The 112,913-nt window shown below is 69.6% G+C and carries 104 protein-coding genes and 7 tRNA genes (2 of these 111 only partly in view); 71 read left to right on the plus strand and 40 right to left on the minus strand.

Annotation, left to right across the window (positions count from 1 at the left end; translation table 11 throughout):
* Positions 1-2,287, minus strand: partial view of a DNA gyrase/topoisomerase IV subunit A gene (locus tag EVS81_RS00530; RefSeq protein WP_205879360.1) — the 5' portion only. The gene continues 233 nt to the left of window position 1, outside the view; 2,287 of the gene's 2,520 nt are visible here — the first part of the coding sequence; its start codon is at positions 2,285-2,287; its stop codon lies beyond the left edge, outside the window.
* Positions 2,288-2,297: 10 nt separating this feature from the next.
* Here EVS81_RS00530 and EVS81_RS00535 point away from each other — a divergent pair, with 10 nt between their 5' ends.
* Positions 2,298-3,503 carry an alkaline phosphatase family protein gene (locus EVS81_RS00535; protein ID WP_165384158.1) on the plus strand — a complete coding sequence of 402 codons (1,206 nt, stop codon included), beginning with the start codon at positions 2,298-2,300 and terminating at the stop codon, positions 3,501-3,503.
* Positions 3,504-3,569: 66 nt separating this feature from the next.
* On the opposite strand, the gene sepH is transcribed toward EVS81_RS00535, so the two are convergent.
* Complete coding sequence (gene sepH / locus EVS81_RS00540) at positions 3,570-4,790, minus strand: septation protein SepH (protein ID WP_130108665.1); 1,221 nt, start codon at positions 4,788-4,790, stop codon at positions 3,570-3,572.
* Positions 4,791-5,002: 212 nt separating this feature from the next.
* On the opposite strand from sepH, the gene EVS81_RS00545 reads away from it, so the two are divergent.
* Positions 5,003-5,293: a DUF4193 domain-containing protein gene (locus EVS81_RS00545; RefSeq protein ID WP_130108666.1), complete on the plus strand. Its 291-nt coding sequence runs from the start codon at positions 5,003-5,005 to the stop codon at positions 5,291-5,293.
* Between the two features lie 84 nt (positions 5,294-5,377).
* On the opposite strand, the gene EVS81_RS00550 is transcribed toward EVS81_RS00545, so the two are convergent.
* Positions 5,378-5,857, minus strand: coding sequence for a DUF3093 domain-containing protein (locus tag EVS81_RS00550; protein WP_130108667.1), 480 nt, complete (start codon positions 5,855-5,857; stop codon positions 5,378-5,380).
* A gap of 87 nt (positions 5,858-5,944) precedes the next feature.
* Here EVS81_RS00550 and dut point away from each other — a divergent pair, with 87 nt between their 5' ends.
* The 5 genes from dut (at position 5,945) to dxs (ending at position 12,799) form a co-directional block, all read left to right on the plus strand.
* A complete protein-coding gene (dut, locus tag EVS81_RS00555) occupies positions 5,945-6,382 on the plus strand; it encodes a dUTP diphosphatase (protein WP_130108668.1) in 438 nt (145 codons plus the stop codon).
* Between the two features lie 84 nt (positions 6,383-6,466).
* Positions 6,467-7,153: a DUF3710 domain-containing protein gene (locus tag EVS81_RS00560; RefSeq protein WP_205879361.1), complete on the plus strand. Its 687-nt coding sequence runs from the start codon at positions 6,467-6,469 to the stop codon at positions 7,151-7,153.
* Positions 7,150-7,977 (plus strand): DUF3159 domain-containing protein, encoded by an 828-nt coding sequence (locus EVS81_RS00565; protein ID WP_130108670.1) that lies wholly within the window; start codon positions 7,150-7,152, stop codon positions 7,975-7,977. Before EVS81_RS00560 ends, EVS81_RS00565 begins: the two co-directional genes overlap by 4 nt.
* 128 nt (positions 7,978-8,105) lie before the next feature.
* Positions 8,106-10,793 (plus strand): aconitate hydratase AcnA, encoded by a 2,688-nt coding sequence (gene acnA / locus EVS81_RS00570; RefSeq protein WP_130108671.1) that lies wholly within the window; start codon positions 8,106-8,108, stop codon positions 10,791-10,793.
* Positions 10,794-10,861: 68 nt separating this feature from the next.
* Entirely contained in the window at positions 10,862-12,799 is a 1,938-nt protein-coding gene (gene dxs, locus EVS81_RS00575) for a 1-deoxy-D-xylulose-5-phosphate synthase (RefSeq protein WP_130108672.1), read from the plus strand.
* A gap of 74 nt (positions 12,800-12,873) precedes the next feature.
* Here dxs and EVS81_RS00580 read toward each other — a convergent pair whose 3' ends face one another.
* The 4 genes from EVS81_RS00580 to EVS81_RS00595 all read right to left on the minus strand — a co-directional run bounded on the left by EVS81_RS00580 (position 12,874) and on the right by EVS81_RS00595 (position 18,094).
* The gene (locus EVS81_RS00580) at positions 12,874-15,009 is read right to left on the minus strand and encodes a 3-hydroxyacyl-CoA dehydrogenase NAD-binding domain-containing protein (RefSeq protein WP_130108673.1); all 2,136 of its coding nucleotides are present in this window, start codon (positions 15,007-15,009) and stop codon (positions 12,874-12,876) included.
* A gap of 6 nt (positions 15,010-15,015) precedes the next feature.
* Positions 15,016-16,209: a thiolase family protein gene (locus tag EVS81_RS00585; RefSeq protein ID WP_420813271.1), complete on the minus strand. Its 1,194-nt coding sequence runs from the start codon at positions 16,207-16,209 to the stop codon at positions 15,016-15,018.
* Positions 16,210-16,333: 124 nt separating this feature from the next.
* Positions 16,334-17,518, minus strand: coding sequence for an HRDC domain-containing protein (locus EVS81_RS00590; RefSeq protein WP_130108675.1), 1,185 nt, complete (start codon positions 17,516-17,518; stop codon positions 16,334-16,336).
* 3 nt (positions 17,519-17,521) lie between these two features.
* Positions 17,522-18,094 carry a DUF3000 domain-containing protein gene (locus EVS81_RS00595; protein WP_130111207.1) on the minus strand — a complete coding sequence of 191 codons (573 nt, stop codon included), beginning with the start codon at positions 18,092-18,094 and terminating at the stop codon, positions 17,522-17,524.
* Positions 18,095-18,229: 135 nt separating this feature from the next.
* On the opposite strand from EVS81_RS00595, the gene EVS81_RS00600 reads away from it, so the two are divergent.
* Both EVS81_RS00600 and zapE read left to right on the plus strand, forming a co-directional pair.
* Positions 18,230-19,405: an alpha/beta hydrolase family protein gene (locus EVS81_RS00600; protein ID WP_130108676.1), complete on the plus strand. Its 1,176-nt coding sequence runs from the start codon at positions 18,230-18,232 to the stop codon at positions 19,403-19,405.
* Positions 19,406-19,492: 87 nt separating this feature from the next.
* Positions 19,493-20,557, plus strand: a complete 1,065-nt coding sequence (zapE, locus tag EVS81_RS00605) for a cell division protein ZapE (RefSeq protein ID WP_130108677.1) — start codon at positions 19,493-19,495, stop codon at positions 20,555-20,557.
* 16 nt (positions 20,558-20,573) lie between these two features.
* On the opposite strand, the gene EVS81_RS15965 is transcribed toward zapE, so the two are convergent.
* Positions 20,574-20,750 carry a VOC family protein gene (locus EVS81_RS15965; protein ID WP_240739897.1) on the minus strand — a complete coding sequence of 59 codons (177 nt, stop codon included), beginning with the start codon at positions 20,748-20,750 and terminating at the stop codon, positions 20,574-20,576.
* Positions 20,751-20,832: 82 nt separating this feature from the next.
* On the opposite strand from EVS81_RS15965, the gene EVS81_RS00610 reads away from it, so the two are divergent.
* Complete coding sequence (locus EVS81_RS00610) at positions 20,833-21,018, plus strand: CsbD family protein (RefSeq protein ID WP_130108678.1); 186 nt, start codon at positions 20,833-20,835, stop codon at positions 21,016-21,018.
* 52 nt (positions 21,019-21,070) lie between these two features.
* Here the strand turns inward: EVS81_RS00610 and EVS81_RS00615 are convergent, their stop codons facing one another.
* Together EVS81_RS00615 and EVS81_RS00620 are read right to left on the minus strand one after the other, a co-directional pair.
* Positions 21,071-21,415, minus strand: coding sequence for a Pr6Pr family membrane protein (locus EVS81_RS00615; protein WP_240739898.1), 345 nt, complete (start codon positions 21,413-21,415; stop codon positions 21,071-21,073).
* Positions 21,416-21,489: 74 nt separating this feature from the next.
* Positions 21,490-21,912 (minus strand): DUF1801 domain-containing protein, encoded by a 423-nt coding sequence (locus EVS81_RS00620; RefSeq protein ID WP_130108679.1) that lies wholly within the window; start codon positions 21,910-21,912, stop codon positions 21,490-21,492.
* A 101-nt stretch (positions 21,913-22,013) separates the two neighbouring features.
* Here EVS81_RS00620 and EVS81_RS00625 point away from each other — a divergent pair, with 101 nt between their 5' ends.
* Positions 22,014-22,517 (plus strand): hypothetical protein, encoded by a 504-nt coding sequence (locus tag EVS81_RS00625; RefSeq protein WP_130108680.1) that lies wholly within the window; start codon positions 22,014-22,016, stop codon positions 22,515-22,517.
* A gap of 187 nt (positions 22,518-22,704) precedes the next feature.
* On the opposite strand, the gene EVS81_RS00630 is transcribed toward EVS81_RS00625, so the two are convergent.
* The 3 genes from EVS81_RS00630 to EVS81_RS00640 form a co-directional block, all read right to left on the minus strand.
* Positions 22,705-22,776, minus strand: a tRNA-Val gene (locus EVS81_RS00630).
* A gap of 29 nt (positions 22,777-22,805) precedes the next feature.
* Positions 22,806-22,876 (minus strand) — tRNA-Cys (locus EVS81_RS00635).
* Positions 22,877-22,918: 42 nt separating this feature from the next.
* Positions 22,919-22,994: transfer RNA gene (locus tag EVS81_RS00640), tRNA-Gly, on the minus strand.
* A gap of 173 nt (positions 22,995-23,167) precedes the next feature.
* Between EVS81_RS00640 and EVS81_RS00645 the strand changes: the two genes are divergently transcribed.
* The 6 genes from EVS81_RS00645 (at position 23,168) to ruvC (ending at position 28,437) form a co-directional block, all read left to right on the plus strand.
* A complete protein-coding gene (locus tag EVS81_RS00645) occupies positions 23,168-24,187 on the plus strand; it encodes a hypothetical protein (RefSeq protein WP_130108681.1) in 1,020 nt (339 codons plus the stop codon).
* A 105-nt stretch (positions 24,188-24,292) separates the two neighbouring features.
* Positions 24,293-24,368: transfer RNA gene (locus EVS81_RS00650), tRNA-Val, on the plus strand.
* Between the two features lie 109 nt (positions 24,369-24,477).
* Positions 24,478-26,466, plus strand: a complete 1,989-nt coding sequence (gene thrS, locus EVS81_RS00655) for a threonine--tRNA ligase (protein WP_130108682.1) — start codon at positions 24,478-24,480, stop codon at positions 26,464-26,466.
* Between the two features lie 40 nt (positions 26,467-26,506).
* Positions 26,507-26,995 (plus strand): HIT family protein, encoded by a 489-nt coding sequence (locus tag EVS81_RS00660; RefSeq protein ID WP_130111208.1) that lies wholly within the window; start codon positions 26,507-26,509, stop codon positions 26,993-26,995.
* Positions 26,996-27,049: 54 nt separating this feature from the next.
* On the plus strand, positions 27,050-27,814 hold the full coding sequence (locus EVS81_RS00665) for a YebC/PmpR family DNA-binding transcriptional regulator (RefSeq protein WP_130108683.1): 765 nt from the start codon (positions 27,050-27,052) through the stop codon (positions 27,812-27,814).
* A gap of 20 nt (positions 27,815-27,834) precedes the next feature.
* A complete protein-coding gene (gene ruvC / locus EVS81_RS00670) occupies positions 27,835-28,437 on the plus strand; it encodes a crossover junction endodeoxyribonuclease RuvC (protein WP_130108684.1) in 603 nt (200 codons plus the stop codon).
* An 18-nt stretch (positions 28,438-28,455) separates the two neighbouring features.
* Here ruvC and EVS81_RS00675 read toward each other — a convergent pair whose 3' ends face one another.
* Positions 28,456-29,247, minus strand: a complete 792-nt coding sequence (locus tag EVS81_RS00675; RefSeq protein ID WP_130108685.1) for a trimeric intracellular cation channel family protein — start codon at positions 29,245-29,247, stop codon at positions 28,456-28,458.
* A gap of 16 nt (positions 29,248-29,263) precedes the next feature.
* On the opposite strand from EVS81_RS00675, the gene recO reads away from it, so the two are divergent.
* The 14 genes from recO (at position 29,264) to clpX (ending at position 41,807) form a co-directional block, all read left to right on the plus strand.
* Positions 29,264-29,986, plus strand: a complete 723-nt coding sequence (gene recO, locus EVS81_RS00680; protein ID WP_165384160.1) for a DNA repair protein RecO — start codon at positions 29,264-29,266, stop codon at positions 29,984-29,986.
* 10 nt (positions 29,987-29,996) lie between these two features.
* Positions 29,997-30,779: an isoprenyl transferase gene (locus EVS81_RS00685; protein WP_130108687.1), complete on the plus strand. Its 783-nt coding sequence runs from the start codon at positions 29,997-29,999 to the stop codon at positions 30,777-30,779.
* Positions 30,780-30,884: 105 nt separating this feature from the next.
* Positions 30,885-32,081, plus strand: a complete 1,197-nt coding sequence (gene dusB / locus EVS81_RS00690; protein ID WP_130108688.1) for a tRNA dihydrouridine synthase DusB — start codon at positions 30,885-30,887, stop codon at positions 32,079-32,081.
* Complete coding sequence (locus tag EVS81_RS00695; RefSeq protein ID WP_130108689.1) at positions 32,074-33,369, plus strand: deoxyguanosinetriphosphate triphosphohydrolase; 1,296 nt, start codon at positions 32,074-32,076, stop codon at positions 33,367-33,369. The genes dusB and EVS81_RS00695 overlap by 8 nt, the downstream gene beginning before the upstream one ends.
* Before the next feature lie 93 nt (positions 33,370-33,462).
* On the plus strand, positions 33,463-35,358 hold the full coding sequence (gene dnaG / locus EVS81_RS00700) for a DNA primase (RefSeq protein ID WP_130108690.1): 1,896 nt from the start codon (positions 33,463-33,465) through the stop codon (positions 35,356-35,358).
* Between the two features lie 11 nt (positions 35,359-35,369).
* Positions 35,370-36,218: an ATP-binding cassette domain-containing protein gene (locus EVS81_RS00705; protein ID WP_130108691.1), complete on the plus strand. Its 849-nt coding sequence runs from the start codon at positions 35,370-35,372 to the stop codon at positions 36,216-36,218.
* Positions 36,219-36,316: 98 nt separating this feature from the next.
* Positions 36,317-36,389: transfer RNA gene (locus tag EVS81_RS00710), tRNA-Asn, on the plus strand.
* Between the two features lie 53 nt (positions 36,390-36,442).
* Positions 36,443-37,012 carry a gamma carbonic anhydrase family protein gene (locus EVS81_RS00715; protein ID WP_130108692.1) on the plus strand — a complete coding sequence of 190 codons (570 nt, stop codon included), beginning with the start codon at positions 36,443-36,445 and terminating at the stop codon, positions 37,010-37,012.
* A gap of 80 nt (positions 37,013-37,092) precedes the next feature.
* Positions 37,093-37,163: transfer RNA gene (locus EVS81_RS00720), tRNA-Gly, on the plus strand.
* Between the two features lie 221 nt (positions 37,164-37,384).
* Positions 37,385-37,462, plus strand: a tRNA-Pro gene (locus EVS81_RS00725).
* 51 nt (positions 37,463-37,513) lie between these two features.
* Complete coding sequence (gene tig / locus EVS81_RS00730; protein ID WP_130108693.1) at positions 37,514-38,986, plus strand: trigger factor; 1,473 nt, start codon at positions 37,514-37,516, stop codon at positions 38,984-38,986.
* A 167-nt stretch (positions 38,987-39,153) separates the two neighbouring features.
* On the plus strand, positions 39,154-39,750 hold the full coding sequence (locus EVS81_RS00735) for an ATP-dependent Clp protease proteolytic subunit (RefSeq protein WP_130108694.1): 597 nt from the start codon (positions 39,154-39,156) through the stop codon (positions 39,748-39,750).
* Between the two features lie 25 nt (positions 39,751-39,775).
* Positions 39,776-40,414 carry an ATP-dependent Clp protease proteolytic subunit gene (locus EVS81_RS00740; RefSeq protein WP_130108695.1) on the plus strand — a complete coding sequence of 213 codons (639 nt, stop codon included), beginning with the start codon at positions 39,776-39,778 and terminating at the stop codon, positions 40,412-40,414.
* 118 nt (positions 40,415-40,532) lie between these two features.
* Positions 40,533-41,807: an ATP-dependent Clp protease ATP-binding subunit ClpX gene (gene clpX, locus EVS81_RS00745; protein WP_130108696.1), complete on the plus strand. Its 1,275-nt coding sequence runs from the start codon at positions 40,533-40,535 to the stop codon at positions 41,805-41,807.
* Positions 41,808-41,867: 60 nt separating this feature from the next.
* Here the strand turns inward: clpX and EVS81_RS00750 are convergent, their stop codons facing one another.
* The 7 genes from EVS81_RS00750 to EVS81_RS00780 all read right to left on the minus strand — a co-directional run bounded on the left by EVS81_RS00750 (position 41,868) and on the right by EVS81_RS00780 (position 50,535).
* Complete coding sequence (locus EVS81_RS00750) at positions 41,868-42,410, minus strand: hypothetical protein (RefSeq protein WP_130108697.1); 543 nt, start codon at positions 42,408-42,410, stop codon at positions 41,868-41,870.
* Positions 42,411-42,456: 46 nt separating this feature from the next.
* Entirely contained in the window at positions 42,457-42,693 is a 237-nt protein-coding gene (locus EVS81_RS00755) for a Fe-S oxidoreductase (protein WP_240739900.1), read from the minus strand.
* Between the two features lie 50 nt (positions 42,694-42,743).
* On the minus strand, positions 42,744-45,332 hold the full coding sequence (gene valS, locus EVS81_RS00760; protein WP_130108699.1) for a valine--tRNA ligase: 2,589 nt from the start codon (positions 45,330-45,332) through the stop codon (positions 42,744-42,746).
* 108 nt (positions 45,333-45,440) lie between these two features.
* On the minus strand, positions 45,441-47,096 hold the full coding sequence (locus EVS81_RS00765) for an ATP-binding cassette domain-containing protein (protein WP_130108700.1): 1,656 nt from the start codon (positions 47,094-47,096) through the stop codon (positions 45,441-45,443).
* A gap of 236 nt (positions 47,097-47,332) precedes the next feature.
* Entirely contained in the window at positions 47,333-48,235 is a 903-nt protein-coding gene (locus EVS81_RS00770) for a glycine betaine ABC transporter substrate-binding protein (protein ID WP_130108701.1), read from the minus strand.
* 51 nt (positions 48,236-48,286) lie between these two features.
* Positions 48,287-49,186, minus strand: a complete 900-nt coding sequence (locus EVS81_RS00775; protein WP_130108702.1) for an ABC transporter permease — start codon at positions 49,184-49,186, stop codon at positions 48,287-48,289.
* On the minus strand, positions 49,186-50,535 hold the full coding sequence (locus EVS81_RS00780; RefSeq protein ID WP_240739901.1) for a quaternary amine ABC transporter ATP-binding protein: 1,350 nt from the start codon (positions 50,533-50,535) through the stop codon (positions 49,186-49,188). Before EVS81_RS00780 ends, EVS81_RS00775 begins: the two co-directional genes overlap by 1 nt.
* A 722-nt stretch (positions 50,536-51,257) precedes the next feature.
* Between EVS81_RS00780 and ileS the strand changes: the two genes are divergently transcribed.
* From ileS to EVS81_RS00805, 5 genes are read left to right on the plus strand one after another with little or no spacing between them, the layout of a single operon-like run.
* Positions 51,258-54,701: an isoleucine--tRNA ligase gene (gene ileS, locus EVS81_RS00785; RefSeq protein WP_130108703.1), complete on the plus strand. Its 3,444-nt coding sequence runs from the start codon at positions 51,258-51,260 to the stop codon at positions 54,699-54,701.
* Positions 54,698-56,041, plus strand: coding sequence for a bifunctional folylpolyglutamate synthase/dihydrofolate synthase (locus tag EVS81_RS00790; RefSeq protein WP_130108704.1), 1,344 nt, complete (start codon positions 54,698-54,700; stop codon positions 56,039-56,041). Before ileS ends, EVS81_RS00790 begins: the two co-directional genes overlap by 4 nt.
* Entirely contained in the window at positions 56,038-56,508 is a 471-nt protein-coding gene (locus EVS81_RS00795) for a DUF4233 domain-containing protein (RefSeq protein WP_240739902.1), read from the plus strand. Before EVS81_RS00790 ends, EVS81_RS00795 begins: the two co-directional genes overlap by 4 nt.
* A gap of 58 nt (positions 56,509-56,566) precedes the next feature.
* Positions 56,567-56,983, plus strand: a complete 417-nt coding sequence (ndk, locus tag EVS81_RS00800) for a nucleoside-diphosphate kinase (RefSeq protein WP_130108706.1) — start codon at positions 56,567-56,569, stop codon at positions 56,981-56,983.
* Positions 56,984-57,029: 46 nt separating this feature from the next.
* On the plus strand, positions 57,030-58,235 hold the full coding sequence (locus EVS81_RS00805) for a winged helix-turn-helix domain-containing protein (RefSeq protein ID WP_130108707.1): 1,206 nt from the start codon (positions 57,030-57,032) through the stop codon (positions 58,233-58,235).
* Positions 58,236-58,248: 13 nt separating this feature from the next.
* On the opposite strand, the gene EVS81_RS00810 is transcribed toward EVS81_RS00805, so the two are convergent.
* Positions 58,249-59,385, minus strand: a complete 1,137-nt coding sequence (locus tag EVS81_RS00810) for a serine hydrolase domain-containing protein (protein ID WP_130108708.1) — start codon at positions 59,383-59,385, stop codon at positions 58,249-58,251.
* A 24-nt stretch (positions 59,386-59,409) separates the two neighbouring features.
* A complete protein-coding gene (locus EVS81_RS00815) occupies positions 59,410-59,988 on the minus strand; it encodes a potassium channel family protein (RefSeq protein ID WP_130108709.1) in 579 nt (192 codons plus the stop codon).
* 383 nt (positions 59,989-60,371) lie between these two features.
* Here EVS81_RS00815 and uvrB point away from each other — a divergent pair, with 383 nt between their 5' ends.
* Entirely contained in the window at positions 60,372-62,462 is a 2,091-nt protein-coding gene (uvrB, locus tag EVS81_RS00820; protein ID WP_130108710.1) for an excinuclease ABC subunit UvrB, read from the plus strand.
* Between the two features lie 212 nt (positions 62,463-62,674).
* On the opposite strand, the gene EVS81_RS00825 is transcribed toward uvrB, so the two are convergent.
* From EVS81_RS00825 to EVS81_RS00840, 4 genes are all read right to left on the minus strand, one after another.
* The gene (locus EVS81_RS00825) at positions 62,675-63,067 is read right to left on the minus strand and encodes a VOC family protein (RefSeq protein WP_130108711.1); all 393 of its coding nucleotides are present in this window, start codon (positions 63,065-63,067) and stop codon (positions 62,675-62,677) included.
* Positions 63,068-63,076: 9 nt separating this feature from the next.
* Positions 63,077-63,703 (minus strand): GyrI-like domain-containing protein, encoded by a 627-nt coding sequence (locus EVS81_RS00830; protein WP_130108712.1) that lies wholly within the window; start codon positions 63,701-63,703, stop codon positions 63,077-63,079.
* Between the two features lie 64 nt (positions 63,704-63,767).
* Positions 63,768-64,451 carry an RES family NAD+ phosphorylase gene (locus EVS81_RS00835; RefSeq protein ID WP_130108713.1) on the minus strand — a complete coding sequence of 228 codons (684 nt, stop codon included), beginning with the start codon at positions 64,449-64,451 and terminating at the stop codon, positions 63,768-63,770.
* Positions 64,448-65,086, minus strand: coding sequence for a helix-turn-helix domain-containing protein (locus EVS81_RS00840; RefSeq protein WP_130108714.1), 639 nt, complete (start codon positions 65,084-65,086; stop codon positions 64,448-64,450). The genes EVS81_RS00835 and EVS81_RS00840 overlap by 4 nt, the downstream gene beginning before the upstream one ends.
* 159 nt (positions 65,087-65,245) lie before the next feature.
* Between EVS81_RS00840 and uvrA the strand changes: the two genes are divergently transcribed.
* From uvrA to EVS81_RS00885, 9 genes are all read left to right on the plus strand, one after another.
* A complete protein-coding gene (uvrA, locus tag EVS81_RS00845) occupies positions 65,246-68,167 on the plus strand; it encodes an excinuclease ABC subunit UvrA (RefSeq protein WP_130111210.1) in 2,922 nt (973 codons plus the stop codon).
* Complete coding sequence (uvrC, locus tag EVS81_RS00850; RefSeq protein WP_130108715.1) at positions 68,164-70,098, plus strand: excinuclease ABC subunit UvrC; 1,935 nt, start codon at positions 68,164-68,166, stop codon at positions 70,096-70,098. Before uvrA ends, uvrC begins: the two co-directional genes overlap by 4 nt.
* Positions 70,095-70,973 carry an RNase adapter RapZ gene (rapZ, locus tag EVS81_RS00855; RefSeq protein WP_130108716.1) on the plus strand — a complete coding sequence of 293 codons (879 nt, stop codon included), beginning with the start codon at positions 70,095-70,097 and terminating at the stop codon, positions 70,971-70,973. Before uvrC ends, rapZ begins: the two co-directional genes overlap by 4 nt.
* Positions 70,974-71,033: 60 nt before the next feature.
* Positions 71,034-72,014: a DNA-binding protein WhiA gene (whiA, locus tag EVS81_RS00860; protein WP_130108717.1), complete on the plus strand. Its 981-nt coding sequence runs from the start codon at positions 71,034-71,036 to the stop codon at positions 72,012-72,014.
* Positions 72,015-72,118: 104 nt separating this feature from the next.
* Positions 72,119-72,736 carry a superoxide dismutase gene (locus tag EVS81_RS00865; RefSeq protein ID WP_130111211.1) on the plus strand — a complete coding sequence of 206 codons (618 nt, stop codon included), beginning with the start codon at positions 72,119-72,121 and terminating at the stop codon, positions 72,734-72,736.
* Between the two features lie 29 nt (positions 72,737-72,765).
* Positions 72,766-73,968 (plus strand): phosphoglycerate kinase, encoded by a 1,203-nt coding sequence (locus EVS81_RS00870; protein ID WP_130108718.1) that lies wholly within the window; start codon positions 72,766-72,768, stop codon positions 73,966-73,968.
* A gap of 98 nt (positions 73,969-74,066) precedes the next feature.
* On the plus strand, positions 74,067-74,816 hold the full coding sequence (gene tpiA / locus EVS81_RS00875) for a triose-phosphate isomerase (protein ID WP_240740038.1): 750 nt from the start codon (positions 74,067-74,069) through the stop codon (positions 74,814-74,816).
* A 124-nt stretch (positions 74,817-74,940) separates the two neighbouring features.
* Positions 74,941-75,189 (plus strand): preprotein translocase subunit SecG, encoded by a 249-nt coding sequence (gene secG, locus EVS81_RS00880; protein ID WP_130108719.1) that lies wholly within the window; start codon positions 74,941-74,943, stop codon positions 75,187-75,189.
* A 69-nt stretch (positions 75,190-75,258) separates the two neighbouring features.
* On the plus strand, positions 75,259-75,624 hold the full coding sequence (locus EVS81_RS00885) for an RNA polymerase-binding protein RbpA (protein ID WP_130108720.1): 366 nt from the start codon (positions 75,259-75,261) through the stop codon (positions 75,622-75,624).
* Between the two features lie 414 nt (positions 75,625-76,038).
* On the opposite strand, the gene EVS81_RS00890 is transcribed toward EVS81_RS00885, so the two are convergent.
* A complete protein-coding gene (locus EVS81_RS00890) occupies positions 76,039-76,287 on the minus strand; it encodes a hypothetical protein (RefSeq protein WP_130108721.1) in 249 nt (82 codons plus the stop codon).
* Between the two features lie 141 nt (positions 76,288-76,428).
* Here EVS81_RS00890 and EVS81_RS00895 point away from each other — a divergent pair, with 141 nt between their 5' ends.
* Both EVS81_RS00895 and EVS81_RS00900 read left to right on the plus strand, forming a co-directional pair.
* Complete coding sequence (locus EVS81_RS00895) at positions 76,429-76,911, plus strand: hypothetical protein (RefSeq protein ID WP_130108722.1); 483 nt, start codon at positions 76,429-76,431, stop codon at positions 76,909-76,911.
* A gap of 253 nt (positions 76,912-77,164) precedes the next feature.
* A complete protein-coding gene (locus EVS81_RS00900; RefSeq protein WP_165384161.1) occupies positions 77,165-77,998 on the plus strand; it encodes a hypothetical protein in 834 nt (277 codons plus the stop codon).
* A gap of 58 nt (positions 77,999-78,056) precedes the next feature.
* On the opposite strand, the gene EVS81_RS00905 is transcribed toward EVS81_RS00900, so the two are convergent.
* From EVS81_RS00905 to tkt, 3 genes are read right to left on the minus strand one after another with little or no spacing between them, the layout of a single operon-like run.
* Complete coding sequence (locus EVS81_RS00905) at positions 78,057-79,610, minus strand: glucose-6-phosphate isomerase (protein WP_130108724.1); 1,554 nt, start codon at positions 79,608-79,610, stop codon at positions 78,057-78,059.
* A gap of 2 nt (positions 79,611-79,612) precedes the next feature.
* Positions 79,613-80,719, minus strand: a complete 1,107-nt coding sequence (gene tal / locus EVS81_RS00910; protein ID WP_130108725.1) for a transaldolase — start codon at positions 80,717-80,719, stop codon at positions 79,613-79,615.
* On the minus strand, positions 80,716-82,794 hold the full coding sequence (gene tkt, locus EVS81_RS00915; RefSeq protein ID WP_130108726.1) for a transketolase: 2,079 nt from the start codon (positions 82,792-82,794) through the stop codon (positions 80,716-80,718). Before tkt ends, tal begins: the two co-directional genes overlap by 4 nt.
* 96 nt (positions 82,795-82,890) lie before the next feature.
* Here tkt and EVS81_RS00920 point away from each other — a divergent pair, with 96 nt between their 5' ends.
* The 3 genes from EVS81_RS00920 to EVS81_RS00930 all read left to right on the plus strand — a co-directional run bounded on the left by EVS81_RS00920 (position 82,891) and on the right by EVS81_RS00930 (position 86,027).
* Entirely contained in the window at positions 82,891-83,823 is a 933-nt protein-coding gene (locus EVS81_RS00920; protein WP_130108727.1) for a heme o synthase, read from the plus strand.
* A gap of 107 nt (positions 83,824-83,930) precedes the next feature.
* Positions 83,931-84,734 carry a methyltransferase domain-containing protein gene (locus EVS81_RS00925; protein ID WP_130108728.1) on the plus strand — a complete coding sequence of 268 codons (804 nt, stop codon included), beginning with the start codon at positions 83,931-83,933 and terminating at the stop codon, positions 84,732-84,734.
* Positions 84,735-84,827: 93 nt separating this feature from the next.
* Positions 84,828-86,027 carry a trans-sulfuration enzyme family protein gene (locus EVS81_RS00930; RefSeq protein ID WP_130108729.1) on the plus strand — a complete coding sequence of 400 codons (1,200 nt, stop codon included), beginning with the start codon at positions 84,828-84,830 and terminating at the stop codon, positions 86,025-86,027.
* Positions 86,028-86,177: 150 nt separating this feature from the next.
* On the opposite strand, the gene EVS81_RS00935 is transcribed toward EVS81_RS00930, so the two are convergent.
* Positions 86,178-86,696 (minus strand): hypothetical protein, encoded by a 519-nt coding sequence (locus tag EVS81_RS00935; RefSeq protein ID WP_130108730.1) that lies wholly within the window; start codon positions 86,694-86,696, stop codon positions 86,178-86,180.
* A gap of 14 nt (positions 86,697-86,710) precedes the next feature.
* Entirely contained in the window at positions 86,711-87,673 is a 963-nt protein-coding gene (locus EVS81_RS00940) for a COX15/CtaA family protein (protein WP_240739903.1), read from the minus strand.
* A gap of 250 nt (positions 87,674-87,923) precedes the next feature.
* On the opposite strand from EVS81_RS00940, the gene sufB reads away from it, so the two are divergent.
* From sufB to EVS81_RS00990, 10 genes are all read left to right on the plus strand, one after another.
* Positions 87,924-89,342, plus strand: a complete 1,419-nt coding sequence (gene sufB / locus EVS81_RS00945; RefSeq protein WP_130108732.1) for a Fe-S cluster assembly protein SufB — start codon at positions 87,924-87,926, stop codon at positions 89,340-89,342.
* Positions 89,342-90,553 (plus strand): Fe-S cluster assembly protein SufD, encoded by a 1,212-nt coding sequence (sufD, locus tag EVS81_RS00950; RefSeq protein WP_130108733.1) that lies wholly within the window; start codon positions 89,342-89,344, stop codon positions 90,551-90,553. Before sufB ends, sufD begins: the two co-directional genes overlap by 1 nt.
* Positions 90,554-90,886 carry a non-heme iron oxygenase ferredoxin subunit gene (locus EVS81_RS00955; RefSeq protein WP_130108734.1) on the plus strand — a complete coding sequence of 111 codons (333 nt, stop codon included), beginning with the start codon at positions 90,554-90,556 and terminating at the stop codon, positions 90,884-90,886.
* Positions 90,883-91,647, plus strand: a complete 765-nt coding sequence (gene sufC, locus EVS81_RS00960) for a Fe-S cluster assembly ATPase SufC (protein ID WP_130108735.1) — start codon at positions 90,883-90,885, stop codon at positions 91,645-91,647. The genes EVS81_RS00955 and sufC overlap by 4 nt, the downstream gene beginning before the upstream one ends.
* A gap of 26 nt (positions 91,648-91,673) precedes the next feature.
* Positions 91,674-92,024: a metal-sulfur cluster assembly factor gene (locus EVS81_RS00965; RefSeq protein WP_205879364.1), complete on the plus strand. Its 351-nt coding sequence runs from the start codon at positions 91,674-91,676 to the stop codon at positions 92,022-92,024.
* Positions 92,025-93,563, plus strand: a complete 1,539-nt coding sequence (gene zwf, locus EVS81_RS00970; protein ID WP_130108736.1) for a glucose-6-phosphate dehydrogenase — start codon at positions 92,025-92,027, stop codon at positions 93,561-93,563.
* The gene (locus EVS81_RS00975) at positions 93,560-94,528 is read left to right on the plus strand and encodes a glucose-6-phosphate dehydrogenase assembly protein OpcA (RefSeq protein WP_130108737.1); all 969 of its coding nucleotides are present in this window, start codon (positions 93,560-93,562) and stop codon (positions 94,526-94,528) included. Before zwf ends, EVS81_RS00975 begins: the two co-directional genes overlap by 4 nt.
* Complete coding sequence (gene gndA, locus EVS81_RS00980) at positions 94,521-95,972, plus strand: NADP-dependent phosphogluconate dehydrogenase (protein WP_130108738.1); 1,452 nt, start codon at positions 94,521-94,523, stop codon at positions 95,970-95,972. Before EVS81_RS00975 ends, gndA begins: the two co-directional genes overlap by 8 nt.
* A gap of 12 nt (positions 95,973-95,984) precedes the next feature.
* Positions 95,985-96,713, plus strand: a complete 729-nt coding sequence (pgl, locus tag EVS81_RS00985; RefSeq protein ID WP_130111214.1) for a 6-phosphogluconolactonase — start codon at positions 95,985-95,987, stop codon at positions 96,711-96,713.
* A 145-nt stretch (positions 96,714-96,858) separates the two neighbouring features.
* On the plus strand, positions 96,859-98,457 hold the full coding sequence (locus EVS81_RS00990) for an ABC-F family ATP-binding cassette domain-containing protein (protein ID WP_130108739.1): 1,599 nt from the start codon (positions 96,859-96,861) through the stop codon (positions 98,455-98,457).
* Between the two features lie 31 nt (positions 98,458-98,488).
* On the opposite strand, the gene EVS81_RS00995 is transcribed toward EVS81_RS00990, so the two are convergent.
* Genes EVS81_RS00995 through EVS81_RS01010 form a run of 4 tightly spaced genes read right to left on the minus strand, consistent with a single transcriptional unit; the run spans position 98,489 to position 100,937 of the window.
* Positions 98,489-99,436 carry a cutinase family protein gene (locus EVS81_RS00995; RefSeq protein ID WP_240739904.1) on the minus strand — a complete coding sequence of 316 codons (948 nt, stop codon included), beginning with the start codon at positions 99,434-99,436 and terminating at the stop codon, positions 98,489-98,491.
* Positions 99,429-100,325 carry an SURF1 family cytochrome oxidase biogenesis protein gene (locus EVS81_RS01000; protein WP_130108741.1) on the minus strand — a complete coding sequence of 299 codons (897 nt, stop codon included), beginning with the start codon at positions 100,323-100,325 and terminating at the stop codon, positions 99,429-99,431. Before EVS81_RS01000 ends, EVS81_RS00995 begins: the two co-directional genes overlap by 8 nt.
* Positions 100,318-100,563, minus strand: coding sequence for a hypothetical protein (locus EVS81_RS01005; RefSeq protein WP_130108742.1), 246 nt, complete (start codon positions 100,561-100,563; stop codon positions 100,318-100,320). Before EVS81_RS01005 ends, EVS81_RS01000 begins: the two co-directional genes overlap by 8 nt.
* A complete protein-coding gene (locus EVS81_RS01010; protein WP_130108743.1) occupies positions 100,560-100,937 on the minus strand; it encodes a DUF3099 domain-containing protein in 378 nt (125 codons plus the stop codon). The genes EVS81_RS01005 and EVS81_RS01010 overlap by 4 nt, the downstream gene beginning before the upstream one ends.
* 146 nt (positions 100,938-101,083) lie before the next feature.
* Here EVS81_RS01010 and fabG point away from each other — a divergent pair, with 146 nt between their 5' ends.
* Both fabG and EVS81_RS01020 read left to right on the plus strand, forming a co-directional pair.
* Positions 101,084-101,794, plus strand: a complete 711-nt coding sequence (gene fabG, locus EVS81_RS01015) for a 3-oxoacyl-ACP reductase FabG (protein WP_130108744.1) — start codon at positions 101,084-101,086, stop codon at positions 101,792-101,794.
* 101 nt (positions 101,795-101,895) lie between these two features.
* A complete protein-coding gene (locus EVS81_RS01020; protein ID WP_130108745.1) occupies positions 101,896-102,705 on the plus strand; it encodes an isocitrate lyase/PEP mutase family protein in 810 nt (269 codons plus the stop codon).
* A 30-nt stretch (positions 102,706-102,735) separates the two neighbouring features.
* Here the strand turns inward: EVS81_RS01020 and serB are convergent, their stop codons facing one another.
* Positions 102,736-103,374, minus strand: coding sequence for a phosphoserine phosphatase SerB (gene serB, locus EVS81_RS01025; RefSeq protein WP_130108746.1), 639 nt, complete (start codon positions 103,372-103,374; stop codon positions 102,736-102,738).
* A gap of 84 nt (positions 103,375-103,458) precedes the next feature.
* On the opposite strand from serB, the gene EVS81_RS01030 reads away from it, so the two are divergent.
* Together EVS81_RS01030 and EVS81_RS01035 are read left to right on the plus strand one after the other, a co-directional pair.
* Positions 103,459-104,244, plus strand: a complete 786-nt coding sequence (locus EVS81_RS01030) for an ABC transporter ATP-binding protein (RefSeq protein WP_130108747.1) — start codon at positions 103,459-103,461, stop codon at positions 104,242-104,244.
* Between the two features lie 141 nt (positions 104,245-104,385).
* Complete coding sequence (locus EVS81_RS01035; protein ID WP_053384078.1) at positions 104,386-104,634, plus strand: type B 50S ribosomal protein L31; 249 nt, start codon at positions 104,386-104,388, stop codon at positions 104,632-104,634.
* An 85-nt stretch (positions 104,635-104,719) separates the two neighbouring features.
* Here the strand turns inward: EVS81_RS01035 and EVS81_RS01040 are convergent, their stop codons facing one another.
* Positions 104,720-105,424: an exonuclease domain-containing protein gene (locus EVS81_RS01040; protein WP_205879365.1), complete on the minus strand. Its 705-nt coding sequence runs from the start codon at positions 105,422-105,424 to the stop codon at positions 104,720-104,722.
* A gap of 102 nt (positions 105,425-105,526) precedes the next feature.
* On the opposite strand from EVS81_RS01040, the gene EVS81_RS01045 reads away from it, so the two are divergent.
* The 6 genes from EVS81_RS01045 (at position 105,527) to EVS81_RS01070 (ending at position 112,137) form a co-directional block, all read left to right on the plus strand.
* Positions 105,527-106,447, plus strand: coding sequence for an alpha/beta fold hydrolase (locus EVS81_RS01045; RefSeq protein WP_240739905.1), 921 nt, complete (start codon positions 105,527-105,529; stop codon positions 106,445-106,447).
* Positions 106,444-107,280, plus strand: coding sequence for a TrmH family RNA methyltransferase (locus tag EVS81_RS01050; RefSeq protein WP_130108749.1), 837 nt, complete (start codon positions 106,444-106,446; stop codon positions 107,278-107,280). The genes EVS81_RS01045 and EVS81_RS01050 overlap by 4 nt, the downstream gene beginning before the upstream one ends.
* Positions 107,277-108,065: a phosphatase PAP2 family protein gene (locus tag EVS81_RS01055; RefSeq protein ID WP_130108750.1), complete on the plus strand. Its 789-nt coding sequence runs from the start codon at positions 107,277-107,279 to the stop codon at positions 108,063-108,065. Before EVS81_RS01050 ends, EVS81_RS01055 begins: the two co-directional genes overlap by 4 nt.
* 171 nt (positions 108,066-108,236) lie before the next feature.
* Entirely contained in the window at positions 108,237-108,869 is a 633-nt protein-coding gene (locus tag EVS81_RS01060) for a phosphoribosylanthranilate isomerase (RefSeq protein WP_130108751.1), read from the plus strand.
* Positions 108,870-109,067: 198 nt separating this feature from the next.
* Positions 109,068-111,137, plus strand: coding sequence for a BCCT family transporter (locus tag EVS81_RS01065; RefSeq protein WP_130108752.1), 2,070 nt, complete (start codon positions 109,068-109,070; stop codon positions 111,135-111,137).
* Positions 111,138-111,264: 127 nt separating this feature from the next.
* The gene (locus EVS81_RS01070) at positions 111,265-112,137 is read left to right on the plus strand and encodes a M23 family metallopeptidase (RefSeq protein WP_130108753.1); all 873 of its coding nucleotides are present in this window, start codon (positions 111,265-111,267) and stop codon (positions 112,135-112,137) included.
* 15 nt (positions 112,138-112,152) lie between these two features.
* Here EVS81_RS01070 and trpD read toward each other — a convergent pair whose 3' ends face one another.
* Positions 112,153-112,913: the 3' portion of an anthranilate phosphoribosyltransferase gene (trpD, locus tag EVS81_RS01075; protein ID WP_130108754.1), read on the minus strand. The gene runs 304 nt beyond the window's last position; 761 of the gene's 1,065 nt are visible here — the last part of the coding sequence; its start codon lies off the right edge, out of view — the gene reads right to left on this strand; its stop codon occupies positions 112,153-112,155.

The following is a 112,913-nucleotide window of genomic DNA, read 5'->3' on the forward strand; positions in this document are numbered from 1 at the left end:
TCGCCGTGGCGACGTCGGTGCCCGGGAGCGTGATCGAGCTGTCGGCCACGGTGACCACGCGCGCCGCGGCCCCCGCGGGAACCGCTCCGGCGAACACGACGCGCGCGTCGGCGCCGAGTTTGATGCCCGCCATGCCGCCGGCAGGGCGTCCCTGAGGGCGCACCGAAGATGCAGGGAAGCGCAGCAGCTGGGCATCGCTCGTGACGACTGCGAACTCCGACTCGTCCGGCGCCGGGAACGCGCCGATCAGGCGATCGCCGGGCTTCAGGCCGATCACCTCGAACGACGGCTTCGCGGGCAGGTCGGCGAGCACGACCCGCTTCACCGTGCCCTGCGCGGTGAAGAGTCCGATCGGCGGCCCCGAGGCGGTGGCGTCGCCGGATCCTTCGCCCTCGCCGCCGAGGGGGACGAGCCCCACAACACGCAGCTTCTTGTCCGTGACACCGAGGTAGTCGAGCAGCGCGACTCCCGCCGAGAACGCGATCGAGGCCCCGGGTACGAGCGGCAGATCGACCGGCGTGAAACGGTGCAGGCTTCCGTCGCTCAGGATCGCCCCGAGCTCGCCGCGCACCGTGCCATCGGCCCTCGAGGAGATCGCGCCGTGCTTGGTGGCGCGGGAGGCGGCGCGCAGCGTCTCCGACGCATCTGGGTCACGGTCCACGCGCAGTGCGCGCCCCGTAGCCGAGAGGAGCACCGTGCAGGGGGTGTCGGCCACCTGCAGCGAGGATGCCGCGGCGGGGGTGCGTGCCGGCCGCGCCACCGCCCCGGTGAGGACGGTACGGCGGGGTGTGCCGAACGCCTCGGCGGCTTCGTCGAGCTCGGCGGAGACGACCTCGCGAAGACGCTCGGGGCTGCCGAGAATCTGGAGCAGCGCCTCGATCTCGGAGCGGAGCTGATCCTGCTCGGCCTCGAGTTCGACCCGGGAGAACTTGGTGAGGCGGCGCAGGCGCAGCTCGAGGATGTACTCGGCCTGGAGCTCGGAGAGGTCGAACACCTGCATGAGGCGCGCACGGGCCGTCTCGGCGTCGTCGCTCGTGCGGATGAGCTGAATCACCTCGTCGATGTCGAGGATCGCGATGAGCAGCCCCTCGACCAGGTGGAGGCGCTCGCGGCGCTTGCGCAGCCGGAACTCGGACCGGCGGGTGATCACCGAGACGCGATGATCGAGGAAGACCCGCAGCATCTCGCGCAGTCCCAGCGTCTGCGGCTGGCCGTTCACGAGGGCGACCGAGTTGATGCTGAAGGAGTCCTCGAGCGGCGTGTAGCGGTAGAGCTGCTCGAGCACCGCCTCGGGAGAGAACCCGGTCTTGAGCGTGATGACCAGGCGCAGCCCGTTCTTCCGGTCCGTGAGGTCGGCGACGTCGGAGATGCCCGAGAGCTTCTTGGCCTCGACGCCCTGCTTGATCTTCTCGATCACCCGCTCGGGGCCGACCAGGTGGGGGAGCTCGGTGACGACGAGCCCGGTGCGGCGCGGACCGAGCGGCTCGACGGCGACCTTCGCCCGAGTGCGGAACGCGCCGCGGCCGGTGCGGTAGGCGTCCTTCACCCCGTCCAGGCCCACGATGGTGCCGCCGCCCGGAAGGTCGGGGCCCGGGATGAACTCCATGAGCTCGTCGACCGTGGCATCGGGGTGGTGCAGCAGATGCTTGGCCCCGTCGACGATCTCGACGAGGTTGTGCGGGGCGAGATTCGTGGCCATGCCGACGGCGATGCCGCTCGCGCCGTTGACCAGCAGGTTGGGCACTGCCGACGGCAGAACGTCGGGCTGCATGATCTGGTTGTCGTAGTTGGGGACGAAGTCGACCACGTCCTCGTCGAGCGACCCGGTCATGGCGAGGGCTGCCCCGGCGAGGCGGGCCTCGGTGTAGCGCGACGCCGCGGGCCCGTCGTCGAGCGAGCCGAAGTTGCCGTGCCCGTCGACGAGTGGCAGGCGCATTGCGAAGCCCTGGGCCATCCGCACCAGCGCGTCGTAGATCGAGGCGTCGCCGTGAGGGTGCAGCTTGCCCATCACCTCACCCACGACACGGGCCGACTTGACGTGCCCCTTCTCCGGGCGCAGGCCCATATCCTGCATCATGAAGAGGATTCGGCGCTGCACGGGCTTCAACCCGTCGCGTGCGTCCGGAAGAGCGCGGGAGTAGATCACCGAGTAGGCGTACTCGAGGAACGATCCCTCCATCTCCTGCGAGATGTCGATGTCCTCGATGCGCTCGCCGGCCAGCTCGTGGGCGGCACGGGGGCCCGAGGACGCGGCGTTGTCGGGGGAGGCGCTGGGTGCGTCGGTCATAATGGAGTTCATGCTACCGACGACCGCCGACAACGGTGCGAGGCTTGCCGCGATTCTGCCAAGCGGCCTCGCCGCGGTTGCGCGGGGGCTCGGATCCGGGCTGCCCGACGAACTCGCCTTCGCGGAGGAGGGCTCGGTCGCGGACCGTCTGCCGTCGGTGCGGTCCTTCGTCATGGTCGTGGTCGACGGACTCGGGCACGCCAACCTCGGTGCGGCGAAGGCGCACGCGCCGGTGCTCGCGCGGCTGCAGCGCCGCCGCATCGAGACGGTGGCTCCCTCGACCACCGGCGCCGCACTCACCACGCTCACGACCGGGCGCCTGCCGGGGGAGCACGGGCTCATCGGGTATCGCATTCGGCATCCCCGTCTCGGCCTCGTGACCACTCTCAAGGACTGGGAGGGCATCGACGACCGCAGGGCCTGGCAGCGCTCCGTCCCGCTGTTCGGGCTGGCGACGCAGCTGGGCGCTCGCGCGGTGGCGATCGGACGGCCGGCGCACGCCGAGGGCGGCCTGACGGAGGCGATCCTCACCGGTGCGGAGTATCACCCGGGCCCGCGGATCGCGGACCGCTTCGAGGTCGCCTCACGGCTGCTGCGCTCGGACGACCCGATCGTCGCCTATCTGTACGTCGACGAGCTGGACAAGGCGGCCCACGAGTACGGCTGGCAGAGCCCGGCCTGGCTGCGGCGGCTCGAGCAGCTCGACGCGGCCCTCGACGGACTGCTCCGCGGGATGCCCGGAGACGTCGGAGTCGTCGTCACGGCGGATCACGGAATCGTCGACGTGCCGCGACACCAGCAGGTGCTGCTGGACGCCGATCCCTCCCTGCTCGAGGGCGTCGCCGAGATCGGCGGGGAGCCCCGCTTCCGCTCGCTCTACCTGAGGCCGGGTGCGGATCCGGAGTCGGTCGCGGCGCGTTGGGCGCAGGCCGAGCGGACGCGCGGCTGGGCGGTCACCCGGGATCAGGCCATATCGTCCGGGTGCTTCGGCCCGGTCGTTCCCGAGGTCGCGGCGCGCCTCGGAGATGTCATCCTGGCGGCGCGCCGACAGGTCGCCTACTACTGCAGCACGGACGATCCTCGGGCTCAAGCGATGGTCGGACAGCACGGATCGTTCAGCGAGGACGAGCGCGGGGTGCCGCTCGCGGTCGCGGGAGCGCTCTCGGGCAGCGGTTTCGCTGCCGCGGTGGCGGAGGCGGCCGCGATCCGGAGCTGACGAACCCTGCTCTGGTTGCGCGCCTCGCGGCGGGATGTCTGCGCCGGGACTCTTACACCGGGTCTCTTACACCGGGTCTTCGTCGCTGCGGGTGCCGAAGAGGATGTCGTCCCAGCTCGGGATCGAGGCGCGGCCCTTGCGCCCCGTGCGCTCGGGCGCCTCGCGCTCTCCGCTCTGCGCCTCGCGCGCGCGGCCCGTCCCCTCGGCGGCATCTCTGATTTCTGAGGCGTCGGGCTCGTCGTTCGCCGACGGCTGGGGGACGGCAGCGGGGCGGGAGGCAGCGAACTCCTCGTCGACATCGGACGCGACCCCGGCGCCCTGCCAGATGCTGCGCGCGCGCGGCGCGGCCTGCTCCACCTCCGCGGGGGCGGGAGCGGCCGGGGCGGGGCTGTTCGGGGCGCCGACCGCTGGGTGGGGCTCGATCCCGCCGCGATCGCGGTCGCGCTCGCCGCGCCGCTTGCGCAGCGCATCGAGCAGGTCTGCGGTCTGGCTCAGATCCGCGGGCGGTTGCGCCCCGGTCTTGATGGCGCGCTGATCGATCTCGCGCCGCCGCTCGTACTCCGCATGCGTATCCGAGAGGGTCGGTGCCGCACCGTCCTGCTGTGTATCGGGCGCGTCCTCTTCCGGCTCGTCGGCGAGATCGAGCGGCAACTGGGAGGCGTCGAAGGCATCGGAGTCGAAGCGGCCGGGCTGCTCTGCGGTGTCGACCGCGCGCAGCTTGGGGATCAGGCGATCCCCGACGTCCCCGAGCTTCGACAGGTTCACGGCGTCCGGATTGACGGGGGAGAGGGTTCCCTTGCGATGCTCGAACGCCCACACGGCTCGGTGGGCGACGTCGTGCGAGATGAACTCGAGACTGATCATCCAGCCGGTCTCGTCGTCTCGCCAGGACTCCCACTCGCTCGTGTCCGCGCCGAGCGCGAGCAGCCGCTCGGCGATTACCGCGCCGAAGCGCTGATCGGCCTCGTCGCTCGCCTCCGTGCGCACCGCGACGGCGTGCGCGCGTTCGAGAATGTATCGGCGCTCCGCCAGTACGGGCTCCGCATAGCGCTCGATGTCGGCCTCGTCGAGCTCCATCTCCTTCGCCACCTGGGCGCGCGACTTGCCGGCTCGGATGCGTGCCTGAATGTCGCGCGGGCGCACGCGGGAGGTGTCGCGCTCCCGACGGCCGAGGTGCCGGAGCTCGCTCAGCACGGCATCGTCGACCACGAGCCGGAACTCCTCGTCGGCCTCGTTGGCCACAATCAGCGACCGGTCATCGCGTCGCACAAAGCGCAGTTCGTCCATCGGCGCATCCCCTTCGTGATTCGCGATACAGGCTTGCACAGGCTCGGCGATTCGCCCGGCATTGACTCGGCGCGTGCCGAAGTCCGCCGATCCGCGCTACGCGCACAGAGAACTCGCAGTCCCAGAGTTTGCGCCCGACGCGCATCGTACGGCAGACTATGGCCGCTCGCAGGTTGGAGGTGCCGTCGCACGGCACGGGAATGCAGGAGAGAATGGCCACCGATTACGATGCCCCGCGCAAGTCCGAGGAAGATGCCGAGTCGATCGAGGCGCTGAAGGAACGCGGCCCCGCGAAGGGCGGTTCGGGACTCGATTCGGAGGACGCCGACAATCCCAGCATGTTCATCGGCGGATCCGACCTCTCGGACGTCGAGCTCGACGTCGTCGTGCTTCCTCAGCAGGACGACGAGTTCACCTGTGTCAGCTGCTTCCTGGTGCGTCACCGGTCGCAGATCGATCACGAGACCGATCTCGGACCGGTCTGCGCTGAGTGCTCGCACTGAGATCCGCTGAGGTACGCGTCGCCGGTTGATCGAGCGGAGCGAGTCGAAGCCATCACCTCGGGCATCTCCGCGCGCCGTGCGTGTTCACGAGTCGGAGACGCGGGCCGCTGCGATCGCATCAGCGAGGCGGCGGGGGTGCCGGGTGGTGAGGATCCAGACGGGTGCCGGGTCGGCCGGATCGACATTCTCGATGCGCACCCCGCGGGTGATCCACCCGCGCACGAGCAGAAAGCTGCGGGCGTCGAGGCCCGGGCCGATGGCGGCTCGAAGCGCCTCCGCGCCGAGCAGCTCGATCTCTCCCAGCTGATCGACCGGGATCGTGGCGCGGTCGGCGATGAGGCGTCCCTGCGCGACCCGGATAGTGGGACTGAGCAGCAGCATCGTGGCGGCGGCGATGATGTAGACGATCACTCCGGTCGGCACCGCGATCGCCGCATTGACGGGGGTCAATACGAGGGCCACCGCCGGCACGACGAGGAGCAGTGCGATGAAGAGGCCCGGTCCCGGGATGAGGCGCTCGCGATAGCTGCGGGTGGATACGTCGGGGGTCGTGGCTCCGGTCATGCCTCCCATTATCCTCTCCCCGGGCATCGCATCGGCCGGGAGCGGTTCCGGGTCACCCGCTCCAGCCCGATCCGATAGCCTGTCCGGGTGACCGACGTCGTAGAGATCCCCATCCGTGCCGAGTATCCCCCGCGCTACGCGCACCCCGGAGACGCCGGGGCCGATCTGCATGCCGCGGAGGCGGCCGAGATCGCTCCGGGAGAGCGCGCGCTGATCGGCACGGGCGTGTCCATCGCGCTGCCGGAGGGGTACGCCGCATTCGTGGTGCCCCGCAGCGGTCTGGCCGCGAAGCACGGCATCACCGTCGTCAACAGCCCCGGCACCGTCGACGCGGGATACCGCGGTGAGATCAAGGTCGTGCTCTTGAACACGGATCGCGAGCACACCTTTCGCGTCGAACCGGGGGACCGGATCGCCCAGGTGATCGTCATGCCGGTTTCGCGCGCCGTGTTCGCGCCGGTGCAGGAGCTGTCGGAGAGCGACCGGGGTGCGGGCGGGTTCGGGTCGACCGGCCTGCGGGACTGACGTTCGGGGAGCATTCGGGTCGCGCACGCGCGACCGCTGGTGGAGTCTCCGGAGCGGGGCTCGGACAAAGGAGTGATGAGGAAGATGAGCGAAGCAGAGCAGCGCGAAGGCGACGAGATCGAACTGCGCGAGCCGGCCGCGGTCGCATCGGACGACGCGAAGTCGGCCCCGGAAGACCGGGCCGACGCGGGCCCCTTCGACGCGAGTGAGGTTCCCGCGATGCGCCCGTACGTCGATCTCGGCGGGATCAAGGTGGCCCCCCGCGAGGGGCTCCAGCTGCGTCTCGAAGTCGACGAGCGCGCGAATCGGGTCGTGGCCGTCTCGCTCGAGTACGCGGAGTCGCTGCTGCAGGTGCAGGCGTTCGCGGCTCCGAAGTCCACGGGACTGTGGCACGGCGTGAGGGGCGAGCTCGCGCAGCAGATGACCGGGCAGGGAGCCGCCGTCTCCGAGGAGGCCGGCGCGCTCGGGCCCGAGCTGCTCGTGCGCAGTCAGGCATCCGCCGAGCAGGGCGGCGGCACCCGCATCGTGCGGTTCATCGCGGTCGACGGACCTCGCTGGATGCTGCGCGGGGTGATCATGGGCAAGGCGGCGGTCGACTCGGCGGCGCGCGACTCGGTGATCGACCTCTTCCGCGAGCTCGTGGTGGTGCGCGGCGAACAGCCGATGCCGCCGAGCGAGCTGCTGCCCCTGAAGGTGCCCGCGGGAGTGCAAGCCCAGCGTCAGCCCCAGGCGCAGGCGGCTGACCCCCAGGGCGAGGCCACGCAGGCGTGAGCACGCTTCCGGGGTCGGAGGGGGCCGACGAGCCGGTCCCTCGGGCAGATTCTGCGGCGACCCCCGGCGAGGGGCCTCGTCGCGCAGGTCTCGGGCGCGTCGTCGAAGCGGGGCTCCACGGGGAGTCGGTATCGGCGCGCGGGCTGCTGGAGGCGATCGGCGGTTGGCGAGGGATCGCCGAGACGCTGCTTCCCGCGACGGTGTATCTGGGCGTATACGTGTTCACGAGGGACGCTCGGATCTCGGCGATCGCACCGCTCATGCTGGCCGGCGCCGCGTTCGCCTGGCGACTGATCCGGCGCGAGCCGATGCAGGCCGCGCTCTCGGGTCTCATCGGCGTTGCCGTCTGCGTCGTGGTCACCCTGGTCACGGGACGCGGCGAAGACTACTTCCTGCCCGGCTTCTGGATCAACGGAGCGTGGATCGCGGCGCACACGATATCGCTGCTGGTGGGGTGGCCGCTCATCGGCCTCCTGCTCGGCTTTCTGCGCGGCTCGCTGACCGAGTGGCGCAGGGTGCCGCTGCTGCGTCGGGCGGCGCGACTGTGCACGCTGCTCTGGATCGCGGTGTTCGCGGCACGGCTGGTCGTGCAGCTGCCGCTCTACTTCGCGGCGCAGCGCGGCGATACCGCCGCCACCGACGCGCTCGGCCTGGCCAGGCTGCTCATGGGGGTGCCGCTCTTCGCCCTGGCCGCGATCCTGACCTGGCTCGTACTCAGTCGCGTATCTGCCGCGCTGGACGACCGCCCCCGGAGCGCCGATTCATCTGATGATCCCGCATCGAACTCCGTTGAAAACACGGGGCGCGACGCGGCCTCGGAGTGACGATACGGGAGCAGGATACGGTGTAGAATTATCTCGACATCGAGATACTTGAGTCTCGGCCGAGCCCGTCGGCCGAAGAACCACAGCCGGTCGGGCGCCCCGACCGGCGGACACTACGGAGGAGCCTCATGGGAGCCGTCAACAGCTTCGACGCGAAGAGCACTCTCGCCGTCGGCGAGCAGGACTACGAGATCTACCGGGTCGACCGGGTCCCCGGCCATGAGCGCCTGCCCTACAGCCTCAAGGTGCTGCTCGAGAACCTGCTCCGCACCGAGGACGGCGCCAACGTGACGCGGGCCCACATCGAGGCGCTCGGCGGGTGGGATCCCGCCGCCGAGCCGGACACCGAGATCCAGTTCACCCCGGCGCGCGTGCTCATGCAGGACTTCACCGGCGTGCCGTGCGTGGTCGACCTCGCCACCATGCGCGAGGCCGTGGTGGACCTCGGCGGCAGCCCGGATCGCATCAACCCGCTCGCCCCCGCCGAGATGGTCATCGACCACTCGGTCATCTCCGACGTCTACGGCACGCCCGGGGCTGCGGCGCGCAACGTCGAGATCGAGTACCAGCGCAACGGCGAGCGGTACCAGTTCCTGCGCTGGGGCCAGGGCGCGTTCGACGAGTTCAAGGTGGTGCCCCCGGGCACGGGAATCGTGCACCAGGTCAATATCGAGTACCTGGCTCGGGTCACCTTCGCGCGCGAGGTCGACGGCGTGCTCCAGGCGTACCCCGACACCTGCGTGGGCACCGACTCGCACACGACCATGGAGAACGGCCTCGGCGTGCTCGGCTGGGGCGTCGGCGGCATCGAGGCCGAGGCGGCCATGCTGGGCCAGCCCATCTCGATGCTCATCCCTCGGGTCGTCGGCTTCAAGCTCTCCGGGCAGATCCCCGCGGGCGTCACCGCGACGGACGTGGTGCTCACCATCACGCAGATGCTGCGCCAGCACGGCGTCGTCGGCAAGTTCGTCGAGTTCTACGGCGAGGGCGTCAGCTCGGTGCCGCTCGCGAATCGCGCCACCATCGGCAACATGAGCCCCGAGTTCGGCTCGACCGCTGCGATCTTCCCGGTCGACGACGTCACACTGGACTACCTGCGCCTCACCGGTCGCAGCGACGAGACGATCGAGCTCGTCAAGTCCTACACCCAGGCGCAGGGCATGTGGCACGATCCGTCGCGCGAGCCCGAATTCAGCGAGTACCTCGAGCTCGATCTGGGCACCGTGGTCTCCTCGATCGCCGGACCGAAGCGTCCGCAGGATCGCATCGAGCTGTCCCGCTCCAAGACGCAGTTCGAGACCGATCTGAAGAACTACGCGCAGGCCGCGAACCCCGCCACGGTGCGGGACCAGCAGGGGCGGGAGTTCGTGCTCGACCACGGTGCGGTCACCCTCGCCTCGATCACCTCCTGCACCAACACCTCGAACCCGTCGGTGATGCTCGCCGCCGGCGTGCTCGCGCGGAACGCCGCCGCGAAGGGCCTGCAGGCGAAGCCGTGGGTCAAGACCACTCTGGCGCCGGGGTCGAAGGTCGTCACCGACTACTACGAGAAGTCGGGCCTGAAGCAGGACCTCGAGGCGCTCGGCTTCTACACGGTGGGCTACGGCTGCGTCACCTGCATCGGCAACTCCGGGCCGCTGAACGAGGAGATCTCGCAGGCGGTCAACGACCACGACCTCGCAGTGACCGCGGTGCTCTCGGGCAACCGCAACTTCGAGGGCCGCATCAACCCCGACATCAAGATGAACTACCTGGCGAGCCCGCCGCTCGTGATCGCCTACTCGCTCGCCGGCACCATGGACTTCGACTTCGAGTCGCAGGCGCTGGGCCAGGATGAAGCGGGCAACGACGTCTTCCTGCGCGACATCTGGCCGGACCCGGTCGAGGTGCAGAAGATCGCCGACGAGTCGATCGACTCGGACATGTTCACCTCCAAGTACGCCACGGTCTTCGACGGCGATGAGCACTGGACCTCGCTGCCCACGCCCGACGGCAAGACCTTCGCGTGGGACGAGCGTTCGACCTACGTGCGCAAGGCGCCGTACTTCGACGGCATGCAGCTCGAGCCCTCGCCCGTGAGCGACATCTCCGGCGCGCGCGTGCTGCTCAAGCTGGGCGACTCGGTCACCACCGACCACATCAGCCCCGCCGGCAGCTTCAAGGCGGAGACCCCGGCCGGTCAGTACCTCGTCGCCAACGGCATCGCCCCGAAGGACTTCAACACCTACGGCTCGCGTCGCGGTAACCACGAGGTGATGATCCGCGGCACCTTCGCGAACATCCGCATCCGCAATCAGCTCCTCGCCGGCGAGAACGGCGGCGCGGGCGTCGAGGGCGGCTTCACCCGCGACTTCACGCAGGAGGGCGGTCCCCAGGCCTACGTCTACGACGCGGCTCAGAACTACCAGGCGGCCGGGGTGCCCCTGGTGGTGCTCGGCGGCAAGGAGTACGGATCGGGATCCTCGCGCGACTGGGCCGCCAAGGGCACGAGCCTGCTGGGCGTGAGGGCGGTCATCACCGAGAGCTTCGAGCGCATCCATCGCTCGAACCTGATCGGCATGGGCGTGCTTCCGCTGCAGTTCCCCCAGGGGCAGAGCGCCGACGACCTCGGGCTCGACGGCACCGAGACCTTCGATATCTCCGGTGTGGAGCAGCTGAACGAGGGCATCACCCCGAAGACGGTCGCGGTCACCGCGACCAAGGCCGACGGCTCGCAGGTGGCCTTCGACGCGGTGGTGCGCATCGACACCCCGGGCGAGGCGGACTACTACCGCAACGGCGGCATTCTGCAGTACGTGCTGCGCTCGCTGGTGTAGCCGCCGGCCGCGCGACGGGCTCGGGGCTGCGCGCGTCCCGAGCCCACCGCGGGCAGTAGACTGACGGCATGCTTGAGGGTATCGAGGGGCCGCGTGATCTGGACGGGCTGGATCCCGAAGAGCTGCGACAGCTCGCCGCCGAGATCCGGGAGTTCCTGATCGCCGAGGTCGCGAAGACCGGGGGCCATCTCGGGCCCAACCTCGGCGTGGTCGAGCTGACGATCGCCCTGCATCGCGTGTTCGACTCGCCGCGGGATCCCATCGTGTTCGACACGGGCCACCAGAGCTATGTGCACAAGCTGCTGACCGGGCGCAAGGACTTCGCCCGCCTGCGTCAGCGCGGGGGCCTCGCCGGATACCCGCAGCGAGCGGAGTCGCCGCACGACGTGGTCGAGAGCTCGCACGCCTCGAGCTCGTTGAGCTGGGCGGACGGGATCTCGCGGGCATTCGCGCGCCGTGCAGTCGCGGACCCCGAACAGGGCGATCGCCATGTGGTCGCCGTCGTGGGCGACGGCGCGCTCACCGGGGGAATGACCTGGGAAGCGCTGAACAACATCACGGACGACAACGATCGCAACCTCGTGATCGTCGTCAACGACAACGGCCGCTCGTACGCGCCCACCATCGGCGGCATGGCCCGCTTCCTCAACTCGGTGCGCACGACGTCGAGCTACCGGGAGCTGCAGGAGGGGAGCGAGAAGCTCTTCTCGGCGTTCGGCACGCCGGGCCGCACGGTCTACCGCGCCGCCCGCGGTGCCATGCGCGGCATCGCGAGCCGCGCCTCGGGAAACCAGGATCTGTACTCCAACCTCGACATCAAGTACGTCGGCCCGGTCGACGGGCACGATCTCGAGGCGGTCGAGCAGGCGCTGCGGCAGGCGAAGGAGTACGGCAGGCCGGCGCTCGTGCACGTGATTACGGAGAAGGGCCGCGGATACGCGCCGGCCGAGAACGACCTCGCCGACCAGTTCCACTCCGTCGGACGCATCGATCCGGGCAGCGGCGAGCCGATGCAGGAGTCGATCGGACGGAGCTGGACCTCCGTATTCCGCGAGCGGATCGTGGAGCTCGCCGAGGCCGACGAGCGCATCGTGGGCCTCACCGCAGCGATGCTCGCTCCGACGGGGCTCGACCTGCTCGCGGAGCGCCACCCCGAGCGCGTGATCGACGTCGGCATCGCCGAACAGCACGCCGTGACGAGCGCGGCGGGCCTCGCCTACGGCGGCCTGCATCCCGTGGTCGCGATCTACGCGACCTTCATGAACCGCGCGTTCGACCAGCTGCTCATGGACGTGGCCCTGCACCGGGCCGGCGTGACGTTCGTGCTCGACCGGGCGGGGATCACCGGGCCGGACGGCGCGAGCCACAACGGAGTCTGGGATCTCGCCACGCTGCAGATCGTCCCGGGCATCCGCATCGCCGCGCCGCGCGATGGGGCGACCCTGAGTGAGCTCCTGGGGGAGGCAGTGGCGGTCTCGGACGGCCCCACGGTCGTGCGGTACCCGAAGGGTGCGGCGGGCGCCCCGCTCCCGGCCCTGCACCGCACGGACGACGGCGTCGATGTGCTGCGCGAGGGCGATGCGGGCGAGTCGTCGAGCGACGTGCTCTTCGTGACGGTCGGGCCCATGGCGCGGGTGGCTCTGGAGGCCGCCGAGCTGCTCGCGGCGCAGGGGATCGACGCCACCGTGATCGATCCGAGGTGGGTCGTGCCGGTATCGCGGTCGGTGATCGACTTCGCCCGATCCCACCGACTCGTCGTCAGCCTGGAGGACGGGATCCGCGTGGGCGGCGTGGGCACTCGGATCCGGCAGGCCCTCAGGGACGCCGGCGTGGACACCGGGGTGAGCGAGCTCGGCACCCCCGACGAGTTCCCCGAGCACGCGTCTCGCGGCGAGCTGCTCGAGGAGGCGGGCCTCACCGCCGCACGCATCGCCGCGGATGTGGCGGCTCAGGTGCGCGGCGAGCGGGTCCCGATCGCTCGCCCCGAGGGGCTCGCAGCCGACTGAGCGAGCGGTGCGAGCCGAAACCTGATTTCTCTCGAGATTTCGGCTCGCACCGCTCGCTCAACCGGCGGCCGGCGCTAGTGCGCTCCCGCGATGCGGGGCTCGTGGAACGCCCGCCCGAAGGTGCGCTCGCTCGCTCCCACGCGATCCAGGTACGGGGTTGCGCCCCCGGCCTGGAACGGCCAGCCCGCGCCGAGGATCAAGCACAGGTCGATGTCCTCGGCCGCTGCGACCACGCCCTCGTCGAGCATGATCCGGATCTCGCCCGCAAGCTCGTCCTCGACCCGCCGCAGGATCTCCTCTTCGCTCACCGGGGTCTTGCCCAGTGCCACGGCCTTCTTCCCGGCCTTCGAGAGATCCTCGACCTTGCCCAGCTTGGTCTTGTTCAGCGGCTCCTCGACCTCTGCCAGGCGGTGCAGATTCTCCGACGCGTAGAAGCGCTCGGGGAACGCGCCGACCATCGTGTCCTGCACGTGAGCGGCGACCTTCCAGCCGACCAGGTCGATCAGCTCGAACGGCCCCATCGGCAGACCGATGGGCGCGAGCGCACGCTCCACCACCGGCATCGGCGTTCCCTCGTCGAGGGCCCGCGCCGCCTCGCCCATCACCTTTGCGAGGAGGCGATTGACCACGAAGCCGGGCCGGTCCGCGGTGATGACCGCGCTCTTGCCGAGCTTCTTGGCGACCGCCATCGCGGTCGCCAGCGTCGCGTCGTCGGTGCTCGGCGTCTTGACGACCTCGATGAGGGGCATCACCGCGACCGGGTTGAAGAAGTGGAATCCGACGAGCCGCTCGGGGTGCTCGAGTTGCGCCCCGATCTCTTCGACCGACAGCGAAGAGGTGTTGGTCGCGATCACGGCCTCGGGGGAGATGATCGGCTCGATCTCGGCGAAGACCTGCTGCTTCACGCCGAGTTCCTCGAAGACGGCTTCGATCACCCAGTCGCAGTCTGCATAGCGGGTCTTGTCGGTCGTTCCGCTGACAAGCGCCCGGACCTGGTTTGCGTCGTCCGCGGTCAGCCGGCCCTTCTCCTGCATCTTGTCGATCTCGCCACGGATGTACGCGAGACCCTTGTCGACGCGCGACTGGTCGAGGTCGGTGATGAGCACGGGCACCCGCAGCTTGCGTGCGAAGAGCAGCGCGAACTGGCTGGCCATCAGGCCCGCCCCGATCACGCCGACCTTCTTGACGGGCTTCGCGAGCTCCTTTTCAGGAGCGCCGGCGGGACGCTTCGCGCGCTTCTGCACGAGATCGAAGGCGTAGATCGAGGCGGCGAACTGATCGCCCGAGATCAGCTCGGCGAGCGCCTCGTCCTCGCGCTCGAACCCGCGCTCGAGATCGTTGTCCTTGGCTGCGCTGAGCAGATCGAGCGCAATGTAGGGCGCCTTGGCCGCCGTGCCCATGCGCGCCTTCAACGTGTCGCGCGCGATCTTGATCGCGGCCGGCCACTTGGTGAGGCGCTCGAGCTTTCCGGGCACGTTCGGACGATCGACCTTCACCGCTCCCGTGATCACGCCATCGGCCCACGCGACGGACCGCTCGATGAAGCTGGCGGCTCCGAACATCACGTCGAAGAGCCCGAGTTCTCGGGCCTGCTTCGGCTTGAGCATGCGGTTGTTCTTGAGCGGGTTCGAGACGATGACCTCGAGCGCGTTCTCGATGCCGATGAGGTTCGGCACGATGGTGGCGCCACCCCAGCCCGGGATGATCCCGAGGAACACCTCGGGGAAGGCGAGAGCCGCGGCCGACGAGTCGAGGGTGCGGTAGTCGCAGTGGAGCGCGATCTCCATCGCACCGCCGAGCGCGAGACCGTTGACGAAGGCGAACGAGGGCACGCCCAGCGTGCCGAGCTTGCCGAGCACGAAGTGCCCGTACTGCGCCATCAGGCGGGCGTTCTCCTCGGTGGCGAGGGTCGAGACCTTCGAGAGGTCGGCGCCGGCCGCGAAGATGAACGGCTTTCCGGTAATCGCCAGCGCGGCGATCTCACCGGATGCCGCGCGTTCGCGCTGCGCGTCGAGCACTCGCGCGAGGCCCTGCAGCGTGCGCGGGCCGAGCGTGTTGGGGCGCGTGTGGTCGCGACCGTTGTCGAGGGTGACGAGCGCCAGCGTGCCCCCGGAGGGGAGTGCGATGTCGCGTACGAACGATTCGGTGACGACCTCGTCGGCTGAGGCCTCGATGATGGGCGTGAAGTCGATGCTGCTGTAGTCGGTCATGGCTGCCTACTTGCCCTTCTTGCCGTCGAAGCGGGGGTTCTCCCAGATGGCGGTGCCGCCCTGTCCCAGACCGACGCACATCGCGGTGACGCCGTAGCGCACGTCGGGGCGCTGCTCGAACTGCCGGGCCAGCTGGATCATGAGCCGCACACCGGAGGCGGCGAGCGGGTGGCCGAACGCGATGGCGCCGCCCCAGGGGTTGACGCGCGGGTCGTCGTCGGCGATCCCGAAGTGGTCGGTGAAGGAGAGCACCTGCACGGCGAAGGCCTCGTTGAGTTCGAAGAGCCCGATGTCGTCGATACCGAGACCGGCACGCCGCAGCGCCTTCTCGGTCGACGGCACGGGCCCGAGCCCCATCACCTCCGGCTGCACGCCCGCGAACCCGAATCCGACGAGCTTCATCTTGGCGGTGAGCCCGAGTTCCTTAGCGGTATCGGCGCCGGCGAGGAGTGACACGGTTGCTCCGTCGGTGAGCGGCGAGGCGTTGCCCGCGGTGACCCGTCCGTGCGGCCGGAAGGGGGTCTTGAGCCCCGCGAGACCCTCCATAGTGGTCTCGGGGCGCCGGCCCTCGTCCTCGGTCGCGAGCCCCCAGCCCGCTCCCGAGCGCGTCGCCACCGGAACGAGGTCGGCCTGGATGTCCCCGCGATCGTAAGCGGCCTGCACCTTGTGCTGGCTCAGCATCCCGAAGCGGTCGGCGCGCTCCTTGGTGAGATCCGGGAAGCGGTCGTGCAGCCGCTCGGCGGTGATCCCCATGTTCAGCGCGTCGGGGCTGACGAGCTTCTCGGCGACGAACCGGGGATTGGGATCGGCATCGAGACCGATGGGGTGGCGCCCCATGTGCTCCACGCCTCCGGCGATCGCCAGGTCGTACTGCCCCGCACCGATTGCGGCTCCCATGAACGAGGCCACCGTGAGCGCCCCGGCGCACATGCGGTCGAGCGCGAATCCCGGCACCGTGACGGGCAGGCCGGCGAGGATCGCCACCGTGCGGCCGAGGGTCAGCCCTTGATCGCCCTGCTGGGTCGTCGCGGCGATGCCCACGTCATCGATGCGGTCGAGCGGGAGGTCCGGGTGGCGTTCGAGCAATCCCTGCAGCGCCTTGACGGCAAGGTCGTCGGCCCGCGTTCCCGCGTACATTCCCTTTTCTCCAGCGCGTCCGAACGGGGTGCGCACCCCGTCTACGAACACGACCTCTCTCATTGCGGCCACTTCGCCTCCATAGGTATGTGAACTGCGTCCCCACCCATCCTAGAGACGCAGTCTCACTTTTGGGAGCCTCCGTCAGGATTCACGGGAATCCGGTGCATCTCGCGAAAAAATGTTATTAGAAGTCTACAAATGACGCTGCGATAATTGGTGTAGTTATGCCAATCTGCCAGTCCCTCGCTCCGAGCTCCTTGAGACGGAGTGCGATTGCGTCCGGAGTTGGCGGGACCGGTGGCATCCACGTCACGGCACGGAGATGGTCGGGCGTCAGCAGATTCTCTACGGGGATGTGCCGGCGCTCGGCCTCGGCGACGATGCCCGCTCGGGCTGCGGCCAGACGCGCTGCGGCCTCGGGGTGGCGTTGCGGCCATCCGCGGTGGTGAGGAATCGAGCCGGGCTCGCGCGTCTTCGGCCCCGGCAGATCGTCGGTCGTCTTGCCCGCGAGCACGGCTCTCCACCAACGGTCGAGTTCGGTGCGGCTGGCTCGTCCGCGGAAGGCCTGCAGACGCGCGAGATCGTTCCGGGAACGGGGATTCGCGGCCGCTGCGGCCACGATCGAGGCGTCGGGGATCAGACGTCCCGGGGCCAGATCCCGCTCCCTGGCGAGTGCGTCGCGGGCGAGCCAGAGCTCGCGCGCGATCGCGAGCGAGCGCGGGGTCCGCAGAGCGTGGCCGCCCGAGAGCTTGCGCCAGGGCTCGGCCGGCCGAGGCTTCTCCGGGCGCGTGCGCACCGCTTCGAACTCCTGAAGCGCGAAGTCGGTCTTCCCCTGCTGTTCGAGATCGCGCAGCACGGCGTCTCTGAGGTCGGGCAGGAGTGCGACATCGAGTGCCGCGTACTCCAGCCAGGGCTCGGGCAGGGGGCGCTGAGACCAGTCGGCTGCGGAGTGCGCCTTCTCCAGTGCGATCCCGAGGAGCGACTCCACGATGGATCCGAGCCCCACTCGCTCGTACCCGAGGAGTCGCGCGGCGAGCTCCGTGTCGAACAGCGTCGGCGGACGCAGCCCGAGCGCGTCGAGGCAGGGGATGTCCTGGCTCGCCGCGTGCAGGATCCACTCCTCGTCGCCGACCGCCTCGGCCAGCGGGGCGAAGCTGCTCAGTTCCGTCGGGTCGAACAGGAACGGACGCGCCCCGCGGCGGAACATCTGCACGAGATACGCCTCGGCGCCGTAGCGGAAGCCCGATGCGCGCTCGGCATCGACCCCGATCGGGCCGGATCCGGACGCGAGCGCTTCTGCGGCGCGCTCGAGTTCGCGGTCGTCGGTGACGAGCGACCAGTTCGTGTCGAGTTCGGACTGCTCGACCATCGGTTAGACGCCCTCGCCATGAGGCAGGCCGGCGAGCAGGCACAGGAGTTCGGACCAGGCCTCCGCGTGTGCGGCGAAGTCGGTGCCGAGCGGGGTCCACGACGCCCGCAACTCGATCTGCGCGGCATCGCCCTGCGCCTCCAGCGTTCCGAATCCGCTCGACAGCGTCTTCGTCGCGGTCCCGGAGAGGTAGGTGTAGTCGGTGCCCCGCGCATCGAGCGCGTCGACCAGCCATGACCAGGCCACATCCGAGATGAAGGGATCGACGCCGATCTCGACCTCGAGCGGCGCCTGCGCGAAGCATACGACTCGGAACGGCGAGCCCCACTCGTCGGCAGAAGCGGGATCGCGCATCAGCACGAAGCGACCGGCCCCGTGGTGGGAGTCGATCGTGCCCTCGGGAGTCAGTCCGCGACGGGGGCCGCGGGCGACGCCTGCGGCAAGCGCGATCGACTGCGGCGCGATGCGCTCGGGGGCGGGGATCTCCTCGACAACGAGTTCGGCTCGCAGCCGCGCCTCACGGATCTGTTCGGCGGCGACACTGAATTCAACGGACTCTTGCCCGATCCTTGCCATCACACGGGAAACTCTAGAGTTTGCTGAGAACGGCGACCGGGTGCCACGCCGGGAAGCAGCCGATCCCCGCCGCCGGATGGTGTCTTCCCGCAGCCCGATGGCATCCCGGCGCCGGCCGCGAGTAGAGTCGTGGGTATGGGGCAGTGGGAACACAGACTCGGTCGAGCGCTCGGAATCGGCGCCGGCGCCGCAGCGGTCGGGGTCATCGCAGTCGCCGCCATCGGGACGCTGCTCGCCCGCAAGGCGGTGACGCCGGCTGAGGCCGAGGCTCTCGTGCGGGTGACGCGCCTACAGCGCGATTCGGACGCCACCATCGCCTGGCTGCGCGGACCCGACAGCGCGCTGCCGGGACGCTACTCGCTGCTCTTCGATCGAGCATCCGGGCATGCTCGGCTCGGGCCGGTGCTCGCTCGGGGGCAGGACGGCGTGGCCCGCGAGGTGCTGCGCGTAGACCGCGGCGATCTCCGGGAGGGCGTCACTGCGCGCCTCACGGGCTGGTGGTACACGGATCCCGCGGAGCTCGGATACCGCACCGAACGGATCTTCTACCCCACCGAGCACGGGGACGCCGAAGCCTGGCTGGTGCATCCGAGACGGGCGCGGAAGAAGCGCTGGGCGATCCACGTGCACGGTCGTGGAGCACTGCCCGAGGAGGCGATCCGCGGGGTGGCCCCATTGGCCAGGGCCGGCGTCACGAGCCTCGTCATCAGCTACCGCAACGACCCGGGTGCGCCGCTCGGCGACCACGGCCGCTACGGAGTGGGCATCGCCGAGAGCCGGGATGTCGAGGCCGCGATGGACGAGGCGGTGCGCCGCGGCGCCGAGCGCGTCACGCTCTTCGGCTGGTCGATGGGCGGCACCGCGTGCCTGGTCGCCGCGGCCCGGGGATCATATCGGGGCATCCTCGACGGGCTGATCCTGGATTCTCCCGCGATCGATTGGAGCGCTCTGCTGCGCCACCACGCCGCCGGACGGTCCGCGCCGCGATTCGTCGCAGACCTCGGGATCGAGCTGCTGGGACGCGGCATCGTGCGCGCCGGCGAGCCGGGCGGTCTCGCCATCCGGGGCCTCAGCGCCGCGGCGTTCGCCACGGCCGTCGACGTGCCCGTGCTGATCCACGCGAGCGAGGAGGACACGTTCGTGCCCTGCGACGGGGCGCGGAGATTCGCCGAGGCGAGCCCGGCGCTCGTTCAGCTTCGGCTGCAGCGGCACGGCGAGCACGTCAAGCTGTGGAATGTCGATCCCGAATCGTGGGAACGCGTCACCGAGCAGTTCGCGCGCGCGCTGCCGCGGCCCGGGTGGCGCGGCTGAGGTATGGGCGACGACCCCCCGGTCGTGCCGCAGGGTCGGGTGGCCCGAGGCGCCCGGGAGCCGAGCAGCAGCGATACACTAGCTGCGATGTCCTCTGACAAGTCCCACAGGTCCGCTCGCCTCGTCGACCGGAGCCCCAGCATCTCCGGAACCGACCTCGTCGCCAACCTGGTACCGCCGCCGCAATTCGACCACGCGTCGTTCGACTCGTACCGGCCAGACCCCGAGTATCCGTCGCAGGAGCAGGCGCGCGATATCCTGCGCGCCTTCACGCGGCCGGCGACGCCGCCCGCCCGCGGCGGCTTCTTCGGGTTCGGGCGCAAGAGGACGCCCGAACCGGGCACCGATGCATCGGCGCGACCAGGGGTGTACCTCGACGGCGGATTCGGTGTGGGCAAGACCCACCTGCTCGCCGCGACCTGGCACGCGACGGCAGGCCGGCGCTACTTCGGCACCTTCATCCAGTACACCGCGCTCGTGGGAGCCCTCGGATACAACGGCGCGGTCGGGGTGCTGCAGGGCGCGCAATTGATCTGCATCGACGAGTTCGAGCTCGACGATCCGGGCGACACGATGCTCATGACGAGGCTCATCGGCGACCTCACCGCCACCGGCTCCCGCATCGTCGCGACGTCAAACACCCCGCCGAACGCGCTGGGGGAGGGCCGATTCGCCGCAGCCGACTTCATGCGCGAGATCCAGGCGATGTCCGACCGCTTCTCGGCCGTGCGGATCGACGGTGTCGACTACCGGCAGCGCGACATCGAGGGCGACGCCGTGGTGCTCGGCGACGACGCCTACCGCTTCGCCCTCGCCGACGTGGCGGCCTCGGGCGAGCGGATGTCGGACGACGAGTTCTCTGAGCTGATCGCGCACCTCGCCACCGTGCATCCGTCGAGCTACGTCGGCATGCTCGACGGCGTGCAGTGCATCGGCCTGCGCGATGTGCACGAGCTCACCGACCAGTCGGCCGCGCTGCGCTTCGTGGCATTCATCGACCGCGTCTATGACGCGCAGATCCCGATTCGCGCCACGGGGATCTCGCTCACCTCGGTGTTCGGCGGCGGAATGCTCGATGGCGGATACCGCAAGAAGTACCTCCGCTGCATCTCGCGCCTCAACGCGCTGACGGCGAGCGAGATCCCGCAGTGACCCGGCGCGGCGCTGCTCAGCCGACCGTGCAGAACGGATGCCCGGCAGCGTCGAGATAGACGCGGGAGCCCTCGTGGGCCTCGACGAAACGGGCCCCGAGGCTTAGCAGCGCCGCCTCTGCGGCGGCGAAGTCCTCGACTCGCACGTCGAGGTGGATCTGCTGATCGCCGTCGTCGCTCGGCCACCCTGGCACAGTCCAGCGCTGCGGGCAACCCCCTGGAGCCCGGCGCGCCGCGCTGGGACAGTGGAGACCGCAACCACGAAGGAGGTTCCATATGAGTGCATCGGACAAGGTATCGGCAGCCGCGGACAAGGTGAAGGGCACGGCGAAGGAGGCCGTCGGTCGTCTGACTGACGACGAGCAGAAGGTCGCCGAGGGGCAGGCGGATCAGGCCAAGGGCGACCTCAAGAGCGCCGCCGAGAAGACGAAGGACGCCGCGAAGGACGTCTTCGACCGGTAACCTCGAACGACTCGGTCGCCGGCCGAGGGCCCTGTTCCGTCGAGCCCGAGGGTCATCCGCGCGTGATGGCCCTCGGCGCTCCCGGCAGTCTGCTGCAGGCCCAGACCGCAGTCCCCGCGACGAGCAGCAGGAGCAGCAGTCCCGCGAGGTGCATCCCGAGCGAGAGCGCCCCGTGAGCGGGGAGCAGGAAGCCGTAGGGAACCCAGCCATCGGTCGCGCCGCGGACCAGCACGACCGAGATCCAGACGAGCGGGTAGGGGAGCACGACCCAGAGACTGCTCCAGGGCAGAGCCGGCCGGTCGCCGACGAGGAGCCAGTCGAGCGCGACGTACCCGGGCAGCGCGGCGTGCAGCACCGCGCTCACCCAGGGCGGCGCGGCGGGCAGCACCGCGCTCACCCAGGGCGACGCGGAGGGCGGCCACCGGCCTCGCCGCAATCGGCGTCTGCAGGATCCCGGGCATCGCGCGCACGTCAGACCTGCTGGGAGAGGGTGTCGTCCAGAGAGCGCCGCAGCAGTTCGCGGAGCACCGAGCGGTCGACGCCTGCGAGCCTCGTGAGGTAGAGGCACGCCTTGCTCGCGCGATGGGGGCCGAGCGCGTCCATGAGCTCGGGCCAGCGCTCTGAGAAGTCGTTGCTGAGGTACACGGTGTGCCGGGCAGGGCCAGGTGCGAACGCGAGCAGGGGCGCCCGGCCGCCGTGGCCGCTCTCATATCGGTACTCGTACTCCCCGAAACCGAGAATACGGCCGGCCCAGACGACCGGCGGCTCGCCGCTGATCTCGCGGTGCATCTCGAGCAGTTCGTCGGCCTCCTCGCGGCGAGGGCCGGTGGCACGGTCGAGCACCGCTTCTACGGGAAGGTCGGACGGCGACATCGCGGGTTGCTTCGCAGCCATGTGATCTCCTCGGGATCGGAGTGACCCGGCAGGACACCGGGGGAGGCCTCGATCGTACCGCCCCTCCCGGCGCTCCTCCGCGAACCCCCTACAGTTGAGGGATGAGCTCGCAGTTCTCGATCAGCCGCGCCATGTCCACCGAGGAGGGCGTGTACGGCCTGGTGCTGGTGTCCGGCCTCATCGCGGCGTCCGGAAGCGCGGGCGCGCCCGCGTGGAAGACGCTGCTCTTCACGGCGGTCACCGTCGCGGTGTTCTGGTTGGCGCACGTCTACGCTGCAACGGTCGCGGCCCACGGCTCGGAAACCGCCGACGGGGGGCCGATGGGGATCGCTGCCGCGACCCGCAAGGCCGTCGTGAAGTCTCGGGGCATGCTGGCCTCGACCCTGCTTCCCGCAATCCCGCTCGTGCTGGGCAGTCTCGGGCTGATCCGCGATGTCACGGCGACCTGGGCTGCCCTCTGGGTCTGCGTCGCCGCGCTGGCAGGTCTCGGCTACGTCGCGTACCTCAGGAAGGGCGCTCCGCTCCATCTCCGGTTGCTCGGAGCGCTGTCGACCGCGTCGTTCGGTGCGGTGATCATCCTCGCGAAGGCCATCATCACGCACTGAGGTGCGGCAGAAGGCGCGAAACTGAGCCGAATGCCCGAGACCGAGGGGTGTGTCGCGGCAGAACGGCTCGGGTTCGCGCAATCGACTCGGTTTCGGGAGTCCTGGAAGCCGGGAGCAAGGGCCGCCGACCGGCATGCGGCGCACACACCAAGAAGCCCCGGGGGACCCGGGGCTTCTCTGTTCTCTGTGCGCGATACTGGGATCGAACCAGTGACCTCTTCCGTGTCAGGGAAGCGCGCTACCGCTGCGCCAATCGCGCCTGATCAGGCTATTCAGTTGTTCGAAACGAGGTGGCGACGGGATTCGAACCCGTGTATACGGCTTTGCAGGCCGCTGCCTCGCCTCTCGGCCACGCCACCGCAGTGGTTGCCACCACATGAGCGACCGGGTGAACCGATCACTGGAGCGGATGACGAGACTCGAACTCGCGACCCTCACCTTGGCAAGGTGATGCGCTACCAACTGCGCTACATCCGCACTCCGCCGCGTTGCCGCGACCTGAACAACTATAGGGGTGATTCGCGACTCCGCGCAAATCGGTTCGAGCCGCCCGGGCGCGCCGCCCGGATTCGCGCTGTCGTTGCGCAGAAGTTACCTCGCAATACCCGCCGATTCCGGCGTTTCTCCCTGCCCGCGGATACGGTGGATGCATGGGGGAACGGTCGGCCAGACGAGTGAAGCACATACTGGGGTGGCTGATGCTCGCCGCTGCCGCCGGGGTCGTCGTCTTCGGTGTCGCGCACCGACAGGAGATCCGGGACCACTTCTCAGCCCGCGGCTTCGAAGCGAACGGTCGGGTCGAGCAGGTGCTCGACGAACTGCAGCTGACGGCGACCGGTGAGCGCGTCTTCCTCGCCACGCATCCGACCATCGACGGGAGCGGGCACTTCAACGAGCAGTGCGCCGGCGTCGATCACTCGGAGCAGGGCCATGTGCTCGGCTGCTACACCTCGGACCGGATCCATCTCTTCGACGTCACCGACGAGCGCATCCAGGGAATCGTCGAGGTGACGGCCGCCCACGAGCTACTGCACGCGGGGTGGGCCCGCATGGGGGAGGGGGATCGGAACGCGCTCGGAGAGCGGCTGCGCGCGGAGTTCGAGCGACGAGCGGACGAGGATCCCGAACTCCGGGAGCGCATGGCGGTGTACGAGCATCTCTCGGATGCTGCCTTCGCCAACGAGCTGCACTCCGTGCTCGGCACCGAGGTGAGCGATCTGCCGTCGTGGCTCGAGGAGCACTACGCGCAGTGGTTCGACGATCGCGGCGCGCTGGTGGCCCGCTTCGACGAGTACCACGCGGTGTTCGTGCAGCTGCAGGACGAGGCCGATGCGCTGCAGAGCGAGATGGCGACGCTGCGGGACGACGTCGAGCGGCGCAAGACCGAGTACGACCTCGCGGTATCGGCCTTCAACGACGATGCCGCCGAGTTCTCGGCGCGCAACAACCGTCTCGAGTTCGCCGAGCTCCCCTTCGAGTTCGAGCGCATCAGGGGCGAGCTCGAGCTCAGACGCGCGGAGCTCGAGCGAACACTCGAGTCCCTCCAGTCCGACATCGATCACTACAACGAGCTGCGCAGCCGCCTCACCGCGCTGAGCGAGATCAGCGCGGAACTGGATCAGCAGCTCGACAGCGATCTGGCTCCGGTCACGACACGCCCGGATGCCTGAGAGTGTTTCCGCGCGAACACGCCGAACACGCGCAGCGCGTCACCACCACACGGCATTCCGTGTATGATCATTCGGGTCGGTGCGGATCCCGGATCCGCAGCACACGGGCGATTGGCGCAGTTGGTAGCGCGCTTCCTTCACACGGAAGAGGTCATCAGTTCGAGTCTGGTATCGCCCACCAGGAACAGGCCCCGGCGGAATCGCCGGGGCCTTTCGCGTGCGCCCCGGAGTCGGGGTGCGGGGCGACTAGAATCGTCGGGTCAGCTGTTCCCGTCCGAAGGAGCTCACCCGTGGCCGATGGCTTCTCCCTGTTCACCGATCGTTCGATCGTCGCTATGCGAGTCAACGGCGAGCTGCGAGATCTCGCTGCGGAGGTGACGGAGACCGACACGGTCGAGCCGATCACGATCGATTCCGAGGACGGCCTGAACATCCTGCGCCACTCCGCGGCCCACGTGCTCGCGCAGGCGGTGCAGCGCATCAACCCGCAGACCACGCTCGGCATCGGCCCGCCCATCACCGACGGCTTCTACTACGACTTCGATCCGAAGCAGCCGTTCACCCCCGAGGACCTCAAGGCCATCGAGAAGGAGATGCAGCGGATCGTCAAGCAGGGCCAGCGCTTCGTGCGCCGGGTCGTGACCGAGGACGAGGCGCGCGCCGAGCTCGCGAACGAGCCCTACAAGCTCGAGCTGATCGGCCTCAAGGGCGGCGCCGACTCGGGAAGCGACAACGAGAGCGTCGAGGTCGGCGGTGCCGAGCTCACGATCTACGACAACGTCGATCCGAAGACCGGCGAGCTGTGCTGGAAGGATCTCTGCCGCGGTCCGCACCTGCCGAGCACGCGCATGATCGGCAACGGGTGGGCGCTCATGCGCTCCGCGGGGGCCTACTGGCGCGGCAGCGAGAAGAACCCGATGCTGCAGCGCATCTACGGCACCGCGTGGCCCACCAAGGATGAGCTGCGCGCGTACCAGACCCGGCTCGAGGAGGCGGCGAAGCGCGATCACCGCAAGCTCGGCGTCGAGCTCGACCTGTTCAGCTTCCCCGACGAGATCGGCTCGGGCCTCGCCGTCTTCCACCCCAAGGGCGGCATCATCCGGCATGAGATCGAGAACTTCATGCGCTCCGAGCTGCTGAAGAACGGCTACGAGGTGGTCAACAGCCCGCACATCACGAAGGGCGCGCTCTTCGAGACCAGCCAGCACCTCAACTGGTACAGGGACGGCATGTTCCCGGCCATGCACCTCGACGCGGTGGAGGATCCGGAGACGGGCGAGGTGCTCAAGCCGGGTCAGGACTACTACCTGAAGCCCATGAACTGCCCGTTCCACAACCTCATCTACCGGGCCCGCGCGCGCAGCTACCGCGAGCTGCCGCTGCGCCTCGCCGAGTTCGGCACGGTCTACCGCTACGAGAAGAGCGGCACGCTCTCGGGCCTCACGCGGGTACGCGGTCTGACGCAGGACGACGCGCACATCTACGTCACCGACGAGCAGGTGAAGGACGAGATCAAGCGCCAGCTGGAGTTCGTGTTCTCGACGCTGCGCGCCTACGGACTCGACGACTTCTATCTCGAGCTCTCGACGCGGGATCCCGAGAAGTCGGTGGGCACCGAGGAGCAGTGGGCCGAGGCCGAGCAGACCCTCCGCGAGGTCGGCGAGGAGTCGGGGCTCGAGCTGGTCGCCGATCCCGGGGGAGCGGCGTTCTACGGCCCCAAGATCTCCGTGCAGGCCCGCGACGCGATCGGCCGCACGTGGCAGCTCTCGACGGTGCAGCTCGACTTCAACCAGCCCGAGCTGTTCGAGCTCGAGTACGCGGCGGCCGACGGCACGCGCAAACAGCCGATCATGATCCACCGCGCGCTGCTGGGCTCGGTGGAGCGCTTCTTCGCGATCCTCCTGGAGCACTACGCCGGCGCGTTCCCGGTCTGGCTGTCCCCGGTCCAGGTGGTGGGTATCCCGGTGGCCGAGCAGTACGGGGAGTACCTCGACGGGATCATCGCGCAGCTGCGTGCGCGAGGCGTGCGCGCCGAGGTCGATCACGGCGACGACCGGATGCCGAAGAAGATCCGCACGCACACCAAGGCCAAGGTGCCGTTCCAGCTCATCGCAGGCGAAGACGACCGCGCGGCGGGAGCCGTGAGCTTCCGCTTCCGCGACGGCACTCAGATGAACGGCGTACCCGTGCACGAGGCGATCGAGCGGATCGGGCGCGCGATCGAGACGCACGAGCAGGTGTCGACCGCATGGGCGGAGGAGACGCGTGTCGAGGACTGAGGATCTCGGCAGCACCTCGGCCGTAGGCGCCGCGGACGAGATGCAGCGCCTCTGGGTGCCGCACCGCATGGTGTACGTGGCGGATCACCACCAGCCGGATCGTTCCGACTGCCCGTTCTGCGCCGCTCCGCGGAGCAGCGACGAGGAGGCGCTGATCGTCGCGCGCGGTCGCCACGCGTATGTGCTGCTCAACCTGTTCCCCTACAACAACGGGCACATGCTCGTGTGCCCGTACCGGCACGTCTCGCAGTACGACGAGGCTACCCCCGACGAAGTCGCCGAGATCGGCGAGCTGACGCAGGAGGCCATGCGCGTGGCACGCGCGGTGCTGAACTGCGACGGCTTCAACATCGGCATGAATCAGGGCGAGGTCGCCGGGGCGGGCATCGCCGCGCATCTGCACCAGCACGTCGTGCCCCGATGGGCGTCCGACGCGAACTTCTTCCCCATCATCGCCAAGACGAAGGCGATGCCCCAGCTGCTGGGCGACGTGCGGGATGCGATCGCGGCGGCCTGGCCCCATCCCTAGCGCGCAGCTTCTAGACTGATCTACCGATTCGACTTTCAAGAAAGAGGAGCCCCCGTGTCCGGACACTCCAAATGGGCGACGACCAAGCACAAGAAGGCCGTCATCGACGCGAAGCGCGCGAAGGCGTTCGCGAAGTACATCAAGAACATCGAGGTGGCGGCCCGCATCGGCGGCGCCGACCTCGCCGGCAACCCGACGCTCGCCGATGCCGTGCACAAGGCCAAGAAGAACTCGGTCCCCGGCGACAACATCGATCGCGCCATCAAGCGCGGCGCCGGCCTCGACGGCGACGCCGTCGAGTACACGACGATCATGTACGAGGGCTACGGCCCGAACGGGGTCGCGCTGATGATCGAGTGCCTCACCGACAACAAGAACCGCGCGGCGGCGGAGGTGCGCACCGCGCTGAGCCGCAACGGCGGCACGCTCGCCGACCCCGGCAGCGTCGCCTACAACTTCGCGCGCAAGGGCGTCATCACAGTGCCCGCCGAGGGCACCACGGAGGACGACGTGCTCACCGCGGTGCTCGAAGCCGGGGCCGAAGAGGTCACGGAGACGCCGAACGGAGAGGCGTTCGAGGTGGTCACCGAGGCCTCGGAGCTGGTGGCCGCCCGCACCGCCCTCGTCGACGCGGGGATCGACTACGATTCCGCCGACGCCGAGTTCGTCCCCAACCTCAAGGTGGAGATCGACGCCGACACCGCGCGCAAGGTGTTCCGCCTGATCGACGCGCTCGAGGACAGCGACGACGTGCAGAACGTCTTCTCGAACTTCGACCTGAGCGCCGACGTGCAGGCCGAGCTCGAGAACGACGAGTAGCCCGTCCGCGGGGCCGCGCCGTGAGAATCATCGGAATCGACCCGGGCCTCACCCGCTGCGGCGTCGGCGTCGTGACCGCCGGACCCTCCCGGAAGGTGTCGTTCGAGCACGTCGAGGTGCTCACGAGCACGGCCGATATGCCGCTGCCCGCGCGGATCCGCCGCATCGGCGCGAGCATCGAGCGCCTCCTCGACGGCGAACAGCCCGCCGGGGTGGCGCTCGAGCGGGTGTTCGCCCAGGACAACGTGGCGAGCGTGATGGGCGTCGCGCAGATCAGCGGGGTGGTGATGTATCTCGCCGAGGAGCGCGGGATCCCCGTGGCCCTCTACACCCCGAATGAGGTGAAGGCACAGGTCACCGGGTACGGCAGCGCCGACAAGGCGCAGGTGACCACGATGGTCACCCGCCTGCTCGGGCTCGCCGCGCCTCCGAAGCCCGCGGACGCGGCCGACGCGCTCGCGCTGGCCATCACGCACGCCTGGCACCTCGGTCGCGGCGGAGCGGCGAATCGGATGGAGCGGTTCGAACGGACCGCCGCGACTCCCGGCGGCGAGACCCCCGCGCAGCGCGCATGGCGCGAGGCCGAGTCGAAGCTCGGGCGTCGCCGCGGCGCCCGCACCTGAGGGCCGACGCCGCCCCGCTCAGCGCTCCCGACCGGGATCATCGCGCGGATCGTCGCGATCCCCGTCGTCCGGATCGCGGGACTCGTGCGGCAGTGTGATCGCCCCCGTGTGCAGTGCCTCCTCGATCGCCTGCTCCACCTGCCGCTGGCGGCGCAACCGGATCCGGCTGAGCGCCCGCTGCTCCGGCAGACTCCATCCGAAGCGCACCGAGAGCAGCCGAACCGCCGTGGTGACGACGACGCAGACGATGCCCGCGACGAGCACCTCCACGCCGAGGAGCTGCAGCGCGACGAGCACCGCGACGCCGGCGAGACTCGCCACCGCGTAGAGCGACCCGACGTGCATGAGCCCGATGGGGATGTTGAGCATGACGTCTCGCAGCACGCCGCCTCCCACCGCCGCGACGGTGCCGATGAACATCGCGGGGACGATAGGGAGGCCCATGGCGAGGGCCTTGGTCACGCCGATCGCGCCGAACATGCCGATGCTCAGGGCGTCGAGCAGCGTGATCACCGGGTCGACCTTCTGCAGCAGACGGGGGAGCAGCATGCCGATGAAGGCCGCCCCGGTCGCGACGAGCAGGTAGTGGTTGACGCTGAGCGTCGCCGGCGCGATGCCGAGCAGGATGTCCCGCAGGAAGCCGCCGCCGATGCCCGAGGCGATCCCGATGATCGCGACGCCGAGCAGATCGATGCGGCGGAATCCGGCGGCGAAGAGCGCTCCCTGCAGGCTGCCGACGCCCACGGCGACCAGGTCGATCGCGAGCGGGATGGAGAAGGTGTCGGCGAGCACCCGTCCATTCTTCCGCATGCGGGATAATCGTGGGGTGCCACTGTATCGCGAAGAAGGCGTCGTGCTCCGCACGCACAAGCTGGGCGAGGCCGACCGCATCGTCACACTCCTGACCCGGGGCCGGGGGCTGCTGCGCGCCGTCGCGAAGGGCGTGCGCCGCACCTCGTCGAAGTTCGGCGCACGACTCGAGCCGTTCATGGTCGCCGACCTCCAGTGCTTCGAGGGCCGCACGCTCGACACGATCACCCAGGCCGAGACCCTGGGCGCTTACGGCCCGTCGATCAGCGCCGACTACGACCGCTATCGCGCGGGCAGCGCGATCGTCGAGACCGCGGAGCGTCTGGCCGAGGGTGAGGTCTCGCGCGAGCTCTACGCGCTGCTCGTGGGGGCGCTGCGCACGCTGGCGGCGGGCCGGATTCCGGCAGACCTGGTGCGCGACGGATACCTGCTGCGCGCGATGTCGCTCGCCGGCTGGACCCCGGGCTTCGGGGCCTGCGTGCGCTGCGGCGCCCCCGGGCCGCACACCGCCGTGGCCGTGCAGCTGGGCGGATCGGTGTGCGACTCCTGCCGACCGCCGGGGTCTCCGCGCCTCGACGCCGGCAGCGTCGCGCTGCTGTCGGCGCTGCTCGCCGGCGACTGGGAGGGCGCGCTCGGGGCGTCGGAGCGCGAACGCGGCCAGGCGGCCGGGATCGCGGCTGCCTACGCCCAGTGGCACCTCGAGCGCGGTCTGCGCTCGTTCTCCGGGCCGCGGGCATAAACTTTCACGCATGCCCCTCGCTCCCGAACGCCTGGTGCCGGTCGACTGGACCGGCGAGCAGCCGCCGAGTTTCACCGGACCGCCCCCGAAGCACGTCGCGATCGTCATGGACGGGAACGGCCGGTGGGCGAACCGCCGCGGCCTGCCCCGGGTCGAGGGGCATCGGATGGGGGAGCAGGCGCTGCTCGACGTGGTCGCCGGCGCCATCCAGGCCGACGTGCGCCACCTCAGCGTCTACGCCTTCTCGACCGAGAACTGGCGGCGCTCGCCCGACGAGGTGCGCTTCTTGATGGGCTTCAACCGCGACGTGCTGCGGCGGCGGCGCGCGCAACTGGACGCCTGGAACGTGCGCATGCGGTGGGCGGGGCGCACTCCGCGGCTCTGGGGATCCGTGATCAGCGAATTGCAGGCGTCGGAGCGCGCCACCGCCGGGAATACGGGGCTGACGCTCACCATGTGCGTCAACTACGGCGGGAGGAACGAGCTCACCGACGCGGTGCGTTCCATCGCCGCCGACGTGCGGGCCGGACGGCTGTCGCCGAACGGGATCACCGAGCGCACGGTCGCGCGGCACCTCTACGTGCCCGAACTGCCGGACGTCGATCTCTTCCTGCGCAGCTCCGGCGAGCAGCGCACCAGCAACTTCATGCTGTGGCAGTCGGCCTACGCCGAGATGGTGTTCCTCGACACGCTCTGGCCGGATTTCGGGCGAGCCGAGCTCTGGCGCGCGATCCAGATCTACCACTCCCGCGACCGCCGTTTCGGCGGCGCCGAGGACCAGCCCGCGGAGTGAGGCCGGGCTGCGCCGCCAACGCCGGAGGACGGGGGAGCGACGGGCTTCGCTCGCCCAGCCGGCGAGGGCGTACCCATCGACGCGGCCTCGTACAATAGAGACGATATGACTTCCCAGACTCTCGCCGATGCTCGCCTGCGCATCGGCCCACTCGAACTCGAGGTCCCCGTCGTGCTCGCGCCGATGGCCGGCATCACGAACACCGCCTTCCGGCGGCTGTGTCGCGAGTACGGCGCGGGCCTCTACGTGAGCGAGATGATCACGAGCCGCGCCCTCGTGGAGCGCACGCCCGCCTCGATGCGCCTGATCAAGCACCACGAGAGCGAGACGCCGCGTTCGATCCAGCTCTACGGGGTGGACCCGCGCACCGTCTCCGAGGCCGTGCGCTTCCTGGTGGATCAGGACCTCGCGGATCACATCGATCTCAACTTCGGCTGCCCGGTGCCGAAGGTCACGCGCAGGGGCGGCGGATCCGCGCTGCCCTGGAAGCGGGATCTCTTCCGCGCCATCGTGGAGGGTGCCGTGGGGGCCGCAGGGTCCATCCCGCTGACGGTCAAGATGCGCAAGGGCATCGACGCGGATCACCTCACCTACCTCGACGCGGCGCGCGCGGCCGAGGACGCGGGCGTCGCCGCGATCGCGCTCCACGGGCGTACGGCGAACGAATTCTACTCCGGAGAGGCCGACTGGGCCGCCATCGCCGAGCTGAAGGAGACCGTCACCAGCGTTCCCGTGCTCGGCAACGGCGACATCTGGTCGGCCGACGACGCGATCCGCATGGTGCGCGAGACCGGCTGCGACGGCGTCGTGGTGGGCCGCGGCTGCCTGGGCCGGCCCTGGCTCTTCGGGGACCTCGCCGCGGCGTTCCGCGCGGAGGCCGGCGAGCTGAGCCGCGATGAGGCGGAGGCTGCGCTCGCGAAGCCCCCGCTCGGCTTCGTCATGGACGCGATGCGGCGCCACGCCGAGCTGCTGGTCGAGTTCTTCGACGGCGAGGAGGATCGCGCGTGCCGCGACATCCGCAAGCACGTCGCCTGGTACTTCAAAGGCTACGGTGTGGGCGGCGACACCCGGCGCGCGCTCGCCTCGGTCGAGTCGCTCGCGCAGATGGACGAGATCTTCTCGACGATGGACGCCTCGATGCCGTACCCCGGCGAGGGCGCCGAGGGGCAGCGCGGTCGAGCCGGGAGCCCGAAGCGGGTGCACCTGCCCGACGGTTGGCTCGACACTCGCACGAGCGACCTCGCGGACCGTGCGTCGGTCGCCGAGGGCGAACGCGTCGACGGCGGGTCCGACGGTGGGTGACGCGCTGCCGCGACACGATCCCGCGCTCGCGCTCGGCTACACCGCGGCCGATTCCGAGCGCTTCCTCCCGGAGCACCACAGCGGCGCCCGCACCGATTTCGCCCGGGATCGCGCCCGTGTGCTGCACTCCAGCGGCTGGCGCAGGCTGGCCGCGAAGACGCAGGTCCTGAGCCCCGCATCGGGCGTCGACTTCGCCCGCAATCGGCTCACCCACTCGCTCGAGGTCGCGCAGATCGGTCGGGAGCTGGCCGTGGCGCTCGGGGTATCGCAGGACGTCGTCGACACGGCCTGTCTGGCCCACGATCTCGGGCATCCGCCCTTCGGGCACAACGGCGAGAAGGCGCTCAACGACTGGATGGCCGGCTTCGGCGGATTCGAGGGCAACGCGCAGACGCTGCGCATCCTCACCCGTCTCGAGCCGAAGCACTTCGCGCCGGGCGGAGCGAGCGTGGGCCTCAACCTGACACGCGCCACGCTCGACGCGAGCTGCAAGTATCCGTGGTCGCTGGTCGAGGCCGCGCCCGGGAGCGCCAAGTTCGGCTACTTCGAGAGCGACGCGGAGGTGTTCCACTGGCTCCGAGCCGGCGCTCCCGAGCGGCGCAAGTGCATCGAGGCGCAGATCATGGACCTCTCCGACGACATCGCCTACTCGGTCCACGACTTCGAGGACGCGGTGGTGAGCGAGCACATCGACCCCGAGATCCTCACCTCCCGCTCCGGCCACTCGGCCCTGATCCGCGCCGTCGCGGAGTGGGCCGACGGCCGCTTCGACTCGGACGAGCTCGGCGACGCCTACGACCGCATGTCCGCGGGCGCCAACTGGCTGACCCGATGGGACGGATCGCGCCGGGATCAGGGTCGGTTGAAGAACTTCACGAGCGACATGATCGGACGGTTCGCGCGCGCGCCGATCCGGGCGACGCTCGAGGCGGCGGACGGGCGACCGCTCGCGCGCTACGGCGCGGATCCCGCCGCTCCCGCGGAGCTCCTCGTGCCGCGCGAGATCCGGGCCGAGATCGCGGTGCTGAAGGGCATCGTGGCCGCGTTCGTCATGCAGAGCGGACGCCGGCAACCCACCTACCGCCGGCAGCGCGGCCTGCTGGTGGAGCTGCTCCACACGCTGTGGGAGGCGGGCCCGAGCGAGCTGGAGCCGGCCTACGCCGCGGATCTGCGCGAGGCCGACTCCGAGGCCGAGGCCCGGCGGGCTGTGGTCGATCAGGTCGCATCGTTGACGGACCAGTCGGCGATCGCCTGGTATCGACGCCTGTGCGACGCGCCGCTGGCTTGAGAGACGACGCATCGCGTCGTGTCGCGAGGGCCGCGAGCCCGCGCAGGATGGCCGCGCCCTGCGCGCAGCACGAGACGGATAGACTCAGCAGTTATGGCAGGCCGAATCCGACAGAGCGACGTCGAAGAGGTCAAGCGCCGCACGAATCTCGCCGATCTGGTGGGCGACTACGTGACGCTCAAGAACGCGGGGATCGATTCGATGAAGGGGCTCTGCCCGTTCCACGACGAGCGCAGTCCGAGCTTCCACGTACGGCCCGCGCTCGGCTACTACCACTGCTTCGGCTGCGGCGAATCGGGTGACGCGTTCACCTTTCTGCAGCGCATGGACCATCTCACCTTCGCCGAGTCGGTCGAGCGGCTCGCCGCGCGCATCCACTACGCGCTCACCTACGAGGAGGGCGGGGTGCGCCGCGAGGAGGGTCCGAATCGCGCCCGCCTGCTCGCGGCCAACCAGGCCGCCGCCGAGTACTACTCGGCGCAGCTCGCGGGCGAGGAGGGCTCGGCCGGGCGGGCCTTCCTCACGCAGCGCGGCTTCGACTCGGCGGCCTGCGAGCGCTTCGGTGTGGGATACGCGCCGCGCGGCTGGGATCACCTCACGAAGCACCTGCGCGCGCAGGGGTTCACGCCGCAGGAGCTCGCCCAGTCCGGCCTCGCGTCCGAGGGGCAGCGGGGCGTCTACGACCGCTTCCGCGGGCGCGTCGTGTGGCCCATCCGCGATACGAGCGGGCAGACGCTCGGCTTCGGCGCGCGCCGGCTGTACGACGACGACAACGGCCCGAAGTACCTGAACACTCCGGAATCGCCGGTGTATCACAAGTCGCAAGTGCTGTACGGTCTCGACCTCGCGAAGCGCGGGATCTCCCGCGGCAAACGGGCGGTGGTCGTGGAGGGGTACACCGACGTGATGGCCTGCCACCTCGCCGGGATCGACACCGCGGTCGCGACCTGCGGCACCGCGTTCGGCAAGGACCACATCGCCGTGCTGCGACGGATCATGGGCGACGACTCGGCCGCAGAGGTCGTCTTCACCTTCGATCCGGATGAAGCCGGCCAGAAGGCCGCTCTGCGCGCCTTCAGCGAGGAGAAGCGGTTCACCGCGCAGACCTACGTGGCTGTGGCCCCGGAGGGGCTCGACCCCTGCGATCTGCGTCTCCACCGGGGCGATGAGGCCGTTCGCGAGCTCTTCTCGCGCAAGGTGCCGCTGTTCGAGTTCGCGCTGCGGCAATCGATCGCCCGCTTCGACCTGAACACGGTGGAGGGACGCGTCTCGGGTCTGCGCGCTGCGGCCCCGATCGTCGCCGACATCAAGGATCAGTCGCTGCGCCCCGGATACGCGCGCGAACTCGCGCGCATGCTCGGCGTGGAGCTCGGCGAGGTGCAGCAGGCGGTGCGCGCGGCAGAACGCGGTCCGCGCGATCGGGGCGAGTCGCGCGACGCATCGCCGCACTCGGACCCGCGCGGCCCGCGCGGGGGTGGGCCCGCGGCTCAGGAGCCTCACGCCGGTGCGGCGCCGCAGGTGCGGCTCTCCGGTCTGCGCAACACACCGACGACCTGGCTCGAGCGGGATGCGCTCATGGCGATGCTGCAGCAGGCGAACAGCGTGGGTGCGGAGCTGATGCAGCAGGCGGTGACCGCGCAGGTGCTGGAGCCCGATCTCCGGGTGGTGCGCGATGCGGTGGCGGCGGCGCTGCCGGAGCTCGCGACTCCCGGCTGGCTCGACGCCGTACTCGTCGCGACCCCCGAGAGCCACCGCGGCCTGGTGCGCGAACTTGCCATCGCGCCGATGCCGCAGCGCCGCGCCGAGCAGCTCGCCGCATACGCGCGGGATGTCGTCGTCTCCCTGCTCGACCGCGATCTGCTCTCGCTGAAGCGCGAGCTCCTGGCACGATTGCAGCGCATCGGCGACCACACCGACCCGGGCGCCCGTCGCATCCAGGAGCAGCTCGTCGCGCTCGAAGCTGCGCGGCGAGGCCTGCGGGAGGAGTAAGCTCTTCAGGCATGGCCAAGCCCGTCGTCGAAGCCGATCCGATCGTCCGCGTCTCAGATCTCTCGCTGTCCTACCCGGCACACGCGGGGGGCCGGGAGTTCGAAGCTGTGGAGGGCGTGAGCTTCGACCTCGCCCGGGGTGGCGTGATGGCCCTGCTCGGCGAGAGCGGCTCCGGCAAGTCGACGCTCGCCCGCTTCCTCGCCGGCCGTGGCTCGGACGCCGGAGATCGCTCGGCGCGGATCCGGCTCACGGGCGGCGCCGCGAGCGTGATGGACGTCTCACTGCGCCGCCTTGGGCGGCGCGCCGGGGCGCGGCTCACCGCCTACGTCGGTCACCTCGGGCAGGACGCAGGCGCGACGCTGACCCCGGAACTGAACGTCGGCGATCTGCTCCTCGAGCCGATCGTCGAGCGCAGCAAGCACTTCGATCGGGAGGCGCTCGGCGAGCGCATCGCCGAGATGATGGACATCGTCGCGCTGCCGCTCGCCAAGCTGCAGGAGTACCCCTACGAGCTCTCGAAGGGGCAGCGGCAGCGCGTCGCGGTGATGCGCGCGCTGATGCTCGACCCCGCGCTGCTCATCGCCGACGAGCCGACGCTCGGCGTCGACGCGAACAATCGGCCCAAGATCGTCGATCTCCTGCGCTGGTACCGGGAGCGCACGGCCGCGACGATGCTCCTCATCAGCCACGACATCGGCATGCTCGAGGCGCTCGTGGAGAACGTGCTCGTGATGCAGCACGGACGCACCGTCGGGCACGGCGACATCAATGAGATCTTCCGCCACGCCGACCACGGCTACGTGCAGCTGCTCGCGCAAGCGCTGCGGGCCACCGCGTACGACGAGATCGCCGAGGAATAGCTCGCGGCCCGCCTGCGGGTGACCCGCCCGGGAGCGCGGCGCCGATTTGCAGAGGTATTTCCGCTCTTGTTAGGATGGAGGGGTTGCTTCGGCAATGATCCCCTGTAGCTCAGTTGGCAGAGCGCTTGACTGTTAATCAGGATGTCGCTGGTTCGAGCCCAGCCGGGGGAGCGGTCCAGCCCCTACCGAGAGGTAGGGGCTTTTCGCTATCCCGAGGAGGTCCGATGACCGAGACGCAGCGTCGCGGAGAGGCGCCGGACCTCTCCGGCCGCGTCATCGCGGTGGAGCCGTACGGCGCTCCAGAGATCCACGACACGGCCTGGCTCGCGCCGGGATCCGTCGTCGTCGGGGATGTGGCGATCGGTGCGGAGAGCAGCGTCTGGTACAACGCGGTGGTGCGCGGCGACTCGAACGCGGTGCGGATCGGCGAGCGGTGCAATCTGCAGGACGGGGTGGTGGTGCACACCCAGCGCGGCGACGGCGGCGCCGCGCTGATCGGCGACGATGTCTCTGTCGGACACAACGCCGTGCTGCACGGCGCGCGCATCGGGAACGGCTGCCTGATCGGCATGAACGCCACAGTGCTGAGCGGCGCCGTGGTGGGCGAGGGCGCGCTCGTCGCCGCCGGCGCACTGGTGCCCCAGGGAGCGGTGATCCCGCCCCACTCGCTCGTCGCGGGCGTCCCCGGACGGGTGGTCCGAGAATTGCGCGAGGAGGATCGCGAAGCGGTGCGGCACAACTCGGAGATCTACCTCGAATACACGCGGTACCACCGGGACGCGACGCGCGGCTGACGCGCCGATGTGCGAACGGGCGCCGGGTATGCACTATGATCGTTGAGGTGCTGCCGCACCGCACGTGCTGCTCGCAGCTCGGGGATGTAGCTCAATGGTAGAGCCTCAGTCTTCCAAACTGATTACGCGGGTTCGATTCCCGTCATCCCCTCCGATTCCGCCTCGCCTCGGAGCGGCGACGACCGCTCCACACGATCGCACCGCATCGGGTCCGGATGCCGCCGCCCGGCCGGGACCGGCCCGTGCGCCGGCGCCCGACCCGTTCGCCCGCACGCGGCACACCCCCGCAGGTGCATCTTTCCGGACGGTTTCGGCTAGACTTGCTCGGGTTGCGCGCTTTCGCGCGCGCCGAACTGTGAATCCTGCGGGTTCCGGGGCGTAGCTCAGCTTGGCTAGAGCGCCCGCTTTGGGAGCGGGAGGTCGCAGGTTCGAATCCTGTCGCCCCGACCAGGGCCATCCGGTCCGATACGCAGCACGACACTCCGACGATGAGAGGCCAAATTGCCCAAGACGACCGCTGAGAAGCTCACTCCGACCCGCGCCAAGCTGAGCGTCGAGGTCTCGCTCGACGAACTGGAGCCCTACCTCAAGCAGGCGTACCAGACGATCGCCGATCAGGTCTCGATCCCCGGCTTCCGCAAGGGCAAGGTCCCCGCGCCGATCATCGATCAGCGCATCGGTCGCGAGGCCGTGATCCAGGAGGCCGTCAACGCCTCGCTCGACGACTTCTACCAGTCCGCCCTCGAGGAGGCCGGCGAGCGCCCCATGGGCCGTCCCACTGCGGATGTCGAGCGGTGGCTGGACGCCAAGGACGCGTCGAGCTCGCTCCTCCTCGCCTTCGAGGTCGAGGTGCGTCCGGAGTTCGAGCTGCCGAACTACGACGGTCTCAAGCTGACCGTCGACAACGCGAAGGTCGATGACGACGCGGTCGATGCGGAGCTCACGAAGCTCCGCGAGCGGTTCGGCACCCTGGTGACCGTGGACCGTCCCGCGAAGCACGGCGACTTCGTCGAGCTCGATCTCACCGCGAAGATCGACGGGACCGAGGTGGATCAGGCCAGCGGCGTCTCCTACGAGATCGGTGCGGGCAACCTGCTCGAAGGCACCGATGAGGCGATCGAGACCCTCACGGCCGGCGAGACCACCACCTACACCTCGCAGCTGCTCGGCGGCGAGCACGAGGGCCAGGAGGCGGAGGTCGAGGTCACGCTGACCGCGGTCAAGGAGCGCGAGCTCCCCGAGGCCGACGACGAGTTCGCCCAGCTCGCCAGCGAGTTCGACACCATCGCCGAACTGCGCGAGAGCCTGACGGATCAGGCCGCGCGCGCCTCCGTCTTCGCCCAGGGCCAGCAGGCGCGGGACCTCTTCACCGAGACCCTCATCGAGCAGGCGGGGATCCCCGTCTCCGAGGAGCTGGTCGAGGAGGAGGTGCACCGTCACCTCGAGGGCGAGGGCCGCCTCGAGGACGATGAGCACCGTGCCGAGGTGCGCAAGTCGGCCGAGCAGCAGATCCAGCTGCAGCTCCTGCTCGACGCGATCGTCGAGGCCGAGGGCGTGACGCCCACCCAGAACGAGCTCTCGCAGTACATCTTCCAGTCGGCTCAGCAGTACGGCATGGAGCCCACGCAGTTCCTGCAGGCGATCAGCCAGGGCAACCAGATGGGCGTGATCCTCGGCGAGGTGACGCGCAACAAGGCGCTCGCGATCGCCCTCGCGAAGGCCGAGGTCGTCGATCAGGACGGCAATGCGGTCGACCTCAGCGAGTTCACCGCGGTCGACAGCGAGGACGAGGCGGAGGTCGTCGAGGAGGCCGAGGAGATCGTCGAGGCCGCCGAGGAGGCCGAGGCTCCCGCGGAGTCGGCCGAGGACGCCGAGGCGGCGAAGAAGGCCGCGCGATCCGCCGCCGCCAAGAAGGCCGCCGCGACCCGCGCTGCGAAGAAGGCCGCCGCGGAGGCGGAGGCCGCAGCCGAGTAGGCGACGCCTCGCCGCCGCGCGCATGCGCCGCGATCGGATCCCCCGGCACCCGAATTCGACGGGTGCCGGGGGATCCTGCCGTCTGCGCGCACGCCGCGGCAACGCCGTGGGCGAACACGCCGACGGTGCGAGCGGCGAGTCGATACCCTCGAATCAAGCGACAACGAATGGAGCGCCGAATGGCAGAACAGACGCCACCGAACAGCGTGTTCGACCGCCTGCTGAAGGACCGGATCATCTGGCTCGGTTCCGAGGTGCGCGATGAGAATGCGAACGAGATCTGCGCGAAGATCCTGCTGCTCGCAGCCGAGGATCCGGAAGCCGACATCTACCTCTACATCAACTCTCCCGGCGGATCGATCACCGCGGGCATGGCCATCTACGACACGATGTCGTTCGTGCCGAACGACATCGTCACGGTGGGCATCGGTATGGCGGCCTCGATGGGGCAGTTCCTGCTCACAGCCGGCACGAGGGGCAAGCGCTACATCACGCCGAACGCGCGCGTGCTGCTGCACCAGCCGCACGGCGGCTTCGGGGGTACGGCGAGCGACATTCAGACCCAGGCGGAGCTCATCGTCTCGATGAAGAACCGCCTCGCCGAGATCACCGCCGCGCAGACCGGCAAGTCGGTGGAGCAGATCAATGAAGACGGCGACCGCGACCGCTGGTTCTCCGCGGAGGAGGCGCTCGAGTACGGTTTCGTCGATTTCATCCGCGACTCCGCGTCCGACGTGGTCGGCGGCGGCGGTACGGGCAAGTAGGCGAGAGAAAGTGGATCGAGCTCAGATGAACATTGCAATGCCCAGCTCCCGGTACGTGCTGCCCTCCTTCGAGGAGCGCACCGCCTACGGGTACAAGCGCCAGGATCCCTACGCCAAGCTCTTCGAGGATCGCATCATCTTCCTCGGGGTGCAGGTGGATGACGCCTCAGCCGACGATGTCATGGCCCAGCTCCTCGTGCTCGAGAGTCAGGATCCCGAGCGCGACATCACCATGTACATCAACTCGCCGGGCGGCTCGTTCACCGCGATGACGGCGATCTACGACACGATGCAGTACATCCGCCCGCACGTGCAGACGGTGTGCCTCGGTCAGGCCGCTTCCGCCGCCGCTGTGCTGCTGGCCGGCGGCACCCCCGGCAAGCGGCTCGCGCTGCCGAACGCGCGCGTACTGATCCACCAGCCCTCCACGGGACAGGCGGGTCACGGTCAGGCTTCGGACATCGAGATCCAGGCTCGGGAGATCCTGCGCATGCGGGAGTGGCTCGAGGAGACCCTGTCGAAGCACTCGAAGCGCTCGATCGAAGAGGTGAATCGCGATATCGACCGCGACAAGATCTTGAGCGCGCAGGAAGCGCTCGAGTACGGACTGGTCGATCAGGTGCTCACGAGCCGCAAGAACCCGCAGGCCGTGCCGCCCCAGTAGCGCATCCGGGCCCCGGCGGCAGGCCGTCGGGGCCCGCGGCGTGCCGCCGACGATTGTCAGTGGTGCCCGCTAGTCTCGTACCGAGTCGGAATCCGCACGAGTGTGAAGGAGCCTCAGCATGGCGAAGATCGGCGAAAGCAGCGAGCTGCTGAAGTGCTCCTTCTGCGGCAAATCGCAGAAGCAGGTGCAGCAGCTCATCGCTGGCCCGCAGATCTACATCTGCGACGAATGCGTCGCGCTCTGCAACGAGATCATCGAGGAGCGCCTCTCCGAGCACCAGACCAGCGAGTCCTCGGACTTCACCCTGCACAAGCCGCGCGAGATCGCGGACTTCCTCGACCAGTACGTCATCGGGCAGGATCGGGCCAAGCAATCTCTCGCGGTAGCGGTCTACAACCACTACAAGCGCGTACGCGCCGCTTCGGCGCTGGCGAGTACCGATGTGGCGTCCGAGCAGGTCGAGATCGCCAAGTCCAACATTCTGCTCATCGGCCCCACCGGGTGCGGCAAGACCTATCTGGCTCAGTCGCTCGCGCGCCAGCTCGGGGTTCCGTTCGCGGTCGCCGACGCCACAGCGCTCACCGAAGCCGGGTACGTCGGTGAAGACGTGGAGAACATCCTGCTCAAGCTGCTCCAGGCCGCCGACTTCGACGTGCAGCGGGCAGAGACGGGCATCATCTACATCGACGAGATCGACAAGATCTCGCGCAAGGCCGAGAACCCCTCGATCACCCGCGACGTCTCAGGCGAGGGTGTGCAGCAGGCACTGCTCAAGATCCTCGAGGGCACGGTCGCCTCGATCCCGCCGCAGGGCGGGCGCAAGCATCCGAACCAGGAGTTCATCCAGCTCGACACCACCAACGTCCTCTTCATCGTGGCGGGGGCGTTCGCGGGTCTCGAAGAGATCATCGGCTCACGCCTGGGTAAGGGCGGCATCGGATTCGGGTCACCGGTCTCGAGCCGGCGCGACGACGAGCAGCTGTTCGCCGCGGTGCAGCCGGAGGATCTGCACAAGTTCGGGCTGATCCCCGAGTTCATCGGCCGGCTTCCGGTCGTCGCCACCGTCGATCCGCTCGATGTCGCGGCGCTGACCCGAATTCTGACGGAACCGCGCAACGCGCTCGTCAAGCAGTACCAGCGCATGTTCGCGCTCGACGGGGTCGACCTCGAGTTCGAGCCCGCTGCGATCGAGGCGATCGCCGAGCAGGCGGTGGAGCGCAAGACCGGGGCACGAGGCCTTCGCGCGATCCTCGAGAACCTGCTCGGCCCCATCATGTTCGAGGTCCCGTCGGCCGAGGACGTCGCCAAGGTCGTGGTCACCCGGGAGGCGGTCGCGGGCGAAGCCGCACCGCTCGTGCTGCAGGCCCGCCGCGGTGAGCGCGAGAGCGCCTGACGCCCGAACCACGCGCGTGCGGGCGTCTCCGGGCGGTCCGCGCGGTCCGCGCGGTCCTGGTCAGCCCGCGCGTTCGATGTCGTAGCTGAGGAGCACGCCGCCGTCCGGCTGCGGTAGCGTCAGCGCGTCGACGATGAGACGCTCGTTGGTGAAGCGTGCCGAGACCCCGCCGTCCGCAGTCGTGTGCTCATCGACGACGGTGAAGCCGCTCGCGTCGATCACCGTCTGCCATCGCGCATCGGCGTCTTCCGCCGTCTCAGCGCGCAGCACCAGGAACCAGCTGTCGGGGGTGCGCTCACCGACGTCATCGACCGTCGCGTCCGGGCCCGTGATGAAGTCATCACTCGGGAACGACGCGGGGACCTCGGTGTGCTTGGGGGTGCCGCCCTCGGGCTCCCGCTCCGGCCAGCTCTCCTCGCCCGACTCGGCGCTTCCCGCGCCGGGAGCGCCGTCGAGCGACTTATCGTCGCCGGTGCCGGGGACGCCCGTGGGTCCCGGCTCGGGCGCGCACGCGGCCGCGCTCAGCAGAAGTCCTACGGCCAGAGCCGCACCGATGGCCGTGCGCTGCGCGCTCCGGCCGCGTTCCCCGATCCGACGCATCATCCCGTTCCCTTCGCATCCGCTGTCGCTCGAGCTCGCCGCACCCGACTCACGTCAACCAGTCGTCGTCGGTCTCGGTGTCGCCCGATGCTGCGGCGCCCGATGCCGCGGAGGTCTCGACCACCACACTACCCGCAGCGTTCTCCGCGACCAGCGCGACGGGCGCGAGCCCGGCCCCGGCTAACTCGCAGCGCGGCCGACCTTCGAGCCACGTGAGGGTCCAGGAGTCGGCTTCGGGGTGCACGGCCTCCTGCTCTGCGATCGCAGCATGCAGCCTCGTCGGCACGCTGCGATGCGGGGGAGACCCCGCAGCCCAGCGCGCCCCCAACTGCACGATCAGGCCTCCGCCGGCTCGAGCCGGATCTCGACGACCGTCACCGTGTCGACGTCCGCGGACTCGATGCGCAGCTCGGCGATGCGGCCGACCGCTGCGAGGTCGTCCGACGCGAGGGCGAGGCGATCCCGCACGGCCGCGGGCGCATGCACCACTGCGAGTTCGACCGGCGTGCGCTGCGATGCCTTCGCGGTGGTCTTCGCACCCCGCACCCCGATGAGCGCGTTGCCCACCAGGCCGAGGAGTCCGGCATCGGCGTCAGGGCCCGCGAGTCCGGTCGCCTCGACGGGGAGCGGCCAGGACGCGCGGTGCACGGATCCGTCGCCGAACCACGACCACACCTCTTCGGCGGCGTAGGGGAGGAAGGGGGCGAGCAGTCGCACGAAGACCGAGAGCGCGGTGCGCAGCGCGGTCACGGCGGACGCCTGGGGCTGACCCTCCCCGTTGTGCGCGCGCTCCTTCACGAGCTCCAGGTAGTCGTCGCAGAAGGTCCAGAAGAACGACTCGGTGATCTCGAGCGCCCGCTGATGGTCGTAGGCGTCGAAGGCGCGCGTGGCGTCCTCGATCACCTGCGAGAGGCCGGCGAGCAGCGAGCGGTCGAGCGGCTCGGTGACGCTGCCGGCCCCGCTCGCGTCGAAGCCGAGCGTGAATTTGGCGGCGTTGAGCAGTTTGATGGCGAGGCGGCGGCCGATCTTGATCTGCGTCGGGTTCTGGGGGTCGAAGGCCGCGTCGGTGCCGAGCTTCGCCGAGGCCGCCCAGTAGCGCACCGCGTCGGAACCGTGCTGCGCGAGCATGCCGGCGGGCGTGACGACATTGCCCTTCGACTTCGACATCTTCTTGCGGTCGGGATCGAGGATCCAGCCCGAGATGCCCGCGTTCGTCCACGGCAGCTTCCCGGCCTCCAGCTCCGAGCGCAGCAGCGTCGAGAACAACCAGGTGCGGATGATGTCCTGGCCCTGGGGACGCAGACTGTACGGGTACACGAGGTCGAAGAGCTCGGGATCCCGCTCCCACCCGCCTGCCAGTTGCGGCGTGAGCGACGAGGTCGCCCAGGTGTCCATCACGTCGACCTCGCCCTGGAACCCGCCGGGCACGCCGCGCTGCTCCTCGGAGTAGCCGCCGGGGACGTCGCTCGAGGGATCGACGGGCAGCTGATCCTCGGTGGGCAGGATCGGCTGCTCGAATACCGGATTGCCCTCGGAGTCGAGCGGGTACCAGACCGGGATGGGCACTCCGAAGAAGCGCTGACGCGAGATGAGCCAGTCGCCGGAGAGTCCCTCGACCCAGTTCTCGTAGCGCACGCGCATGAAGTCGGGGTGCCAGTCGAGCTCGCGGCCGTGCGCGAGCAGACGATCCCGCAGCTGCTCGTCGCGTGCGCCGTTCGCGATGTACCACTGGCGGGTCGAGACGATCTCGAGCGGCTTGTCGCCCTTTTCGAAAAACTTCACCGGATGGGTGATCTTGCGGATCTCGCCCACCAGCTCGCCCGAGGCCTGCAGCGCCTCGACGACGGTCTGCTTGGCGCTGAAGACGGTCTTGCCGGCGATTCGGGCGTAGGCTTCACGGCCGCGCTCCGAAGCGATCGCCTCGGGCGCCTCCGCGATCACGCGGCCGTCGAAGCCGAGGATCGCGCGGTTGGGCAGATCGAGCTCGCGCCACCAGATCACGTCGGTGACGTCGCCGAAGGTGCAGATCATCGCGATGCCCGTACCCTTGTCCTGCTGGGCGAGGTGGTGCGCCACGATCGGCACTTCGACGTCGAAGAGCGGGGTGCGTACCGTCGTGCCGAAGAGCTGCCGGTAGCGCTCGTCGTCAGGGTGCGCCACGAGCGCCACGCAGGCTGCGAGCAGTTCGGGGCGGGTGGTGTCGATGAGGATGTCGCCCGAGCCGTCGCTCTTGTGGAAGGCGAGCGTGTGGTAGGCGCTCGGCTGATCCCGATCCTCGAGCTCGGCCTGGGCCACCGCGGTGCGGAACGTCACGTCCCACAGTGTGGGGGCCTGGGCCTGGTAGGCCTCGCCCCGCTCGACGTTGCGGATGAAGGCGAGCTGCGAGGCCCGCAGCGACTCCTGGCCGATGGTGCGGTAGGTCTGGGTCCAATCGACCGAGAGGCCGAGCGTGCGCCACAGATCCTCGAACTGCTTCTCGTCCTCGACCGTCAGCCGCTCGCACAGCTCGATGAAGTTGCGTCGGGAGATCGGCTGCTGGTCTGCGGCCTTGATGCTCTTGCCGTCACCCCCCTCGTGCGGGGGTACGAAACCCTCGACGTAGGGGAGCGAGGGGTCGCAGCGCACGCCGTAGTAGTTCTGCACGCGGCGCTCGGTGGGCAGGCCGTTGTCGTCCCAGCCCATCGGGTAGAACACTCGCTTGCCGCGCATGCGCTGGTAGCGGGCCACGGTGTCGGTGTGCGTGTAGGAGAAGACGTGACCCACGTGCAGCGATCCCGACGCCGTCGGCGGCGGCGTGTCGATGCTGTAGACCTCATCGGCCCGCGCGCCATCCCGGGGGAAGGCGTAGGTGCCCTGCTGCTCCCAGACCGCTCCCCATTTCGCTTCGAGGCCCTCGAGGGCCGGCTTGTCGGGGATCGCGCTCATGTGGGCCTCCGTTTTCGCTATGGACGGCACCGCGTGGTCGAGCCTGCGCGACGCGGACGGGCGCGCGGTTCTGGTGCCTGATGGTCAACTCGGCCAGTCTATCGTCCTTCACGCGGCCTTCCATCCCGGGAGTACCACGCAGTCCCATCTCGCCAGATCCTGCAGCACGCTGCGATCGTGGGTCGACACGATCACCGCGGCCGGGATCTCGTGCAGGGCCGCGGTGAGCTCGTCGATCAGGGGGATCGAGAGATGATTCGTGGGCTCGTCGAGGATGAGCACCTCGGGCTGCGCGAGCAGGGTGAGCGCGAGATCGAGGCGGCGCCGCTGCCCGATCGAGAGCTCCCGGACCGGCGCCCGACGCTCCTCGGCGTCGAGCAGGCCGAGCGCGGCGAGCGGGACGATCCGCGTCTCCGGCAGCTCGTTGCGAGCGACGAGGCGGTCGGCGTACCTCCGATACCGCTCCGCCGCCGACTCGGGCCCCGCTTCGGCGACGCGGGACTCCTGCGCGAGGGCGGCGATCCTCACCCCGGCGCGGCGCATCACGCGACCCGATGCCGGCGCGAGCGCTCCCGAGAGGATGCCGAGCAGCGTCGACTTTCCCGCACCGTTCGGCCCCTGCACGAGCAGGCGGTCACCAGCGCTCAGGGCGCAGCTGATCGGCGTGGGCAGTCGCGGCTCGAGCGAGACCCGCTCGGCGGCCAGCAGTCTGCCCGGCGTCTCGACCCGGTAGTCGGGCGCGGCGAACCGCAGCGGGGGCTCCGGTGCGGCGACGGCGTGCGCCTCGAGTTCGCTCTGGCGCCGTCTCACGCTCTGGACGAGGCCCGGCGCGCGCGTCGCCCTCTGGTGCTTTCCCGTGCCCTTCGGCGGCTTCCACCCGGAGACGAGGCGCTGCTGCGCGACATCGAGCTGGTGGCGCAATCGGTCTGCGGTGTCGCTCTGCTCCGCGGACGCCTGCTCCCAGCGCGCGCGATCCGCGCGTTTGCCCGCAAGCCATCCCGCGTACCCGCCGCCGTAGACGCGCGGGGCGCCGTCGGCGGTGGGGTCGAGATCGACGAAGGTCTCGGCCGTCTCCTGGAGCAGCCGGCGGTCGTGGCTCACCAGGGCGACGCCGCCTGAACGAGTGCGGAGCGCGGCCGCGAGGGCGTCGAGCGCCGCGGCATCGAGATGGTTCGTGGGTTCGTCGAGCAGCAGGAGCTGCGCATCGCCTCCGAGCAGGCAGGCGAGGCGCACGCGGTAGCGCTGGCCGACCGAGAGTTCGCGCAGTGCGCGCGCCCGGTCGGTCTCCGCGCCGAGCGCTTCGAGGGCCACGGTGACCCTACGATCCGCGTCCCAGGCGTCGAGGCGCGTGGCGGTGTCGAGGGCGGCCGCATAGGCGTCCTCGCTCCGCGCACGCTCCGCGGCGCTCCCGCCGACGGTCATCGCCGCGGCTGCGGTGTCGAGCGCTGCCAGTGCGTCGAGGGAGTCCCGGATCGCGAACTCCACGGCGTCCCCGACGGTGCGGTCGCCCGCGGCGGGCATCTCCTGCTCGGCTGTGCCGATGCGGCCGTGCCTGAGCAGCGTCCCGGCCGATGCCGGCCGCAACCCGGCCAGTGCCGAGAGCAGCGTCGACTTCCCTCGGCCGTTCTCGCCGACGATGGCGATCCGCGATCCCTCGTGAATGGTGAGGTTCAGGCCGCTGATGACGGGGATCCCGCCGCGCTCGACGCACAGGTCTCGAGCGGTGATCTGGGCGCGCGAGTGCGCGGATGACGTTGCGTGCATGGTTGTACTCTCTACATCTGGCACCGGGTGCGGCTGAGCGCGCACGGCAGCGGTGCGTGGAACGGATCGTGCGGGGACGATCGGTTCTCAGATGAAGAAGTACATGCGCATGCAGAGAAGCCTAGCGCGAACCGCTGCATCGGACAATGCGCGAGGGGAGGCCCGGTCCGCTCGGACCGGGCCTCCCCTCGGTAGCGCTGTCGCGGTGCGAGCCGCGACAGCGCTCGGCGATGCGCCTACTCGGTGACGATCGTGGAGAACGCGTCTGAGTGATCCGCGAGCCAGGCCTCGACGGCGCCCTCGGAGTCGTCCACGTACTCGTCGCTCGTGATGAGCGACTCGAGCGCGCCGTAGGCGTCGTCGCTCAGCTGGATGCCCTCGAGGAGCTCGGCGATCTCCGGGTGCTCCTCACCGAACCCGGCCGGGCTGATGATGTGCAGGCCCTCGGGATCGCCCATCGCGCCCTTCGGATCCTCGAGATCCTTGAGATCGTACGAGCTGTAGGCCCAGAAGGGGCGCCACAGGGTCACGACGACCTCTTCCTGGTTGTCGATCGCGTCGCCCAGCACCGTGAGCATCGCGGCGGTCGACGAGGTCGCGAGCGTCCAGTCGTCGAGGCCGTAGGCGGGCATCATGGAGGTCTCGGTGACCTCGGTGAGGCCGGCGCCCGGCTCGATGCCGATGATCTCGTTGCCGAACATGTCGGCGTTGCCCGCCAGATCCTCCATCGAGTCGATCGACGAGTACGAGGGCACGGCGATCGTCAGCACGGCGTTGTCGTACCAGACGCTGTGCGACTCGAGGTCGTCTCCGAACTCCTCCCAGTAGCTGGCCTGGGTGACCTCGGGCCAGGCCGAGGCCCAGATGTCGATGTCGCCGTTCGCGAGCCCGGCGTACATCGGGCCGTTGTCGGTCAGCGGCTGGATCTCGACGTCGTAGTCCAGCTTCTCGAGCTGGTTGGCGACGAGGTAGGTCATGCTCTGGCCGTCGGTCCAGCCGTCGATGTAGCCGAGCGTGATGGTGTCCTTGGCCTCTCCGCCGCTCTCTCCGCCGTCGCCGGCCCCATCGGAGGAGCACGCCGTGAGGGCGAGCCCGGAGGCGGCTACGAGCGCGAGGAATCCCGTCATCTTCTTCTTCATCTTGCGTCCTTTCGTCGTTGGTACTGGTGGATCTGGTGCGCGGGCCCGGTCTCAGGCCGCCGCAGCGGCGACCGAGCGCTCGACCCGCCGCTTCTTCGCGATCGCCGAGAGCGAGTGCTGGAAGTCATTGGGGTTGCCGAGGGCCGCGGTGACGCGGTCGAGGTAGACGGCGATGATCACGACGCTCAGGCCGGCTTCGATTCCGAGCGCGAGGCGCTGCGTCGAGACCGCCGAGACGACGTCCATGCCGAGACCGCGCGCACCGACGAATCCGGCGAGGACGGCCATCGACAGCGAGAGCATGATCACCTGGTTGATGCCGGCCATGATCGTCGGCATCGCGAGGGGGAGCTGGATTCCGCGAAGGATCTTGCCCGGCGTGGCCCCGAAGGCCTGGCCGGCTTCCACCGTCTCAGAGTCGACGCCGCGAATTCCGAGCTCGGTGAATCGCACGCCGGGCGGGAGCGCGAAGATCACGGTCGCGAAGATGCCCGGCACGAAGCCGATGCTGAACAGCAGCACGGCGGGAATGAGGTAGACGAACGCCGGCATCGTCTGCATGAAGTCGAGCACCGGCTTGATGATCGCGCTGAACCGGTCGTTCTTCGCCGCCAGGATGCCGAACGGCACCGCGATGGCCACGGCGATGATCGTCGCGATCAGCACGAGGCCGAGGGTCTGCATGGCGCTCTCCCAGAACCCCATGGAGACGATCAGCAGGAACGAGAGCACGGTGCCCGCGGCGAACTGCCACGAGCGGATCGCCCAGCCGATGAGCGCGAAGAGCGCGATCAGCACGAAAAAGGGCACCGCGAGCAGGCCGTCGACGAGACCGTCGGTGACCGTGCGGATCACGATCGTGATGATGTCGATGAGCCACTCGAAGCTGTCCCTGAACCAGTCGAATGCGATCTCGCCCCAGTCGCCTACGGGGATGCGGAAGTTGTCCATCAGCGTGTCTCCTCGTGCAGGTCGAATCCGGGTGCGCCCTCGTGATCGTCGCCGTCCTCGGCGAGCATGCGGGTGATCGTGGCGGCGGGCACATCGGGGGTGGGCTCGATCACCGGGATCTCGGTGGTGGTCGCCGGCAGGTCCGCCAGCGCCGCGAGCAGCGTGACGCGGGGCACCACCCCGATGAGGCGATCCTGCTCATCGATGACCGCGACGGGCAGCGGGCTCTCGACGGCCAGCTCGAAGAGGTCGGCGATGAGCTGATCACGGGTCACCACCGACGGGGTCGGGCGCAAGCGCTCGGTCAGGTCGGCGCTGCCCTCTCGCACCTGCCGCAGCACGTCGCGATCGCGCACCACGCCGAGGAGCTTGCGCGACGAATCCGTGACGAAGCAGGCGGACGTCTGCAGGTCGCGCATCGTCTTCAGCGCGGTGCGCGGACCGGCCGAGGCGAACACGACCGCGTGGGGCGGCTCCATCACATCGCCCGCGGTGAGCACCCGCGCGCGGTCGACATCCTGCACGAACTGCGCGACGTAGTCGTTCGCGGGATCGGTCAGGATGTCGTTCGGGGAGCCGACCTGTACGATGCGGCCGTCGCGCATCACGGCGATGCGATCCCCGAGGAACATGGCCTCGTTGAGATCGTGGGTGATGAACACGATGGTCTTGCCCAGTTCCTGCTGCAGTTCGACGAGCTGCTCCTGCATCTCGCGCCGGATGAGCGGGTCGAGCGCCGAGAACGCCTCGTCCATGAGCAGGATGTCGGTGTCGGCCGCCAGGGCCCGTGCGATGCCGACGCGCTGCTGCATGCCGCCGGAGAGCTCTCCGGGGAAGCTGCGCTCCCAGCCGGAGAGGCCGACGCGCTCGAGCCAGCCGCGCGCACGCTCCTGACGCTCGGCCGTGGCGACACCCTGCAGTTCGAGGCCGTAGGCGACGTTGTCGAGCACGGTGCGGTGGGGAAGCAGGGCGAAGTGCTGGAACACCATGGACATGTGGTCGCGGCGCAGCTCGCGCAGCTCGGCGGCGCCGCGGCCGACCACCTCGCTGCCGTTCACCCGGATCGACCCCTCGGTGGTCGGATTGAGGCCGTTGAGCATGCGGATCAGCGTCGACTTGCCGGAGCCGCTGAGCCCCATCACGACGAAGATCTCGCCAGGGTGCACCTCGAAACTCGCGTCGATCACGGCCGCGGTGCCCTGGGGGCGCAGTTCGTCTCGAGACGCGCCCTGCTGCAGCCGCTTCACGACCTCCTTCGGCCGACGGCCGAAGACCTTGTAGGCGCCCTCGACCGCGATCGCCGGCGCACCGACGCTTTCGCGATCGGGCTGTTCAGTTGTTCTCGTCACTTCTTCACTTCCTCTGGAGCGGAGTCGCAGGTCGGCGACGCGGATATGACGCGGACCTGGGCACACTGACTGGGGGCATGCCTCGGAACCGGCCTCCCAACAGGCCGGATATCGTATGGCGGAATGCGTACCGGCCACCTGCCGTCGTGCCGACCGTTCGGTTCGCCGTAGCTCAGCGAGATTGGTTCCGAGGGGCACGACGAGCGGCACGGGTGCTCACTCGACGCTGATCCGACGCTAACAACGTCGCTGCGCGAGATGCAAGGCGAGGCGTCCGCCCGCACGGGGGCTGAAGGCGACGAATACAGCTGTGACCGGGGTTTCCTCCCGCAGTCCATCGTTATCGGGACGTTACACAGTGCGGTGCGCGCGAGGCTCCGCAGAAGGCCGACGGGCTCGGCGCGAATGCGGTAAACTCGAGACAACGACTGCGAGCCGGCCATCACCGGGGAGTCTTCGGAAGAACAGCGGCACCGCTCACCGCGAGCTGGGGTGCCGCCCACTAGAACCGAACGGGAATGGCCCGTCACAGCCGAACAAAGTGGCCGCGCGCCGCGCCGAGTGGCGCGGGACACGGCAAGCGGGGTGGTACCGCGGGATGGAGAGCATGGATCTCCGATCTCGTCCCGGCATGAGAACGATCCGGGCGGCGACCGCGAATGTCGGCGGTCGTCGGCAACATGGATCGCAGCACGTCAGCAGCCGGAATCGAGAAGGACCCCATGCCGTACCCCCAGCAGCACACTCCAGGCATTCCGTCATCCGCCGCGGAGCAGCCGCAGCCCGCCGGTGTCAGCCCGTCGCCGAAGCTCCCCGAGATCGAACAGCGCGTGCTCGCCTTCTGGCGAGACGACGACACCTTCCGCGAGTCGATCCGCAATCGCGAGGGCGCCGAGGAATGGGTCTTCAACGACGGCCCGCCGTTCGCCAACGGCCTGCCGCACTACGGGCATCTGCTGACGGGCTACGCGAAAGACGTGTTCCCGCGTTTCCAGACGATGCGGGGGCGCAGGGTCGAGCGCCGCTTCGGCTGGGACACGCACGGTCTTCCGGCCGAGCTCGAGGCGATGAAGCAGCTCGGCATCACGGAGAAGTCCGAGATCGAAGAGATGGGCGTCGCCGCCTTCAACGAGAAGGCGCGCGCCTCGGTGCTGCAGTACACCCGCGAGTGGGAGGACTACGTCACCCGGCAGGCGCGCTGGGTCGACTTCGAGAATGACTACAAGACGCTCAACCTCGGGTACATGGAGAGCGTCATCTGGGCCTTCAAACGGCTCTACGACACGGGCCTCGCCTACGAGGGCTCCCGTATCCTGCCGTACTGCTGGCGCGACGAGACCCCGCTCTCCAACCACGAGCTGCGCATGGACGACGACGTCTACCAGATGCGGCAGGATCCGTCTGTCACGGTCGCCTTCCCGCTCACGGGAGCCCGTGCGGAGGAGCTCGGGCTCACCGGCGTGCGCGCGCTCGCCTGGACCACGACGCCCTGGACACTGCCGACCAACCTCGCCCTCGCCGTGGGGCCGGGGATCGCGTACGCGGTCGTCCCCGCCGGTCCGGCCGGTGCCGCGGACGGGGCCGCCGCGGGGGAGCACCACTACCTGCTCGCGGCGGATCTGGTCGCGAACCACGACAAGGAGCTCGGCTACGAGTCCGCCGAGGCCGCTCGCGAGGCGGTCGAGCGCACCGTGCTCGGCGCCGAGCTTTCGGGCGTGCACTACGAGCGACTCTTCGACTACTACGCAGATGCCGAGGCCTGGGGCACGGAGAACGCCTGGCAGATCCTCGTCGACGACTACGTCTCGACCGCCGACGGCACGGGAATCGTGCACCAGGCCCCGGCCTACGGCGAGGACGACATGCGCATCTGCGCCGCGGCCGGGATCCCGGTGATCGTGAGCGTCGACGACAGCGGCCGCTTCCTGAAATCGGTCCCCGACGTCGCGGGCGAGCTCTGGGCCGATGCGAATCGGCCCCTCATCCGGCTGCTGAAGCAGCGCGGGCGGCTGCTGCGCGAGGCGAGCTACGAGCACTCGTACCCGCACTGCTGGCGCTGCCGCAATCCGCTCATCTACAAGGCGGTCTCGAGCTGGTTCGTGCGCGTCACCGAGATCAAGGACCGCATGCTCGAGGTCAACGAGCAGATCACGTGGGTGCCCGAGAATGTCAAGCACGGACAGTTCGGCAAGTGGCTCGAGGGCGCGCGGGACTGGTCGATCAGCCGCAATCGCTACTGGGGGTCTCCCATCCCCGTGTGGAAGAGCGACGACCCCGATCACCCGCGCGTCGACGTCTACGGCTCCGTCGCCGAGCTCGAGGCCGACTTCGGCGAGCTGCCGCGCAACGAGGCCGGCGAGATCGACCTGCACCGGCCGTACATCGACGCGCTGACGCGGCCGAACCCGGACGACCCGAGCGGGCGCTCCACGATGCGCCGCATCGAGGACGTGCTGGACGTCTGGTTCGACTCGGGGTCGATGCCCTTCGCGCAGGTGCACTACCCGTTCGAGAACCAGGACTGGTTCGACACGCACCAGCCCGCCGACTTCATCGTCGAGTACATCGGGCAGACCCGCGGCTGGTTCTACGTGCAGCACGTGCTCGCGACCGCGCTCTTCGACCGTCCGGCGTTCACCAATGTGATCAGCCATGGCATCGTGCTCGGCAGCGACGGCAACAAGATGTCGAAGTCGCTGCGCAACTATCCCGACGTCAACGAGGTCTTCGATCGCGACGGCTCGGACGCGATGCGGTGGTTCCTCATGGCCTCGCCCGTCGTGCGCGGCGGCAACCTCATCGTCACGGAGGAGGGCATCCGCGAGGGCGTGCGGCAGTTCATCCTGCCGCTGTGGAACAGCTGGTACTTCTTCAGCCTCTACGCCAACGCCGACGGACTCGACGCCGTACGGCGCACCGACTCGACGGACCCGCTCGACCGGTACATCCTGGCCAAGACCGGGCAGCTGATCCGCGACGTCGAGGCGCACCTGGAGGGGCTCGACACCACCTCTGCCGCGGAGGCGCTGCGCGCCTACGCTGAGGTGCTCACCAACTGGTACGTGCGGCGCTCGCGCGATCGCTTCTGGGAGGGCGTCGCGGGGGGCAACGGCAAGCCCTCGGCTGAGAAGGCGCAGAACCGGCAGGCCTTCGACACGCTGTACACCGTGCTCGAGACCGTGGCCCGCGTCGCGGCGCCACTGGCCCCGCTCGTCACGGAGGAGCTGTGGCGCGGCCTCGGCTACACGGAGGGGTGCAGCGGCGGCCGCTCGGTACATCTCGAAGACTGGCCGCACGCTGCGGAGTTCCCCGAGGATCCCGAGCTCGTCGCCGCGATGGACGAGGTGCGTCAGATCACCTCCCAGGCGCTCGCGCTGCGCAAGGCCCGCCGCCTGCGCGTGCGGCTCCCGCTCGCAGAGCTCACCGTCGTCACCTCGCGCCCGCAGGCGCTCGAGCCCTTCGCCGACATCCTGCGCGAGGAGCTGAACGTCAAGTCGGTGCGCCTCGTGCAGCAGACCGAGACCAGCGCGGACGAGCACGGCATCGTGCAGACGCTCGCGGTGAACGCCCGCGCTGCCGGTCCGCGGCTCGGCAAGCAGGTGCAGCAGGCCATCAGAGCGGCGAAGTCCGGCGACTGGAGTGAGGAGGACGGCGTCGTCTATGTCGGTCTTTCCGCCGCGGGCGCTGCCGGCGGCATCGCGCTCGAGCCGCAGGAGTACGAGCTCACGCTGAAGGTCGGCGATGGAACTGATGAGGGCCCCGCGCTCGCGCTCATCCCGGGCGGCGGCTTCGTGCTGCTCGTGACGGAGACGACACCCGAGCTCGAGGCGGAGGGCATCGCGCGCGACGCGATCCGCGCGGTGCAGGAGGCGCGCAAGAATGCGGGCCTCGATGTGAGCGACCGGATCGTGCTCGCGCTGAACGCCGCGCCGGAGCACGCACAAGCGCTCGAGACGCACCGCGAGCTCATCGCCGCGGAGACACTCGCGGTCGGCTTCGCGGCGCAGGCGCTGCCGGCCGACGAGTTCGCCGGCATGCTGCAGCAGCTGCCCGAGACGGGTCCCGGTGTCTTCATGTCGAGCGCACAGGCACTCGGATCCGCCAAGGACCCGATGGTCGTCACGATCGATGCCACCGATCACTGGAACACGGAGGCCGACAAGTGAGCACCGCAGCCGAGCGGGTCTACGCCGAACTGCTGGAGCGGGTCGGCGAAGCGAACCCGCGCCCGCGCATCGAGCCGGTGCGGCGCCTCGCCGAGCTCGCCGGTTCGCCGCAACTGTCCTACCCGGTGATCCAGGTCGCCGGCACGAACGGCAAGACCTCCACCAGCCGCGCCATCGAGTCGCTGCTGCGCGCGCACGGGCTGCGCACCGGGCTCTTCACGAGCCCCCACCTCGTCGACTTCACCGAGCGCTTCCAGATCGACGGCGCGCCCATCGACGGTGACGTTCTCGCGGCGGCGTGGTACGAACTGCGGTTGCCGCTCGAGGTCGTCGACGCCGAGCTGCTGGCCTCGCAGCAGGGTCCCATCACGTTCTTCGAGGCCCTCGCCGTGCTCGCCTTCACCGCCTTCGCCGACGCACCCGTGGAGGCCGCGGTCATCGAAGTCGGCATGGGCGGGGAGTGGGACGCCACGAACATCGCGGACGCGAGGGTCGCGGTGTTCACCCCGATCGACCTCGACCACACCGCGATCCTCGGCCCCGACATCGAGACGATCGCGCGCACGAAGGCCGGCATCGTCAAGCCGGGCAGCACGGTGGTCACCGCCGAGCAGGATCCGGCCGCGCTCGCGGAGCTCGAGGATGCCGCGGAGCGCAACGGATCACGTTTCGTCGTGCAGGGACGGGACTTCCGCCTGGTGGAGGATCGACTCGCCGTCGGCGGACGGCAGATCGATGTCGCGGGACCCAGCGGGTACGCCTACGATCCCGCCTTCGTGCCGCTGTTCGGCCGTCATCAGGCGGAGAACACCGTGCTCGCGATCGCGGCCGTGGAGGCGTTCTTCGGCGCCGAGCGTCCGATCCCCGAGGAGGTGCTCGACGAGGGGCTCGCACAGCTGACCGTGCCGGGACGCCTGCAGCTCATCAGCGCCGATCCGGTCGTCTACGTCGACTCCGCCCACAACCCGCACGGAGCCGAGGCGCTCGTGCGGGCGGTCTCCGAGTCCTTCGCCTTCGAGGAACTGGCGCTCGTCGTGGGCGTGCTCGCCGAGAAGGACGCCGACGGAGTGCTCGCGGCGCTCGCCCCGGTCGCCCACCGCGTCACGCTGACGCCCGTGGCGTCCCCGCGCAGCACGGATGCCGTCGCACTGCACGGGATCGCCGAGGAGGCCATCCCGGACACTCCGATCGAGGTGGCCGAGTCGCTGCCCGAGGCGCTCGACGAGGCGCGCGCCTGGGCCGAACGGGCGGAGGGTCGTGCGGTCCTCGTCGTCGGATCGGTGCTGCTCGCGGGTGAGGCGATCGCCCACTCCCGAGACGAGGGATGGGGGATCGCATGACTCCGGTCGCCTCCGCACCGCAGCCCGACGACGAGCCGGAACTGCAGCTCTCGCCTTCGGAGACCATGGCCCACAACTCGGCGATGCGCCTCGCGGGATCCCGTCGCGGCCAGCGTTCGACCCAGAAGGCGCTCGCGTCGATCGTGCTGGGATTCGAGCTCATCATCGTCGTGCTGATCGGCCTCACCCTGTTCGGCCTGAGCGTGCTCGAACCGCGCGAACTCGGGCTGGTCATCGGAGGGGGGCTCGCCGCCGTGATCGTGCTGGGCCTCGCCACCGTGCGCCTCGGCCGCGTCGGCATCGTGATCGGCTGGATCGTGCACGCGCTCATGCTCGGAACCGCGATCCTGCTGCCCCAGGCGCTGATCGTGGGCCTGCTGTTCACGGCGCTCTGGATCTACTGCATGGTCAAGGGCGCACAGATCGATCGGGCACGGCTGCAGTGGCTCGCCGCGCAAGACGGCTAAGCTGGGAGATCGGGATCCGAATGGGCCCGCAGTTTTCCCGTGTGACGAAGGAGCGTGCATGTCCGTAGAAGCAACCCTGATCCTGGTGAAGCCGGATGGCGTCGCGCGCGGCCTGACCGGCGAGATCCTGCGTCGCATCGAGGCGAAGGGGTACCGGCTCGCCGATCTGGCGTACGTGCACGCCGATCGCGAGCTGCTCGCCGCCCACTACGCCGAGCACGAGGGCAAGCCCTTCTACGAGCCGCTCATCGAGTTCATGAGCTCCGGCCCGATCGTCGCGATCCGAGCCGAGGGCGAGCGAGTGATCGAGGGGTTCCGCGTGCTCGCGGGCACGACCGACCCGACGACGGCGGCGCCGGGAACGATTCGCGGCGACCTGGGCCGCGACTGGGGTCTGCGAGTGCAGCAGAATCTGGTGCACGGCTCCGACTCCGTCGAGTCCGCCGAGCGCGAGCTGGGGCTCTGGTTCGCGTAGTCGACCGCGAAGGTCGGATGTCGGGTGCCGCGCGGAGCGTGTCTGCATGAGCTCCGCCGCGCCGATCTCCCTGCGTCCCGCTGAAGCGCGCCGTATCGCGCTCGCGGCGCAGGGGTTCGCCGGCACTGCTCGATTCCGGCGGCATCGGCCCTTCGACCCGGCGCTGCGCCGCCTGCACGTGCTGCAGATCGATTCCGTCAACGTCTTCGCGCGCAGCCACTACCTGCCGCTCTTCTCCCGGCACGGCGACTACGATCCGATCGCGCTCGACCGGCATCTGTGGCAGAGCGGGGAGTTCACGGAGTACTGGGCCCACGAGGCCGCGTTCGTCCCGGTGAACGACCGCGCCCTCTTCGGCTGGCGCATGGAGGAGTACCGCGAACGCAGTGCCGTCGAAGGACGGACGGATGCGCTGGCCGCGAGCGCGGCTCGGGTGCGCGACGTGCTGGCCGACGGCCAACCGCGACTGGTGCGCGAGCTGGAGACGGAGCCCCGCGGGCCGCGGGGGCCGTGGTGGGACTGGAGCGACACGAAGCGGGCCGTGGAATTGCTCTTCGCTCAGGGAGAGGTGGTCGCGGCGGGGCGCGAGAACTTTCAGCGGCGGTACACCCTTGCCGAGCACGCACTGCCCGCATCCGCTCTGCGCTCCGTACCTCGTCAAGAGGCGCAGCGGGCGCTCGTCGAGCGCGCGGCGCAGTCGCTCGGGGTGGCGACGCTCGCAGATGTCGCGGACTACCACCGGCTGAAGACGGCGGATGCGCGTGCCGCGCTGCGGGATCTGGAGGACGAGGGACTCGTGATCCCGGTGCGCGTCGCCGGATGGACGCGGCCCTCGGGCTCGCCGGAGCCGGCGTGGATGCACCGCGACGGCCGGCTGCCCGCGCGGCTCGCCCCGGATGCGCTGCTCACGCCGTTCGACCCGGTGGTCTGGTTCCGGCCGCGCGCCGAGCGCCTCTTCGACTTCCACTACCGCATCGAGATCTACACGCCCAAGGAGCGACGGCGCTACGGCTATTACTGCCTGCCGCTCATGGTCGGCGGGCGGCTCGCGGGACGCATCGATTTGAAGGCCGATCGAACGGACCGCGCGCTGCTGGTGCAGGCCGCCTGGCAGGAGGATCGCGCACCGGCGCGCACCCCCGAGGTCGCGGTCGAGTTGCTGCAGCGCGCCGCGAGCTGGCAGGGACTGCACGAGGTGCGGGTGAGCGGGATCGGCAACCTGCGGCTGCCGCAACGCTTCGACGCGGGTTGAGCCGAGGCGATGCCTACGCCGGGGGCAGCACGTCGAGCAGGTCCGCGAAGACTGCTGCGGGCAGATCCGGATCCTCGCCCGTGCCGTTGATGAGGATCGCCGCGACTCGCTCGGACTCGGGATCGTACATCACGAGGCTCTGGAAGCCGAGCCCGTTCCCGGTGTGCCCCAGCCACCCCTCGAGCTCGCCCAGCGCGAATCCGTACCGGTCGTAGAATGGGCTCGCCGGGTCGTCGGCGATCGAGCCGAGCGAACGGATGCGCTCGCGCTGCGCGGCCTCGTCGACGAGTGAGCCGCTGCCGAGCGCCCGGCCCCAGTCCGCGAGGTCCGAGACGTCTCCCGTCAGTCCGCCCGCGGCCCCGAACCAGCCGGGCGCGACGACGGGCAATTCCTCGACCGCCTCGCCGTGATCGAGAGCGAAGCCGGTGGCGTCGAACTCGGGGTCCAGGAACCCGTACTCGAGCGACTCGAGGCCGAGCGGCCGGGCGATCCGCTCGTCCACCTGCGACACCCACGAGTCTCCCGTCGCGCGCTCGATGATCTCGCCGAGCAGCAGCGTGTTGGTGTTCGAGTACTCGTACGCCGAGCCGGGCGAGAACACCGGACTCTCGGCGTAGGCGAGGGCGAGCAGCTCGGAGACCCCAGGTTCGCGCGCGGGATCCCTCGAGAGCAGCTCCCCGAGGCCGGGCTGCGCGGAGTAGTTCGCGATCCCGGAGCGCATCGCGCCGAGTTGCTCGACGGTGATATCGTCGCCGCCGGGCACCCCGTCGACGAAGTCGCTCACCGGAGCGTCGAGGTCCACGCGCCCCTCGGCTGCGAGCTGCAGCACGACCGTGCCGACGAGCGACTTCGTGATGCTGCGGTAGGCGAAGCGGGTCTCGGGCTCAACCGGACGTCCCGGCGCGGCCTCGCCCATCACGACGACACTGCTGGCGCCGTCCGCCGCAGTGACGATCACCGCGGCTCCGGGAACCCCCGAGCTGTCGAGGGAGCGCTCCACGGCGGCCTCGAGCTCGGACGGCGTGGGAAGCGTCTCGGCCGGCTCGGGCTCCGGAACCTGCGTCTGCCCCGGGGACGCCGCGCACCCCGCGATCGTGAGCGCGACGAGGGAGGACAGGGCGAGGGCGGCCAAGCGGCGCGAGAGCGGCATGCTCCCATCCAATCACAGCCCGCCTCAGTCGGCCGTCGGCGGCGCCGCAGAGCGTTCCGCGCCGGGAGCGCGCGACGCTCGGGAGTGATTGGTCGCGGCGGTGATGGCGCGCACCACGACGGCGACGATCACGAGGTTGAGCAGCATCTGGATCGCCACGGCGACGCGGGCCGACGAGGCGACGGGGACGATATCCCCGAACCCCACCGTCGTCAGTACTGTCGCCGAGAAGTAGACCGCGTCGATCTTGTCCAGCGGCTCGTTGAAGGCGTCGGGATCGACCGAGGACATGACCACGTACGCTCCCGCGGAGACCAGGATCGCAAGGGGCAGCAGGAGTGCGATGGCTTCCACCGCGCGCAGGACCGGGATCGGGGAGACCGCGATGATGCGCAGCTGCCAGACGACGCTCAGGGCGAAGAGCGCGGTCCCTCCGATGAAGTAGAGCAGCGGCGGCGAGTCGATCGCGTCGAGCGGCAGGAACCAGTACGCGACGAACAGTCCGAGGCCGGTCGCGCCGCTTCGCACGAGCACCCACAGCAGCGTGCGTCGGCTCAGACGGGTCGACCGGGCGGCGAGCACACCGGCATCGTCGCGGCTCATGCGCAGACCGCCGCCTGCGGTGCCGCGGACAGTGCGAGGTCGATGCGATGCGCGTCCACTCCTGGAGTCTCCCTCTGCTCGGTGCGCCGGGTCCCGTCCGTCCGCCGCGGCGATGCGCCTACTCTATACGGCTCCCGGAGGGTCGTCCGCTGCGGTCCGCGCGGCATCGGGAGAGAGCTGCCGCCGCACCTCTTCGAGCAGTGCCTCCGGGTCGTCCGCCCAGAACCGCAGCAGTTCGACCTCGTGAGAGCCGCCCCGTGGCGGCAGCCCCGGCAACCGCACGCAGAGGGGCCGCTCCAGCTCGATCTCGAGGCGTGGGCTCCTCGTGCGCCGATCGCGAATACTGGATACGAATGTCGGGGGCCCCGAGTAGTCTCGAAGCCATGGAACCCACCCGCAGCGTCCGCCCGTTCGAAGTGGTCAGCGAGTACGAGCCGAGCGGCGATCAACCGAAAGCGATCGACGAGCTCGCGCGCCGCATCAATGCGGGCGAGACCGATGTCGTGCTGCTCGGCGCGACCGGCACGGGCAAGTCCGCCACCACCGCGTGGCTCATCGAGGCGGTGCAGCGTCCGACGCTCGTCCTGGCCCACAACAAGACCCTCGCGGCACAGCTCGCCAGCGAGTTCCGGCAGCTGCTGCCCAACAACGCGGTCGAGTACTTCGTCAGCTACTACGACTACTACCAGCCCGAGGCGTACGTGCCGCAGACCGACACGTTCATCGAGAAGGACTCGTCGGTCAATGCCGAAGTCGAGCGGTTGCGCCACTCCACCACCAACGCGCTGCTCTCGCGCCGCGACACGGTCGTCGTCTCCACGGTCTCGTGCATCTACGGCCTGGGGAAGCCCGAGGAGTACTACGAGGCGATGGTGCCGCTCGCCGTCGGCGACGTGTTGGATCGCGACGTGCTGCTGCGCCGCTTCGTCGACATGCAGTACCAGCGCAACGACATCGAGTTCGTGCGCGGCAACTTCCGCGTGCGGGGCGACACCGTCGAGATCATTCCGATGTACGAGGAGCTCGCGATCCGGATCGAGTTCTTCGGCGACGAGATCGAGGCGCTCTATTATCTTCACCCCGTGACGGGCGACGTGATCAAGCAGGTGGAGACCGTCTCGGTGTTCCCCGGCTCCCACTACGTCGCCAGCCGCACGGTGATGAACCGGGCGATGGGCACCATCGCCGAGGAGCTCGACGGGCGCAGTCGCGAACTCAAGCAGCAGAACAAGCTGGTCGAGGAGCAGCGCCTGCGCATGCGCACGACGTTCGACCTCGAGATGATGGAGCAGATCGGATTCTGCTCGGGGATCGAGAACTACTCCCGACACATCGACGGGCGGCAGCCGGGGGAGGCGCCGCACTGCCTGCTCGACTACTTCCCGGACGACTTCCTCGTCGTGATCGACGAGTCGCACGTCACCGTTCCCCAGATCGGCGCGATGTACGAGGGCGACGCCTCGCGCAAGCGCACCCTGGTCGATCACGGCTTCCGGCTGCCGAGCGCGCTCGACAACCGGCCGCTCAAGTTCGGCGAGTTCAAGGAGCGGGTCGGTCAGACCGTGTACCTCTCCGCCACGCCGGGCTCGTACGAGATGGAACTGGCGGACGGCGTGGTCGAGCAGATCATCCGCCCCACCGGCCTCGTCGATCCCGAGATCGTCGTGAAGCCGTCGCAGGGTCAGATCGACGACTTGCTCGAGGAGGTGCGGGTGCGCGCCGAACGAGACGAGCGCGTGCTCGTCACCACACTCACCAAGAAGATGGCCGAGCAGCTCACCACATTCATGGAGGAGGCCGGGATCCGGGTGCGCTACCTGCACTCCGACGTCGATACGCTGCGCCGCGTCGAACTGCTCACCGAGCTGCGCGCCGGCGTGTACGACGTGCTCGTCGGCATCAACCTGCTGCGCGAGGGTCTCGACCTGCCCGAGGTCTCCCTCGTCTCGATCCTCGACGCCGACAAGGAGGGGTTCCTGCGCTCCTCGACCTCCCTCATCCAGACCATCGGCCGCGCCGCCCGAAACGTCTCCGGCCAGGTGCACATGTACGCCGACACCGTCACCCGATCCATGCGCGAGGCGATCGACGAGACGAACCGCCGGCGCGAGATCCAGGTCGCGTACAACACGGAGCACGGCATCGATCCGCAGCCGCTGCGCAAGAAGATCGGCGACATCACCGAGATGCTTGCGCGCGAGGCTGCGGACACCGAGGACGTGCTCTCGCGAACGGGCGCTCACGCCCAGCGCACGGGCGCGTCACCGCAGCGGGCGAAGGGCAAGGCGGCCGCGCGCGCCGGGGCGATCGCGGGCGAGGGCGCCGCCAAGCTCGAGGAGCTCATCGCCGACCTCACCGGGCAGATGCTCTCGGCCGCCGAGGAGCTCAAGTTCGAGCTCGCGGCCAGGCTGCGCGACGAGGTCGCCGAGCTCAAGCGCGAGCTGCGCAGCATGGACGCGGCGGGGCATCTCTGAGCCCCTGAGACCTCACGCCGTGGGGTGTGCTGCCTGCCGGGCCGCACCCTGAAACCACAGGTCTGCACCCAAGTCACAGGTGTGCACCCAAGTCACAGGTGTGCACCCAAGTCACAGGTGTGCACCCAAGTCACAGGTCTGCACCGAACACGCTGCCGCGAGGCTGCACACCCATGGGGATGCTGCACACCAGCCCGTCTGCGTGACGCGGCTCAGACGAGTGGCGCGTAGATGTCGATCGAGTTGCCGTCGGGGTCGAGCACGGTGGAGTAGCGCTGTCCCCAGGGGGCGTCCCAGGGCTCGGCGTGGCCGCGGTGGCCTGCGGCGATCACCCGAGCATAGGCCTCGTCGACCTCGGCGGGGGAGTCGGCCTGCACCGCGAGCGCGATCCGGTTCTCACCCGTCGGCAGCGTGAAGCCCGCGTCGAAGCTCTGAATCGTCGAAACGGGATCCCACGCCAGCCTCATGCCGCCGGGGAGCTCCACCTCGACGTGAGGCGCATCGTCCTGATCCGTGGGAGTGTTGATCCCGAGGAGTCGGTAGAACGCGAGCGAGGCCGAGAGGTCGGCCGTCACGATACCGATGAAGTCGAACTTGAGCGCCATGTGCCCAAACTACACGACCGGCTGGCGCAGGATCGTGCGCTGCTTCTCGGGCGCGACGCGGCGGAAGTCGCTGAGGTAGATCTCGTGGTGCTTGCCTGCCAGCGTCAGCCCCTGGCCCGGAATGAACTCACCGTGCATCCGATCGAGCACCGGTCCCTCGTCGTCGAAGGAGCCGACGTGCAGCGTCTGCACGCAGAGCCCCTCGGCGAGCTCCTCGAACCGCACCTCGTCGAGGCGGGGCGCACCGCCCTTCGCGCGCACCTGCGCGACTGCAGCGGCGCACGCCGCACCGTCGAGCCACTCGGGCACCATGAGCATGAGCGTCCACTCCCACGCGGACGTGTCGCGCGCCGAGGTGAACGCCGTCATGTCGTCGGCCCACCACAGCCCCTCGAGGGGCGGCACGACGTAGTCCCGACCGAGTGCGCGCTTGCTCGCGAACTTCATCGCGTAGGCCAGCGGGTAGAGCGACTCCACGGACTCTGCGAACTCCGGCGAGCTGTTCGGATCGCCGTGACCGTCGAGCATCAGGTACCGCATCGGGGGCACGTCGACGACGCGGAACTCGCCGCGTCGGGCCCGGTAGGCGTCGAGCTCCTTCTTGAGGTCGATCTTGGTTCCCGCCGTGCCGTCCATGCGGTCAGTGTATGCGGAAGCGCCGGACGTTCCCGCGCTTCGGGCCCGCGCCCGTGACGAGTCGTTAGAGAAGCAGGTACCCGTAGCGCTCGGCGATCGTATCGATCACCCCGGTGAGCTCCTCGCGGTCGAGCTCGAGCAGGGCGAGGGGGTGCCGGGGGAGCGCGTCGGCAGTCGGCGCCCAGAGCGCGGCGATCCGGGCCGCGGGCACGACCGACGATGATGCGAGCACGCCGTCGATCTCAGGGTAGGCCGCGCGGATCGCACGCGCCCACTCGCGCGACCGTTCGCGGTCGCCCGAGGCGATGGCCGCGTTGCCGCCCGCCACCGCGACCCAGTCGCTGTCGCTCAGATCGAGCAGGCGGAGCGGGCGTACGGTCTCGAACACGGCGAGGGTCGGCGATCCCGCCCGACGGCGGATGATGCGATGCTGCTGGAACACCTCGAGCAGACAGGCGGCGAGCGCGGTCGTGAGCACCGCATCGTCATTCTCGCCGGCCCCAGCTCCCTCGAGCACGGTGTACATGACCCCGCATCCGGGATGCTCGCCCGTCGGCTCGGGATGCGGGTCGAAGCGCGCGTCGAGCGGGCCGAACTCGCGGAATTCGAACCACTCGACGGCGTGCGCGCCACCCGCGCGGAAGATCCGGGCGTGCAGCGTGCCGGCCGCTGTCTCCCGCACCCACCGGGGATCCTCCGCGAGGTCGGGGAAGCGCGCCGGATCGGGCGGGGGCAGGGTCTCGCTCACGGCAGGCGGTTGAGCGCGTCGTCGACCGCCGCAGCCGCGGTCGCAGGATCCCCGCCCTGCGCGAGCCACTCGAGCGGCGCGAGCGATTCGCCGTCGACCCGCAGCCGCGGCGCGGGGGAGGTGAGCACGCGCTCCGTCAGCAGCAGCGGGGTGCCCGGAGGTATCGCCTGCGCCACCGCGGACCAGCCGCGGGGCTCGCGCCCGTCGGGGAACTGGAAGCGCGGAAGGCGCCAGCCCTCGCTGCGGCGCTGCGCGAGGAGCGTGCCCGCGGTGCAGCGCTGGCGCACGCGGGCGGCCGTCACCCCGAGCATGTCGGCGGCCTCGGAGACGGTGCAGGACTGCTGCTCCGCCTGCCGCTCCCAGAGGCGGCCCCGGGTCGTCGCGGGCAGCGCCGTCGGCGCCTGCAGCGCGGCCTCGCCCACACCCAGGCGATCGAGCACCGACACCTCGGTGCTCGTGAGGCCCCGGGTCCCGGCGTGTTGGTGGGCCACGATCCCGGCGAGCATCTCCTCTGCCACATCGAGGCCGTCGCCCTCGATCTGGGTGACGAGAGCGAGCAGACGATCCCGGGCCACCCGGTCTCGGGCGACCCGCGGGGCAGCGGCACCACTGCCGGGGAGCTGTGCGATCGACATCTCAACACCTTTCGAGTACTTGCGTCAATAGTACCCGAAAGCACGCCTCCCGGAAAGTGCGCCACCCGCGAAACTCGTCGTAGATATGTTCGAATAGCCCGTCGGGCGACGTAGAATGGGCGAGTGACTTCCACGCCCGCCCACCCCAGTCCCGCCCCCATCCGCTCGTCGGCCTCGCACGCGCACATCAGCGTCAGAGGCGCACGCGTCCACAACCTTCAGAACCTCGATCTCAGCATCCCCCGCGACTCCATGGTGGTCTTCACGGGACTCTCGGGCAGCGGCAAGTCGAGCCTCGCGTTCGACACGATCTTCGCCGAGGGGCAGCGGCGCTACGTCGAGAGCCTGAGCGCATACGCGAGGCAGTTCCTCGGCCAGGTCGATCGGCCCGACGTCGACTTCATCGAGGGGCTCAGCCCCGCGGTCTCGATCGACCAGAAGTCGACCAACCGCAATCCGCGAAGCACGGTGGGCACGATCACCGAGATCTACGACTACATGCGTCTGCTGTGGGCGCGCGTCGGCATCCCGCACTGCGCGGTGTGCGGCGAGCGCATCGAGTCGCAGACCGTGCAGCAGATCGCCGATCGCCTCATGGATCTCCCGGAGCGCACCCGCTACCAGGTGCTGGCCCCGGTCGTCAGCAAGAAGAAGGGCGAGTTCGTCGACCTCTTCCAGGATCTCGCGGCGAGCGGGTACTCCCGTGCGCTCGTAGACGGCGAGATGGTGCAGTTGTCGGACCCGCCGAAGCTGAAGAAGCAGATCAAGCACGACATCTCGGTGGTTGTGGATCGCCTCGTCGCCGGTCCCGATGTGCTCGGCCGCCTGACCGACTCGCTGGAGACCGCGCTGCGGCTCGCGGGCGGCATCGTGGGCATCGACTTCGTCGATCTCGACCCGAAGGCCGAGGAGCGCACGCGGGTGTTCTCCGAGAACCTCAGCTGCCCCAATCAGCACCCCGTCCAGCTGACGGAGATCGAGCCGCGCACCTTCTCGTTCAACGCGCCCTTCGGCGCGTGCCCCACCTGCTCCGGTCTGGGAACGAGCATGTCGGTGGACGAGGATCTCGTGCTCGGCGATCCCGAACTCTCCATCACGGAGGGCGTGATCGTGCCCTGGACCAGCCAGGGCAAGAGCCTCTACCAGTACTACGAGAAGCTGCTCACGGGCCTCGCGAACGACCTCGACTTCTCGCTCGACACGCCGTGGGAGAGGCTGAGCGCCGACGTGCAGCAGGCGGTGCTGTACGGCAACGACTTCAAGGTCAACGTGCGGTGGAAGAACCGCTTCGGCCGCGAGGTCAAGTACTCGAGCGGCTTCGAGGGCGTGATCCCGTTCATCGAGCGCCAGTACGCCGAGGCCGAGAGCGACGCGAAGCGCGATCGCTGGCAGGAGTTCCTGCGCGAGGTGCCCTGCCACACCTGCCACGGGCAGCGCCTCAAGCCCGAGGTGCTCGCGGTCACCGTCAACGGCGAATCGATCGCGGGCGTCACGGCGTTCAGCCTCACCGACGCCAAGCGCTTCTTCGACGAGGTCCGGCTCACGGAGCGCGAGGCGAGAATCGCCGCCCAGGTGCTGCGCGAGATCCGCCTGCGCTTCGACTTCCTCATCGAGGTCGGCCTCGGGTACCTCACCCTCGCCCGCGCGGCGGGCACGCTCAGCGGCGGCGAGGCGCAGCGGATCCGGCTCGCCACCCAGATCGGCTCCGGGCTGACCGGCGTGCTCTACGTGCTCGACGAGCCGAGCATCGGCCTGCACCAGCGGGACAACCGCCGACTGATCGAGACCCTGCTGAAGCTACGGGATCTCGGGAATACGCTGATCGTGGTGGAACACGACGAGGAGACGATCGAGGCCGCGGACTGGATCGTCGACATCGGCCCCGGCGCCGGCGTCGAGGGAGGCACCGTCGTGCACTCGGGGGAGTACGGCGAGCTGCTCGAGAACTCCCGCTCGATCACCGGCGACTACCTCGCCGGGCGGCGCAGCATCGAGACGCCGAAGAAGCGCCGCAAGCGCGACCGTAAGCGGGAACTCAAGGTCGTGGGCGCGCGCTCCAACAACCTCAAGGGCGTCGACGCGGTCTTCCCGCTCGGGGTGATGACCGCTGTCACCGGCGTCTCCGGGTCGGGCAAGTCGACGCTCGTCAACGACATCCTCTACCGCGTGCTCGCCAACCAGCTCAACGGCGCCCGTCTCGTGCCCGGCAAGCACACCCGTGTCACCGGCCTCGAGCACCTCGACAAGGTCGTGCACGTCGATCAGGCCCCGATCGGGCGCACTCCGAGGTCGAATCCGGCCACGTACACGGGTGTCTTCGACAAGATCCGCACGCTCTTCGCAGACACCCCGGAGGCCAAGACCCGCGGGTATCTGCCCGGTCGCTTCAGCTTCAACGTCAAGGGCGGCCGCTGCGAGGCATGCTCTGGCGACGGCACTCTGAAGATCGAGATGAACTTCCTGCCCGACGTCTACGTGGCCTGCGAGGCGTGCGGCGGCAAGCGCTACAACCGCGAGACTCTCCAGGTGCGGTACAAGGGGAAGAACATCTCTGAGGTGCTCGAGATGCCGATCGCCGAGGCGGAGGAGTTCTTCCGCCCGATCTCCTCGATCCACCGATACATGAAGACGCTCGTCGATGTGGGTCTCGGCTATGTGCGTCTGGGGCAGAGCGCCACCACTCTCTCGGGCGGCGAGGCTCAGCGCGTGAAGCTGGCCACCGAGCTGCAGAAGCGCTCGAATGGCCGCAGCATCTACGTGCTCGACGAGCCCACCACGGGCCTGCACTTCGAGGACGTGCGCAAGCTGCTGCTCGTGCTGAACGGCCTGGTCGACAAGGGCAACACCGTGATCACGATCGAGCACAACCTCGACGTGATCCGCAGTGCCGACTGGATCATCGATCTCGGGCCCGAGGGCGGATCCGGCGGCGGCACCATCCTCGCCGAGGGCACCCCGGAGCAGCTGGCCAAGCATCCGGAGAGCCATACGGGGCGCTTTCTCGGGGAGGTGCTCGAGGGGTGGGCTGCGAAGTCCGCACGAGCGGTCCGGCGCGAGCACGCGCAGCGGGAGTCGGCTTGAGCCCAGACGACCACCGCCTCTCGTTCCGCCCGGCACAGGGCGAGATCCCGACGAGTCCGGGGGTCTACCGCTTCAGCGATCGGCACGGTCGGGTGCTCTACATCGGCAAGGCGAAGAACCTGCGAGCCCGGCTGGCCAACTACTTCCAGCCGATCCACTCGCTCATGCCGCGCACCCGCACCATGCTGTCGCTCGCGGCCCAGCTCGATTGGACGGTGGTCGCTACCGACACCGAGTCGCTCGTGCTCGAGCACACCTGGATCACGGAGTTCAAGCCGCCCTTCAACGTGCAGTTCAAGGACGACAAGACCTACCCGTACCTGGCGGTGACCCTGCGTGAGGAGGCGCCGCGTCTCATCATCACCCGCAACGAGAAGATCCGCGGCGCGAGGTACTTCGGACCGTACCCCAAGGTCTGGGCCCTGCGCGAGACCACGGCGCTGCTGCACCAGGCGTTCCCCATCCGCACCTGCAACGACGCCGACTACCGGCGCGCCATGCAGAGCGGACGGCCCTGTCTCGCCGGCCAGATCGGCCGCTGCAGCGGCCCCTGCTCGCAGAAGCTCACCATCGAGCAGCACCGCGCGCGCGTGGACGAGCTGGTCTCGTTCCTGGGCGGAGGCGATCGCTCGCACCTCAAGCGGCTGCAGCGGGCGATGCGCGACGCCGCCGGCGACCAGCGCTATGAGGACGCAGCGCGGCTGCGCGACCAGGTGCAGGCCGTCGAGCACGTGATGGAGAAGAACGCCGTGGTGCTCGGGCTCGACGTCTCGCTCGACGTCTTCGGCCTGCGCGCCGACGAACTCGCGGCATCGGCCCACCAATTCATCATCCGCGGCGGACGGATCCGGGGCGAGCGCAGCTGGATCGTCGATGTCGAGCTCGACGACTCGCCGGGCACGCTCCTGGAACAGGTGATCCAATCTGCGTACGAGGGGGAACGGGAGCCGCCGCCCGAGATCCTCGTGCCCCAGCTGCCGGAGAACGCACCGCAGCTGGAAGAGGCTCTGAGCGCCCACCGCCCCCGCCGAGGTCGCGTGCGCCTGCGCGTGCCCGAGCGCGGCGACAAGGTCCAGCTCATGGAGCGGGCGGTGCTCAACGCCGGCGAACACCTGATCCGCCACAAGCTCAAGCGCGCGGCGGACCTAACGGCACGCACCGACGCCCTCGCCGAGCTGCAGCGCGCGCTCGGCATGGACGAGCCGCCGCTGCGCATCGAGTGCATCGACGTCTCGCATCTGCAGGGCACGGGCGTCGTCGCCTCTCTCGTCGTGTTCGAGGACGCACTGCCGGCGAAAGGGGCCTACCGCAAGTACCGCATCGAGCAGACGCGCGACGACACCGACTCGATCCACCAGGTCGTCTCGCGCCGGGCGGCGCAGCTCGTCAACGCGCGCGAAAGCGACGAGGCGCCGAACGGCATCTACCGCGATCGCCCGCAGCTCATCATCGTCGACGGAGGCGAGCCGCAGGTGCGCGCCGCGGCCCGCGCCCTCGACGAAGCGGGGATCACCGACATCGCGCTCTGCGGGATCGCGAAGCGGCTCGAGGAGATCTGGCTGCCGGGGGATCCCTTCCCGGTCATCCTGCCGCGCACGAGCGAGGCGCTGTTCCTCGTGCAGCGCGTGCGCGACGAGGCGCACCGATTCGCCATCGCGTTCCAGCGCCAGCGCCGCAGCACCTCCATCGCGAGCCGACTCTCCGAGATCCCCGGCCTCGGACCGAAACGCGTGCAGGGCCTCCTCAAGCACTTCGGCTCGGTGGCCCGGCTGCGCACCGCGTCGCCGGAGGAACTCGCCGCGGCGCCCGGGCTGGGACCGAAGCTCGCCGAGCAGGTGCGTGCCCATCTCGAGACAGAACCGGCACCGGCGGCTGCGGCTAAGCTTGAGACGGCACGAGAATCGACGCGGGATCGGGAGGATCGGGAATGAACGAGCAGGCATCCGGGCAGGAGATCCTCATCGTCACCGGCATGTCCGGGGCCGGGCGCAGCACGGTGGCGAACACGCTCGAGGACCTCGGCTGGTACGTCGTCGACAATCTGCCGCTGTCGATGCTGAAGACGCTGGCCGACATGGCCGACCGATCCGGGGGAGCCCTGCCCCGGATCGTAGCGGTCGTCGACGTGCGCGGCCGGGATCTCACCGGCGAGATCCAGGAGACCGTACTGGAACTGCGCGGCAACGCGACGGTGCGCATCGTGTTCCTGGACGCCACCGACGAGATCCTCGTGCGCCGCTACGAGTCCGTACGTCGACCGCATCCGCTGCAGGGCGAAGCCGGCAGCCTGCTCGAGGGGATCCGTCTGGAGCGCGAACGGTTGCAGGAACTGCGCGCGTCCAGCGATGTCGTGATCGACACCTCGCGCTACAACGTGCACGATCTCTCGACCGCCACTCGGGATCTCTTCTCCGACGACAACACGCCCGGGCTGCAGCTCTCGGTGGTCAGCTTCGGCTTCAAGTACGGCGCGCCGACCGACGTCGACCTCATGGTCGACATGCGCTTCCTGCCGAACCCGTTCTGGGTCCCGGAGTTGCGGCCCCTGACCGGGGTCGATCCCGAGGTGAAGGACTACGTGATGAGCCGCGACGGGGCGGCGGAATTCCTCGACCACTACGTCGCGGCACTGACTCCGGTGCTCGCGGGATTCCAGCGCGAGAACAAACGTCATGCCTCTCTCGCGGTAGGATGCACCGGCGGCAAACACCGCTCGGTCGCGACCGCCCGCGAGCTCGCAGACCGTCTCGCCGGGTTGCCCGGCGTCAGCGTCAGCCTGCGTCACCGCGACCTCGGTCGCGAGTGATCCGGGCGTCGTCATTCACAGCTGCGCGCTCTCACGCCCTACTCCGAAAGGATTCCATTCGTGCTGTCGACCCCCGAGGTGAAGAGTGAACTCGTGCGTTTCCCGGTGCAGCGCACCGGCGAACGGGTTGCCGAGGTCGCGACGATCCTCCGTCTCGCCGGCGGGCTGCACACCATCTCGGGCCGCATCGCGCTCGAGGCGGAACTGCACACCCCGCAGATCGTGCAGCGCGTGCGCAAGGACCTCGCTGAGCTCTACGGTGTGCGGTCTGAGGCGAAGCAGCTGCCGCCCTCGAGCACGCGGCCCGGCGCGCCGCAGTTCCTCGTGCGCGTGCTCGACGGGGAGACCCTGGCGCGACAGCTCGGCCTCCTCGACCAGCGTCGGCGGCAGATCCGCGGGCTGCCGAATCGGCTGACCACCGGGGCCCAGGCCGAACTCGCCGCCGTCTGGCGGGGGGCCTTCCTCGCGCGCGGCGGCATCACGACGCCCGGCCGCTCCGCGGGGCTCGAGCTGCTCTGCCCCACGAGCGAGGTCGCGATGGCGCTCGTCGGCGCCGCGAGCCGGCTCGGGGTCGAGGCCAAGAGCCGCGAGATCCGCGGCCAGAACAAGGTCATGGTGCGCGATAGCGAGGCGATCGGTGAGATGCTCGGCGCCATGGGCGCGGACCAGGCGCGCTCCAGCTGGGAGGAGCTGCGCCGCGCGCGCGAGACGCGCGCCACCGCGAACCGGCTCGTCAACTTCGACGACGCGAATCTGCGCCGCTCCGCGCAGGCCTCCGTCGCCGCCTGCGCGCGTGTGGAACGCGCGCTGGAGATCCTCGGCGACGAGGTCCCGGAGCATCTCCGATATGCAGGCCACCTGCGCCTGGCGCACCGCGAGGCCAGCCTCGACGATCTCGGTGCGCGCGCCGATCCGCCGCTCACCAAGGACGCGATCGCGGGGCGCATCCGGCGATTGCTCGCCATGGCAGACAAGGAGGCCGAGGCGCGCGGCGTTCCCGGCACCGAGGCGAGCCTGCCTGAGGAGCTGGACTCCCTCTAGCCCACCGACCGGTCCACGGTCAAGGCCCCGCGTTCTCCGACGATTCCCCGTCGAGAGCCATAGACTGGAGCCGACAACTGATGAACGAGAGATTGGAGCGCCGCATGGCCGCCTACTCACTTCCCGAACTTCCCTATGATTACGCTGCTCTCGAGCCGCACATCAGCGGCAAGATCATGCAGTTGCACCATGACAAGCACCATCAGGCCTACGTGACCGGTGCCAACACCGCGCTCGAGCAGCTCGCGGAGGCCCGCGAGACCGAGAACTTCGCGAACATCAACAAGCTCGAGAAGGATCTGGCCTTCCACCTCGGCGGTCACACGAACCACACGATCTTCTGGAACAACCTGTCGCCCGAGGGCGGCGGGGAGCCTGAGGGCGAACTCGCCGAGGCGATCAAAGATCAGTTCGGCTCGTTCGCCAAGTTCCAGGCGCAGTTCGCGGCGGTTGCGAACGGCATCCAGGGATCGGGCTGGTCGGTGCTCGCATGGGACACGATCGGCCAGCGCCTCTCGATCTTCCAGCTGTTCGATCAGCAGGCCAACGTGCCGCTCGGCCAGACGCCGCTGCTCATGCTCGACATGTGGGAGCACGCCTTCTACCTCGACTACCTCAACGTGAAGGCCGACTACGTCAAGGCGTTCTGGAACATCGCGAACTGGCAGGACGTGGCGCAGCGCTTCGAGAACGCTCGGTCGCAGACCCCCGGCCTGATCTGACCCGCATACCCGAGGAGCCCGCCCCACCCATGCGCACCATCGAATCCCTGGGATCGCTGCGCTCTCGGACGGTCATCGTCCGCTGCGATCTCAACGTCCCGCTCACCGACGGCGTCATCACCGACGACGGCCGCATCAGGGCATCGCTCACCACCATCCGCGAGCTGCGCGCAGCCGGCGCCCGGGTGGTGCTCATCAGCCACCTGGGCCGCCCGAAGGGCGCTCCGGAGGCGCGGTATTCGCTGCGGCCCGTGGCGGTGCGCATGGGGGAGCTGCTCGGGGCCCCCGTCGGGTTCGTCGAGGAGACCGTGGGGGCGGAAGCCTCGGCGGCCGTCGGCGCGCTCGGCGAGGGGGACGTCGTGCTGCTCGAGAACCTGCGCTTCAACCCGGGCGAGACGAGCGCTGACGAGCAGGATCGCCGCGCGTTCGCCGAGCGGCTCGCCGCCCTCGGCGATGCGTTCGTCTCGGACGGATTCGGCGTGGTGCACCGTCGCCAGGCGAGCGTCACCGAGCTCGCGCAGCTGCTTCCGAGTGCGGCCGGGCGCCTGGTCGCCGCAGAACTCGAAGTGCTGCAGCGGCTCACCGAGCGTCCCGAGCGCCCGTACACGGTCGTGCTCGGCGGATCGAAGGTATCCGACAAGCTCGGTGTCATCTCCCACTTGATCGAGCGGGTGGACACGCTGCTGATCGGCGGCGGCATGCTCTTCACCTTCCTCGCGGCCCAGGGGCACGGTGTCGCCTCCAGCCTGCTCGAGGCCGACCAGCTCGACACGGTGCGCGGATACCTGGCCGACGCCGAGAAGCGCGGCGTGCGCATCGTGCTGCCGATCGACGTGGTCGTGGCCGAGGCGTTCGCCGCCGATGCCGACCACGCGGTGGTCCCGGCCGACGCCATCGAGTCCTCCCGGTTCGGAGCCGCCGGGATCGGCCTCGACATCGGACCCGCCTCCGCGCAGGCGTTCGCCGAGGTGATCGCCGAGTCCTCGACCGTGTTCTGGAACGGCCCCATGGGCGTGTTCGAGATGGACGCGTTCGCCAACGGCACCCGAACCCTCGCCCAGGCACTCACCGAGACCGACGGCTTCACCGTCGTCGGCGGCGGAGACTCGGCTGCGGCCGTGCGCGCGCTCGGTTTCGACGACGATCAGTTCGGCCATATTTCGACGGGCGGCGGTGCGAGCCTCGAGTTCCTCGAGGGCAAGCAGCTCCCCGGACTGGAGGTACTCGCGTGAACGATCAGGACCACGCGGCGCCCGAGGCGACCGGCCCGGCGATCCGCGAGCCCCTGCCGCAGACGCCCCGCACCCCGCTCATCGCGGGCAACTGGAAGATGCACCTGGACCATCTCCAGGCCATCGCTCTCGTGCAGAAGCTCGCCTGGAGCCTGAAGGATGCGCGGCACGACTACCGGCAGACGGAGGTGGCGGTGTTCCCGCCGTTCACCGACCTGCGATCGGTGCAGACCCTGCTCGCGGCCGACAAGCTGTCGCTGGAGCTCGGTGCGCAGGACGTGTCGCCTCACGAGTCGGGAGCGTACACCGGCGACGTCTCTGCCGCGATGCTCGCGAAGCTCGAGGTGACTTACACGCTCGTCGGTCACTCCGAGCGGCGCCAGGGCCACGGCGAGAGCGATGATGTCGTCGGTCGGAAAGCCCTCGCGGCCCATCGCGCAGGGATGGTGCCGATGATCTGCGTCGGGGAGACCGCAGAGGATCTCGAGGAGCACGGTGCCGCGGCGATCCCGCTCGCGCAGCTCGGCGCCGCCATCGCGGAGCTCCCCGCCGACGCCGACTTCGTCGTCGCGTATGAGCCGGTCTGGGCGATCGGCAGCGGTCAGGCAGCGACACCGGAGCAGGCCGAGCAGGTCGCCCGTGCGTTGCGCGAGCAACTGCGGGATCTTCGCGATGACGCCCGCGCCGCGGCGACGCGGATCCTCTACGGCGGTTCGGTCTCGAGTCAGAACGTGGCGGGCTTCCTGCGGCAGCCGAACGTCGACGGCGCGCTCGTCGGCGGCGCGAGCCTCCAGGCCGACGAGTTCTCCCGCATCGTCCAGTTCGAGAAGCACGTGACCGCGGCATAGCGCGGACCGCTCCGCACGACGTCGGCCGTCTGCGGGGTGCGGCGATCCTGCAGTCGATGCGCAGCCGTGCCCGATATACTGAACGATGGACTTCCACGCCCTCGACCCCTGAAAGGTGAACCGCGTGCTCATCCTCAAGATCGCACTGATCGTGATCCTCGTGATCACGAGCTTGCTGCTCACCCTCTTCATCCTGCTGCACAAGGGTCGAGGCGGCGGCCTCTCGGACATGTTCGGCGGCGGTGTGACCTCGAGCCTGGGCTCGTCGGGTGTCGCTGAACGCAACCTGAATCGCATTACGATCGTCGTCTCGCTGGTGTGGGTCACGTCGATCGTGGGCCTGGGGCTCATCGCCCGCTTCTCGGTGGTCTGAACCCGCTCACCCTCCACATCGCGCCCGCGGGACGCCTCGCGGGCGCGCAGCATCGTCAGAAAGGTATCCATGGCCGGCAGCAACGCCATCCGTGGTGCGCGCGTCGGATCCGGCCCCATGGGGGAGAAGGATCACGGAGCGCGTGCCGATCGCATCCAGATCTCGTACTGGGACGCCCTGGGCAACGAGACGGTCCGCTACTTCGCGGCCGATGTCGCCGCAGAGGAGATCCCCGAGCAGATCGACTCTCCCACCACCGGTCTGCCCGCCGGGCGCGACCGGGAGAATCCGCCGCTGCTCCCGAAGAACGAGCCGTACAAGACGCATCTCGCCTATGTCAAGGAGCGCCGCACGCCTGAAGAGGCTGACGAGCTCCTCGAGAATGCGCTCCAGAAGCTCCGCGAGCGTCGCGGCACCGCCCGCAAGTCGGCGTAGCGGCTGACCGCCGCATCAAGAGGGCCGGGATCCCCGTTGGAGTCCCGGCCCTCTTGCCGTCCGCGGGTGCGGTTCCCCTCGACGGCGTCTGGAGGGCGCTCGTGGGCTTGGGACTGTGCTAGATTATTCATGGGAATTCAAAACTGGGGAGAGTGTCTACAGCAAAGGAACCCCCGTAAATATCATGTTTTCCTATAATCAGCCCGTGCGCCAGCGAGCGGGTGCTCGGCTCGTTATTCTGACCCTCATCTCCGTCCTGCTCGCGGGAGCGGGACTTGCGACATCGAGCGCTCCGGCATTCGCCGCCGGAGCGCCGTGCAAGACAACGAAGGTGTACAGCGGTGGGAGGCTCTTCAAGGAGCAGACCGTGTGCTATTCGACCCCTGTGATCGATCACACTGGCTTTAAAACCGGTTACACTGACTCGGTGTACAACGGCCTGAGCAAGGCCATCTCCGCCAAATGCGAAGCCACCACGTCTACGACAGTTACACGATCCCTCAGCTTGAGCGCGAGCGCAGAGGCGTCCGCTTGGATCTTCGCGAGGGTGTCTGCGAGCGTCTCAGGTGGCGTGTCGAAAAGCCTGAGTTCCGGATACAGCACGAGCGCAACGTTCTCGGTGTCACCCAAGAAGACCGTCTCGTGTACACGTGGGATCGTCACCAAGGGTTTCTACACCAAGAAGTCCGTTACGACTAAGTCCTACACGTACCAGGGCAAGAAGCTCCATCGGGTCTCGACTTCGAAGTCACCGGTAGTCACTGTGCGCGGATCGGGTCCCAACATGGCGCAGTGGAAGATCAAATGAAGGCACGGGCGCATCCGTTGAGCGTGGTCGCTCTCGCTGGAGTGATGTGGACGACGATCGGCTGTACTGCCGAACCGCAGCAACCCACGGGCACTCTCGTCGTCGAGGACAATGCGGCCGGGTCGTTCGCCTCCAGTGAAGCCTGGCGGTTGCCCATGGTGTCCGGCGATCATCAGATCGGTCGGATCGATTCCGCGTCCCCGGAGAACACGGTCCTCTCGTTCGCCGAACTTCGGGGGAACCGCTTCGTGACATATGCCACCTGCGATGAGGGATCGTATCTGCGGATCGAGGTCGCGGCGACAGGGGATATCGGGGAGACGGTCCGGGAGATCGAGTGCGACGGTACCATCTTCCGCCATACCGTCGTATTCGATCCCGATCTTGTCTCACCCGCTCAGTTGAAGGTGACGGGCTCGGGTGACTGGGCGGTCTCCCTCGCGTGGCAGGAGGAATCGGGAGATGATGCGAGTGGCTAGCCGCCGCGTGTTCCCGGCGTGCCTCATGCTCTCCAGGAGTTGGGCCGGAGCAGTCGCGCTGATACTCGCTGCTCTGCTGTTCTCGGCGTGCACGCCCGTCAGAGAACAGCCCACGGACGAAGCGATGAACTCACCGCTCTCGCCGTACTGGAGCGCTATCGGCGACTATTCACTCGGTGATGCCATCGTTATTGACGAGGCAGCGGCGGCCGAGGCAGATACCCCGGCGTATGGGGACTTAGTCGCGGAATGCATGAAGGAGCAGGGGTTCGACTACTGGCCCGAGCCCGTCGAAGACGCCCCGGGGGAGTTCGACGACGAGGAGTTCACAGTCGAACGAGCGGCGCAGCAGGGTTACGGCATCGTTCCACCGTATCGGGAGTTCGAGTACCAGCCGGTGACGGAGGAGACCGCGATCACCGACCCGAACCAGTACTACACCTCGAAGATGTCGGCGTCGATGTTCGCCGCCTACTCGGAGGCGCTCTTCGGGGCGGACTGGGACGGTATCGATCCCGAAGACGCGGAATACGACTGGCGCGAAGGAGGTTGCGACGCCGCGGCGAGGCACGAGATCGAGAGTGCTGGAGTCGTCTCAGAAGAAACCGGAGAAGACGGTGGAGCAAGCATCGAGGCGACCCCGTACGACGATCTCATCGAGCTCATGAACATCATTCCTGAGGAAGTCGAGTCCTCAGCGAGTTGGCGCCGGGTGCTCGGGGAGTGGTCGGACTGCATGGCGGAAAGGGGACACGTGTTCGACACGTGGGAGCACGCCGGCGACTCGATATTCGAGGAGTATGACGAGCTGATGGCCGCCACGCAACCGGGGGCGACCTCCCTGGAGGACACCGTATTCCTCGAAGACGGCCAGGACTGGCTGCCCGACAAGGCGAAGTACGAGGCGCTCTACGAGCAGGAGCGGACCATCGCCGTCGCCGATATCGAGTGCAGACAGGAGGTCGACATCGAAGCGGCGACCGATCGGATCATCGGTGAACTCGAGCAGGAATTCGTCGACCGGCATCGAGATCGGCTCGACGAGATGAAGCGCTGGTTCGAGGCGCACCCGTCGATCGGGCAGTAGCGTCGTCACCGCACGAGGGCCGTTCCGTCCTCGGGAGGCCGCCCCCTCGCGCGCCCGACTACAGCGCCGCGAGGAACTCGTCGAGCGAGGAGTCGTTCGGGCCGGCGAGCGCGAGCACGAGCACCGGTCGCCCGCGCTCACGGAGCACGTCGCGGTCGCCGCGCGCCTGGGCCGCGATGAGCGCCCCGAAGCTGCTCTCTCCTCCGGGGATCATGAGGTCGCGATCGGCCACCTCGATGACCTGCAGGAACGCTCCGAGCGCGGGCCCGCCCTTGTGGAGCTGTCCGACAGAGTGCAGGTATGACGGGCCGAAGCCGAGCGCCACCGGAACCCCGAGAGCGGCGGCGAGCCGTTCCCGCAGACGACGCAGTGCGGCTGCGCAGCGGCCCGCGGGATCCACGTAGGCCTGGATCGCCAGGTAGCCGCCCCTCGGCACCGCCCCGCGCACTTGCTCCGCGAGGCGCACCGGCGCCGGGGGATCGACACTCGTGCCGCGTTCTTCCGACGGCGCACCGAGCGCCGCGCGCGCTGCGACCTTCGCGGCCTCGACATCGGGCTGATCGAACGGGTCGATGCCCATGATCCGTCCGAGGGCCGCAGTGGCGACCTCCCACGTGAGGATCTGGGCTCCGAGCGCCCCCGCCGTCGCCAGCTCCCAGTCTCCGTCGGAGGAGGGGAGATCGGCGCCGGTGCGCACGCGCAGCGTGTTGTCGGGCGGCGTCGCGAACTCGGCCGACGATACCGGAAGAGCGATCGGCAGCACGCCGCGCCCCTCCTTGCCCGTGGACTCGGCGACGAGCTGCTCGATCCAGGCGCCGAACCCCCAGTCCGACCCGTCGACCTCCGAGACCGCGAGCACGAACCGCTCGGGGAGTCCCGCCGAGATCGCCGCGGCGAGGCGCAGCGCCGGGTTCTCCGTCGTGTCGCTCGCGAGCGACGCGCGCACGCGCTGCGCATCGGCCACCAGCGTGCGGAGGTCGGCGCCGGCGAGCCCGGCGGGAACGAGGCCGAAGGCCGTCAACGCCGAGAACCGCCCTCCGACGTGGGGATCCGCGGTGAACACGCGCCGGCCCGCAGCGCGCGACTCCCCGTCGAGAGGCGACCCCGGGTCGGTCACGATCACGATGCGATCGGCCGGGTCGATCCCCGCACCGCGGAACGCCTCCGTGAACGCTGCCAGATGGCTGCGGGTCTCGATCGTGCTGCCGGACTTCGAACTCACGACGACGGCTGTGCGCGCGAGCGCCTCCGGATCCAGTACCCGTCGAACGGCATCGGGGTGGGTCGAGTCGATCATGGTGAGTTCCACACCGGCCCAGCGGGTGATGACCGCGGGGGCCAGGCTCGACCCGCCCATGCCGCACAGCACGAAGCGGTCGACGCCCTGGGACAGGAGTTCGGCGCGCAGCCCGTCGATCCGCGGGATCAGCTGCTCCGCGGTCCGGATGAAGTCGGTCCAGCCGAGTCGGATCGCGGCCTCGGGCTCGGCGGGGCGACCCCACAGTGCGGCGTCCCGCTCGAAGATCCGGCCGGCCACCCGTTCCGATACGAGCCGCTGCAACGGCTCGTCGAAACTCGCGATCCCCGATCCGATGCTCAGCTGAACGCTCATGCCTAACCCGCCTTCCGCAGCTCCCGCTCCACCGTGCCGTAGAGTTCGTCCCAGGACGCGTCGAACTTCTGCAGTCCCTCCAGCTCGAGCTTCTCGGTGACCTCGACGTAGTCGATGCCCTGAGCGGCGATGGCGTTGAGCAGCTGGTTCGATTCCAGGTACTCGGAGGTCACCGTATCCCCGCGCACCTCGCCGTGATCCGCGAACGCGCGCAGCGTCGCCTCGGGCATCGTGTTCACCGCGCCCGGCGCGACGAGCTCGGCCACATAGAGGGTGTCGGGCAGCGCCGGATCCTTGACTCCCGTCGATGCCCACAGCGGGCGCTGGGGATTGGCTCCGAGATCGAGCAGAAGCCGGGCGCGCTCGGTGGCGAAGGACTGCTCGAAGACCTCGTAGGCGAGGCGGGCGTTGGCCACGCCGGACTGCCCCTTCAGCGCGAGCGCCTCGTCGGTGCCGATCGCGTTCAGACGGCCGTCGATCTCGCTGTCCACGCGGGAGACGAAGAACGAGGCCACCGAGTGGATGCCCGCCACATCGACACCGGCCGCGCGCGCCCGCTCGAGACCCGTCAGATAGGCGTTGATCACCTGCCGGTATCGCTCGAGGCTGAAGATCAGCGTCACGTTCACGCTGATCCCGGCAGCGATGGTCTCCGTGATGGCTTCGAGGCCCTCGACCGTCGCGGGGATCTTGATCATCGCGTTCGGCCGGTCGACTTTCGCCCACAGCTCGCGCGCCTGTGCCACCGTGCCTGCGGTGTCGCGGGCGAGACCCGGCTCCACCTCGATGGAGACCCGACCATCGCGGCCGCCGGTGTCGGCGTACACCTCCGCGAACACGTCGCACGCATCGGCGACGTCGGCAGTGGTGAGCTCGACGATCGTGTCCGAGACGCCCAGCCCTCGAGTCGCGCAGGCCGCGATCCGCTCGGCATAGCCCGCGCCGCCGGCGATCGCCCCGGCGAAGATCGTGGGGTTCGTCGTGACCCCGACGACGTCGTGGCTCTCGATCAGCGCGCCCAGCTCGCCGCTCTCGATGCGGCTGCGGGAGAGATCGTCGAGCCAGATGCTCACGCCTGCGCGGCTCAGGTGCTGGGTCGATGCGCTCATCGTGCGGCCTCCACTGCTGCAATGCTCTCGCGCGCCGCGGCGACCACGGCGTCGGTCGTGATCCCGAACTCCCGGAACAGCGTCTGGTAGTCGGCGGATGCTCCGAAGTGCTCGATCGAGACCGAGCGGCCGCGGTCGCCCACGTAGCGCTCCCAGCCGAGCGCGAGGCCCGCTTCGACGCTCACGCGCGCGGCGACCGAGGTCGGCAGCACGCTCTCGCGGTACGCGTCGCTCTGCTCGGCGAACCACTCCAGGCACGGGGCCGACACGACGCGCGCGCCGATGCCGTCGGCCGCGAGGCGCTCCCGCGCCTCGACGGCGAGCTGCACCTCCGAACCGGTGCCGATGAGGAGCACGTCGACCTTCCCCGTCGGGGAGTCGGCGAGCACGTACGCCCCCTTCCGCACCCCCTCCGCCGAGGTGCCCTCGAGCACCGGCACGTTCTGCCGAGTCAGGGCGAGACCGGTGGGGCCGGCGTGACGCGAGAGCACTTCGTGCCAGGCCGCCGACACCTCGTTGGCGTCGGCCGGCCGCACCATCGCGAGATTCGGGATCGCGCGCAGCGTAGCGAGCTGCTCGATGGGCTGATGCGTGGGGCCGTCCTCGCCGAGCGCGACCGAGTCGTGGGTCCACACGAAGATGCTGGGCACGTTCATGAGCGCGGCGAGGCGGACGGCCGGGCGCATGTAGTCGCTGAAGATGAGGAAGGTGCCGCCGTAGGAGCGGGTCTTCCCATGAAGCTGGATCCCGTTGAGGATCGCACCCATCGCGTGCTCGCGAATGCCGAAGTGCAGCACCCGGCCGTAGGGGTCTCCCGTCCAGCTGGTCGTGGAATGCCCGGCGGGCACGAACGACGGCACCCCGGGGATCGTGGTGTTGTTGGAGCCGGCGAGGTCGGCCGAGCCGCCCCACAGCTCGGGCATGATCGGCCCCAGCGCGGCCAGCACCTTTCCGCTCGCCGCGCGGGTGGCGATGCTCTCGCCGGGCTCGAACGAGGGGAGCGCCTCCTGAGCGCCCTCGGGCAGCTGCTGCGCCTCCACACGGTCGAACAGCGCCTTGCGCTCGGGATTGGCCGCTGCCCAGGCGTCGAACGACCGCTGCCACTCGGCGCGCGTCTCGGCGCCCCGCTGCACGGCCTTGCGGGAGTGCTCGAGCACCTCGGGCGCGATCGCGAAGTGCTCCTCGGGATCGAAGCCGAGCGCGGTCTTCAGCCCCGCGAGCTCCTCGGCGCCGAGCTTGGCGCCGTGGATGCCACCCGTGTTCTGCTTGCCGGGGGAGGGCCAGCCGATGATCGTCTTGAGAATGATGAGGCTGGGCTTCGCGGTCTCGGCCTGCGCGGCCTCGATCGCGCGGTGCAGCTCGTGGAGGTCCTCGACGTACTCGCCGGTCTTCTTCCAGTCGACCTCGAGCACCTGCCAGCCGTACGACTCGTAGCGCTGCGCCACATCCTCCGAGAAGGAGATGTCGGTGTCGTCCTCGATGGAGATCTGGTTGGAGTCGTAGATCGCGATCAGGTTGCCGAGTTCCTGGTGACCCGCGAGGCTCGACGCCTCGGAGGTGACGCCCTCCTGCAGGTCGCCGTCGCCCGCGACGACGTAGACGAAGTGGTCGAAGGGGCTCGTGCCGAGCGCCGCCTCGGGGTCGAACAGGCCGCGCTCGTAGCGGGCGGCGTAGGCGAAGCCCACGGCCGAGGCGAGGCCCTGGCCGAGTGGACCCGTGGTGATCTCGACGCCGTCGGTGTGCCCGTACTCCGGGTGACCCGGCGTCTTCGAGCCCCACGTGCGCAGCGCCCGCAGGTCGTCGAGCTCGAGCCCGTATCCGCCGAGGTAGAGCTGCACGTACTGCGTCAGCGAGGAGTGCCCCACCGAGAGGATGAATCGATCCCGGCCGATCCACTTCGGGTCGGCCGGGTCGTGCCGCATGACCCGCTGATGCAGCAGATACGACACCGGCGCGAGGCTGATCGCCGTGCCCGGGTGTCCGTTGCCGACCTTCTCCACCGCATCCGCGGCCAGGACGCGGGCGGTGTCGACCGCCCGATCGTCGAGTTCATCCCACTGCAGTTCGTTTCCCAAGTCTCACCTTTCCGAGTGCAGGAACGGGCGCATTCGCGCTCACCGCATCAATCCTACTGGCTGCTCCCGCGACGCGGGCGGGTATCATGGGTGCTGATGTCCACGCAGATCCCCACCCAGTCCCGGACCGCGGCGACCCCTCCGCGTCGCACGCTCGGTCGCACCGTCAAGAATTATGTGGCGCTGACCAAGCCGCGCGTCATGGAGCTGCTGCTCGTGGTCACCGTGCCGGCCATGATCCTTGCCGCGGGCGGGCTTCCGAATCTCTGGCTGGTGCTCGCGACGCTGATCGGCGGTGCGATGAGCGCCGGCTCCGCCGGGTCGTTCAACTGCTACATCGACCGCGACATGGATCGCAAGATGAAGCGCACCGAGAACCGACCGCTCGTCACCGGCGAGATCTCCGATCGCAACGCCCTCGTCTTCTCCTGGGTGCTCGGTGTGCTCTCTGTGGCGTGGCTGCTGCTCACCACGAACTGGCTCGCCGCCGCGCTCTCCGCGGCCGCCATCTTCTTCTACGTCGTCATCTACACCCTTCTGCTCAAGCGCCACAGCGAGCAGAACATCATCTGGGGCGGGATCGCCGGCTGCTTCCCGGTGCTCATCGGCTGGGCCGCCGTCACGGGCGACCTCGCCTGGCCCGCGTGGATCTTCTTCCTGATCATCTTCCTGTGGACTCCCGCCCACTACTGGCCGCTCTCGATGCGCTATCGCGACGATTACGCGGCCGCCGGCGTCCCCATGCTGGGCGTCGTCCGGGGGCGCGTCACGGTGGGGCTGCAGGTCATCCTCTACACCTGGGCCACTGTCGCCTCGAGCCTCCTGCTGATCCCGGTCGCGCCGATGGGATGGGTCTACACGGTGGTCGCGCTGGCCGCCGGTGCCCACTTCATCATCGAGGCGCACCGGCTCTACGGCAGCGCGATTCGGGGTCGAGAGGGCAAGCCCATGCGGGTCTTCCACGGCTCCATCACCTACCTCTCCCTCCTCTCGCTCGCCATCGCGATCGATCCGCTGCTCCCGTTCTGAGTCGGGGCCGCTGTTCCGAGTCGGGGCCGCCGTTCTGAGTCGGGGCTGCCGTTCCGAGTCGGGGCCGCCGTTCCGAGTCGGGGCCGCCCGGGCGATAGGGTGGCCGCATGGCCGACGCGTACACCCATGGACACCACGCGAGCGTGCTGCGCTCGCACACCTGGCGCACCGCCGAGAACTCTGCTGCGTACCTCCTTCCCCGGCTGCGTCCGGGCGCCAAGGTCCTCGACATCGGCGCGGGGCCGGGCACCATCACCGCGGACTTCGCCCGGCTCGTCGCTCCGGGCCGGGTCGTGGGCGTCGACGCGTCCGCAGAGGTCGTGCAGAAGGCAGCGACCGACGCGGCACCGCTCGGCCTGGAGAATCTCAGCTTCGCGACCGGCGACGCCTACGCGCTCGACATCGCCGACCGCAGCTTCGACGTGGTGCACGCCCACCAGGTGCTCCAGCACGTCGCCGATCCGGTCAGGATGCTCGGCGAGATGCGACGGGTGACCGCTCCAGGGGGTGCCGTGGCCGCGAGAGACGTCGACTACGAGGGCGTCATCTGGTCACCGGGCTCGCCCGAGCTCGCAGACTGGCTCGCGCTGTACCTGCAGGTCCACCGGGGCGTCAGCGGAGAGCCGGCCGCCGGCCGGCACCTCAAGGCCTGGGCGCGGCGCGCAGGGCTCACGGACGTCACCTGTTCGGCCTCTCTCTGGCTGTTCGAATCCGACGAGGATCGCGCCTGGTGGGGCGGAATGTGGGAGGAGCGCGCCGTGGCGTCCGCATTCGCCGACAACGCCATCCGCCTCGGGCTCGCCGACCGGGATCGTCTGGAGCGGATCTCGGCGGGGTGGCGGCGATGGGCGGATGACCCGGACGGCTGGCTGCTCATGCCGCACGCGGAGATCGTCGCCACCGTCGGCTGAGCCGCCCGTGGGCTGCGCACGGGGCTGCAGTGGGCGGACGTGCGGTGCGCCGGGGTGCGGGCACTCCTCGACCGGCGGCGCTACGCTGAGAGGATGAGCAGCAACGCGCACGAGATCCGCCCCAGCACCGCCGTCGTCGCACTCGGCCGCCCGGATCCCGAGCCCGATGGGCCACTCAATCCGCCGATCGTGCTCAGCTCGACCTTCCGCGGCTCGCGCGCCCCCGAACCGGGGGAGCGGGTGTACGCCCGCTACGCGAATCCGAGCTGGGAGCCCCTCGAAGCGGCGATCGCGGCACTCGAGGAGAGCGAGACACCGGGGCTGGCCTTCGCCTCCGGGATGGCGGCCGTGTCTGCCGCCCTGTCGCTCGTACCGATCGGGGGCACGGCCGTCGTGCCGAGCGCCTCGTACAACGGAACCATCGGGCTCGCGCGCGATCTCGCTGCGGAGGGCGCCCTGCGGCTGCGCGAGATCGATCCGCTCGACCTCGACGCTGCCACGGCCGCCCTGGACGGGGCCGACCTCCTCTGGCTCGAGTCGCCCACGAACCCCATGCTCGACATCGTCGACGTGCCAGCGCTGGCCGCGGCGGCCCGAGCGCGCGGCGTGCTCGTCGTGGTCGACAACACGTTCAGCACTCCGCTGCGCCAACGTCCGCTCGCGGTCGGCGCCGACGCGGTGGTGCACTCCGCGACGAAGTTCATCGCCGGCCACTCAGATGTGCTCCTGGGACTCGTCGTGACGCGGGATCCCGAGCTGCGGGAGCGGCTCGCGAAGCGGCGCACCTTGCACGGCGGCATCCCCGGTCCGTTCGAGGCCTGGCTCGCGCTCCGCGGGCTGCGCACGATGGCGCTGCGCCTCGACCGCGCGGAGGAAACCGCCGGCGAGCTCGCCCGGCGCCTCGCCCGGCATCCGGCGGTCTCCCGCGTGCGCTATCCGGGCCTGCCGCACGATCCCGGCCACGATCGGGCCCGGGCGCAGCTCGACGGATTCGGAGCCGTGGTGTCGATCGAGCTCGCCGGAGGAGCTGTCGCCGCCGAGTCGTTCGTCGACGCGCTCGACCTCTTCACACCGGCGACGAGTCTGGGCGGTGTCGAATCGCTCGTCGAGCGTCGTCGCAGGCATGCCGCCGAGCCCGTGGAGGTGCCCGAGTCGCTGGTGCGCCTGAGCATCGGGATCGAGCACGTCGAGGACCTGTGGTCGGATCTCGAGCAGGGGTTGGCCGGGATGGGCTCGGCGGGGGCGTCTGGCGCGCCCGCGCACACGACACCGAGTGGCGAATATCCCGCCTGATTCGCTGTCCGAACGAGCAGTTCAGCCACGCGACGGAACTCGCGGTGCTCGGCTGCCCGATCTGCCCGGTGCTCGAGAGCCTGCTCGATGAGCGGTCGGAGCGCGACACGGAAGCCGCGGTTTCCTACCGGAGAGCGAGAAGCAACTCCGTCATTCGCAATGCGCCGGACCCGGCGCCGAGGCGCCCCGACGGCCGCGCGGCGCCTCTCCGACCAGGCCGAGCACCACGGCGACGAGCACCGCGCCCGCTCCGATGGCGCTCGCGGCGTAGAGCGGGAGTTCGAGTGCGAAGGCCGCGTCGGCGTCCCAGCCGACGAACGTGTCGCCGACCGAGTTGAGGTTGCCGAATGATGCGAAGAAGTACGCCGGAGCGCCCGCCGCGAGAATGCTGCCGAAGAGCAGGAGCACCGCCCACCCCGGTTGCTGCTCGCGGGCGAACAGGGCCAGGACGCCCCAGCCGAGTGCGAGCAGGATTCCGAACGCCGCGAACCCGATTCCTGCCCAGACTCCGTAGGGCTGACCGGCGGCGTTCATCGCGGCCACCGCCTGTTCCAGGGGCAGCTCGCTCGCGGCGGCAACCGCCCAATCGTTCATGAGCAGCGCACCGAGGATCGAGTACGCGACCAACCCGGCGACGCCGAGCAGAACGAGGAGTGTCCGAGCACCCATCGGAACGGAGACGGTCAGCGGGTGGCGCCGGCCGGGGCCGCGGCGGCCGCGGCGGCTGGGCGCTTCAGCCGCAGCACCACGACGGTCATCGCGGCGGCGGTGAGTGACGCGAGCACCATGTGCACGCCGACGGCGAACGGGGGCAATCCGCTGCGCGCCTGGAACACTCCGACGCCGATCTGCACGAGCAGGGCCGCCAGCAGCGCGATGGACCAGCGCAGCGTCCGCAGCCGTCGCACCCCCGACCAGCCCACGAGCGCCAGCACGAGCGCGAGGGAGATGTATCCCGGCCAGGCGTGGACATGGCTGAGCACCGTGGCGTCGAAGCCGTCGCGTACCACGTCGGCGTCGCCCGAGTGTGGGCCGGCGCCGGTGGTGAGCACACCGAAGAGAACGGTGAGCGCCATGAAGAGCGTGGTCACGTGCGTCAGGATCGCGAAGCCCCGCGGCACGTCTACGCGCCGCGGCAGCGGGTCCTCGAACATGCGCACGAGGTACGCCGCCGTCACGCACACGAGCACGAGCGACACGGTGTAGTGGAAACCGACGAGATTGGCGTTGAGGTGGAACCAGACGACGAACGCGCCGACGAGCGCCTGCAGCACGACGAGCCCCAGCACGACCGCGGAGATCACGAGGAGATCGCTGCGCCGGGCGCGGATGCGCCAGCTCAGCACCAGCACGAGAATTCCGGCGACCAGCAGGGGCCCCGAGATCGTGCGGTTGGCGAACTCGATGATCCCGTGAATGCCGAGCTCCGGCGTGGGCACGAGCGAACCGGGCGTGCACACCGGCCAGTCCGTGCAGCCGAGCCCCGAGCCGGTGAGGCGCACCGTTCCGCCCGTTGCGATGATCGTCACGTTCAGCACGAAGGACGCCCACGCCGAGATCTGCAGGAGCCGGGAGGGCCCGGATCGGGTGCCGCGGCCCCGACCTGCGACGGGTGCGGCTGCGGCGGAAGCGGGCGCGGCGGACACGGGTACTCCTCTCGACGGCCCCCCGGTTTGCGCGCCCTGTGGCGCGTCCCTCCCGTTTTCATCGGGAAGCTGTAGAATGGGAAGCTGTGGTTGCGTGCGACGAACCAGCATCGGGTGCAATGCGCCGGATCAGCAGGTTCCGTCCGAAGCCCAGACTACTGCACCGCTGCAGGGCCAGGACTGTGTGCCCGATCGATTTCTCGTGCGCACGCGGGGGCGGCCCGGCGAGATGAAGAATGAGGGAGGGATCATGCCAGAGGTACTGATCGACCGACCCGAGCTGGAAGGCTTGGGCCAGTACGAATTCGGCTGGCACGACAGCGATGAGGCCGGTGCGATTGCGAAGCGCGGCCTCAACGAGCAGGTCGTGCGCGAAATCTCGGCTCTGAAGAACGAACCGGAGTGGATGCTGCAGCGCCGCCTCAAGGCGCTGCAGATCTTCGGCAGGAAGCCGATGCCCTCCTGGGGCGCGGATCTCTCGGAGATCGACTTCGACAACATCAAGTACTTCGTGCGCTCGACCGAGAAGCAGGCGACGAGCTGGGAAGAGCTGCCCGAGGAGATCAAGGAGACCTACGAGCGTCTCGGGATCCCCGAGGCCGAACGGCAGCGCCTCGTCGCGGGCGTCGCCGCGCAGTACGAGTCCGAGGTCGTCTACCACCAGATCCGCGAGGATCTGGAGGAGCAGGGCGTGCTCTTCCTCGACACCGACACCGCGCTGCGCGAGCACCCGGAGTTCTTCGAGGAGTACTTCGGCACCGTCATCCCCTCGGGCGACAACACCTTCGCGGCACTCAACACGGCCGTGTGGTCGGGCGGTTCGTTCGTGTACGTGCCGAAGGGCGTGCACGTGGAGATCCCGCTGCAGGCCTACTTCCGGATCAACACCGAGAACATGGGCCAGTTCGAGCGCACGCTGATCATCGCCGACGAGGGCAGCTACGTGCACTACATCGAGGGCTGCACGGCGCCGATCTACAAGTCGGACTCGCTGCACTCCGCCGTGGTCGAGATCATCGTGAAGAAGAACGCGCGCGTGCGCTACACGACGATCCAGAACTGGTCGAACAACGTGTACAACCTTGTGACCAAGCGCGCCGTGGCAGAGGCCGGCGCCACCATGGAGTGGGTCGACGGCAACATCGGCTCCAAGGTCACCATGAAGTACCCGTCGATCTACCTGACGGGTGAGCACGCCAAGGGCGAGACCCTCTCCGTCGCGTTCGCCGGGCCGGGCCAGCACCAGGACACCGGTGCGAAGATGATCCACCTGGCACCGCACACGAAGTCTTCGATCCTCGCGAAGTCCATCGCCCGCGGCGGCGGACGCACCGGGTACCGCGGCGAGGTGCGGATCGAGCCGAATGCGCGACGCGCGGCCAACTCGGTGGTCTGCGACGCGCTGCTCGTCGACACGATCTCGCGCAGCGACACCTACCCGGCCATCGACATCCGCACCGACGACGCCGAGCTGGGGCACGAGGCCACGGTCTCGCGCGTCAGCGAGGAGCAGCTCTTCTACCTCATGAGCCGCGGCCTCGCGGAGGAGGAGGCGATGGCCATGATCGTGCGCGGCTTCATCGAGCCGATCGCTCGCGAGCTGCCCATGGAGTACGCGCTCGAACTGAACAAGCTCATCGAGATGGGCATGGAAGGATCCGTCGGATAATGACCGAAGCTGTTGCAACGAAGACCGCGCCTGCTCAGCACGGCCTGACCGCGCACTCCGACGGCGACTGGGAGAACCGGGTCCCGGTGCAGACGCGCTCGGAGCGGCCCACGTCGACCGACGTCGCCGACTTCGCGCGTGTCACCGGCCGCGAGGCGGTCTGGAAGTACACGCCCGTCGCCGACCTCGACGCGCTGCTGAACGGCGAGCTCGACGGCTCGCGCCTGCCGGTCGCCGTGAGCGAGGCCGCGGGCGTCTCATCCTCGTGGATTCCTCGTGACGACGCTCGCATCGGTCGGGCGGGCATTCCCGAGGAGCGCGGCGCCGCGGCGGCGTGGAGCGCGTTCGGCGAGGCGCACCTCATTTCAGTCGCCTCCGCCGAGAAGGTCACCGCGGTCGTCACCCGCGACGCGCTCGACGCGATGCCCCGCGCGGCGCACACGATCATCGAGGCCGCCCCGCAGAGCGAGGGCCTCGTGATCCTCGAGAACACCGGGCCGGCGCAGCTCTCCGAGAACGTCGAGATCGTCGTCGGCGACGGAGCCAAGCTCACCGTCGTGAGCGTTCAGCAGTGGGACGACGCCGCGATCCACCTGGCGAGCCACTACGCTACGGTGGGGCGCGACGCAACGCTGACGCACATCGTCGTCTCGCTCGGCGGTGGGATCGTGCGCCTCAACCCGTCGATCCATCTCGATCACGAGGGAGCGACGGGAACGGCGCTCGGCGCGTACTTCGCCGATGCCGGGCAGCACCTCGAGCACCAGGTGTACCTCGACCACGACGCCCCGCACACGACGAGCCGAGTCACCTACAAGGGCGCCCTGCAGGGCGAGGGAGCGCACACCGTGTGGATCGGCGACGTGCTCATCCGCAACAACGCGACCGGCACCGACAGCTACGAGCAGAACCGCAACCTCGTGCTCAGCGAGGGTACGCGCGCCGACTCGATCCCGAACCTCGAGATCGAGACCGGCGACATCGAGGGCGCCGGGCACGCCTCGGCGACGGGCCGCTTCGACGACGAGCACATCTTCTACCTCCAGAGCCGCGGCATCTCGGAGGAGGAGGCCCGCAGGCTCGTGGTGCGCGGATTCCTGATCGAGGTCATCTCCCAGATCGGCGACGAGGCGACCGAGGAGCGTCTGCAGGCGGCCGTCGAGGCCGAGCTCGCGGCGACATCGGGCGCGCAGGCGACCCGGGGAGCCTGAGTGCCCCGATACAAGGTGATCGCGGTGAGCGATCTGATGCAGGATCAGGCGACGAGAGTCGTGCTCGACGATGTGCCGATCGCCGTCGTGCTGGACGCGCAGGGCGACGTCCACGCGATCGGCGACACCTGCAGCCACGGACAGATCAGCCTGTCAGAGGGCTTCGTCGAGGGCGACACGCTCGAATGCTGGGCCCACGGCTCCGCGTTCTCGCTGCGCACCGGCGTCCCCCAGAACCTTCCGGCCTACGAGCCGGTACCCGTCTACGCCGTCGAGATCGAAGACGGCGACGTGTACATCGACCCCAACGTTACGAAAGAGATTGAACAATGAGCTCCGTTCTTGAAATCAAGGACCTGCACGTCAGCGTCGAGACCGAGCAGGGCCAGAAGCAGATCCTCAAGGGGGTCGACCTCACCATCAAGCAGGGGGAGACCCACGCCATCATGGGCCCGAACGGCTCGGGCAAGTCGACCCTGGCCTACGCCATCGCGGGGCACCCCCGCTACGAGGTGACCGGCGGCTCGATCCTGCTCGACGGCGAAGAGGTGCTCGACATGGAGGTGGACGAGCGCGCGCAGGCCGGTCTCTTCCTGGCCATGCAGTACCCGGTGGAGATCCCCGGCGTCACCAACGCCAACTTCCTGCGCACCGCCAAGACCGCGATCGACGGCGAGGCCCCCGCGATCCGCGGCTGGATGAAGGACGTCAAGGAGGCCATGCAGAACCTCCGCATGGACGAGTCCTTCGCATCGCGCAACGTCAACGAGGGCTTCTCCGGCGGCGAGAAGAAGCGCAACGAGATCCTGCAGCTCGAGCTGCTCAAGCCTCGCTTCGCTGTGCTGGACGAGACCGACTCGGGCCTCGATGTCGACGCGCTCAAGGTCGTCTCCGAGGGTGTGAACCGCGCCAAGGAGCAGACCGGCCTCGGCGTGCTGCTCATCACGCACTACACCCGGATCCTGCGCTACATCAAGCCGGATTTCGTGCACGTGTTCGTGGACGGCCGTGTCGCGGAAGAGGGCGGGCCCGAGCTCGCCGAGCGTCTCGAGGAAGAAGGCTACGACCGCTTCCTCACGGGCGCTTCGGCCTGACGCGCGCCTGGTCTAGGCTGGTGCACATGAGCGACGAAGCAACGACCGTTCCGCAGTCGATCGATCCCGAGTTCCGCGAGCAGTCGCTCGAGGCGCTCAAGAACGTCTCGGACCCCGAGCTCGGCGTGAACATCGTCGACCTCGGCCTGATCTACGATCTGGCCTTCGACGAGGAGCACGACGCGCTCGTGATCAGCATGACGCTCACGAGCGCCGGCTGCCCGCTCACCGATGTCATCGAGAACGACATCGCGGAGGCGCTCGACGGGCTCGTAACGGCGTTCCGCATCAACTGGGTGTGGATGCCGCCGTGGACCCCCGAGCGGATCACCGACGACGGTCGCGACATGATGCGCGCGTTGGGCTTCGCCATCTAGATGGGGATGCCCAACCCGCTGCGCTCGCCCGACGATCCTCGCCTCAGCAGGATCGCCGGGCCGAGCGCACTCGTCATCTTCGGCGTGACCGGCGACCTGTCGCGCAAGAAGCTGATGCCCGCGGTCTACGATCTGGCGAATCGCGGGCTCCTGCCTCCCGGCTTCGCCCTCGTCGGGTTCGCGCGGCGCGACTGGGCCGACCGCGACTTCGCCGAGATCGTGCACGACGCGGTGCGCAAGCACGCGCGAACCCCGTTCCGCGAGGAGATCTGGCGGCAGCTCGCCCAGGGCATCCGGTTCGTGCAGGGGCAGTTCGACGACCCCGCGGCCTACCGCCGCCTGCGCGACACGGTGGACGCGCTCGATCGGGAGCGCGGTACGATGGGCAACCACGCCTTCTACCTCTCGATCCCGCCTCGGTCGTTCCCCGAGGTCGCTCGTCAACTGAGCAGCTCCGGTCTCGTGGATCGCACGAGCGAGGGGCAGGATCGGCCCTGGCGCCGGGTCGTGATCGAGAAGCCCTTCGGGCACGATCTCGGCTCCGCACGCGCCCTCAACGATGCGCTCGAGTCGACCTTTCCCGCGGACGCGATCTTCCGCATCGATCACTACCTCGGCAAGGAGACGGTGCAGAACATCCTCTCCCTGCGCTTCGCCAACACGATGTACGAGCCGATCTGGAATCGCAACTACGTCGACCACGTGCAGATCACCATGGCTGAGGAGATCGGTGTCGGCGGTCGCGCCGGGTACTACGACGGGGTCGGGGCGGCGCGCGACGTGATCCAGAATCACCTGCTGCAGCTGCTCGCCCTCACCGCGATGGAGGAGCCCATCAGCCTGAGCGCCGAGCACCTGCGGGCCGAGAAGGAGAAGGTGCTCGAGGCCGTCAAACTGCCCGAGGATCTCGCGGGCGCAGTGGCCCGCGGACAGTACGCGGGCGGATGGCAGGGCGGCGAGCTGGTCAGCGGCTTCCTCGCGGAGGAGGGCATGCACCCCCGTTCGCGCACCGAGACCTACGCCGCCATGCGGCTCAACGTCAACACCCGGCGCTGGGCCGGCGTGCCGTTCTACCTGCGCACCGGCAAGCGCCTCGGACGCCGCGTCACCGAGATCGCCGTGGTCTTCCGGAAAGAGGCGGGCGAGCTGTTCGGACAGGCGGAGACCACCGAGCAGGGATCGAACGCGCTCGTGATCCGAGTGCAGCCGGATGAGGGGATCACGATCCGGTTCGGCGCGAAGGTCCCCGGGACCGCCGCACGGGTGCGCGACGTCACCATGGACTTCGGGTACGGCCACGCCTTCACCGAGGCGAGCCCCGAAGCCTACGAGCGTCTGATCCTCGATGTGCTGCTCGGGGACGCGCCGCTGTTCCCGCGGCAGCGGGAGGTGGAACTGTCCTGGCGCATCCTCGATCCGATCGAGGCGCACTGGGCCGCGCTCGACGAGCCGCTCGAGCAGTACGCACCGGGTTCCTGGGGCCCCGAGTCGGCGGCTCGGCTGCTCGCGCGCGACGGGCGCAGCTGGAGGCGGCCGTGATCGAGGAGCTTCCGGGAACGAACATCGGCGAGGTGGCCCGCCGACTGGTGTCCATGCGGCAGGAGAGCGGAGTCGCGGCACTCGGACGTGTGCTGACGCTCGTGATCGCTGCGGCCGGACCGCTCGACGAGGCGGTGGTCGAAGCAGCGAACCACGCCTCCAACGAGCACCCGATGCGCGTGATCGTGCTGCTCACCCGGCCCGAGGGTCCGGCGCGTCTGGACGCCGAGATCCGGGTCGGGGCAGACGCGGGAGCGAGCGAGGTCGTCGTACTGCGCGCATACGGCGAAGCCAGTTCGGGTATCGAGAGCCTCGTCACCGGGCTGCTGCTGCCGGACGCTCCCGTGGTGGTCTGGTGGCCGGCCGAGGCCCCCGAGCATCCCGGCACCGACCCGCTCGGCCGCATCGCCCAGCGCCGCATCACCGACAGTGCCGCGGTGATCGATCCCGAAGCTCAGATGCGCCGCATCGCAGCGTACTCGCCCGGCGACACCGACCTCGCCTGGACGCGCGTGACCCGCTGGCGCGAGTACCTCGCCGCGGTGCTCGACCAGCCGCCCTACGATCCCGTGACGTCGGTGGAGGTGGTCGGCGCGGCCGGCTCCATGTCGACGCAGCTGCTCGCGGCCTGGCTGCAGCTCGCCTTCGAGGTGCCGGCAATCTGCCGCCTGCCCGATGGGGATCATCCCGCGGAGGGGGTCCGGTCGGTCACGCTTTCGCGGGCGGCCGGCGACGCCGTGCTGCAGCGGATCACCGCGTCGCAGACCCTGCTGCATCAGCCGGGCCACCCGACGCACGAGATCGTACTGCCGCGCCGCACGCTGAGCGAGTGCCTGGCCGAAGAACTGCGCCGCCTCGACGAGGACATCATGTACCGGCGGGTGCTCGAGCGGCTCGGCCGCATCCGAGCGGCCCAGCAGACGAACGACGATCGGACGAGTGGATGGAGCACGAAGCATGAGTGAGTCCGGGACGCGCGAACGCGCCGCCAACATCGGCGTGGTCGGCCTGGCGGTCATGGGCGCGAACCTCGCGCGCAATCTCGCCAGCCGCGAGGGGAACACCGTCGCGGTGCTCAACCGCAGCCGCAGTCGCACCGATGAGCTGATCGCCGCGCACCCGGAAGCCGGCTTCGTGCCCGCCCACTCCTTCGAGGAGTTCGCGACGAGCCTCGCCCGACCTCGGACGGCGATCATCATGGTGCAGGCCGGCGCGGCGACCGACGCGACGATCGATGAGCTGGTGCGCGTCTTCGAGCCGGGCGACATCATCGTGGACGGAGGCAACGCGTACTTCCCGGACACGATCCGCCGCGAACGCGCCGTGCGGCAGACCGGGATCAACTTCGTGGGCGCCGGAATCTCAGGCGGCGAGGAGGGGGCGCTACACGGGCCCAGCATCATGCCGGGCGGTTCGGACGACGCCTGGGAGACGCTCGGCCCGATCCTGCGCTCGATCGCGGCGGTCGCCGAGGGCGAGCCCTGCGTCGCGCACATGGGGCACGACGGCGCGGGGCACTTCGTCAAGATGGTGCACAACGGCATCGAGTACGCCGATATGCAGCTCATCGCGGAGGCCTACGACCTCATCCGCAGAGGGACGGGCAAGACTCCCGCCGAGATCGCCGAGGTGTTCGCCGAGTGGAACCGGGGCGAGCTCGAGTCGTACCTCATCGAGATCACCGCCGAGGTGCTCCGGCAGGTCGACGCCGCGACGGGCGCACCGCTCGTCGACGTGATCCTCGATCAGGCGGGCGCCAAGGGTACGGGCGCTTGGACGGTGCAGACCGCGCTGTCGCTCGGCGTTCCGGTCTCCGGCATCGCGGAGGCGACGTTCGCGCGCTCCCTCTCCGCGCATCCCGAGCAGCGCGCCGCCGCGGCCAACCTCCCGGGCCCCGCGGTGATCCCGGACCCAGCCGATCACTCCGCCTTCATCGAGGACGTGCGACAGGCGCTGTACGCGTCGAAGATCGTGGCGTACTCTCAGGGCTTCGACGAGATCCGCGCGGGGGCCGCCGAGTACGACTGGAGCATCGACCTCGGCGCCGTGGCGCGCATCTGGCGCGCCGGGTGCATCATCAGGGCCCAGTTCCTCAACCGGATCGCGGACGCCTACGCGCAGCAGCCGGAGCTTCCCCTGCTCATGGCGGCGCCGTACTTCGCCGAGGCGCTCGGCCGCGGTCAGGAGTCGTGGCGCCGCGTCGTGATCCACGCGACCCGCACCGGCACTCCCGCTCCCGCGTTCTCCTCGTCGCTGGCCTACTACGACGGCCTGCGCGCCGAACGCCTGCCCGCCGCACTCGTGCAGGGCCAGCGCGACTTCTTCGGCGCCCACACGTATCAGCGCGTCGACCGTCCGGGGCGCTTCCACACGCTCTGGTCGGGCGACCGCTCGGAGACCGAGGCCTAGCCGGTGACCACGATGCGGATCGAGCGCGCCGCCGACCTCGACGGGGTGAGCGCCGCCGTCTCCGACGCGCTGCTCGACGGCTGCCGCGCACTGCAGGCGGAGGGCGCGGTGCCGTGCATCGTGCTCACAGGCGGCAGCGGGGGAGCGCGGGTGCTGCAGGATCTCGCGGCCCACCCGCGGCTCGGCTCGGTCGACTGGGGGCGCGTCCGTTTCCTGTGGGGCGACGAACGCTGGGTGCCGCAGGGGCACGAGGACCGCAACGACCTGCTCGCAGACGCCACCCTCTTCGCCGCGGTGGAAGTGGATCCCGAGCTCGTTCACCGCATGCCCGCCTGCGATTCCGGACTCTCCCTCGACCAGGCCGCCGCCGCGTACGCGCGCCTGGTCGCGGGCATCGCGCGGATCGACTTCGGGCTCAGCGGAGTGGGACCCGACGGCCACGTCGCCTCGCTCTTTCCCGGGAGGGAGGATCTGCTGCGCGACGGCCCGGGAGTGCCCGACGCGATCCCCGTGCGCGACTCGCCGAAGCCCCCTTCGGAGCGGATATCGCTGACGCTTCCCGCGCTGTGCCGCGCCGAGCGCACCTGGCTGATCGCCGCCGGTGCGGCCAAGGCGGATGCCGTATCGCGGATCGCTTTCCGCGAGCAACCGCTGCTGCCGGGCGCGCGCCTGCGCGGCCGCACCGAGACGGTGCTCTGGGCCGACGCTGCCGCGCTCGCGGGGACGCATCCGCCCGCCTGAGCGGCCCGTGCGGTGCTCCCGCGGATGCGTCGAGCGCCGAGGCACCCGGCTCGGATCGGATATCGATACGACGTGACGTAGACTGGCAAGGTTGTCCAAAACGGGGGATCCGCTCCCTCGCTGCATCCGGGAGTTGACCGCACACATGATCACCGTCGAAGACCTCGCGATCGACGTCGGAGCACGACGCCTCATGGAGGGCGTCACCTTCCGTGTGAACCCGGGTGACAAGGTCGGGCTCGTCGGGCGCAACGGCGCCGGCAAGACCACCTTGACCCGCACGCTCTCGGGCGAACTGCAGCCCGCCGAGGGCAGCGTCACCGTCGCCGGAGAACTCGGCTTCCTCCCTCAGGATCCGCGCACGGGCGACCCCGAGCAGATCGCTCGGCACCGGATCCTCGACGCCCGGGGGCTCGGCACGCTCACCAAGAACATCGCACAGGCGTCGGAGGACATGGCCTCCGACGATCCCGCCGTTGCAGAGAAGGCGATGAAGCGCTTCGGCAACCTGACGGACCGGTTTCACGCGCTCGGGGGCTATGCGGCCGAGTCCGAGGCCGCATCGATCTCCAACAACCTCGGGCTGCCGGATCGTATCCTCGATCAACCGCTGAAGACCCTCTCCGGCGGGCAGCGCCGACGCATCGAGCTCGCCCGCATCCTGTTCTCGGACGCCGACACGATGATCCTCGACGAGCCGACCAACCACCTCGACGCCGACTCGATCGTGTGGTTGCGCGAGTTTCTGAAGAACTACAAGGGCGGCGTGATCGTCATCTCCCACGACATCGAACTCGTGGGGGAGACCGTCAACCGGGTCTTCTACCTGGACGCGAACCGCCAGGTCATCGACATCTACAACATGAACTGGAAGCTCTACCTGCGGCAGCGCGCGGCCGACGAGGAGCGCCGCCGCAAGGAGCGCACGAACGTCGAGAAGAAGGCCTCGGCGCTGAAGGATCAGGCGGCGAAGTTCGGGGCGAAGGCGTCGAAGGCCGCCGCTGCGCATCAGATGGTCGCGCGCGCGGAGAAGATGCTCTCAGGCCTCGAAGAGGTGCGTCAGGTCGACCGCGTGGCCAAGCTGCGGTTCCCGGATCCCGCGCCCTGCGGGAAGACGCCGCTCATGGCCTCCGGTCTCTCGAAGTCCTTCGGGTCGCTCGAGATCTTCGCGGGCGTGGATCTCGCGATCGACCGCGGCTCGAAGGTCGTCGTGCTGGGACTCAACGGCGCGGGCAAGACCACGCTGCTGCGCCTCCTCGCCCAGGTGGACGCGCCCGATACCGGCGAGATCGTCGCCGGCCACGGTCTGAAGGTCGGATACTACGCGCAGGAGCACGAGACCCTCGACGTGCGGGCGAGCGTGCTGCAGAACATGGTGTCGGTGTCGCAGCACCTCACCGAGACGGAGGCGCGCAGGGTGCTCGGCTCCTTCCTGTTCACCGGGGACGATGTGCACAAGCCGGCGGGCGTGCTCTCCGGCGGGGAGAAGACCCGCCTCGCACTCGCGATGCTCGTCGTCTCGAGCGCCAATGTGCTGCTGCTCGACGAGCCCACGAACAACCTCGATCCCGCGAGCCGCGAGGAGATCCTCGATGCGCTCGCCCACTTCTCGGGTGCCGTGGTGCTCGTGTCTCACGATCAGGGCGCTGTGGAGGCGCTGAACCCGGAACGGGTGCTCATCATGCCCGAGGCCACCGAGGACCACTGGTCGAAGGAGTATCTGGAACTTATCGAGCTCGCATAGCCCGCCGCACGCGCGACGGGCGGGCGCGGGATCAGCGTCGCCCGGGGTCCGGCTCCGTCCCGTCTGCCCCGGCGTCTCCCGTTTCTCCCGCGTCCTCGGCAGCGTCGGCGTCCTCCGCGTCGTCGGCGTTCTCCGCGTCGTCGGCGTTCTCCGCGTCGTCGGCGTTCTCCGCGTCGTCGGCAGCAGGACGCGGAGGATCCAGACGCGTGATCGCGAACGCGGCGCCATCCTGCTGCATCCCGTTGCTGTAGTACTCGACGTGCGGCTCCTCGTCGAGATCGAGGCTGCTCTGGCAGACGAAGTCGCCGGCCACGCAGTAGTCCCGCAGACGCTCGGCATAGGCGTCGAGGCTGCCCGGGGGGCGGGGGAGGATTCCGTTCATGCGGGCGTCGTAACTCCCGTAGTCGAATGCCTCGCTCCCCACGAAGCGCGGATTGCCGTAGAAGACGACCGCGAGCACGCGCTGGGCCGCGGCCTCGCTCAGCACGCCCGCTGCTCCGCCGACCAGCCGAGCCTCGGGCGCTGCGAGCGCGTCGCCGACGACGAGCGCGCCCTGCGAATAGCCGAGCAGCACGAAGCGCTGCTCCGCGCAGACCTCGGTCTGCAGATTGAGCGTCTCGATCAGCGTCCGGGCACCCAGCGTCCCGCCCGCCTGCACATCGGTGTCCGCCGGATAGTCGAGGTCGAGCTGCAGCACCTCGTCCGGCCGTGCGTCCGAGATCGCTCGGGCCACGGGGGAGAGCAGCTGCCCGCGCGACGGCTCCCCGGTGCCGCGTGCGGTCACCACGAGGTAGGGCAGGCACTCGAGCGGTTCGATCTCGAGCGGTGCGTCGAGCTCGTCCGAGACATCGGGCTCCGCCGGCTCCTCGGTCACCTCGGAGAGCGATTCGCGGGCCGCCGTCGCATCGATCGTCGGCGCGCAGGCGACGAGCGACAGGGTCGTTCCCGCGATCAACGCGGCCAGCAGCAGCCTACGCATCGAGCAGCGCATCCTCCTGCTCGGCATCGCTCGGGCCGCGCCGGCGCCGTCGTTCCTCGCTGCGGCGGTCCTGCTCGCGCACCACCGCGCTTCCCGCGTTGAGCGTGCGGTACTCCCGACGCGCGGCGTAGGCCACGCCGATCGCCGCGATCAGGATGAACACGTACCACTGCAGCGCATACGAGAGGTGCGGCCCCTCGTCGCGCTCGGGTTTCGCCGGCAGCACCCCGTGCTCGGCCGCGGGTTCCTCGGAGACGAGCATGCCGTAGGCGCCCGTGTAGGCGACGTCCTCAGATCCGGTGAGACGCGCCAACTCGGCGAGTTCGATGCTGGCGACCGTGCGGCCCGCCGTCGTGCGGCCCGGAATCGCGGGCTCCGACGCGCGCAAGCGGGCCACGACGTGCACCGGCCCCGCAGGTGGGCTGGGCAGATCCGCGCTGTCGATCTCGCCGCGTTCCGCTGCACCGCCGTCGATCGGCACCCAGCCGCGGTCGATGAAGAGCACGCCGCCGTCGTCCGTGCGGATCGGCTGGATCAGATTGGATCCGACGCCCTGCGGGCCGGGCCGGTTGCGGGCGAGGAAGGCCTCCCCGATGTACTCTCCGTCGATGGAGACGGTGCGCCACTTCTGCGCGTCCTCGTCGAACGCGTCGCGGCGCGGGAGCTCCTCGGCCAATGGCACGGGCGCACCGTCGTAGTTGGCATCGATGCGCGCGATCTCGGCTCGGGCCTCGGCCCGCCGCTCGAACTGCCAGTTGCCGAGCAGCACGCACGCGATCGAGAAGATGAGCAGCATCGCTGCGTATCCCGCCCAGCGGGGTGAGCGCAGGAAGCCCCAGCCGATCCCGTTCCCGCGGTCCGCGGTCTTCGGTGCGCGCGCGTCAGTCATCGAGATCGCCCACCGATCGGATCTCCAGCGGGAATTCGCGGGCGGCCAGGAAACCGCGCAGGGTCTCCAGGTGTGCGGAACAGGCTAGCCAGGTCTTGCGCCGATCCTCGCTGTGGATGCGGGGGTTGCGCCACAGTATGGCCGAGTCGGCGGCGTCTCGGCATCCTGCACGAGAGCACTCGAAACGGTGCTGGGGAGCCGCCCCGAGGGTCACCGGCGCACCCGGCTCGGGGATCATGCCGCACCTCCGGCTGCGTCATCGTGCGGCCGGAACCCGTCCGGGCGGGTACGCCGCTCGGGCTCGACGTCGACCACGATCAGTGTTCCGGCATCGCTCGTCGGCTCGTCGGCCGCGCCCTCGATCTGCAGCGGCGCCGGAGCATCCGGGGCCTCGCCGCCGTTGTGCGCGACCGCGTTCCCCACCATCACGGCGAACCACGGCAGGATCACCGCGCCTGCGGCGGCGAGCAGCACCCACCAACCGCGCACCCAGAACAGCGAGGCCACGCAGGCCACACGCAGACTCATCGCGATGAAGTACATGCGCATCCGGTGCGCGCGATCATCGGCGGGATTCACGCCCGCCGATGTCACGCTGTAACTCTTCGCCATGCGTCCCTTCTCCGTCCCGCTCCAGCCTACGCCGTGTCTCTCCGCCATCGCTGTACCCTGGCCCTGAGCGGTACCGCGAGTCCGCCCGCCGGCCCGGCCCCGCGTCCCATAGGCTGGAGCGCAGCTGTTTCGACGGAAGGACCCCCATGACCACCACGCGCACCGTTCTCGTCACCGGAGGCAACCGGGGCATCGGCTACGCCATCGCCGAGCGCATGCTCGCCGACGGCCACCGCGTCGCCGTCACCGCGCGCTCGGGGAACGGGCCCGAGGGGTCGCTGACCGTGCGCGCGGACATGACCGACGCGGCCTCCATCGACGCCGCGTTCACGGAGATCGAGGGGCAGCTGGGGCCGGTCGAGGTCGTCGTGGCGAACGCCGGCATCACCAAGGACACGCTGCTGCTCCGCATGACCGAGGAGGAGTTCACCAGCGTTATCGACACCAACCTCACCGGCACGTTCCGCGTGGTCAAGCGTGCGGCCAAAGGGCTGCTCAAGGGCCGTTTCGGCCGGGTCATCCTGATCTCCTCCGTCGTGGGTCTGTACGGATCGCCCGGCCAGATCAACTACTCCTCCTCGAAGGCCGCGCTCGTCGGGTTCGCCCGTTCGCTGACTCGCGAACTCGGCGCACGCAACGTCACGGCGAACGTGATCGCCCCCGGCTTCATCGAGACCGACATGACCGCGGCGCTGCCGGAGGAACAGCAGCGCCAGTACCTCTCGAGCATCCCCGCGCACCGCTTCGGACAGGTGTCGGAGATCGCCGGCGCGGCGTCCTTCCTCGCCGGCGACGACGCGGCCTACATCTCGGGCGCGGTCATTCCGGTCGACGGCGGACTGGGCATGGGCCACTGAACCCCTCGCGCACCGGAGCCCCTCGCCTCCCGCGCTGCGACGAGCTGGCAAGCCCCTGCGAGCGCCTTCCGATCATCCGTGGCCGAGCGTAGCCTGGGTGCATGAGCACCAGCGAGCACCATCGATCCCGAACGCGCGTCGTGGTCGACGCGCAATCACTGTCGGAGCTCTACCGAGCTCCCGAGATCCTGCGCGTCGTCAACGTGTGGGACGCCGCGAGCGCCCGCGTCGTCGCCGAGCTGCCCGGCACTCGGGCGATCGCCACCGCCGGCCACGGCATCGCCGCCTCGCACGGGTACCCCGACGGAGAGCGGATCCCGCTCGATCTCATGCTCTCGACCGTCGAGCGCATCTCCGCAGTGGTGGGTCTCCCGGTCACCGCGGACCTCGATGGGGGATTCGGAGATGCGGGGGAGACCGTGCGGAGGGCCATCGGCGTCGGGGTCTGCGGAGCGAACATCGAGGATCAGCTGCGCCCGCTGGCGGAGTCGGCGGAGGTGATGCGCACCGCCGTGGCGGCCGGTCGAAGCGAGGGCGTGGCCTTCGTGCTCAACGCGCGCACGGACGCGCTCGTCAGGGGCGGGGACCGCCCTCGCGCCGATTCCATCGCGGACGCGATCGAGCGCGGCCGCGCCTACCTCGATGCGGGCGCCGAATGCGTCTTCGTCCCGGGTGTGCTCGACGCGGCGGAGACGCGCACGCTGGTCGAGGGCATCGGCGAACGGAAGGTAAGCGTCATCGGGCTGCCCGGCGCCCTCGCCGCCGCCGAGTACGAGGCTCTCGGGGTCGCGCGCATCTCGTACGGGCCCATGCCGCAGAACGTCGCGCTCACAGCGCTCAAACGACTCGGGACGTCGCTGCTCGCCGATGGGACGATTCCCGAGGACACGGAGCCGCTCAACAACTTCTGACGCGTCCCGGCGCGCCGGGCGGCGCGTCGATCAGCCCAGGCGATCGAGCAGCGGGATCGCGCGCGCGAGGTCGTGCTCGATCGAGACGTCCGCGCGCTCCCGCACCACCGGCTTGCCGTTGAAGGCGACGCCGAGTGCGGCAACCGCCATCATCGCAAGGTCGTTCGCGCCGTCTCCGATGGCGACCGTAGCCGCCAGCGGCGTGCCGGTCGCCTCGGCCCACTCCCGCAGCGCGGCCGCCTTCGCCGAGCCGTCGATGATCGGGCCGACCGTGCGCCCCGTGAGGCGGCCGTCGATCACCTCGAGCCGATTGGCGCGCCAGAGATCGAGGCGGAGATCTGCGGCCAACGGGTCGAGCACCTCGTGAAACCCGCCCGAGACGACCCCCACTGTGCCACCGCGCCCGTGCACCTCCGCGACCAGTTCGTGGATCCCGGGGGTCGGGCGCACCCGCTCGTATGCGTCCCGGAAGACGCGCTCGGGCGTTCCCGCGAGCGTGGCGACGCGCTCGCGCAGGCTCGCGGCGAAATCGAGCTCGCCGCGCATGGCGCGCTCGGTCACCTCGGCCACCTGCTCACGGCTGCCCGCGGCGTCGGCGAGCAGTTCGATCACCTCGTCCTGGATCGTGGTGGAGTCGCAGTCGAGCACAACGAGCGGGGAGACGGTCATGCGCCCCAGTCTAGAAGACCGGACGCGGCGTCGCGTCAGCGTGCCGCACGCGCAGACGCGACGTCACTCGTTAGGCTGGTCTCCATGGTCAATGTCCTGCGACTCTCCGGTGTCAGCTACGTGCGCGATCGGCGCCCGATTCTCGACGGAGTCGACTGGGCGGTGGAGGACTCGGAGCGCTGGGTCGTCCTGGGTCCCAACGGCGCGGGGAAGACGACGCTGCTCAAACTCGCGACCGCGAACGACTACCCGACCAGCGGCACGGTGGACGTGCTCGACAAGCGGCTCGGCCGGGTCGACATCTTCGAGCTGCGCAACCGCATCGGATTCGTCTCCTCAGCGACGGGTCGGCGCATTCCGGCGAGCGAGCGCGTCCGGGATCTCGTGCTCACGGCGGCATACTCCGTCGAGGGCCGCTGGAACGAGCACTACGACGACGTCGATGTCCGTCAGGCCGAGCGCATTCTCGCCGAGTGGGATCTCGCCGACTTCGCCGATCACAGCTACGGCACGCTCAGCGACGGAGAGCGCAAGCGCGCGCTCATCGCCCGCGCCGTCATGACCGACCCCGAGCTCCTGCTGCTCGACGAGCCCAGCGCGAGCCTCGATCTCGGTGCGCGCGAGCGACTCCTGCAGATGCTCTCCGGATTCGCGCGGTCTCCGTACTCACCCGCGATGGTCATGGTGACCCACCACGTCGAGGAGGTGCCGCCGGGCTTCACGCACGTGCTCATGCTGCGCGACGGCCGGGTGCAGGCCGCCGGTCCGATCGCCGAGACGCTGACCGCCGAGAATCTGGAGGCGACCTTCGGGATGCCCTTCAATCTCACGGTCTCGGACGGCCGCTACGCAGCGGTGGCCAAGCCGTAGCGAGAAACGCCGTCGGAACCACCCCAACTCGGGGTGTTCTCTCGTGATAGAGTAGACCGTTGGCGCGGACCACCCCGCCGATCCCAAGACCTCAGGGTGTGCTGTTACACATCCTCACCAAGGCAACCGTAAGGAACACCCATGAAGACCGACATCCACCCGGAGTACAACGCCATCGTCTTCCGCGACCTCGCATCGGGAGAGACGTTCCTCACCCGCTCCACGCTGACGAGCGAGAAGACGATCGAGCTCGACGGCGAGACCTACCCCGTCATCGATGTCGAGATCTCGAGCGCCTCGCACCCCTTCTACACGGGCAAGCAGCGCATCATGGACTCGGCCGGCCGCGTCGAGAAGTTCAACCAGCGCTTCAAGGGCTTCGGCGCGTAAGCGCACCCGTCGCCGCGCGAACGGGCGGTCGATCCGAGTCGGATCGACCGCCCGTTCTGCGTTCCCGGGGGAGGGGCGGGGTGTCTCAGGCCCCGCGCACGGGCCAGCGCCCGTCCGCGACGAAAGAAGGGTCGCGGACGCGCCGCATATAGTCCTGGAAGCTGGCCGCCTGCGCCGCCGCCCACTGCACCTGCGCCGCGTGCAATTCGGCCAGTTCCTGCGGGATCACGTCGGCATACTTGCGCGCGATGCACTGCAGCACCCGGCCGGCCGCGATCGCGTCGTCGCCGGCATCGTGGGCGTTGCCGATCTCGACGCCGTGGTGCGCGGCCACGGCCTCGAGCGTGCGCTTGCCCTTGCGGTAGCGGTCGAACTGCTTGTCGAGGATCAGCGGATCGATGACGGGGGAGAGCTCGGCGGGCAGCGAGACGCCGTGCCGCGCCGCCTCGGCCGCGAGCAGGCTCAGGTCGAAAGGCGCGTTGTACGCCACGACGGGGAAGCCCCGCTCGATCATCTCGAGCAGTTGCGCCACGATCTGCTGCACTCCGACGGCGGCCTCGATGCCGCTGGTGCGGGCGATCTCGGTGGAGATGCCGTGCACCTGCACCGCGGCGAGCGGGATCTCGATCCCCGGGTCCAGCAGCCAGTCGTAGCGCTCCACCACCTCGCCCTCGGGCCCGAGCAGCGCGATCGTCGCGCTCACGATCCGGGCCCGGGTGGTATCGACGCCCGTCGTCTCGGTGTCGAACACTGCGAGGTCTGTGGCCCAGAGGGGGAGTTGAGCGGTCACGCTGGTCCTTTCGTCTGCAACGATGCTACCGACACCCTCGGACGACCGCCGCACGGGCATGCGTCGCAGCAGCCGCCCAGGCGACCCGGTTAGGATCGCCGGGTGACCTCCGCACCGGCCGCCGCGCCCTCCTCCGCATCCTCGTCGGTGCGCACCGTGCCGACGCTCGGAATCGAGACCCGTGCCTGGCAGTACGGCGAGCCCGATGGCGCCCCCATGATTCTCGTGCACGGGTTCCGGGGAGATCACCACGGTCTGGAGGGCCTCGCCCGCGACCTCGCGCTGACGCTGCCCGGGACGCGGATGATCGTGCCCGACCTGCCCGGGTTCGGGGAGACGCCGGCGATTCCCGGTCGAGCGCACGACATCGAGCTGTACGGCGAGTGGCTGAGCGCCTTCGCCGCTGAGGCGGCGCCGCAGGGGTTCGCGCTCCTCGGCCACTCCTTCGGCTCGCTCGTCGTGGGCGCTGCACTGGCGAGCGGGCTGGCTCCGAGCCGCCTGGTGCTCGTCAACCCGATCTCCGCGCCGGCGCTGCAGGGACCGCAGGCGCTGATGAGCCGGCTCGCGCTCGGCTACTACCGGGCCGCCGAAATGCTTCCCGAGCGCCCCGCCCGCGCGCTCCTCGGCAACCCCGCCATCGTGCGCGTCATGAGCGAGGTGATGGCCAAGACCGGCGATCCCGAGCTGCGCTCGTGGATCCACGGCCAGCACGCCGCCTACTTCAGCACCTTCTCCGACCCCTCGACCCTGCTGCAGGCCTTCCGCGCCTCCGTGTCGCACACCGTACCCGAGTTCGCTCACGCCTTCACGATGCCGACACTGCTGATCGCGGGGGAGCGCGACGACATCACGCCGCTCTTCCGGCAGCTCGAACTGCGGCACCGGGTGCCGGGCTCCCGCTTGCGCATCATCCCCGGCACCGGGCACCTCGTGCACTACGAGGCCGTGTCCGACGCAGCGGCGTGCATCGGCGACTTCCTCACCGCCGAGGCTCGGAGCGCGACGAGCGGGGCGGCCGCGTGAGGCTCGAGCGGATCCACGATCTCGCCGCTCCCGCGCTCGCCGACTACACGCAGCTGACCGATGTCGCGCTGCGCCGGGTGCGCGAGCCGGAGGAGGGGCTGTACCTCGCCGAATCGCCGAAGGTGATCGAGCGGGCCCTCGGTGCCGGGCACCGACCGCGCTCCGTGCTGCTGCTCGAGGAGTGGCTGCCCCGGGTGGAGCCGCTGCTTGAGGCGTATCCGGACATCCCCGTCTACGTGGGGGAGTCGGCCCAGCTCGAGGCGCTCACCGGGTTCCACCTGCACCGCGGCGCGCTCGCATCGATGCATCGACCGGCGCCGCGAAACCCCGTCGAACTGCTGCGGGCTTCGCGGCGCGTCGTCGTGCTCGAGGATCTCGCCGACCACACGAACGTCGGCGCGATCTTCCGCTCCGTCGCCGCGCTCGGCGCAGACGCGGTGCTGCTGTCGCCCGCGTGCGCGGATCCGCTCTACCGACGGGCCGTGCGGGTGAGCATGGGGGCCGTGCTGCAGGTGCCCTGGGCCCGGCTACCCGACTGGCGCGAGGCCGGGCCGCTCTTCCGCGACGCGGGCTACGAGCTCACGGCGTTCGCGCTGCGCGACGACGCCGAGGATCTCGCGGACTACGCCGGGGATCTGCCCGAGCGGCTCGCGCTGCTCTTCGGCACCGAGGGCGCGGGGCTCAGCAGGAAGGCGCTCGCCTCGGCCGCGCGCTCCGTCGTGATCCCGATGGACCACGGCGTGGACTCGCTCAACGTCGCCACGGCGGCCGCGGTGGCGCTGTGGGCCGTGCGCACCGCAGACCGTCGCCGCGCACCAGGAGTCGGGGCATGAGCGGCCGGGCCGGCCGGCGGCGCGCGCTGTGGTTCGTGGTCTTCTGGGCCGCCGTGGGCGTCGGATCCTATGTGCTCGGCGTGCAGAACGCCCTCGGGCAGCGGGCCGAGGACAGCGCGCTCGGTGCGGCCGAGTTCACCTACAGCCCGCCGCCGCCCCTCAATCTCGTCTCCATCCCCTCGGTGGCGATCGCGCTGCTCATCATCGGGACCATCGCGTTCTTCGTGCACGGGATCCGCCGCGCCGTCGTCGTGACGATAGTGCCGGCACTGGCGATCGTGGCGTCGCAGCTGCTCAAGCAGCAATTGCTGACGCGCCCCCAACTGTTCGAGCTCGATCTGCCCAATACCTTCCCGAGCGGGCACATGACGGTGTTCGCGGCGCTCACGGGTGCGCTGATCTGGGCGGTGCCCACCCGCGTGCGCTCCTTCGTCACGCTCGGGGGAGCCACCCTGCTCTCGGCCGCCGGCTGGCAGCTGCTCGCCTACGGTTGGCACCGCCCGAGCGACGTGCTCGGGGGCCTCGCCCTGGGCACGCTCGCGTTCTCGCTCGCGTGCCTCATCCGCCCGGCCACGGCGCGCGGCGAGGCGATCCTCGGCCGCACTACCTCGATCGGGCTCGTGCTGATCGGCTGGACGATGGTGGCGGCGGCCCTCGCACTCGCCGCCGTCGCCGGATGGCGCGAGAGCGCCGATCTCATGCTGAGCGCAGGCGAGTTCGGCGGCGTCGGCGTCAGTGCGCTCGCGGCGCGGGCACTGTTCCTCCTGAGCTCGGGCCGGAGCTGAGACTGCCGCATGGCCCGCCTGTTCGGCCGGCCCGGGCAGGCACACGGAGCCACATCCCAGAGTGCACGATAATCTATATTATGTCAGCTTAAGCGGAATCACCCGGCACCCGCCCTCCTCCTCGCCGAGCTGCACCGCTCGGCGCGCGAGGCCCGAGCCTAGACTGGACGCATGTACGTCAAGATATGCGGGCTGCGGGATGCGGCGACGGCGCATCACGCGGTCTCGAGCGGCGCCGATGCGGTCGGCGTCGTCATGAGCCCGCGCAGCCCGCGGCACGCGAGCGCCGCCCAGGCCGCCGAGGTGCTCGCCGCGGTGCGTGCGCACCAGCGCGACGGAGCGCCGGTCGATACGGTCCTCGTCGTGAACCGGATGCCCGCGCGCGAGGCCGCCGAACTGACGGGCGAGCTCGGCTTCGACGTACTCCAGCTCCACGGCGCGTACACGCCGCACGAGATCGCCGCCGCCGCCGCCCTGCTCCCCCGGGTCTGGCGGGCGACCTCCCTCGAGCTCGATCCGGCGCTGCGCGCCGGCGAGTTCGGCGAGGAACGCCTGCTGGTCGACGGCGCGATCCCGGGCTCGGGCGATCCGTGGGACCTGTCGGCGCTGCGCAGCGGAACCGACGCGCGCCGACGGCTCGGATCCGGCTGGATCCTCGCGGGCGGGCTCGACCCGCAGAACGTCACCGCCGCGATCGCCGCAACACGCCCCTGGGGCGTGGACGTCTCGAGCGGCGTCGAACGCGCGCCGGGCGTGAAGGATCCCGACCGCATCGTCCGGTTCATCCGGGCAGCACGCCGTTGACCGCCTCGAAGCGCGACAAACACGCCAACGCTTGATCACAATCAGGTAACGAGAGAAATTCCTGCTCAGATACCCGATCAGAGTAAACTTCTCGGTGGCTCGATGCCCTCACCCCCGAGACCCGGAGCGTGAGGTGGCTAGCGTTGAAAGGTCCGAGCCGCCTCCGCGGCACAGGTCCAGGCAGGAGGCCGTGGAACCATGACCAAACAGCCCAACACCGGCAAGCGCACCCGCAAGATCACGGTGCCGCCCCCGCCGCCGGTGCCGCATCCGGGTCTCATCCCGGGCATCGGCGTCGAGCAGACGGGCCTCCGCTTCCCCACCAATTGGCTGGTGCTCTCGGTGACGGTGGCCCTGACCGTCTCGGTCATCGTGTGGGCATTCGTCGCTCCCGAGAACCTCTCCGAGGTCGGCGCCGGATCACTCGCCTGGGTCAGCACGAACTTCGGCTGGCTCTTCGGCGCGCTCGCGATCGTCGTCGCGCTCTTCATGCTGGTGGTGGGCTTCGGCCGCACCGGCGGCATCAGGCTGGGCGCCGACGACGAGGAGCCCGAGTTCTCCACCGCGTCGTGGATCTCCATGCTCTTCGCCGCGGGTCTCGGCATCGGTCTCCTCTTCTACGGGCCGCTGGAGCCGCTCACCTACTTCCTCGATCCGGCGCCCGGCATCACCGCCGACGGCGGCTCCCCCGGCGCGGCGCTTCCGGCGCTCGCGCAGACGATCCTGCACTGGGGCCCGATCGCCTGGGCGTTCTACGCGCTCGTCGGCGGCGCGATCGCCTACAGTGCCTATCGGCGCGGACGAGCGCCGCTCATCTCGGCCCTCTTCGAGCCCGTGTTCCCCGGCAGCAGCCACCGGGTGCTCGGTCGCATCATCGACATCTTCGCCATCATCGTCACGCTCTTCGGCACCGCGGTGTCCCTCGGGATCGGAGCGCTGCAGATCGAGAGCGGCTTCCGCATCGTGACGGGGGTCGGCCCGCTGGGCAACACCTTCCTCATCGGGGCCCTGGCGATCCTCACCGCGCTCTTCATCGCCTCCGCGGTCTCCGGAGTCAAGCGGGGCATCCGTCGCCTCTCGAACCTCAACATGGCGCTCACCGGAGGCCTCGGCCTCTTCGTGCTCATCGTCGGGCCCACGGTCTTCCTCCTCAACTTCCTCCCGTCGGCCGTGGTCGAGTACTTCCAGCAGCTCCTCATGATGCTCGCCCGCAATCCCAACCAGGGCGAGGTGACCGCGGAGTTCCTCTCCACCTGGACCACCTACTACTGGGCCTGGTGGGTGTCGTGGACGCCCTTCGTCGGCATGTTCATCGCCAAGATCTCCCGCGGCCGCAAGCTGCGCGAGTTCGTCATCACCGTGATGCTCGTCCCGTCGGCCATCGTCGTGGCCTGGTTCGTCGTCTACGGCGGCACCGCGATCTACATGAGCCTGGCGGGCGAAGACCTCCAGACCGGCGACTCCGGCGAGGAGGTGCTCTTCCAGCTGCTGCAGCGTCTCCCCCTCGGCATGATCACGTCGGTGATCGCCATGATCGCGGTGCTCGTCTTCTTCGTCACCGCAGCCGATTCGGCCTCCATCGTCATGGCCTCGATGTCCCAGGGCGGACGGCCGGAGCCGTCGAAGTGGGTGACCATCGTCTGGGGCCTGCTGCTGTCGCTCATCGCCGTCGCGCTGCTGCTCGCCGGAGGCCGCAACACGCTCTCGGGCCTGCAGTCGCTCATGGTGGTCTCCGCGCTCCCCTTCGCGTTCGTGGTGATCGGGATCATGATCTCCTGGGTGAAGGATCTGCGCACCGATCCCTATATCATCCGGCGCAAGTACGCTCAGGCCGCGATCGCGCAGGGCGTGCGGCGCGGAATCGACGAGTACGGCGACGACTTCGTCTTCGGCACGAGCGAGGTGCCGGCCGACGAGGGGGCGGGCGCCGACTTCGACAGCGCGGACCCCGCGCTCACCGAGTGGTACGTCGACGCCACGACGGGACCGATCCAGCAGATCACCGGAGAGGATGTGCGCCGCACGCTCGACCCGGCGCGTATCGAGCGGCCCGGACCGGAGCGCCCGGACCACACCGCCTCCGGCGATGCCTCGCTGACCGTGGGCGAGCGCGTCGCTCCCCCGCCGTCGCACGCGGATGCTGCCGACGACGCACCGGACGACGGGGCGGCCGACGAGACCACTGACGCACCCGGCGACGACGAGAATACGGACGCACCCGGCGACGACAAGCGGCCCAGCCGAGACGACGAGCCCGAGCAGCGCTGAGTCGGGTCCGCGCTCCCGGGATGCGCATGCCCGGGAGCGCGCCGCTGGAGATTCTCCGGTCGACACTGTAACCTGTTCGTTATATTTCGCGCCGCCCCCTCGGCGCCCCCATGACCCGGAAGACTGCATGCCCACACCCACCCCCGAGACAGGCGCGCGCGCGTTCCCCTCGCGACGTTCCCTCCGCACCGGCGAACGCACTCCCAGCACTCCCCCCGTCGATACCGGATCGATCCGGGTTCCCTATGTCGAGCACGTACCCGCCACGGAGATCCCCGCCACGACACCGCCGGCTCGGATCCGCGTGCCGTTCCGACGCCGCTTGGCCGGGATCGCTGCAGCCGCAAGCGTGTGCGGGCTCGTACTGACGCTGGCGCTTCCCCTCACCGAGCACGCGAGCGTCGCGGCGGGAGCCGGCGCCGTGCACGCCTCTCAGCAGCTGTTCTCCGAGGTCTCCATCGAGGATCTTCCGCCCTCCTTCGCCGAGATCAGCGCGTCGATCTCAGACGAGTCCGCACCGATCGCGTACGTCTTCGACCCCGACGCGCTCGTCAACTACCCGTTCGCCCAGCCCGTCACGCTCACCGATGGCTTCGGCTACCGCACGGCCCCGGTGGCGCAGTTCCACGACGCGCAGGATTTCGCCGCGGCAGCGGGAACGCCGATCCAGGCGATTGCCGACGGCACGGTGCTCGAGGCGGGATTCGCGAGCGACGGCTGCGGCTTCGGCCTCAAACTCGAGCACGAACTCGACGGAACTCCGGTGACGAGCCGCTACTGCCACATGCAGATGAACTCGCACGATCTCGCGGTGGGAGACACCGTGGAGATGGGTGATCCCGTCGGAACCGTCGGCAACACCGGCATGTCGTTCGGCCCGCACCTCCACCTCGCGCTCCGCGTCGACGACGAGCCGGTCGACCCCATGCCCTTCTTCGCGGAGTTCACCCGCAAGGATCGGCCCTCGGCGACCGGCGCCGAGCGGACGACGGAGAGCTGACGGCGCCGTCCGCGATCAGCCGGCAGCCGCGGCGGTCGTAGCGCTCGCCCAGTCGGCCAACTTGGCCGCCGCCCGACCGGAGTCGATCGCCTCCTCGGCGATCCGGAGTTTCTCGGCGAGGCGCTCGAGCAGCGCCCGCTCAGCCGATTCCGGCCGCTGCGCCAGGTCGAAGGCCACGAGGCCCGCCGCGGCGTTGAGCAGCACGATGTCGCGCACCGGGCCCCGCTCCCCCGCGAGCACGCGGTGGACCACCGCCGCGTTCTCCTCCGGCGTACCGCCGACGAGATCCGAGATCGACGCGCGCGGAATGCCCAGCTCGCGAGGATCGATGTCGTGCTCGGTGAGGCCCCCGCGGCTGACCTCCCACAAGCGGGAGTGACCGGTGGTGGTCAGCTCGTCGAGCCCGTCGTCGCCGCGGAACACCAGCGCCGACGCGCCGCGCAGGCGGAACACGCCGACGAAGATCGGCACACGATCGATATCGGCGACACCGACGGCCGATGCTTCGGGCCGCACCGGGTTGCAGAGCGGCCCCAGGAAGTTGAACACGGTCGGGATCCCGAGCTCGGCACGTGCGGCGGCGACGTGCCGGAAGCCCGGCAGGAAGCGTGCCGCGTGCACGAACGCGATCCCGGCGTCCGAGAACGTCTCCGCGAGTCGATCGGCATCGAGAGTGAGGTCGATCCCCAGGGCGCTGAGCACGTCGGACGAGCCGGAGAGGCTGCTCGCGGCGCGGTTGCCGTGCTTGACCACGGGGGCGCCCGCCGCGGCAGCCG

The sequence above is a fragment of the Leucobacter triazinivorans genome (assembly GCF_004208635.1).
Classification (GTDB): Bacteria; Actinomycetota; Actinomycetes; order Actinomycetales; family Microbacteriaceae; genus Leucobacter; species Leucobacter triazinivorans.

Excerpts from the sequence above, each read along its gene's own strand:
- EVS81_RS00535 (WP_165384158.1), top strand. The coding sequence starts at position 2,298 with ATGCTACCGACGACCGCCGACAACGGTGCGAGGCTTGCCGCGATTCTG.
- sepH (WP_130108665.1), bottom strand. The coding sequence starts at position 4,790 with ATGGACGAACTGCGCTTTGTGCGACGCGATGACCGGTCGCTGATTGTG.
- EVS81_RS00545 (WP_130108666.1), top strand. The coding sequence starts at position 5,003 with ATGGCCACCGATTACGATGCCCCGCGCAAGTCCGAGGAAGATGCCGAG.
- EVS81_RS00550 (WP_130108667.1), bottom strand. The coding sequence starts at position 5,857 with ATGACCGGAGCCACGACCCCCGACGTATCCACCCGCAGCTATCGCGAG.
- EVS81_RS00560 (WP_205879361.1), top strand. The coding sequence starts at position 6,467 with ATGAGCGAAGCAGAGCAGCGCGAAGGCGACGAGATCGAACTGCGCGAG.
- acnA (WP_130108671.1), top strand. The coding sequence starts at position 8,106 with ATGGGAGCCGTCAACAGCTTCGACGCGAAGAGCACTCTCGCCGTCGGC.
- dxs (WP_130108672.1), top strand. The coding sequence starts at position 10,862 with ATGCTTGAGGGTATCGAGGGGCCGCGTGATCTGGACGGGCTGGATCCC.
- EVS81_RS00580 (WP_130108673.1), bottom strand. The coding sequence starts at position 15,009 with ATGACCGACTACAGCAGCATCGACTTCACGCCCATCATCGAGGCCTCA.
- EVS81_RS00585 (WP_420813271.1), bottom strand. The coding sequence starts at position 16,209 with ATGAGAGAGGTCGTGTTCGTAGACGGGGTGCGCACCCCGTTCGGACGC.
- EVS81_RS00590 (WP_130108675.1), bottom strand. The coding sequence starts at position 17,518 with ATGGTCGAGCAGTCCGAACTCGACACGAACTGGTCGCTCGTCACCGAC.
- EVS81_RS00595 (WP_130111207.1), bottom strand. The coding sequence starts at position 18,094 with ATGGCAAGGATCGGGCAAGAGTCCGTTGAATTCAGTGTCGCCGCCGAA.
- EVS81_RS00600 (WP_130108676.1), top strand. The coding sequence starts at position 18,230 with ATGGGGCAGTGGGAACACAGACTCGGTCGAGCGCTCGGAATCGGCGCC.
- zapE (WP_130108677.1), top strand. The coding sequence starts at position 19,493 with ATGTCCTCTGACAAGTCCCACAGGTCCGCTCGCCTCGTCGACCGGAGC.
- EVS81_RS00610 (WP_130108678.1), top strand. The coding sequence starts at position 20,833 with ATGAGTGCATCGGACAAGGTATCGGCAGCCGCGGACAAGGTGAAGGGC.
- EVS81_RS00620 (WP_130108679.1), bottom strand. The coding sequence starts at position 21,912 with ATGGCTGCGAAGCAACCCGCGATGTCGCCGTCCGACCTTCCCGTAGAA.
- EVS81_RS00625 (WP_130108680.1), top strand. The coding sequence starts at position 22,014 with ATGAGCTCGCAGTTCTCGATCAGCCGCGCCATGTCCACCGAGGAGGGC.
- EVS81_RS00645 (WP_130108681.1), top strand. The coding sequence starts at position 23,168 with ATGGGGGAACGGTCGGCCAGACGAGTGAAGCACATACTGGGGTGGCTG.
- EVS81_RS00660 (WP_130111208.1), top strand. The coding sequence starts at position 26,507 with ATGCAGCGCCTCTGGGTGCCGCACCGCATGGTGTACGTGGCGGATCAC.
- EVS81_RS00675 (WP_130108685.1), bottom strand. The coding sequence starts at position 29,247 with ATGCGGAAGAATGGACGGGTGCTCGCCGACACCTTCTCCATCCCGCTC.
- EVS81_RS00685 (WP_130108687.1), top strand. The coding sequence starts at position 29,997 with ATGCCCCTCGCTCCCGAACGCCTGGTGCCGGTCGACTGGACCGGCGAG.
- dusB (WP_130108688.1), top strand. The coding sequence starts at position 30,885 with ATGACTTCCCAGACTCTCGCCGATGCTCGCCTGCGCATCGGCCCACTC.
- dnaG (WP_130108690.1), top strand. The coding sequence starts at position 33,463 with ATGGCAGGCCGAATCCGACAGAGCGACGTCGAAGAGGTCAAGCGCCGC.
- EVS81_RS00705 (WP_130108691.1), top strand. The coding sequence starts at position 35,370 with ATGGCCAAGCCCGTCGTCGAAGCCGATCCGATCGTCCGCGTCTCAGAT.
- EVS81_RS00715 (WP_130108692.1), top strand. The coding sequence starts at position 36,443 with ATGACCGAGACGCAGCGTCGCGGAGAGGCGCCGGACCTCTCCGGCCGC.
- EVS81_RS00735 (WP_130108694.1), top strand. The coding sequence starts at position 39,154 with ATGGAGCGCCGAATGGCAGAACAGACGCCACCGAACAGCGTGTTCGAC.
- EVS81_RS00740 (WP_130108695.1), top strand. The coding sequence starts at position 39,776 with ATGAACATTGCAATGCCCAGCTCCCGGTACGTGCTGCCCTCCTTCGAG.
- clpX (WP_130108696.1), top strand. The coding sequence starts at position 40,533 with ATGGCGAAGATCGGCGAAAGCAGCGAGCTGCTGAAGTGCTCCTTCTGC.
- EVS81_RS00750 (WP_130108697.1), bottom strand. The coding sequence starts at position 42,410 with ATGATGCGTCGGATCGGGGAACGCGGCCGGAGCGCGCAGCGCACGGCC.
- valS (WP_130108699.1), bottom strand. The coding sequence starts at position 45,332 with ATGAGCGCGATCCCCGACAAGCCGGCCCTCGAGGGCCTCGAAGCGAAA.
- EVS81_RS00765 (WP_130108700.1), bottom strand. The coding sequence starts at position 47,096 with ATGCACGCAACGTCATCCGCGCACTCGCGCGCCCAGATCACCGCTCGA.
- EVS81_RS00770 (WP_130108701.1), bottom strand. The coding sequence starts at position 48,235 with ATGAAGAAGAAGATGACGGGATTCCTCGCGCTCGTAGCCGCCTCCGGG.
- EVS81_RS00775 (WP_130108702.1), bottom strand. The coding sequence starts at position 49,186 with ATGGACAACTTCCGCATCCCCGTAGGCGACTGGGGCGAGATCGCATTC.
- ileS (WP_130108703.1), top strand. The coding sequence starts at position 51,258 with ATGCCGTACCCCCAGCAGCACACTCCAGGCATTCCGTCATCCGCCGCG.
- EVS81_RS00795 (WP_240739902.1), top strand. The coding sequence starts at position 56,038 with ATGACTCCGGTCGCCTCCGCACCGCAGCCCGACGACGAGCCGGAACTG.
- ndk (WP_130108706.1), top strand. The coding sequence starts at position 56,567 with ATGTCCGTAGAAGCAACCCTGATCCTGGTGAAGCCGGATGGCGTCGCG.
- EVS81_RS00805 (WP_130108707.1), top strand. The coding sequence starts at position 57,030 with ATGAGCTCCGCCGCGCCGATCTCCCTGCGTCCCGCTGAAGCGCGCCGT.
- EVS81_RS00810 (WP_130108708.1), bottom strand. The coding sequence starts at position 59,385 with ATGCCGCTCTCGCGCCGCTTGGCCGCCCTCGCCCTGTCCTCCCTCGTC.
- EVS81_RS00815 (WP_130108709.1), bottom strand. The coding sequence starts at position 59,988 with ATGAGCCGCGACGATGCCGGTGTGCTCGCCGCCCGGTCGACCCGTCTG.
- uvrB (WP_130108710.1), top strand. The coding sequence starts at position 60,372 with ATGGAACCCACCCGCAGCGTCCGCCCGTTCGAAGTGGTCAGCGAGTAC.
- EVS81_RS00825 (WP_130108711.1), bottom strand. The coding sequence starts at position 63,067 with ATGGCGCTCAAGTTCGACTTCATCGGTATCGTGACGGCCGACCTCTCG.
- EVS81_RS00830 (WP_130108712.1), bottom strand. The coding sequence starts at position 63,703 with ATGGACGGCACGGCGGGAACCAAGATCGACCTCAAGAAGGAGCTCGAC.
- EVS81_RS00840 (WP_130108714.1), bottom strand. The coding sequence starts at position 65,086 with ATGTCGATCGCACAGCTCCCCGGCAGTGGTGCCGCTGCCCCGCGGGTC.
- rapZ (WP_130108716.1), top strand. The coding sequence starts at position 70,095 with ATGAACGAGCAGGCATCCGGGCAGGAGATCCTCATCGTCACCGGCATG.
- EVS81_RS00865 (WP_130111211.1), top strand. The coding sequence starts at position 72,119 with ATGGCCGCCTACTCACTTCCCGAACTTCCCTATGATTACGCTGCTCTC.
- EVS81_RS00870 (WP_130108718.1), top strand. The coding sequence starts at position 72,766 with ATGCGCACCATCGAATCCCTGGGATCGCTGCGCTCTCGGACGGTCATC.
- tpiA (WP_240740038.1), top strand. The coding sequence starts at position 74,067 with ATGCACCTGGACCATCTCCAGGCCATCGCTCTCGTGCAGAAGCTCGCC.
- EVS81_RS00885 (WP_130108720.1), top strand. The coding sequence starts at position 75,259 with ATGGCCGGCAGCAACGCCATCCGTGGTGCGCGCGTCGGATCCGGCCCC.
- EVS81_RS00895 (WP_130108722.1), top strand. The coding sequence starts at position 76,429 with ATGAAGGCACGGGCGCATCCGTTGAGCGTGGTCGCTCTCGCTGGAGTG.
- EVS81_RS00900 (WP_165384161.1), top strand. The coding sequence starts at position 77,165 with ATGAAGGAGCAGGGGTTCGACTACTGGCCCGAGCCCGTCGAAGACGCC.
- EVS81_RS00905 (WP_130108724.1), bottom strand. The coding sequence starts at position 79,610 with ATGAGCGTTCAGCTGAGCATCGGATCGGGGATCGCGAGTTTCGACGAG.
- tal (WP_130108725.1), bottom strand. The coding sequence starts at position 80,719 with ATGAGCGCATCGACCCAGCACCTGAGCCGCGCAGGCGTGAGCATCTGG.
- EVS81_RS00920 (WP_130108727.1), top strand. The coding sequence starts at position 82,891 with ATGTCCACGCAGATCCCCACCCAGTCCCGGACCGCGGCGACCCCTCCG.
- EVS81_RS00925 (WP_130108728.1), top strand. The coding sequence starts at position 83,931 with ATGGCCGACGCGTACACCCATGGACACCACGCGAGCGTGCTGCGCTCG.
- EVS81_RS00930 (WP_130108729.1), top strand. The coding sequence starts at position 84,828 with ATGAGCAGCAACGCGCACGAGATCCGCCCCAGCACCGCCGTCGTCGCA.
- EVS81_RS00935 (WP_130108730.1), bottom strand. The coding sequence starts at position 86,696 with ATGGGTGCTCGGACACTCCTCGTTCTGCTCGGCGTCGCCGGGTTGGTC.
- sufB (WP_130108732.1), top strand. The coding sequence starts at position 87,924 with ATGCCAGAGGTACTGATCGACCGACCCGAGCTGGAAGGCTTGGGCCAG.
- sufD (WP_130108733.1), top strand. The coding sequence starts at position 89,342 with ATGACCGAAGCTGTTGCAACGAAGACCGCGCCTGCTCAGCACGGCCTG.
- sufC (WP_130108735.1), top strand. The coding sequence starts at position 90,883 with ATGAGCTCCGTTCTTGAAATCAAGGACCTGCACGTCAGCGTCGAGACC.
- EVS81_RS00965 (WP_205879364.1), top strand. The coding sequence starts at position 91,674 with ATGAGCGACGAAGCAACGACCGTTCCGCAGTCGATCGATCCCGAGTTC.
- zwf (WP_130108736.1), top strand. The coding sequence starts at position 92,025 with ATGGGGATGCCCAACCCGCTGCGCTCGCCCGACGATCCTCGCCTCAGC.
- gndA (WP_130108738.1), top strand. The coding sequence starts at position 94,521 with ATGAGTGAGTCCGGGACGCGCGAACGCGCCGCCAACATCGGCGTGGTC.
- pgl (WP_130111214.1), top strand. The coding sequence starts at position 95,985 with ATGCGGATCGAGCGCGCCGCCGACCTCGACGGGGTGAGCGCCGCCGTC.
- EVS81_RS00990 (WP_130108739.1), top strand. The coding sequence starts at position 96,859 with ATGATCACCGTCGAAGACCTCGCGATCGACGTCGGAGCACGACGCCTC.
- EVS81_RS00995 (WP_240739904.1), bottom strand. The coding sequence starts at position 99,436 with ATGCGTAGGCTGCTGCTGGCCGCGTTGATCGCGGGAACGACCCTGTCG.
- EVS81_RS01000 (WP_130108741.1), bottom strand. The coding sequence starts at position 100,325 with ATGACTGACGCGCGCGCACCGAAGACCGCGGACCGCGGGAACGGGATC.
- EVS81_RS01005 (WP_130108742.1), bottom strand. The coding sequence starts at position 100,563 with ATGATCCCCGAGCCGGGTGCGCCGGTGACCCTCGGGGCGGCTCCCCAG.
- EVS81_RS01010 (WP_130108743.1), bottom strand. The coding sequence starts at position 100,937 with ATGGCGAAGAGTTACAGCGTGACATCGGCGGGCGTGAATCCCGCCGAT.
- fabG (WP_130108744.1), top strand. The coding sequence starts at position 101,084 with ATGACCACCACGCGCACCGTTCTCGTCACCGGAGGCAACCGGGGCATC.
- EVS81_RS01020 (WP_130108745.1), top strand. The coding sequence starts at position 101,896 with ATGAGCACCAGCGAGCACCATCGATCCCGAACGCGCGTCGTGGTCGAC.
- serB (WP_130108746.1), bottom strand. The coding sequence starts at position 103,374 with ATGACCGTCTCCCCGCTCGTTGTGCTCGACTGCGACTCCACCACGATC.
- EVS81_RS01030 (WP_130108747.1), top strand. The coding sequence starts at position 103,459 with ATGGTCAATGTCCTGCGACTCTCCGGTGTCAGCTACGTGCGCGATCGG.
- EVS81_RS01035 (WP_053384078.1), top strand. The coding sequence starts at position 104,386 with ATGAAGACCGACATCCACCCGGAGTACAACGCCATCGTCTTCCGCGAC.
- EVS81_RS01055 (WP_130108750.1), top strand. The coding sequence starts at position 107,277 with ATGAGCGGCCGGGCCGGCCGGCGGCGCGCGCTGTGGTTCGTGGTCTTC.
- EVS81_RS01060 (WP_130108751.1), top strand. The coding sequence starts at position 108,237 with ATGTACGTCAAGATATGCGGGCTGCGGGATGCGGCGACGGCGCATCAC.
- EVS81_RS01065 (WP_130108752.1), top strand. The coding sequence starts at position 109,068 with ATGACCAAACAGCCCAACACCGGCAAGCGCACCCGCAAGATCACGGTG.
- EVS81_RS01070 (WP_130108753.1), top strand. The coding sequence starts at position 111,265 with ATGCCCACACCCACCCCCGAGACAGGCGCGCGCGCGTTCCCCTCGCGA.